At 62.9% G+C, this 115343-nt stretch carries 99 protein-coding genes and 2 pseudogenes (2 of these 101 running past the window's edge); 35 read left to right on the top strand and 66 right to left on the bottom strand.

Going from position 1 to position 115343, the window contains the following annotated elements:
• The 5 genes from IVA98_RS21210 to IVA98_RS21190 all read left to right on the top strand — a co-directional run.
• A protein-coding gene (locus tag IVA98_RS21210) for a DUF58 domain-containing protein (protein WP_247300915.1) crosses the window boundary here: on the top strand, positions 1 to 171 show its 3' end. Its footprint begins 774 nt before the window's first position; 171 of the gene's 945 nt are visible here — the last part of the coding sequence; its start codon lies off the left edge, out of view; the stop codon is at positions 169 to 171.
• Entirely contained in the window at positions 168 to 2981 is a 2814-nt protein-coding gene (locus IVA98_RS21205) for a DUF4159 domain-containing protein (protein WP_247300916.1), read from the top strand. Before IVA98_RS21210 ends, IVA98_RS21205 begins: the two co-directional genes overlap by 4 nt.
• Positions 2982 to 2988: 7 nt before the next feature.
• Entirely contained in the window at positions 2989 to 5052 is a 2064-nt protein-coding gene (locus tag IVA98_RS21200; protein ID WP_247300917.1) for a hypothetical protein, read from the top strand.
• A gap of 355 nt (positions 5053 to 5407) precedes the next feature.
• Positions 5408 to 5821 (top strand): DUF2946 family protein, encoded by a 414-nt coding sequence (locus IVA98_RS21195; RefSeq protein ID WP_247300918.1) that lies wholly within the window; start codon positions 5408 to 5410, stop codon positions 5819 to 5821.
• Positions 5822 to 5971: 150 nt separating this feature from the next.
• Positions 5972 to 8338 (top strand): TonB-dependent receptor, encoded by a 2367-nt coding sequence (locus IVA98_RS21190; protein WP_247355487.1) that lies wholly within the window; start codon positions 5972 to 5974, stop codon positions 8336 to 8338.
• Positions 8339 to 8452: 114 nt separating this feature from the next.
• Here the strand turns inward: IVA98_RS21190 and IVA98_RS21185 are convergent, their stop codons facing one another.
• The gene (locus tag IVA98_RS21185; RefSeq protein ID WP_247300920.1) at positions 8453 to 8968 is read right to left on the bottom strand and encodes a GNAT family N-acetyltransferase; all 516 of its coding nucleotides are present in this window, start codon (positions 8966 to 8968) and stop codon (positions 8453 to 8455) included.
• A gap of 147 nt (positions 8969 to 9115) precedes the next feature.
• The gene (locus tag IVA98_RS21180; protein ID WP_247300921.1) at positions 9116 to 9607 is read right to left on the bottom strand and encodes an NUDIX domain-containing protein; all 492 of its coding nucleotides are present in this window, start codon (positions 9605 to 9607) and stop codon (positions 9116 to 9118) included.
• 92 nt (positions 9608 to 9699) lie between these two features.
• Between IVA98_RS21180 and IVA98_RS21175 the strand changes: the two genes are divergently transcribed.
• Positions 9700 to 10584, top strand: coding sequence for a metallophosphoesterase family protein (locus tag IVA98_RS21175; RefSeq protein WP_247300922.1), 885 nt, complete (start codon positions 9700 to 9702; stop codon positions 10582 to 10584).
• A 213-nt stretch (positions 10585 to 10797) separates the two neighbouring features.
• Here IVA98_RS21175 and IVA98_RS21170 read toward each other — a convergent pair whose 3' ends face one another.
• The 3 genes from IVA98_RS21170 to IVA98_RS21160 form a co-directional block, all read right to left on the bottom strand.
• Positions 10798 to 11349, bottom strand: a complete 552-nt coding sequence (locus IVA98_RS21170) for a hypothetical protein (RefSeq protein WP_247300923.1) — start codon at positions 11347 to 11349, stop codon at positions 10798 to 10800.
• A gap of 196 nt (positions 11350 to 11545) precedes the next feature.
• On the bottom strand, positions 11546 to 11755 hold the full coding sequence (locus IVA98_RS21165; protein WP_247279592.1) for a DUF4170 domain-containing protein: 210 nt from the start codon (positions 11753 to 11755) through the stop codon (positions 11546 to 11548).
• A 29-nt stretch (positions 11756 to 11784) separates the two neighbouring features.
• Positions 11785 to 13416 carry an isocitrate lyase gene (locus tag IVA98_RS21160; protein WP_247279591.1) on the bottom strand — a complete coding sequence of 544 codons (1632 nt, stop codon included), beginning with the start codon at positions 13414 to 13416 and terminating at the stop codon, positions 11785 to 11787.
• Between the two features lie 224 nt (positions 13417 to 13640).
• Here IVA98_RS21160 and IVA98_RS21155 point away from each other — a divergent pair, with 224 nt between their 5' ends.
• Complete coding sequence (locus IVA98_RS21155; protein ID WP_247300925.1) at positions 13641 to 15104, top strand: helix-turn-helix domain-containing protein; 1464 nt, start codon at positions 13641 to 13643, stop codon at positions 15102 to 15104.
• Between the two features lie 100 nt (positions 15105 to 15204).
• Here IVA98_RS21155 and IVA98_RS21150 read toward each other — a convergent pair whose 3' ends face one another.
• On the bottom strand, positions 15205 to 15498 hold the full coding sequence (locus tag IVA98_RS21150; RefSeq protein ID WP_247279589.1) for an antibiotic biosynthesis monooxygenase: 294 nt from the start codon (positions 15496 to 15498) through the stop codon (positions 15205 to 15207).
• A 227-nt stretch (positions 15499 to 15725) separates the two neighbouring features.
• Here IVA98_RS21150 and IVA98_RS21145 point away from each other — a divergent pair, with 227 nt between their 5' ends.
• Together IVA98_RS21145 and IVA98_RS21140 are read left to right on the top strand one after the other, a co-directional pair.
• On the top strand, positions 15726 to 16532 hold the full coding sequence (locus IVA98_RS21145; RefSeq protein ID WP_247300926.1) for a hypothetical protein: 807 nt from the start codon (positions 15726 to 15728) through the stop codon (positions 16530 to 16532).
• 173 nt (positions 16533 to 16705) lie between these two features.
• On the top strand, positions 16706 to 17059 hold the full coding sequence (locus IVA98_RS21140; protein WP_247300927.1) for a hypothetical protein: 354 nt from the start codon (positions 16706 to 16708) through the stop codon (positions 17057 to 17059).
• Between the two features lie 5 nt (positions 17060 to 17064).
• Here IVA98_RS21140 and IVA98_RS21135 read toward each other — a convergent pair whose 3' ends face one another.
• Positions 17065 to 17706 (bottom strand): tetratricopeptide repeat protein, encoded by a 642-nt coding sequence (locus IVA98_RS21135; protein ID WP_247300928.1) that lies wholly within the window; start codon positions 17704 to 17706, stop codon positions 17065 to 17067.
• 136 nt (positions 17707 to 17842) lie between these two features.
• Positions 17843 to 18778 carry a zinc metalloprotease HtpX gene (gene htpX, locus IVA98_RS21130; RefSeq protein WP_247300929.1) on the bottom strand — a complete coding sequence of 312 codons (936 nt, stop codon included), beginning with the start codon at positions 18776 to 18778 and terminating at the stop codon, positions 17843 to 17845.
• 184 nt (positions 18779 to 18962) lie between these two features.
• On the opposite strand from htpX, the gene IVA98_RS21125 reads away from it, so the two are divergent.
• From IVA98_RS21125 to IVA98_RS21115, 3 genes are all read left to right on the top strand, one after another.
• Complete coding sequence (locus tag IVA98_RS21125) at positions 18963 to 20258, top strand: lytic murein transglycosylase (RefSeq protein WP_247355486.1); 1296 nt, start codon at positions 18963 to 18965, stop codon at positions 20256 to 20258.
• A 221-nt stretch (positions 20259 to 20479) separates the two neighbouring features.
• A complete protein-coding gene (locus IVA98_RS21120) occupies positions 20480 to 20983 on the top strand; it encodes a DUF1993 domain-containing protein (protein ID WP_247355485.1) in 504 nt (167 codons plus the stop codon).
• A 183-nt stretch (positions 20984 to 21166) separates the two neighbouring features.
• A complete protein-coding gene (locus IVA98_RS21115; RefSeq protein WP_247355484.1) occupies positions 21167 to 22267 on the top strand; it encodes an alkene reductase in 1101 nt (366 codons plus the stop codon).
• A gap of 251 nt (positions 22268 to 22518) precedes the next feature.
• Here IVA98_RS21115 and IVA98_RS21110 read toward each other — a convergent pair whose 3' ends face one another.
• From IVA98_RS21110 to glpD, 7 genes are all read right to left on the bottom strand, one after another.
• The gene (locus IVA98_RS21110; RefSeq protein ID WP_247355493.1) at positions 22519 to 24261 is read right to left on the bottom strand and encodes an ABC transporter substrate-binding protein; all 1743 of its coding nucleotides are present in this window, start codon (positions 24259 to 24261) and stop codon (positions 22519 to 22521) included.
• A gap of 130 nt (positions 24262 to 24391) precedes the next feature.
• Positions 24392 to 24721: a DUF2160 domain-containing protein gene (locus IVA98_RS21105; protein WP_247300933.1), complete on the bottom strand. Its 330-nt coding sequence runs from the start codon at positions 24719 to 24721 to the stop codon at positions 24392 to 24394.
• 10 nt (positions 24722 to 24731) lie between these two features.
• Positions 24732 to 25538: a carbohydrate ABC transporter permease gene (locus IVA98_RS21100; RefSeq protein WP_247279578.1), complete on the bottom strand. Its 807-nt coding sequence runs from the start codon at positions 25536 to 25538 to the stop codon at positions 24732 to 24734.
• Positions 25538 to 26512, bottom strand: coding sequence for a carbohydrate ABC transporter permease (locus tag IVA98_RS21095; RefSeq protein ID WP_247300934.1), 975 nt, complete (start codon positions 26510 to 26512; stop codon positions 25538 to 25540). Before IVA98_RS21095 ends, IVA98_RS21100 begins: the two co-directional genes overlap by 1 nt.
• A complete protein-coding gene (locus IVA98_RS21090) occupies positions 26512 to 27597 on the bottom strand; it encodes an ABC transporter ATP-binding protein (protein ID WP_247355483.1) in 1086 nt (361 codons plus the stop codon). The genes IVA98_RS21095 and IVA98_RS21090 overlap by 1 nt, the downstream gene beginning before the upstream one ends.
• Positions 27598 to 27609: 12 nt before the next feature.
• Positions 27610 to 28749, bottom strand: a complete 1140-nt coding sequence (locus tag IVA98_RS21085) for an ABC transporter ATP-binding protein (RefSeq protein WP_247355482.1) — start codon at positions 28747 to 28749, stop codon at positions 27610 to 27612.
• Positions 28746 to 30296, bottom strand: a complete 1551-nt coding sequence (glpD, locus tag IVA98_RS21080) for a glycerol-3-phosphate dehydrogenase (protein WP_247355481.1) — start codon at positions 30294 to 30296, stop codon at positions 28746 to 28748. Before glpD ends, IVA98_RS21085 begins: the two co-directional genes overlap by 4 nt.
• A 157-nt stretch (positions 30297 to 30453) precedes the next feature.
• On the opposite strand from glpD, the pseudogene IVA98_RS21075 reads away from it, so the two are divergent.
• A pseudogene (locus IVA98_RS21075) lies at positions 30454 to 30573 on the top strand (VapC toxin family PIN domain ribonuclease); the annotation flags it as partial.
• Here IVA98_RS21075 and IVA98_RS21070 read toward each other — a convergent pair.
• Complete coding sequence (locus IVA98_RS21070; RefSeq protein WP_247300938.1) at positions 30570 to 31418, bottom strand: DeoR/GlpR family DNA-binding transcription regulator; 849 nt, start codon at positions 31416 to 31418, stop codon at positions 30570 to 30572. The pseudogene IVA98_RS21075 and the gene IVA98_RS21070 sit on opposite strands and share 4 nt — an antisense overlap.
• A gap of 87 nt (positions 31419 to 31505) precedes the next feature.
• Entirely contained in the window at positions 31506 to 32192 is a 687-nt protein-coding gene (locus tag IVA98_RS21065) for an HAD family hydrolase (protein WP_247355480.1), read from the bottom strand.
• Between the two features lie 153 nt (positions 32193 to 32345).
• Between IVA98_RS21065 and IVA98_RS21060 the strand changes: the two genes are divergently transcribed.
• On the top strand, positions 32346 to 32798 hold the full coding sequence (locus IVA98_RS21060; protein WP_247300940.1) for a nuclear transport factor 2 family protein: 453 nt from the start codon (positions 32346 to 32348) through the stop codon (positions 32796 to 32798).
• A 223-nt stretch (positions 32799 to 33021) separates the two neighbouring features.
• Here the strand turns inward: IVA98_RS21060 and IVA98_RS21055 are convergent, their stop codons facing one another.
• The 10 genes from IVA98_RS21055 to IVA98_RS21010 form a co-directional block, all read right to left on the bottom strand.
• On the bottom strand, positions 33022 to 33213 hold the full coding sequence (locus tag IVA98_RS21055; protein ID WP_247279568.1) for a hypothetical protein: 192 nt from the start codon (positions 33211 to 33213) through the stop codon (positions 33022 to 33024).
• A 223-nt stretch (positions 33214 to 33436) separates the two neighbouring features.
• Positions 33437 to 33847 (bottom strand): acyl-CoA thioesterase, encoded by a 411-nt coding sequence (locus tag IVA98_RS21050; protein ID WP_247332977.1) that lies wholly within the window; start codon positions 33845 to 33847, stop codon positions 33437 to 33439.
• 7 nt (positions 33848 to 33854) lie between these two features.
• The gene (locus IVA98_RS21045) at positions 33855 to 35951 is read right to left on the bottom strand and encodes a 3-hydroxyacyl-CoA dehydrogenase NAD-binding domain-containing protein (RefSeq protein ID WP_247355479.1); all 2097 of its coding nucleotides are present in this window, start codon (positions 35949 to 35951) and stop codon (positions 33855 to 33857) included.
• A gap of 2 nt (positions 35952 to 35953) precedes the next feature.
• On the bottom strand, positions 35954 to 37237 hold the full coding sequence (locus IVA98_RS21040) for an acetyl-CoA C-acetyltransferase (RefSeq protein WP_247355478.1): 1284 nt from the start codon (positions 37235 to 37237) through the stop codon (positions 35954 to 35956).
• On the bottom strand, positions 37237 to 39504 hold the full coding sequence (locus tag IVA98_RS21035) for an acyl-CoA dehydrogenase (protein ID WP_247355477.1): 2268 nt from the start codon (positions 39502 to 39504) through the stop codon (positions 37237 to 37239). The genes IVA98_RS21040 and IVA98_RS21035 overlap by 1 nt, the downstream gene beginning before the upstream one ends.
• Before the next feature lie 301 nt (positions 39505 to 39805).
• The gene (locus IVA98_RS21030) at positions 39806 to 40429 is read right to left on the bottom strand and encodes a flavin reductase family protein (RefSeq protein ID WP_247355476.1); all 624 of its coding nucleotides are present in this window, start codon (positions 40427 to 40429) and stop codon (positions 39806 to 39808) included.
• Between the two features lie 175 nt (positions 40430 to 40604).
• Positions 40605 to 41204 carry a TetR/AcrR family transcriptional regulator gene (locus IVA98_RS21025; RefSeq protein WP_247300945.1) on the bottom strand — a complete coding sequence of 200 codons (600 nt, stop codon included), beginning with the start codon at positions 41202 to 41204 and terminating at the stop codon, positions 40605 to 40607.
• 34 nt (positions 41205 to 41238) lie between these two features.
• Entirely contained in the window at positions 41239 to 44376 is a 3138-nt protein-coding gene (locus tag IVA98_RS21020; protein ID WP_247355475.1) for an efflux RND transporter permease subunit, read from the bottom strand.
• Between the two features lie 263 nt (positions 44377 to 44639).
• On the bottom strand, positions 44640 to 45746 hold the full coding sequence (locus IVA98_RS21015; protein ID WP_247355474.1) for an efflux RND transporter periplasmic adaptor subunit: 1107 nt from the start codon (positions 45744 to 45746) through the stop codon (positions 44640 to 44642).
• A gap of 272 nt (positions 45747 to 46018) precedes the next feature.
• Positions 46019 to 47341 carry an MFS transporter gene (locus IVA98_RS21010; RefSeq protein ID WP_247355473.1) on the bottom strand — a complete coding sequence of 441 codons (1323 nt, stop codon included), beginning with the start codon at positions 47339 to 47341 and terminating at the stop codon, positions 46019 to 46021.
• A gap of 77 nt (positions 47342 to 47418) precedes the next feature.
• Between IVA98_RS21010 and IVA98_RS21005 the strand changes: the two genes are divergently transcribed.
• Entirely contained in the window at positions 47419 to 47853 is a 435-nt protein-coding gene (locus tag IVA98_RS21005; RefSeq protein WP_247355492.1) for a ribosomal maturation YjgA family protein, read from the top strand.
• Here the strand turns inward: IVA98_RS21005 and IVA98_RS21000 are convergent.
• On the bottom strand, positions 47850 to 48401 hold the full coding sequence (locus tag IVA98_RS21000; protein ID WP_247355472.1) for a TetR/AcrR family transcriptional regulator: 552 nt from the start codon (positions 48399 to 48401) through the stop codon (positions 47850 to 47852). The genes IVA98_RS21005 and IVA98_RS21000 overlap by 4 nt on opposite strands.
• 116 nt (positions 48402 to 48517) lie before the next feature.
• Here IVA98_RS21000 and IVA98_RS20995 point away from each other — a divergent pair.
• Positions 48518 to 49368: pseudogene (locus tag IVA98_RS20995) on the top strand (SDR family oxidoreductase).
• Entirely contained in the window at positions 49365 to 49673 is a 309-nt protein-coding gene (locus IVA98_RS20990; RefSeq protein WP_247355471.1) for a zinc-binding dehydrogenase, read from the top strand. Before IVA98_RS20995 ends, IVA98_RS20990 begins: the two are co-directional and overlap by 4 nt.
• A 3-nt stretch (positions 49674 to 49676) precedes the next feature.
• On the opposite strand, the gene IVA98_RS20985 is transcribed toward IVA98_RS20990, so the two are convergent.
• From IVA98_RS20985 to IVA98_RS20975, 3 genes are all read right to left on the bottom strand, one after another.
• Positions 49677 to 50843, bottom strand: a complete 1167-nt coding sequence (locus tag IVA98_RS20985; RefSeq protein WP_247355470.1) for a winged helix-turn-helix domain-containing protein — start codon at positions 50841 to 50843, stop codon at positions 49677 to 49679.
• Positions 50844 to 50947: 104 nt separating this feature from the next.
• The gene (locus IVA98_RS20980) at positions 50948 to 51193 is read right to left on the bottom strand and encodes a hypothetical protein (RefSeq protein WP_247355469.1); all 246 of its coding nucleotides are present in this window, start codon (positions 51191 to 51193) and stop codon (positions 50948 to 50950) included.
• Positions 51194 to 51313: 120 nt separating this feature from the next.
• Entirely contained in the window at positions 51314 to 51550 is a 237-nt protein-coding gene (locus tag IVA98_RS20975; RefSeq protein ID WP_247279553.1) for a hypothetical protein, read from the bottom strand.
• 369 nt (positions 51551 to 51919) lie between these two features.
• Between IVA98_RS20975 and IVA98_RS20970 the strand changes: the two genes are divergently transcribed.
• Positions 51920 to 52561: an OmpA family protein gene (locus tag IVA98_RS20970; protein WP_247355468.1), complete on the top strand. Its 642-nt coding sequence runs from the start codon at positions 51920 to 51922 to the stop codon at positions 52559 to 52561.
• 57 nt (positions 52562 to 52618) lie between these two features.
• On the opposite strand, the gene IVA98_RS20965 is transcribed toward IVA98_RS20970, so the two are convergent.
• Positions 52619 to 53896, bottom strand: coding sequence for a phospholipid carrier-dependent glycosyltransferase (locus tag IVA98_RS20965; RefSeq protein ID WP_249816985.1), 1278 nt, complete (start codon positions 53894 to 53896; stop codon positions 52619 to 52621).
• Between the two features lie 198 nt (positions 53897 to 54094).
• On the opposite strand from IVA98_RS20965, the gene IVA98_RS20960 reads away from it, so the two are divergent.
• Together IVA98_RS20960 and IVA98_RS20955 are read left to right on the top strand one after the other, a co-directional pair.
• On the top strand, positions 54095 to 54784 hold the full coding sequence (locus tag IVA98_RS20960; protein ID WP_249816984.1) for a FecR family protein: 690 nt from the start codon (positions 54095 to 54097) through the stop codon (positions 54782 to 54784).
• Positions 54785 to 54786: 2 nt separating this feature from the next.
• The gene (locus IVA98_RS20955) at positions 54787 to 55914 is read left to right on the top strand and encodes a hypothetical protein (protein WP_247355465.1); all 1128 of its coding nucleotides are present in this window, start codon (positions 54787 to 54789) and stop codon (positions 55912 to 55914) included.
• Positions 55915 to 56034: 120 nt separating this feature from the next.
• On the opposite strand, the gene IVA98_RS20950 is transcribed toward IVA98_RS20955, so the two are convergent.
• The 3 genes from IVA98_RS20950 to IVA98_RS20940 all read right to left on the bottom strand — a co-directional run bounded on the left by IVA98_RS20950 (position 56035) and on the right by IVA98_RS20940 (position 57628).
• A complete protein-coding gene (locus tag IVA98_RS20950) occupies positions 56035 to 56523 on the bottom strand; it encodes a VOC family protein (protein ID WP_247355464.1) in 489 nt (162 codons plus the stop codon).
• A gap of 34 nt (positions 56524 to 56557) precedes the next feature.
• Complete coding sequence (locus tag IVA98_RS20945; RefSeq protein ID WP_247355463.1) at positions 56558 to 56986, bottom strand: VOC family protein; 429 nt, start codon at positions 56984 to 56986, stop codon at positions 56558 to 56560.
• Between the two features lie 129 nt (positions 56987 to 57115).
• A complete protein-coding gene (locus IVA98_RS20940) occupies positions 57116 to 57628 on the bottom strand; it encodes a cupin domain-containing protein (RefSeq protein WP_247279546.1) in 513 nt (170 codons plus the stop codon).
• Between the two features lie 127 nt (positions 57629 to 57755).
• Here IVA98_RS20940 and IVA98_RS20935 point away from each other — a divergent pair, with 127 nt between their 5' ends.
• Positions 57756 to 57974 (top strand): CsbD family protein, encoded by a 219-nt coding sequence (locus IVA98_RS20935; RefSeq protein ID WP_247300961.1) that lies wholly within the window; start codon positions 57756 to 57758, stop codon positions 57972 to 57974.
• Between the two features lie 151 nt (positions 57975 to 58125).
• On the opposite strand, the gene IVA98_RS20930 is transcribed toward IVA98_RS20935, so the two are convergent.
• The 5 genes from IVA98_RS20930 to ggt all read right to left on the bottom strand — a co-directional run bounded on the left by IVA98_RS20930 (position 58126) and on the right by ggt (position 64331).
• Positions 58126 to 58590 (bottom strand): FKBP-type peptidyl-prolyl cis-trans isomerase, encoded by a 465-nt coding sequence (locus IVA98_RS20930; RefSeq protein WP_247300962.1) that lies wholly within the window; start codon positions 58588 to 58590, stop codon positions 58126 to 58128.
• Between the two features lie 59 nt (positions 58591 to 58649).
• Positions 58650 to 60941 (bottom strand): xanthine dehydrogenase family protein molybdopterin-binding subunit, encoded by a 2292-nt coding sequence (locus tag IVA98_RS20925; protein WP_247355462.1) that lies wholly within the window; start codon positions 60939 to 60941, stop codon positions 58650 to 58652.
• Between the two features lie 2 nt (positions 60942 to 60943).
• Positions 60944 to 61960 (bottom strand): FAD binding domain-containing protein, encoded by a 1017-nt coding sequence (locus tag IVA98_RS20920; RefSeq protein ID WP_256468177.1) that lies wholly within the window; start codon positions 61958 to 61960, stop codon positions 60944 to 60946.
• A 4-nt stretch (positions 61961 to 61964) separates the two neighbouring features.
• A complete protein-coding gene (locus IVA98_RS20915; RefSeq protein WP_247355460.1) occupies positions 61965 to 62579 on the bottom strand; it encodes a (2Fe-2S)-binding protein in 615 nt (204 codons plus the stop codon).
• Positions 62580 to 62744: 165 nt separating this feature from the next.
• On the bottom strand, positions 62745 to 64331 hold the full coding sequence (gene ggt, locus IVA98_RS20910) for a gamma-glutamyltransferase (protein ID WP_247355459.1): 1587 nt from the start codon (positions 64329 to 64331) through the stop codon (positions 62745 to 62747).
• A 200-nt stretch (positions 64332 to 64531) separates the two neighbouring features.
• Between ggt and trhO the strand changes: the two genes are divergently transcribed.
• Together trhO and IVA98_RS20900 are read left to right on the top strand one after the other, a co-directional pair.
• Complete coding sequence (trhO, locus tag IVA98_RS20905; protein ID WP_247355458.1) at positions 64532 to 65284, top strand: oxygen-dependent tRNA uridine(34) hydroxylase TrhO; 753 nt, start codon at positions 64532 to 64534, stop codon at positions 65282 to 65284.
• Positions 65274 to 65492, top strand: a complete 219-nt coding sequence (locus IVA98_RS20900; RefSeq protein ID WP_247300967.1) for a SlyX family protein — start codon at positions 65274 to 65276, stop codon at positions 65490 to 65492. Before trhO ends, IVA98_RS20900 begins: the two co-directional genes overlap by 11 nt.
• A gap of 9 nt (positions 65493 to 65501) precedes the next feature.
• Here the strand turns inward: IVA98_RS20900 and IVA98_RS20895 are convergent, their stop codons facing one another.
• The gene (locus IVA98_RS20895; RefSeq protein ID WP_247355457.1) at positions 65502 to 67406 is read right to left on the bottom strand and encodes a diguanylate cyclase domain-containing protein; all 1905 of its coding nucleotides are present in this window, start codon (positions 67404 to 67406) and stop codon (positions 65502 to 65504) included.
• Between the two features lie 175 nt (positions 67407 to 67581).
• Positions 67582 to 67797: a hypothetical protein gene (locus IVA98_RS20890; RefSeq protein WP_247300969.1), complete on the bottom strand. Its 216-nt coding sequence runs from the start codon at positions 67795 to 67797 to the stop codon at positions 67582 to 67584.
• Between the two features lie 106 nt (positions 67798 to 67903).
• Between IVA98_RS20890 and hemE the strand changes: the two genes are divergently transcribed.
• Positions 67904 to 68938 carry a uroporphyrinogen decarboxylase gene (gene hemE / locus IVA98_RS20885; RefSeq protein WP_247355456.1) on the top strand — a complete coding sequence of 345 codons (1035 nt, stop codon included), beginning with the start codon at positions 67904 to 67906 and terminating at the stop codon, positions 68936 to 68938.
• Between the two features lie 169 nt (positions 68939 to 69107).
• Here the strand turns inward: hemE and hemC are convergent, their stop codons facing one another.
• From hemC to IVA98_RS20870, 3 genes are read right to left on the bottom strand one after another with little or no spacing between them, the layout of a single operon-like run.
• Positions 69108 to 70088 carry a hydroxymethylbilane synthase gene (hemC, locus tag IVA98_RS20880; protein WP_247300971.1) on the bottom strand — a complete coding sequence of 327 codons (981 nt, stop codon included), beginning with the start codon at positions 70086 to 70088 and terminating at the stop codon, positions 69108 to 69110.
• A gap of 26 nt (positions 70089 to 70114) precedes the next feature.
• The gene (locus IVA98_RS20875) at positions 70115 to 71740 is read right to left on the bottom strand and encodes a GMC family oxidoreductase (protein ID WP_247300972.1); all 1626 of its coding nucleotides are present in this window, start codon (positions 71738 to 71740) and stop codon (positions 70115 to 70117) included.
• A 55-nt stretch (positions 71741 to 71795) separates the two neighbouring features.
• Positions 71796 to 72386 (bottom strand): TetR/AcrR family transcriptional regulator, encoded by a 591-nt coding sequence (locus tag IVA98_RS20870; protein WP_247333689.1) that lies wholly within the window; start codon positions 72384 to 72386, stop codon positions 71796 to 71798.
• A gap of 180 nt (positions 72387 to 72566) precedes the next feature.
• Between IVA98_RS20870 and IVA98_RS20865 the strand changes: the two genes are divergently transcribed.
• A complete protein-coding gene (locus tag IVA98_RS20865; RefSeq protein ID WP_247300974.1) occupies positions 72567 to 72932 on the top strand; it encodes a nuclear transport factor 2 family protein in 366 nt (121 codons plus the stop codon).
• Between the two features lie 372 nt (positions 72933 to 73304).
• The gene (locus tag IVA98_RS20860; protein ID WP_247355455.1) at positions 73305 to 75266 is read left to right on the top strand and encodes a putative bifunctional diguanylate cyclase/phosphodiesterase; all 1962 of its coding nucleotides are present in this window, start codon (positions 73305 to 73307) and stop codon (positions 75264 to 75266) included.
• 210 nt (positions 75267 to 75476) lie between these two features.
• On the opposite strand, the gene IVA98_RS20855 is transcribed toward IVA98_RS20860, so the two are convergent.
• From IVA98_RS20855 to pgm, 4 genes are all read right to left on the bottom strand, one after another.
• Entirely contained in the window at positions 75477 to 76457 is a 981-nt protein-coding gene (locus tag IVA98_RS20855; RefSeq protein WP_247305623.1) for a PDR/VanB family oxidoreductase, read from the bottom strand.
• Positions 76458 to 76467: 10 nt separating this feature from the next.
• Complete coding sequence (locus tag IVA98_RS20850) at positions 76468 to 77220, bottom strand: GntR family transcriptional regulator (RefSeq protein ID WP_247305620.1); 753 nt, start codon at positions 77218 to 77220, stop codon at positions 76468 to 76470.
• 5 nt (positions 77221 to 77225) lie between these two features.
• On the bottom strand, positions 77226 to 78275 hold the full coding sequence (locus IVA98_RS20845) for an aromatic ring-hydroxylating dioxygenase subunit alpha (protein ID WP_247355454.1): 1050 nt from the start codon (positions 78273 to 78275) through the stop codon (positions 77226 to 77228).
• Between the two features lie 216 nt (positions 78276 to 78491).
• Entirely contained in the window at positions 78492 to 80138 is a 1647-nt protein-coding gene (gene pgm, locus IVA98_RS20840) for a phosphoglucomutase (alpha-D-glucose-1,6-bisphosphate-dependent) (protein ID WP_247305613.1), read from the bottom strand.
• Positions 80139 to 80271: 133 nt separating this feature from the next.
• Here pgm and IVA98_RS20835 point away from each other — a divergent pair, with 133 nt between their 5' ends.
• Positions 80272 to 80490 (top strand): hypothetical protein, encoded by a 219-nt coding sequence (locus IVA98_RS20835; protein WP_247305610.1) that lies wholly within the window; start codon positions 80272 to 80274, stop codon positions 80488 to 80490.
• A gap of 7 nt (positions 80491 to 80497) precedes the next feature.
• Here IVA98_RS20835 and IVA98_RS20830 read toward each other — a convergent pair whose 3' ends face one another.
• On the bottom strand, positions 80498 to 81388 hold the full coding sequence (locus tag IVA98_RS20830; protein ID WP_247305607.1) for an aldose 1-epimerase family protein: 891 nt from the start codon (positions 81386 to 81388) through the stop codon (positions 80498 to 80500).
• Positions 81389 to 81736: 348 nt separating this feature from the next.
• Entirely contained in the window at positions 81737 to 83026 is a 1290-nt protein-coding gene (locus IVA98_RS20825) for an acyltransferase family protein (protein WP_247355453.1), read from the bottom strand.
• A 236-nt stretch (positions 83027 to 83262) separates the two neighbouring features.
• Here IVA98_RS20825 and IVA98_RS20820 point away from each other — a divergent pair, with 236 nt between their 5' ends.
• The 3 genes from IVA98_RS20820 to IVA98_RS20810 all read left to right on the top strand — a co-directional run bounded on the left by IVA98_RS20820 (position 83263) and on the right by IVA98_RS20810 (position 86089).
• Positions 83263 to 83691, top strand: coding sequence for a hypothetical protein (locus IVA98_RS20820; protein WP_247355452.1), 429 nt, complete (start codon positions 83263 to 83265; stop codon positions 83689 to 83691).
• A 329-nt stretch (positions 83692 to 84020) separates the two neighbouring features.
• Complete coding sequence (locus IVA98_RS20815; RefSeq protein ID WP_130211929.1) at positions 84021 to 84311, top strand: hypothetical protein; 291 nt, start codon at positions 84021 to 84023, stop codon at positions 84309 to 84311.
• A 614-nt stretch (positions 84312 to 84925) separates the two neighbouring features.
• Positions 84926 to 86089 (top strand): glycosyltransferase family 2 protein, encoded by a 1164-nt coding sequence (locus IVA98_RS20810; protein WP_247355451.1) that lies wholly within the window; start codon positions 84926 to 84928, stop codon positions 86087 to 86089.
• Between the two features lie 46 nt (positions 86090 to 86135).
• Here the strand turns inward: IVA98_RS20810 and IVA98_RS20805 are convergent, their stop codons facing one another.
• Complete coding sequence (locus IVA98_RS20805; RefSeq protein ID WP_247355450.1) at positions 86136 to 86594, bottom strand: DCC1-like thiol-disulfide oxidoreductase family protein; 459 nt, start codon at positions 86592 to 86594, stop codon at positions 86136 to 86138.
• Positions 86584 to 88224 carry a hypothetical protein gene (locus IVA98_RS20800; protein WP_247355449.1) on the bottom strand — a complete coding sequence of 547 codons (1641 nt, stop codon included), beginning with the start codon at positions 88222 to 88224 and terminating at the stop codon, positions 86584 to 86586. The genes IVA98_RS20805 and IVA98_RS20800 overlap by 11 nt, the downstream gene beginning before the upstream one ends.
• A 403-nt stretch (positions 88225 to 88627) precedes the next feature.
• Here IVA98_RS20800 and IVA98_RS20795 point away from each other — a divergent pair, with 403 nt between their 5' ends.
• Entirely contained in the window at positions 88628 to 90097 is a 1470-nt protein-coding gene (locus IVA98_RS20795) for a lipopolysaccharide biosynthesis protein (RefSeq protein WP_247355448.1), read from the top strand.
• On the opposite strand, the gene IVA98_RS20790 is transcribed toward IVA98_RS20795, so the two are convergent.
• From IVA98_RS20790 to IVA98_RS20760, 7 genes are all read right to left on the bottom strand, one after another.
• Positions 90084 to 95321, bottom strand: a complete 5238-nt coding sequence (locus IVA98_RS20790; protein ID WP_247355447.1) for an Ig-like domain-containing protein — start codon at positions 95319 to 95321, stop codon at positions 90084 to 90086. The genes IVA98_RS20795 and IVA98_RS20790 overlap by 14 nt on opposite strands.
• Positions 95322 to 95551: 230 nt before the next feature.
• A complete protein-coding gene (locus IVA98_RS20785) occupies positions 95552 to 97336 on the bottom strand; it encodes an ABC transporter ATP-binding protein (protein ID WP_247355446.1) in 1785 nt (594 codons plus the stop codon).
• 59 nt (positions 97337 to 97395) lie between these two features.
• Complete coding sequence (locus IVA98_RS20780) at positions 97396 to 98391, bottom strand: glycosyltransferase family 2 protein (RefSeq protein WP_247355445.1); 996 nt, start codon at positions 98389 to 98391, stop codon at positions 97396 to 97398.
• Positions 98388 to 101318 (bottom strand): trifunctional glycosyltransferase/class I SAM-dependent methyltransferase/polysaccharide deacetylase, encoded by a 2931-nt coding sequence (locus IVA98_RS20775; RefSeq protein WP_247355444.1) that lies wholly within the window; start codon positions 101316 to 101318, stop codon positions 98388 to 98390. Before IVA98_RS20775 ends, IVA98_RS20780 begins: the two co-directional genes overlap by 4 nt.
• A complete protein-coding gene (locus IVA98_RS20770) occupies positions 101315 to 102433 on the bottom strand; it encodes a glycosyltransferase family 2 protein (RefSeq protein WP_247355443.1) in 1119 nt (372 codons plus the stop codon). Before IVA98_RS20770 ends, IVA98_RS20775 begins: the two co-directional genes overlap by 4 nt.
• Positions 102434 to 102471: 38 nt before the next feature.
• Positions 102472 to 103470 (bottom strand): UDP-glucose 4-epimerase GalE, encoded by a 999-nt coding sequence (galE, locus tag IVA98_RS20765; protein WP_247355442.1) that lies wholly within the window; start codon positions 103468 to 103470, stop codon positions 102472 to 102474.
• A 292-nt stretch (positions 103471 to 103762) separates the two neighbouring features.
• Entirely contained in the window at positions 103763 to 104149 is a 387-nt protein-coding gene (locus IVA98_RS20760) for a hypothetical protein (RefSeq protein ID WP_247355441.1), read from the bottom strand.
• Positions 104150 to 104396: 247 nt separating this feature from the next.
• Between IVA98_RS20760 and IVA98_RS20755 the strand changes: the two genes are divergently transcribed.
• A complete protein-coding gene (locus IVA98_RS20755; protein ID WP_247305570.1) occupies positions 104397 to 105395 on the top strand; it encodes a glycosyltransferase family 2 protein in 999 nt (332 codons plus the stop codon).
• On the opposite strand, the gene IVA98_RS20750 is transcribed toward IVA98_RS20755, so the two are convergent.
• Positions 105384 to 106580, bottom strand: a complete 1197-nt coding sequence (locus tag IVA98_RS20750) for a glycosyltransferase (protein WP_247355440.1) — start codon at positions 106578 to 106580, stop codon at positions 105384 to 105386. The genes IVA98_RS20755 and IVA98_RS20750 overlap by 12 nt on opposite strands.
• 108 nt (positions 106581 to 106688) lie before the next feature.
• Here IVA98_RS20750 and IVA98_RS20745 point away from each other — a divergent pair, with 108 nt between their 5' ends.
• Positions 106689 to 107738: a glycosyltransferase family 2 protein gene (locus tag IVA98_RS20745; protein ID WP_247355439.1), complete on the top strand. Its 1050-nt coding sequence runs from the start codon at positions 106689 to 106691 to the stop codon at positions 107736 to 107738.
• Between the two features lie 58 nt (positions 107739 to 107796).
• On the opposite strand, the gene IVA98_RS20740 is transcribed toward IVA98_RS20745, so the two are convergent.
• Complete coding sequence (locus tag IVA98_RS20740) at positions 107797 to 108615, bottom strand: glycosyltransferase family 25 protein (protein ID WP_247355438.1); 819 nt, start codon at positions 108613 to 108615, stop codon at positions 107797 to 107799.
• A 249-nt stretch (positions 108616 to 108864) separates the two neighbouring features.
• Between IVA98_RS20740 and IVA98_RS20735 the strand changes: the two genes are divergently transcribed.
• Positions 108865 to 110574, top strand: a complete 1710-nt coding sequence (locus IVA98_RS20735) for a putative Ig domain-containing protein (protein WP_247355437.1) — start codon at positions 108865 to 108867, stop codon at positions 110572 to 110574.
• 10 nt (positions 110575 to 110584) lie between these two features.
• Here the strand turns inward: IVA98_RS20735 and IVA98_RS20730 are convergent, their stop codons facing one another.
• Positions 110585 to 111712 (bottom strand): polysaccharide pyruvyl transferase family protein, encoded by a 1128-nt coding sequence (locus tag IVA98_RS20730; RefSeq protein WP_247355436.1) that lies wholly within the window; start codon positions 111710 to 111712, stop codon positions 110585 to 110587.
• A 432-nt stretch (positions 111713 to 112144) separates the two neighbouring features.
• Here IVA98_RS20730 and IVA98_RS20725 point away from each other — a divergent pair, with 432 nt between their 5' ends.
• On the top strand, positions 112145 to 112945 hold the full coding sequence (locus tag IVA98_RS20725) for an FkbM family methyltransferase (RefSeq protein WP_247305549.1): 801 nt from the start codon (positions 112145 to 112147) through the stop codon (positions 112943 to 112945).
• A 94-nt stretch (positions 112946 to 113039) separates the two neighbouring features.
• Here the strand turns inward: IVA98_RS20725 and fcl are convergent, their stop codons facing one another.
• The 3 genes in view from fcl to IVA98_RS20710 are tightly spaced (at most 5 nt apart) and all read right to left on the bottom strand, a layout consistent with a single transcriptional unit that may run on beyond the window.
• Complete coding sequence (fcl, locus tag IVA98_RS20720) at positions 113040 to 113996, bottom strand: GDP-L-fucose synthase (protein ID WP_276576807.1); 957 nt, start codon at positions 113994 to 113996, stop codon at positions 113040 to 113042.
• On the bottom strand, positions 113977 to 115059 hold the full coding sequence (gene gmd / locus IVA98_RS20715; protein ID WP_247305546.1) for a GDP-mannose 4,6-dehydratase: 1083 nt from the start codon (positions 115057 to 115059) through the stop codon (positions 113977 to 113979). The genes fcl and gmd overlap by 20 nt, the downstream gene beginning before the upstream one ends.
• A 5-nt stretch (positions 115060 to 115064) precedes the next feature.
• Positions 115065 to 115343 carry the 3' end of a lipopolysaccharide biosynthesis protein gene (locus IVA98_RS20710; protein WP_247355435.1) on the bottom strand. Its footprint extends 1269 nt past the window's final position, so the window shows 279 of its 1548 coding nt (coding positions 1270-1548); its start codon lies off the right edge, out of view; its stop codon occupies positions 115065 to 115067.

Here is a 115343-nt window from a genome sequence, read left to right as displayed (position 1 = left end):
GCGCTGCACCGCGACCAGATCCGCGCCGAGACCAACAAGCTCGACTGGCTGTTCACGACGCACGCGACCGAGCGCTCGGCCGCCGAGCTGCTGTTGTTCCTGCATGCCGGCATGCAGGTGAGCAAGTCGGGCGCCCGCACCACGGCGATCAAGGCGGGGCCGGCCGCATGATGGGATTGCCGCTCGCCTTCACCGAACCGCTGCTCCTGATCGGCCTCGTCAGCCTGCCCGTGCTGTGGTGGCTGCTGCGGGTGATGCCGCCGCGGCCCCGGCGGATCGAGTTTCCGCCGACGCGGCTGTTGTTCGACATCGCGCCGCGCGAAGAGACGCCCTCGCGGACGCCATGGTGGCTGACCGCGTTGCGGCTTCTAGCTGCGGCGCTCGTCATTTTCGCCGCCGCCGGCCCGATCTGGAATCCGCAAACAGGCGCCGCCGGCAGCAAGGCGCCGCTGATGATCATGTTCGACGATGGCTGGAGCGCGGCGTCGCACTGGGACATCAGGATCAGGGCCGCCGATGAGCTGATCGCCAACGCCGACAACGATCGCCGCGCCATCGCGCTGGTGCCGCTGTCGGAGCCGAACCGCGACATCACCCTGATGCCGGCGGGTGCGGCGCGCGTCGCGCTGCGCCAGCTCGCCCCGAAGCCTTATTCGATCGATCGCGTCGAGACCCTGGCCGCAATCGACCGTTTCCTGAAAACGACCGGCGACTGCGAGATCGCGTGGTTGTCTGACGGCGTCGACACCGGCCGCGGCGAAGAATTCGTGGCTGGCCTCGGCAAGACTGTCGGCGATCGCAGCCTGACCGTGTTCGAAGGCGGCACCTCTGCGCCGCTGGCGCTGGTCGCGGCCGAGAACGCCGCTGCCAGGATGACGGTGAAGGTGCTGCGCACCGACAGCGGCATCGCCGTCGGCACGGTGCGCGCGCTGGACCAGAAGGCCTCGCCGATCGGAGAAGCCCGTTATTCGTTCGGCCCGCAGGACAAGGAAACCGACGCAGCGTTCGATCTGCCGGTCGAGCTGCGCAACGACATCACGCGGCTCGAAATATCCGGCGAGCGCTCCGCCGGCGCGGTGCAGCTGCTCGACAAGCGCTGGCGCCGCCGCGCCATCGGCATCGTCTCGGGCTCAACCAGCGAAACCGCGCAGCCGCTGCTGGCGCCGACCTTCTACCTCACCCGCGCGCTGGCGCCGTTCGCAGACGTGCGGCTCGCCGACAAGGGCTCGCCGCAGCAGGGCATCACCCAATTCCTCGACCAGAAGCTGCCGATGATCATCCTCGCCGATGTCGGCACCATCGCGCCCGAGCTGCGGGAGCGCCTCAACGCCTGGATCGACCAGGGCGGCGTGCTGGTGCGGTTCGCGGGACCCCGCCTGGCGCAGGCCGAAGACGATCTCGTGCCGGTCAAGCTGCGCAAGGGTGGCCGCACGCTCGGCGGCAGCCTGACCTGGGAGAAGCCGCAGCATCTCGCCTCCTTCGCCGCCGACGGGCCGTTTGCCGGCGTCGTGGTCCCCAAGGACGTCACCGTGAGCCGCCAGGTGCTGGCCGAGCCCGACGCGGTGCTCGCCACCAAGAGCTGGGCTTCGCTGGAGGATGGCACGCCGCTGGTGACCGGCGAGCATCGCGGCAAGGGCCTCGTCAGCCTGTTCCACGTCAGCGCCGACATGCGCTGGTCGGATCTGCCAATGTCAGGCACTTTCGTCGAAATGCTGCGGCGTGTCGTCGACATGTCCGGCTACACCACCAAGCCCGGCGCCGGGGTCGCAGCCGAGACCACCGCCGAGACGGTGGCGCCGCTGCACATCCTCGACGGCTTCGGCGCCTTCGGCCCGCCGCCGGCCACCGCAAAACCGCTGCCCGCGGATTATCGCGACCGCGCCACACCCGATCATCCGCCGGGCTTCTATGGTCCGGCCGAAGGACCGCTTGCCGTGAACACGCTTGCCGCCGCCGACCGTATCGCAGCCCTGAACACCGCGAGCCTGCGCGCCCGGCACGCCACCTACACCAACGCCGAGCCGCGCGATTTGCGCGGCTGGCTGCTGTCGACGGCGCTTGCGCTGTTTCTGATCGACGCGGTCATCGTCGCTCTGCTCGGCGGCGGCATCGCCGCGCTGCTGCGCCGCCGCGCCGCGCCAGCGATGATCGTGCTCGGTATCGTGCTTGCAGGCCTCGCGTCGCTCTCGCCGGCGCCCTCGCGCGCCGACGGCGTCACGGACGATTTCGCGATGAAGGCGGTGTCGCAGACCCGCCTCGCCTATGTCGTGACAGGCAATGCCGACGTCGATTCCATCGTCAAGGCGGGGATGAACGGGCTGACGCTGTTCCTGGCGCAGCGCACTGCGCTCGAGGCCGGCGATCCCGTCGGCGTCAATCCCGCGCGCGACGAACTCGCCTTCTTTCCGCTGATCTACTGGCCGATCGTGCCCGGTGCGCCCAAGCCGCCGCAGGATGCCATCAACAAGATCGACGCCTACATGAAGCAGGGCGGCACCGTGCTGTTCGACACCCGCGATGCGATCGAAGCACCGCCCGGCGCGAACGGTGCCGCGCAGACCCCGGCCATGCAGACGCTGCGCGAGATCCTGTCCTCGCTCGACGTGCCCGAGCTCGAGCCGGTGCCGCGCGAGCACGTGCTAACCAAGACGTTCTACCTGCTGCGCGACTTTCCCGGCCGCTTCGTCACCGGCCAGACCTGGGTCGAGACCCTGCCGCGCGACGAGGACGAGGACAGCGCGCAGCGCCCGGCGCGCGGCGGCGACGGCGTCTCGCCGATCATCATCACCTCGAACGACCTTGCCGGCGCCTGGGCGGTGCGGCCCGACGGCCAGGCCATGCTGCCGGTGACCGGCGGCGACACCCGCCAGCGCGAATTCGCCTACCGCGCCGGCGCCAACATCGTGATGTACACCCTGACCGGCAACTACAAGGCCGACCAGGTGCACGCACCGGCGCTGATCGAACGGCTGGGGCAATAGGATCGATATGAATTACGGCATCGCGTTCACGCCACTTGTTCCCGCGATCGTGCTGTGGCTCGCCCTGGCCGCGATCGTCGTCGTCGCGCTGGTGCTGCTGCTGGCGCGCGCGCGCGGGGCGGCCGTGCGCGTCGCCGCGTTGGCGCTGTTCCTGCTGGCGCTCGCCAATCCCTCCTTCACCCGGGAGGATCGCGATCCCCTCACCTCGGTCGCCGCGGTTGTCGTTGACAAGAGTCCGAGCCAGAATTTCGGCGACCGCAATCGCGAGGCCGCGCAGGCGCAGGAGGCGCTGGTCGACAGCCTGAAGAAGATCAAGGGCCTCGAAGTCCGCGTCGTCGATGCAGGACAGGCGGACGGCGAGACCGACGGCACCAAACTGTTCGGCGCCCTCGCCTCGGCCCTGTCGGACGTGCCGGTCGACCGTGTCGCCGGCGCGTTCCTGATCACCGACGGCCGCGTCCATGACATTCCGGCGAACGCAACCGCGCTCGGCTTCCAGGCGCCGGTGCACGCGCTGGTCACCGGGCAGAAGGACGAGCGCGACCGCCGCATCGCGATCACGGCGGCGCCGCGCTTCGGCATCGTTGGGCAGACCCAGACCATCAGCTACCGCCTCGACGACCAGGGCGTCACCGGCGAGCGCGCCAAGGTCACGGTCCGCAGAGACGGCGAGGTCATCAACGAGCGCACGCTATCGAGCGGCCAGGCCGCAAGCGTCGACGTTGACATCAAGCATGCCGGCCCGAACATCGTCGAGATCGAGGCTTCGCCCCTCGAACGCGAATTGACGCCGGTGAACAACCGCGCCGTCGTCGCCATCGACGGCGTGCGCGACAAGCTGCGCGTGCTCTTGGTCTCGGGCGAGCCGCATTCCGGCGAGCGCACCTGGCGCAATCTGCTCAAGTCCGACGCCAGCGTCGATCTCGTGCATTTCACCATCCTGCGTCCACCGGAGAAGCAGGACGGCACGCCGATCAACGAATTGTCGCTGATCGCGTTTCCGACCCGCGAGCTGTTCCAGCAGAAGATCAACGAATTCCAGTTGATCATCTTCGACCGCTACGCTCGCCAGGGCGTGCTGCCGATCGCCTATTTCGACAACATCGCACGTTATGTCCGCTCGGGCGGCGCGGTGCTGGTCTCGGCCGGCCCCGACTACGCCTCCAACACCAGCATCTGGCGCACGCCGCTGGATTCGGTGCTGCCGGCCGAACCGGTCGGCGTGACGGAAAAGCCGTTCTATGCGCATCTGTCCGACATCGGCAAACGCCATCCGGTCACACGCGGGCTCGAGGGCTCCGCCAGCGAGCCGCCACACTGGAGCCGATTCTTCCGCACCGTCGACACCCGCAACGCCGTCAACCCGCCGGTCATGACCGGCGTCGATGGCAAGCCGCTGTTGTTCCTGTCGCGTTTCGGCGAGGGCCGCGTCGCGCTGCTGCTGTCCGATCACATCTGGCTGTGGGCGCGCGGCTATGAGGGCGGCGGCCCGCATCTCGACCTGCTCAGGCGGATGTCGCACTGGCTGATGAAGCAGCCGGATCTCGACGAAGAAGCGCTGCGCCTTCAGGTGCAGGGCAAGGATCTCGTCGTGGTGCGCCAGACCATGTCAGACAGCGTCCAGCCGGTGAACGTGACCTCGCCCTCGGGCGTGTCGCACGACCTGACGCTCAGCCCTGGCGATCCCGGCGAGTGGCGCGCCAGCCTGCCGGCGAACGAGCTCGGCCTGTGGCAGGCCACCGACGGCACGCTGAAGGCGCTGATCAATGTCGGCCCGACCAATCCGAAGGAGTTTTCGGAAGTCACCTCCACCACCGAAACCCTGAAGCCGCTCACCCAGGCGACCGGCGGCAACGCCGTGCGCGTGGTCGACGGCACCAGCGTCGAGCTGCCGCGCATCCTGCCGGTGCGCTCTGCGAGCGTCTTCCACGGCGACAATTGGATGGGAGTGCGGATGCGCGACGCCAGCGTCGTCAAAGGCGTCGGCGTGCTGCCGATCTTCGCCGGGCTGATCGGCCTGCTGTTGCTGCTCGGCGCCTTCGCCGCGACCTGGGTCCGCGAAGGGCGGTAAACTCACGAAGCTCGTTGAAATTCGGTTGGCTGTCCATCAAACACCTCTCCCCACGGGAGATGTCGAATTGCGTAGCAATTCGGGTGAGAGGCGGCAGCTCACCGTAGGACTGTAAACCCTCACCCGGATCGCATCTCTCGATGCGATCCGACTTCTCCCCACGGGAAAGGTGCTTCGAGTTCTGGGCACGCACCATTTAACCAGACATCCACTCTAGTTGCCGGAACGACACATCGGGTCGCGGCCCTGCGTGCGCCGATCCGGCCGCCGTTGACATCCACTGTCCGATCGGGCGATGTTACATTGTAACGCCGCGATGGCAGGGGATTGGCCGCGCGGTGTGGGGCGTTTTCGGATGAAATGGTTTCGGTCGAATGTGAGGCATGCTGCCCGGCTCGCGTTGTTCGCGATGCTGGTGCAGTTCGCGCTGACGTTCGGCCACAGCCACTGGTTCGCGCAGGCCGCCCTCGCCCAATCCTCGCTGCAGCAGACCGACGGCGTCAAGGACAGCGTCAAGGGCGTTGCTGCGATCGACCGCGCCGCAGTCCAGGCGCGATCGCCGGTCGGTCCCGACCGCGAGCATCCGGGCGAGGACAATTGCGCGATCTGCGCTGTCGTCGCGATGGCGTGCACAATTGTGTTCGCGACGCCGCCCGTGCTGCTGCTGCCGCAAGCGATCGAACTGCTCCACCGCACCACCGGCGCCGAATTCGTCCATCTGAAATCGGCCGGCACGGCATTCCAGCCCCGCGCCCCTCCCGCGTCCTGACCTCCAACGCTTGATCACGCCCAGCCTCGCTACTGTCGGCGAATGCCTGGGGAGAAGTTGAAGTCGAATTCCGTCGCGCTGCGACGGCAGGCCGCCTCCGATCAGCAGACGATACAATCATGCGGACGGCGCCTGAGTGGAATCAGGACCATGTCATTTCAATTGCGACGCGCGCAGCGTCTTGGCGGAGCAAGCCTGCTCCTGCTCAGTGCCGCCGCCACACCTGCCTTGGCCCAGTCGGCCGAGGACAAGTCGTCGACCGAGATTCCCGCGGTCACCGTGACGGCGCCGAGCCCGATCGTGCGCAGAGCGGTGGTGCCCTCCCGCACCGCAGGCCGCGGCACGCGGACCGCGCGGGTGCGCAGCCGCCAACAAACGGTGGAAGCGGCGCCCGCGGCATCCGCGCCCGCCGCGCCGCAGCAGGGCGTGCTGCCTGTTGTGACCAACCAGTTCGCTACCGTCACCGTGGTGCCGAACGAGGAGATCCGCCGCGAGGGCGGCGGCCAGCTCGGCGATCTCCTGTTCTCCAAGCCCGGCATCACCGGCTCGAGCTTCGCACCCGGCGCCTCGAGCCGGCCGATCATCAGAGGTCTCGACGTCAACCGGGTCGGCATCGTCGAGAACGGCACCAATGCCGGCGGCGCCTCCGATCTCGGTGAGGACCATTTCGTCCCGATCGATCCGCTCGCCACCAACCAGATCGAAGTGGTGCGCGGGCCGGCGGCGCTGCGCTACGGCTCGACCTCGATCGGCGGCGTCGTCAGCGCCACCAACAACCGGATTCCGGACGCGATGCCTGCTTGCGCGCCCTCATTCCAAACCTATGGCATGCCGACCAAGGCCCCGCTCGCGAGCGCCGCGACCGCTCCTTGCGTCACCGCCGAGACGCGCACCGCCTTCAGCTCGGTCGATCGCGGCGTCGAAAGCGGCGTGCTGCTCGACACCGGCGGCGGCAATTTTGCATTCCATGCCGACGCCTATGGCCGCACGACCTCCGACTATTATATCCCGAGCTATCCCTATCTGACCGACCAGTCGCGCCCGGTGAACGGCCGACAGCCGAACTCGGCGACTCGCTCGGACGGCGCCTCGATCGGCGGCTCCTACTTCTTCCAGGGCGGCTATATCGGCGCATCGATCACGCAGAACGACTCGCTCTACCACATCCCCGGCATCGACGGCGCCGACCACAACACGCGGATCGACGCACATCAGACCAAGATCAACGTCAAAGGCGAGTACAACCCCGACGCGGCCGCGATCGACGCGGTCCGCTTCTGGGCCGGCGCGACGGACTACCGGCACAACGAGATCGGCCTTGCCGATCCCGTCGACCCCAACAGCGACGGCGTGCGCCAGACCTTCACCAACAAGGAGCAGGAGATCCGCACCGAGGTGCAGCTGATGCCGTTCAATGCCCGCTTCGCCGAGGTGACGACGGCGCTGGGCTTCCAGGTCGGACATCAGGAATTGAGTGCGCCGAGCCCCGACAATCCCGGCACGCTGTTCAACGGCCTGTGGGACCCGAACAACAGCACGCGCGTTGCTGGTTACGCCTTCAACGAGTTCAAGTTCACCGAGGCGACGCGGGCACAGATCGCCGGTCGCATCGAGCATGTCGAGCTGCACGGCACGACGCCTGATTTCCCCGCCGATTACCTGCCCGACGGCACGCCGCAGACGGCGATCGCGCGCAATCCGTCCTTCACGCCGAAGAGCGGCAGCATCGGTCTGCTGCAGGACCTGCCGGGTGGCATGGTCGGCAGCGTCACCGCGCAATATGTCGAGCGCGCGCCGAAGGCGGCCGAGCTGTTTTCACGCGGCGGCCATGACGCGACCGCGACGTTCGACATCGGTAATCCGAACCTCACCATCGAGACCGCAAAATCGATCGAGGTCGGCCTGCGCAGGGCAACGGGGCCGTTCCGGTTCGAGGCAACGGTCTACTACACGCATTTCGACAATTTCATCTATCGCCGCCTCACCGGCGTGTCCTGCGATGACGACTTTGCGTCCTGCGGGGGACCAGATGGCGAGCTGAACCAGGCGGTCTATTCGCAACGCAATGCGAATTTCCGCGGCGGCGAATTCCAGTCGCAGCTCGACGTCGGCGCCTTCCAGGGCGGCATCTGGGGCATCGAGAACCAGCTCGACTTCGTCCGCGCCACCTTCAGCGACGGCACCAACGTGCCGCGGATTCCGCCGCTCAGAATGGGCGGCGGCGTATTCTGGCGCGACGACAACTGGCTGATGCGCGTCAACCTGCTGCACGCCTTCGCGCAGAACAACGTCGCGGTGATCGCGGAGACGCCGACAGCGGGCTACAATTTGCTGAAAGCCGAGGTCAGCTACAAGACCAAGCTCGACCGCAACTGGTTCGGCGCGCGCGAAATGATGGCGGGCATCGTCGGCAACAATCTCCTCAACGAGAACATCCGCAACTCGGTGTCCTACACCAAGGACGAGGTGCTGATGCCCGGCATTGGCGTGCGGGCATTTGCGAACTTCAAGTTCTAAGCTCATACAGTCGGGGCCCACAGCGGCCCCGGCTGGCCTCGCCCGGCTGGTTCACGCCGTCGCAATGACCGAGTATCGGCACCGCCGCGCTTCCAATTCACAGCGTCGTAGCACCTACCTCCGCGCCTTGCTCCAGTCCGGCGCAACCCGCCCCGATACGCCTTCGAAGGCGCCGTCGACGAGCTCGAACACCAGAATGCGGGCGGGGTCAACCGGACCCGGCATGGTGACGCGGCCCTTTGCGACCGGCTTGAAGCCGACGCGGCTGTAATAGGGTTCATCGCCGACCAGGAGCACGATGGCGTGGCCTTTTTCCTTGGCGTCCTTCAGCGCGCGCTCCATCAGGAGACGGCCGATGCCGCGGTCGCGGAACGGCGGCTCGACGGTGAGCGGCCCCAGCAGCAGCGCCGGCGTGTCGCCGATCAGAATCGGCAACTGCCTGACCGAGCCGACCAGCAGCGTCCCGATGCGCGCGGTGAAAGACAATTCGAGCAGATGGTCGACATGCTCGCGGATGCGGTAGGCGCTGAGCACGAAGCGGCCGGGGCCGAAGGTGCGTTCGTGCAGCCGTTCGATCGCCTGAGCGTCGCCGGCGGCCTCGGGAAGGATGGTGAGTGAGAGATCGCTCATGTCAGCGCGCGGGATAGCACCTGGACGCAGCGCGGTCCATCGGGCAGCAAAGATGCTCAGTTCCTTTTTCAGCGCCGACGGGAGGCGTTCTGACTCGCCAGTTTGCACCGTTGAACCACAACCCTCACGCACTGGCACGGGCCGCCCTCATCGCCACGTCGCAATCAGCGGCTTACCGTCCAGCACTTCCGCGATCCGCAGCCGTGTGCCGGGCGTGGTCCCCTCGGGCAGCGCCGTGATCGCGAAGAACCCGCATTCGACGATCTCGCGGTTCGGTCCGGGCAGGCGGTCCTGGCTGAACTGCCTGACGACGTAGACGGCGACGTGGTCGCGGCGGGAGACGTGGCTGTTGAGGAAGATGCCGTGCAGCACGGCGTCCCCGGTGAGATCAATGTCGCCCTCCTCCTTGAGTTCGCGCCGCAGCGCCTGCGCCATGGTCTCGCCGAAGTCGACGCCGCCGCCGGGCAGGTACCAACCGGTGACGTAGCTGTGCCTGACCAGAAACACCCGGTTCTCGGCGTCCAGCACCACGGCGCGGACGCCGAGCGTCATCCCGCGAACCAGCAGGAAATAGGCATGGAAGAGGTGCCGCAGCAGCGGCTCGCATTGTCGTCGAATGCTGTTCAGACGTTCTCGCATCAGGCCTTCTTGACGCCCCATTTCGAGCCGCGCTTGCGCGCTGGCTGCGACCTTGCCATTACAGCGCAGCAATAGCGAGGCAATCGCGCGCCATGGCCCCCTTCACGCTCGCCCATCTGTCCGACCCGCATCTGCCGCCACTGCCGAAGCCGCGGCTGATCGAGCTCGCGGGCAAGCGCGCGCTCGGCTACATCAACTGGACGCGCAACCGGCACAAATATCAGCGCCGCGAGGTGCTCGACGCGCTGGTCGCCGATATGAAGGCCCAGGCGCCCGACCACATCGCGGTGACGGGCGATCTCGTCAACCTCGCGCTGGAAGCCGAGTTCGCGCCGGCCCTGGCTTGGCTCGAAAGCGTCGGTCCGCCCGACCGCGTCACCGCGATTCCCGGCAATCACGACGCCTATGTCAGCGCGACGCGCCATCGCTTCGGCGAGACGTTCCTGCACTACATCGCCGCGGATACGCCCGATACCGTTGCCTTCCCCGCCGTGCGCCGGCGCGGGCCGCTCGCGCTGATCAGCCTGTCCACGGCGGTACCGACCCTGCCGCTGATGGCGACGGGCACGCTCGGGCGCGATCAGCTCGCGGCCCTCGCAGAGGTGCTCGAGCGGCTCGCGGCGGAAGACGTCTTCCGCGTGCTGCTGGTGCACCATCCGCTGAGATCCGTCGCGCGCCAGAAGCGGATGACGGACGCGGCCGAGCTGCTGGCCCTGTTGAAACGGCACGGCGTCGAGCTGATCCTGCACGGGCACGACCACATTCATTCGACGATGTGGTTCGAGGGCCCGAACGGCAATATTCCCGCACTCGGCGTGCCTTCGGCGTCGGCGCTCGCGCACGGACGTTACCCGGCGGCGGCGTATAACCTGTTCACGATCGAAAAGGACAATGCCGGCTGGCGCTGCGAGCAGACGGTGCGGAGCCTGGGCGCTGGATTTCAGATCGGGCAGATCAAGCATGCGCGGTTGATTTAGTTCGCCGTCATTGCGAGCGAAGCGAAGCAAATCCAGAGCCCCTCCGCGGAAAGATTCCTGGATTGCATCGCTTCGCTCGCAATGACGGCGGAGAGAAATTCACCGGCCCCGCTTGGTAGCCCGGATGGAGCGTAGCGTAATCCGGGGCAGTGCATCTGTCGCGACAGGTATCCCGGATTGCGCTTCGCTCGATCCGGGCTACGAGAATTGTCCTCACCAGCTCCGCAAGGCCGCTACTACGGCAAGGCCGAACAGCGCCGCGGCGCCGAGAATGAAGCCGAACAGGAACGGCCACACGCGCGAGCGGCGCGGCGGCTCGGCGGCGGGCTTCGGCTCGGGCGGCACCACCATCGCGCGCTCGCGCTCGATCATGCGGCGCGCGACATAATCGGTGACGGCCTCGACGATAACCGCAGTGTCGTGCGATTCGGCGAGCACGATGCGGCCGAAGCGGGTGTCCTGAACGAAGCGGTACATCCGCTTGTCACGCCCCATCAAGATGTGGGCGACGACGTCGATCCAGAGCCTGGGCGTATCGCCCTGGCTGATGCCGCGGTCGAAGAGGTCGATCTGCTCCGGCACCTGCGCGAACAGAGGATCGAGCGCGTCGTTGAGGATCTCCAGCCGGGCCACCTCGGCATCCCTGAGGTCGACGACCACGCCGGTCCGGTCGGCGGCCTCGATCCGGGCGCGCAACAGTGCATCGCGCAGCCGCACCGGGCGCGGCTGGCTGGGATGAATCCCGCTGGTTTCGGGCTCTGACATTGTCGGCCTCGTCCTCAAACACGGGAGTTAACCTATCAGCAACCACAGCGCCCGCAAAGGGTACACAATTCCAGATACTTACGGCGCCCACAGACGTTTCACCTGTGCCGAAAACAGACGATCCCACCCAGGCTAAGGCCTAGGTGGGACCATCCGTCCTTGGACGTCTTCTTAGTTCGATCGGCAGCCGGGATCCTTAGGCCGAGACCCGCGACGGCTCTTCCACGATGGAGAAGCGGACGCCGGCCTTGTAGCGGCTCTCTTCCGACACCTCGCGCCAGCAGTCCTCGGCTTCCTTGCGGGTCTTGAACGGACCTTTGACCTGGGCCGAGCCTTCCACGAGCTTGTGGAAGTTCATCGAACCGAACTCGCCGCCGATCACCCAGAAATTGCTGCCTTTGGTCATGTCAGTCTCCTGTCGAAGTGCGTGATGCGTTAGCCGAACTGGTTCATCGTGTTGTGGGCGCCGCCCGCCTTCAGGGCAGCTTCGCCGGCGAAATATTCCTTATGGTCGTCGCCGATATCGGAGCCGGCCATGTTCTGATGCTTGACGCAGGCGATGCCCTGACGGATCTCGGCGCGCTGGACGTTCTTGACGTAGCCGAGCATGCCCTGCTCGCCGAAATATTCCCGCGCCAGATTGTCGGTCGACAGCGCCGCGGTGTGATAGGTCGGCAGCGTGATCAGATGGTGGAAGATGCCGGCACGCTTGGCCGAATCCGCCTGGAAGGTGCGGATGCGCTCGTCGGCTTCCTTCGCCAGCGGCGTGTCATCATATTCCGCCTTCATCAGCTCGGCACGGTTGTACTGGCTGACGTCCTTGCCGGCTTCCTTCATCGCATCGTAGACCTGCCAACGGAAGTTGAGGGTCCAGTTGAAGGACGGCGAGTTGTTGTAGGCCAGCTTCGCGTTGGGAACCACCTTGCGGATGCGGTCGACCATCTTGGCGATCTGCTCGATATGCGGCTTCTCGGTCTCGATCCAGAGCAGGTCGGCGCCGTTCTGAAGCGAGGTGATACAGTCCAGCACGCAGCGGTCTTCGCCGGTGCCCGGGCGGAACTGATAGAGGTTGGAGGGCAGCCGCTTCGGACGCATCATCTTGCCGTTACGGTTGATGATGACGTCGCCGTTCCTGGCGTTCTCCGCCGTCACTTCCTCGCAATCCAGGAAGCTGTTGTACTGGTCGCCGATGTCGCCGGGCCTGTGGCTGACGGCGATCTGCTGCGTCAGGCCGGCCCCGAGCGAGTCGGTGCGGGTCACGACGACGCCGTCTTCGACGCCGAGCTCGAGGAAGGCGTGGCGGCAGGCGCGGATCTTCGCGAGGAAAACGTCATGCGGCACGGTAACCTTGCCGTCCTGGTGGCCGCACTGCTTCTCGTCGGAGACCTGGTTCTCGATCTGGAGCGCGCAGGCGCCCGCTTCGATCATCTTCTTGGCGAGCAGATAGGTCGCCTCCGCATTGCCGAAGCCGGCGTCGATGTCGGCGATGACGGGCACGACATGCGTCTGGAAGTTGTCGATCTTCTCGATCAGCTCCTTCTCCCTGACCTTGTCGCCTTCCTTGCGGGCCTTGTCGAGCGCGCGGAAGATGTCGTTGAGCTCGCGCGAGTCGGCCTGGCGCAGGAAAGTGTAGAGCTCCTCGATCAGGGCGGGCACCGAGGTCTTCTCGTGCATCGACTGGTCGGGCAGCGGGCCGAATTCGGAGCGCAGCGCGGCGATCATCCAGCCCGACAAATACAGGTAGGTGCGATCGGTCTTGCCAAAGTGCTTCTTGACCGAGATCAGCTTCTGCTGGGCGATGAAGCCGTGCCAGCAGCCCAGCGACTGGGTGTACTTGGTGGGGTCGCCGTCATAGGCGGCCATGTCGGCCCGCATCAGCGCGGCGGTGTAGCGGGCGATATCGAGGCCGGTCTTGAAACGGTTCTGCAGGCGCATGCGTGCGACGGCCTCGGCCTTCACCCCGTTCCAGGTCGGCTGGGTCTCAAGGAGCGCCTGAGCCGCCTCGATTTCGCTCTGATACGAAGCCGGGCGCAGGAGGGTGCTGATGCCGCGGGGCTGATAGTTCATGTGCCTGATCCTTTCGCTATCGACGGGCGAGCCATCGACATTCTTGACAATGCATTGCGAAATGCGTGTCAGGAGCTAAACGCGAAAACAGAAACTTCGTACAGATGGCTTGTTTCTTATTGGTGATGTCATGTAACATAAGAACATGTACTAGATGTTACTTTGTAAATTTTGTAAATTATAGGTCAGCAAGACTGTCCTTGATGCCTACGGAGTCCTGAGAAATGCCTGTCGATTCCGCGAAGAAACTGTTCTCCGGGAAGAAACTGTTCGTCGGCCCGCGTTTCCGGAGGATCCGGCAGCAATTGGGGCTGTCGCAGACCCAGATCGCCGAGGGGCTCTCGATCTCGCCGAGCTATGTCAACCTGATCGAGCGCAACCAGCGTCCGGTGACCGCGCAGATCCTGCTGCGGCTGGCCGAGACTTATGACCTCGACCTGCGCGACCTCGCCACCGCCGATGAGGACCGCTTCTTCGCCGAGCTCAACGAAATCTTCTCCGATCCCTTGTTCCGCCAGATCGACGTGCCCAAGCAGGAGCTGCGCGACCTCGCCGAGCTTTGCCCCGGCGTGACTCATGCGCTGCAACGGCTCTATGCCGCCTATACCGAGGCGCGCCAGGGCGAGACGCTGGCGGCCGCGCAAATGGCCGACCGCGACGTCGGCACGCGTTATGAGGCCAATCCGGTCGAGCGCGTGCGCGAACTGATCGAGGCCAATCGCAACTATTTCCCGGAGCTGGAGCAGGCCGCGGAAAACCTTCGCGATGAGCTGAACGTGCCGGCCGAAGGGCTCTATGCGGCGCTGGCCGCGCGCTTGCGCGAAAAGCATTCGATCCAGACCCGTATCATGCCCGTCGACGTGATGCGCGAGACGCTGCGGCGGTTCGATCGCCACCGCCGCCAGCTCCTGATCTCCGAGCTGGTCGACCCGCCCGGCCGTGCGTTCCAGCTCGCCTTCCAGCTCGGCTTAGGTGAATGCGCGCAGCATTTCGAGACCATCATCGGCCGATCCGGCCCGCTCGACGACGCGCCGCGGCGGCTGTTCCGCATCACGCTTGGCAATTATTTTGCAGCCGCTGTCATGATGCCCTACCCGGCGTTCCTGGCCGCGGCCGAGGCGCTCAATTACGATATCCACGTGCTGGCGCAGCGCTTCAATTCCGGTTTCGAGCAGGTCTGCCACCGGCTCACCACTCTGCAGCGGCCCAATGCGCGCGGCATTCCGTTCTTTCTCTTGCGCGTCGACAATGCCGGCAACGTCTCGAAGCGCTTCTCCTCCGGTACGTTCCCATTCTCCAAATTCGGCGGCACCTGCCCCTTGTGGAACGTGCACTCGACCTTCGACACGCCGGACCGCCTGCTGAAGCAGGTGATCGAGCTTCCCGACGGCACGCGCTATTTCTCGATCGCGCAAATGGTGCGCCGCCCCATCGCGCCGCACCCGCTGCCGCAGCCGCGCTTCGCCATCGGCCTCGGCTGCGAGATCCGTCACGCCGCGCGCCTGACCTACGCTGCGGGGATCGACCTGGAGAAGACCGAGGGCACGCCGATCGGCGTCAACTGCCGTCTCTGTGAGCGCGAAAACTGCGCCCAGCGTGCCGAGCCGCCGATCACGCGCACGCTGATCCTGGATGAGACGACGCGGCGGGTGTCGAGTTTCGCCTTCTCGAATGCACGGGAATTGTGAGACACACCGCTGTCATGCTCCGGCTTGACCGGGCGATGACAGTTGAGGGTGGGGCGAGAGTGCCCCGTCCAAGTTCCACCGTCCTAGTCCCTACCGCCCCCTACGCCAGCGTATGCACGATCACCGGCCCGGCCGCAGCGCTCGCATGTCCCGCCAGCAGCGGAGCCAGATCCTTCTCGATCCAGGCGATCGCACGCCGGTTCGCCTCCTCCGCCTGTTCGAACTTGTCGAAGATCGAGATCGCGGTCACCGTGTCGTCGCCGGCATAGACGACGTAATAGGCGCGGAAACCGTCGACGTCGCTGATGATCGGGACGGCGCCGTCCTTGATGCGGCGCGCCAGCTCTTCAGCGCTCCCGCTTTTCGCCTTGGCCTGACGGATGGCGGCATACATGACATCCTCCTTCCGGCTACTGATGTAAGGGCCTGGTGCCCGGAGCGGATGTTACGCCGAAGCGCGCCGCCGATCCACGCTTGGTTAACCCCGCCCTAATCCGTCGCCGCGATCTGCAACCAGGGATTAAGCACGCCTCAACATCGGTGCCTTAGTCTTGCCCCACTCACGTTTCGCGAACGACGGTGGCTTATCATGCCGGGCGAGGTGAGATCAGGGGGTTCATCATGCGCATTGCGTTGCTGCTGACCGCAACCATCGTCGGCGCGCTCTTCGTCAATCCATCCATTGCCGGATCGCTCGATGCGTCGACCGACGCAGCGCAGCCGCTGCCGCCCGGCTTCCAGAGCTACCGCGGCTACATGTTCGACTTGTCCGAGAATCGCGACCGCAAGGATGTCGACAAGCTCACCAGCAATCTGAAGAGCCAGATCGACGTCGTCGAAGGCGTCGGCCTGTCGCCGCGCGTGCTGCGCTTCTTCCACACCGTTCCGATCGTCGCGAGCGAGCTGGCCTGCCTCGACGAAGGTGCCGCGACCGCCTGCTATGGCAGGGTCACGCCGGACATCCAGCGCAGCGCTCCCCGGACGCTGACGGTCTGGGATCCCGACAAGCAGCGCTGGACCAATCCGAATGCGGTCGATCTCGCGGTCGATTCGGGGCTCGGCGTGATCATGCTGCGGCCCGACATGATGCGTTACGAGAAGGAGGCCGTGCTGCTGCACGAGCTCCTGCATGCCTACCACGCGCGGCTGTTGCCGGACGGCTACGCCAACAAGGGCGTGATCGCCTATTACGCCCTGGCCAAGTCCAAGGACCTGCTGCCCAGGGAATCCTATGCGATGAAGAATCCCGTGGAGTTCTTTGCGGTGACTGCGAGCATCTTCCTGGCCGGCAAGAGCGAATTCCACGATCCGAAGTCTCGCGAGGCGCTCAAGGAAAAGTTGCCGGACTATTACAAATACCTGGTCGGCGTGTTCGGCTTCGACCCCGACCCTGCAGCCCCAAGCGGTCCGGTCGCCTCGCTGAAGTGAGGCTGACGTCGCGCGTCCTGCGCCAGATGACATCAGAGCCGCGCGAAATGCGCGGCTTTTTTGTTTTGTAAACCGGAAGCTGCGGATGGCGGCTCAGCGGGAATTGCCAAGGTGGGGGCCGATCTGCATAGTCCCGCCCGCATCGATATTGTTTTCGAAGGGGATAGAACAACATGGCGGACGCCGACCTGGATGTCGTGATCCGGCAACTGGCCAGACAGCTGCATACGGGCCTGATGACCCGCGCCAAGGAGCGGCGGGATCGCTTCAACGGCCTTGCCGCCAAGGCCAAGGGCAAGGAGACCAGCGACCGCTTCAAGATGATGGCCAAGGCCACCCTGGAGCAGGCCACCGCCGCCGCCAAGCGCCTCCAGATGTCCGCAGACAACGTCGCCGACAGCTACGCCCGCGCCATGCGCCTCGCCGCCAGCACGCCGGTCGCGGCAAAGGTGGAGAAGACGGCGAAGGAGAAGCCGGTGAAGAAGGCTGCGAAGGCGAAGAAGGCCAAAACCAAGAAGGCGAAGTAATCAGCTCACCTTCTCGGCGCGGCGAGCCGGGTCGGCTCGGCGCTGGCGAGCTCGGCGAGCTTGGCACGTGCCGCCTCATGGGTGCGGCCGTCCTTGCCGGGCGGCAGCGCCAGCGCTGCCTCGAAATCGGCCCGTGCGTCGTCGGTCTGGCCGCGGGCGAGGAATGCAAAGCCGCGGTCGAGGCGGGCCTGCGCGTCCGAGGGGTCGAGGCGGACCGCCGTGTTGTAGCTCAGGATGGCGCGGTCGAGATCGCCTTTGGCAGCGAGCGCGAGACCGCGCTGGTGATAGGGCGCGGCGAGCTTGGGGTCATGCGCGATCGCCTCGTCATAATCCGCAATCGCAAGCTCCAGATCGCCGTTCTGCCGGCGCGCCAGCGCTCGGTCTCGATAGAGTGAGGCGCGGTTGGGATTGAGTTGGATGGCCTCATCGAAATCGGCGATCGCCCGCGTGAAGTCGCCATGGCGCAGCGCGATCCGTCCGCGCCCCTCATAGGCGAACGCGATCAGCGAGCCGCGCAGCGGCGAGAAGCCGATCACGGCTGAGCAGATGTCGGGATCGTCCTCGTCGCCGCAATTGACGACCATGTGCGTGGACAGCCCAATAAGCACGCAAAGGACGATCAGCAATGGTACGGCAGCTCTGGTCATCTTCGACGGTGCCCGGCAGAGGGCCGGTCACGCATCCCCTTTCGAAGAAGTGGTCTCGCCGGGATGTTAACACCGGCGCCGGGGATCCTGTGTGCGCCAGGTCACAAAGCAGAGCCAATTTCCAGCCGGTGCCGCATCAGCCCCAAGGACCGCGCGAAGAGGAGCGGCCCCACGGGCTTCGCGGCGGATAGTTCTCGTTGGCGCCGAGCGACGGCGCTGACCGAGCGCCGAGTTCGGCCGCGAGCTGTTGAAGCGCCGCGATGCGGTTCTGGGTCGAGGGATGGGTGGCGAACAGATTGTCGACGCCGTGGCCCGACAGCGGATTGATGATGAACATGTGCGCGGTCGCGGGATTCCGCTCCGCCTCGAAGTTCGGCACCTGATGCGCGGCGCCCTCGATCTTCACCAACGCGGACGCCAACCACATCGGCTGTCCCACGATGCGCGCACCGAGATTGTCGGCGGCATATTCGCGGGTGCGGCTGATCGCCATCTGCACCAGCATGGCGCCGAGCGGGGCAAGGATCATCATCAGGATCGAGCCGACGATGCCCAGACCGTTGTTGTTGTCGCGATTGCCGCCGAAAAACATGCCGAACTGCGCCAGCATGGAGATCGCGCCGGCAATCGTCGCGGTGATCGTCATCAGAAGCGTGTCGTGATGTTTGATATGCGCCAGCTCGTGCGCGATCACGCCGGCGAGCTCCTCGCGGCTGAGCTGGCTCACCAGGCCGGTGGTGACGGCTACCGCGGCGTTCTCCGGGTTGCGGCCGGTCGCGAACGCGTTAGGCTGCGGCTCGTCCATCAGGAACACGCGCGGCATCGGCAGGCCGGCGCGGCCGGCAAGCTCGGCGACGAGGCCGACCAGCTCCGGCGCGCTGGCACGGTCGACCTCATGGGCGCCGTACATCGAGAGCACCATGCGGTCGGAGTTCCAGTAGGTGAAGAGATTGGTCGCGGCGGCAATGACAAGCGCGATCATGGCGCCCGAGGCACCGCCGATCAGATAGCCCACGCCCATGAACAGGGCAGTGAGGCCTGCGAGCAGCATTGCGGTACGAAGATAGTTCATGGCCGTCTCCTGGCGCGGCCGCGGGCGCTGGAGACGCCAGCAGGCCGGCAGGCATGAGGTAGGGATGACCCCGCCCCGGGCGCAAGGTTTTCAAGGTGCGTCGCGGAGCCGCGGCACTGGTTTGAGCGCGAACGTCCCATTAAACTTCATCAAGAATTCAAGCGCCTCTCCCTCCGGAAACCTCATGCTCCTGACCCGATATGCGATCGCGACCATTGCTCTCGCCGCCTACTCCTCTTGCGCCTTCGCCCAGTTCGCCCCGCCACCCGCCAAGCCCGCAGTGCCGAAGGCTCCCTCTCCGCGCGCGGCGTCGTGCCACAATGGCGCGAGCTTCGATCGCTTCCTGGCCGACGTGAAGCAACAGGCGATGGCTGCCGGCGTGTCGCAGCGCACGATCGCGGAGGCTTCGCCGTATCTCATCTACGACCAGGGCATCGTCAACCGTGACCGCGGCCAGCGGGTGTTTGGCCAGCTGTTCACCGAATTTGCCGGCCGCATGGCCGCGCCCTATCGCATGCAGAACGGCCAGCAGCACATCAAGCAATACGCGGCCGCATTCGCGCGCGCCGAGAAGGAATATGGCGTGCCGCCGGCCGTCATCGCCGCGTTCTGGGGGCTGGAAAGCGATTTCGGCGCCAACATGGGCAACCTGCCGACGCTGAAATCGCTGGTGTCGCTCGCCTACGATTGCCGCCGCTCGGAGATGTTCGTCAACGAGACCATTGCCGCGCTGAAGATCATCGACCGCGGCGATCTGCATCCCGATGAGATGATCGGCTCCTGGGCCGGTGAGCTCGGGCAGACGCAGTTCCTGCCCGTGCATTACGTCAACTACGCCGTCGACTATGACGGCGACGGGCGGCGCGACCTGCTGCGCTCGGGAGCCGACGTGATCGGCTCGACCGCGAATTACATCGCCAACGGATTGAAGTGGCGGCGCGGCGAGCCGTGGCTGGAGGAGATCAAGGTGCCGCCAAACCTGCCGTGGGACAAGACCGATCTCACCGTGCGGGAGCCGCGCTCGACATGGGCGCAGCTGGGGGTCACCTACCCTGACGGACGTCCGCTGCCGAACGACAATCTCGCCGCCTCCGTGCTGCTGCCGATGGGACGCTTTGGGCCGGCGTTCATGGCGTATCCGAATTTTGCCGCCTACACCGAGTGGAATAACTCGCTGATCTACTCGACCACGGCTGGCTATCTCGCCTCGCGCATCGCTGGCGCCCCGCCGATGCGCAAGCCAACGGCGCCGGTGGCGCAGCTGCCGTTCAACGAGCTCAAGGAATTGCAGCAGCTCCTGGTGCGTGCCGGCTTCAATGTCGGCAAGGTCGACGGCGTGCTGGGCCAGCAGACCCGCGCCGCGGTGAAGGCGATGCAGATCAAGCACGGCCTGCCGGCCGATTCTTGGCCGACCACGGAGCTCTTGGCCCGCATGCGCGGCGGCACGGCCCAGGCGCAGCCGGCGGGCATCGTGAGATAAGCGAGCCTAACTCGCGTCATGCCCCGCCACCGGTCTCGGCTTCGACGAGCCCGGGTGGCGCGACATGACAGCGAGAGGTGTGGCGGCTACGGCACCACGAGCCATCGAAGGAGAATTTTCGCATCGCACAAGCCAATTCCGCGATTGTATTTTTCCATGACGTTCCCATGTGAGTCGCTCAGGTTTTCTCCTGATTGCCCTCCCATCGAAGCGAGCATCACATGTCCTTCTACGACGCCGTCGTCCCCGCCTATTTGCAAATCCTGAACAGCCTCACCGGCCTGCTCGCCAAGGCGGAGGCACATTGCGCGGCCAAAAAGATCGACCCCAGCGTCCTACTCGGATCACGCCTGTTTCCGGACATGCTGCCGCTGTCGAAGCAGGTCCAGCTCGTCAGCGATTTCGCCGCCAAGGGCTGTGCCCGGCTGACCCATAGCGAGGTGCCCGCAACGGCCGACACCGAGACCGGCTTCGCAGAGCTGAAGCAGCGGCTGGCCAACACCATCGATTACGTGAAGTCGTTCAAGCCCGAGCAGTTCGAAGGTGCCGACGTCAAGGACGTCACCTTCCCGGCCGGTCCGGACAAATCCATCACCATGAAGGGCCAGCAATTCCTGAGCTCGTTTTCGCTGCCGAACTTCTATTTCCACGCCACGACCGCCCATGGCATTTTGCGCCACAACGGCGTCGAGATCGGCAAGCGCGATTTCCTCGGCGCGAACTAATTTCGAAAATGCAAGCGGCTGCGGCAGGAGATCGAAGCTGCCGCCGCGGCCGAATTTGCACATGATTCATGCTGCGCCGAGCTCGCCGCGCAGCTCGCCTGCACTTTCCGTATGGCTCCTCCCTTGCGCCTGTTATCGCGATGCACAAGTGTTCGTGACCTCTCATCGCCTGGAAGCATTCCCATGAGCCGTCCGACCAAACTGTTCGAGACCTACAAGCTCGGCCCGATCACGCTGGCCAATCGCCTGGTGATGGCGCCGTTGACGCGCAACCGTGCTGCGGCCGGCACGTTCGTACCTGGTCCGCTCGCGGCCGATTATTACGGCCAGCGCGCTTCCGCGGGGCTCCTGATCACCGAAGCGAGCCAGGTCTCGCAGCAGGGCCAGGGTTACCAGGACACGCCCGGCATCTATTCCAAAGACCAGGTGGCCGGCTGGCGCAAGGTCACCGACCGCGTCCATGAGCGCGGCGGCAAGATCTTCATCCAACTCTGGCATGTCGGCCGCATCTCGCATGTCGACCTCCAGGCGAATGGCGCAGCCCCCGTGGCGCCGAGCGCAATCCGCGCCAAGAGCAAGACCTTCGTCAACGGCGGCTTCGCCGACGTCTCCGAGCCGCGCGCGCTCGATCTGTCCGAAATTCCTGGGATCATCGACGACTTCAAGCGCGCCGCGAAGAATGCGCTCGAAGCCGGCTTCGACGGCGTCGAGATCCACGGCGCCAACGGCTATCTGCTCGATCAGTTCGCCAAGGACGGCGCCAACAAGCGAACCGACGCCTATGGTGGCTCCATCGAGAACCGTGCGCGGTTGATGCTTGAGGTCTCCAGAGCCGTCGCGGCTGAAGCCGGCAGCGATCGCACCGGCATTCGCATCTCACCGGTGACGCCTGCCAACGACATCTCCGACAGCAATCCGCAAGCTCTGTTCGATCACATCGTCGACGGTCTCAGCGCGCTCAAGCTGGTCTATCTCCACGTCGTCGAAGGCGCCACCGGCGGACCGCGGGACTTCGCACCGTTCGACTATGCGTCCTTGCGCAAGCGCTTTTCGGGCGCCTATATCGCCAATAACGGCTACGGCTTCGATCTCGCGAACAAGGTGCTGGACGCGAATGCGGCCGATCTTATCGCGTTCGGCAAGCCGTTCATCTCCAACCCCGACCTGGTCGAACGGCTGAAGCAGGGCGCGGCCCTGAACGACTGGGACAAGACCACGTTCTACGGCGGCGGCGCGAAAGGATACACGGACTATCCGACGCTCGCGGCTGAGCCGGCGGAGTAAGGCTGCGCCGTAGCCCCATTCTCCGTCTTTGCGAGGAGCCCGCGACAAAATTGCGAAGCAATTTTGCGCTGGCGACGAAGCAATCCAGACTGCCTCCGCGGAAAGACTCTGGATTGCTTCGCGGCCTGCCATCGGGCCGCGCTTCGCGCGGACCCGGTGGCTCGCAAATGACGGTGTGGAGGCAGTGAGCCCAACTCACCAAAAGAAAAAGGCCGGGATTGCTCCCGGCCTTCGTTGTTATGAGACGCTGCTCACTTCGCTTCCGCGCGCTTGGGCGGAGTGGCCGGCCACGACTTGATCAGGGTGTCGTAGTCGACCGTCTCGCCCTTCGGCTTCTCGTTGGCGAGCTTGCGCTGCGGAGCGATCGTGCCGTCCTTCTGGGCCTTGGCGAACCAGTATTCGGCCGATTCCTTCTTGTGCAGCTTGGGACCGCAGGCGCCCTGCACGCCGGATTTCTCGAGGCGCTCCATCACGGAGTCCTGGGCGGCCGCAAGGGCATCCATCGCCTGCTGCGGCGTCTTCGCACCGGACGACGCATCGCCGATGTTCTGCCACCAGAGCTGCGCGAGCTTCGGATAGTCGGGCACGTTGTTGCCGGTCGGGGTCCACTGCACGCGGGCGGGCGAGCGGTAGAACTCGATCAGGCCGCCGAGCTTCGGCGCACGTTCCGTAAAGGACTTATCCCAGATGTCGGACTCACGGATGAAGGTGAGACCGACATGGCTCTTCTTCAGGCTCACCGACTTGGAGACGATGAACTGGAGATAGAGCCAGGCTGCCTTGCGGCGGTCCGGCGGAGTCGACTTCAGCAGCGTCGCGGAGCCGGCGTCCTGGTAGCCGAGCTTCATGCCTTCCTTCCAGTAGGAGCCGTGCGGCGAGGGAGCCATGCGCCACTTCGGCGTACCGTCCGCATTCACGACCGGCAGACCCGGCTTCACCATGTCGGCGGTGAAGGCGGTATACCAGAAGATCTGCTGGGCGATGTTGCCCTGCGCCGGCACCGGGCCAGCTTCGGAGAACGTCATGCCCTGCGCCTGCGGCGGCGCGTACTTCTTCAGCCACTCGAGATACTTGGTGATCGAGTAGACCGCGGCCGGACCGTTGGTGTCGCCACCACGTTCCACCGACGAGCCGACCGGACGGCAGCCTTCCATGCGGATGCCCCACTCGTCGACCGGCAGGCCGTTCGGAATGCCCTTGTCACCGTTGCCGGCCATCGACAGCCAGGCGTCGGTGAAGCGCCATCCGAGCGAGGGGTCCTTCTTGCCATAGTCCATATGGCCGTAGACCTTGACGCCGTTGATCTCCTTGATGTCGTTGGTGAAGAACTCGGCGATGTCCTCATAGGCGGACCAGTTCACGGGCACGCCGAGCTCGTAGCCATACTTGGCCTTGAACTTGGCCTTGTAGTCGGGATTGGTGAACCAGTCGTAGCGGAACCAGTAGAGGTTGGCGAACTGCTGGTCGGGAAGCTGATAGAGCTTGCCGTCCGGCCCGGTGGTGAATGACTTGCCGATGAAGTCATTGACGTCGAGCATGGGATCGGTGACGTCCTTGCCCTCGCCGGCCATGTAGTCCGACAGCACGATGGTCTGGCCGTAACGGAAATGCGTGCCGATCAGGTCGCTATCGTTGATCCAGCCGTCATAGACGTTCTTGCCGGACTGCATCTGGGTCTGGAGCTTCTCGACGACGTCACCCTCCTGGATGAGGTCGTGCTTGAGCTTGATGCCGGTGATCTCAGAGAACGCCTTGGCCAGCGTCTGCGCTTCATATTCGTGGGTCGTGATGGTCTCGGAGACAACGTTGATCTCCATGTTCTTGAAGGGCTCGGCGGCCTTGGCAAACCACTCCAGCTCCTTCTTCTGGTCTTCCTTCGACAGCGTCGAGGGCTGGAATTCCGCGATCCACTTCTGGATTACGGCGTCGTCGGCGGCGCGAACCGGCGCCGAGATGGCGAACGACACCGCAACAATCGCGGCGACGCTGGACATGGTCATAAAGCTATTCCTGGTCAATGGACCTTTCCTTCTCCTGAACTGTCGCATGTTATTCCTCCGTTGCAGCGACAAACTTTTATACAGGCCCGGGTTGGTCCCGGATCTGGCCGTCCCTTCGCCAGCTTCAGACCGTGCGGAAAATAAGCGCGGCCATGACCAGCGAAATTCCACTTGCGAGCCACAGGCTCGAAATCTCAAAACCTTCCTCGCCGACCGGCAGCGTGGCGATCGCATCGGTGCCGACGAGGCCGATCCACACGAGGTGAATGACGGCGGCCGCGATCAGCGAGATGAACAGGCGGTCGCCGCGCGTGGTCGGAATGCTGAGCACGCCGACGCGCTCGGCCTCGGGATAGACCGCGGCAAGCCACGTCATCACCGCCAGCGTGCAGGCGAGCGCTGCGAAGAAGATCGCGGTCGGCAGCGTCCAGGCCATCCATGCAATGGATTCCATATGAGCCTCCCTAGACCCGGCCAAGCGCGAAACCGCGCGCGATATAGTTGCGGACGAACCAGATCACAAGCGCGCCCGGAATGATGGTGAGCACGCCGGCGGCGGCCAGCAGGCCCCAATCCATGCCGGCGGCCGACACCGTGCGCGTCATGATCGCGGCGATGGGCTTGGTCTGCACCGAGGTCAGCGTGCGCGCGAGCAAGAGCTCGACCCATGAGAACATGAAGCAGAAGAAGGCGGCGACGCCGATGCCGCTCGCAATCAGCGGCACCAGGATCTTGATGAAGAAGCGTGGGAAGGAATAGCCGTCGAGGAAGGCGGTCTCGTCGATCTCGCGCGGCACGCCGGAGACGAAGCCTTCCAGGATCCACACCGCCAGCGGAACGTTGAAGATGCAGTGCGCGAGCGCGACCGCCCAGGGCGTATCGAACAGGCCGATCGCCGAATAGAGGTTGAAGAACGGCAGCGCATAAACCGCAGCCGGCGCCATGCGGTTCGACAACAGCCAGAAGAACAGGTGCTTATCGCCGAGGAAGCGGTAGCGCGAGAAGGCGTAGGCCGCCGGCAGCGCCACCGCGATCGAGATGACGGTGTTGAGGACGACGTATTCCAGCGAGTTGATGTAGCCCGAGTACCAGCTCTCGTCGGTGAAGATGCGCTTGTAGTGCTGGAGCGTCGGGGTATGCGGCCACAGCGTCATCGTCGAGACGATCTCGCTGTTGGTCTTGAAGCTCATGTTGACGAGCCAGTAGATCGGCAGCAGCAGAAAGATCAGGAACAGCCCCATGATGAGGCGGCGGCCGGGGATCGAATGCATCAGGCCACTCCTTCCTTTGGCTTGAGCGCGGGCACGGGCTTGAGCCGGACCGAGGGCTTGGACTCAATCGCCGGCTCGCTCTCTGCCTGGACTTTGCGTTCGACGCCGGCATTCGTCATGACGGTGTAGAAGATCCAGCAGACGATCAGGATGATCAGATTGTAGACCAGTGACAGCGCGGCGGCCTTGCCGAGGTCAAACTGGCCGAGCGCGATCTTGACCAGCTCGATCGACACGAAGGTCGTCGAGTTGCCGGGCCCGCCGCCGGTGACGACGAAGGGCTCGGTATAGATCATGAAGCTGTCCATGAAGCGCAGCAGCACCGCGATCAAGAGCACGCGGTTCATCTTCGGCAGCTGGATCGCCTTGAAAACGGCCCAGCGCGAGGCGCCGTCGATCTGGGCGGCCTGGTAATAGGCTTCGGGAATCGACTTCAGACCGGCGTAACAGAGCAGCGCAACGAGGCTGGTCCAGTGCCAGACATCCATCACGATGACCGTGACCCAGGCGTCGATGTCGTTGGAGACGTAATTGTAGTCGAAGCCCGCGGCGTTGAGAGCATAGCCGAGCAGGCCAATGTCGGGGCGGCCGAAGATCTGCCAGATCGTGCCGACCACGTTCCACGGAATCAGCAGCGGCAGCGCGAGGATGACGAGGCAGGCCGCAACCGTCCAGCCCTCGCGCGGCATCGACAGCGCGACGAGGATGCCAAGCGGCACCTCGATGGCGAGGATCACCAGCGAGAAAAACAGATTGCGGCCGAGCGAAGCGAGAAAGCGGCCGCCGAGATCGGTCGAGGGATCGAGCAGCTCCTTGAACCAGCCGACGCCGTTCCAGAAGAACTGGTTGTTGCCGAAGGTGTCCTGCATCGAATAATTCACCACCGTCATCAGCGGCAGCACCGCCGAGAAAGCGACGACCAGGAACACCGGCAGCACCAGGAACCAGGCTTTTTGGTTGACGATCTTGTCCATCAGGCGCCTCCCTCCACCAGAAGGCTGTCGGCATAGACGTGGACATGCGACGGATCGAATTTCAGCCCCGCGTTGCCGTCCGGGCTGGTGAATCCGCCCGGGGCGCGCGCGGCGAGCTTTGCGTCGCCGAGCCGCGCCCGCGCGAAACGGATGCGGCCGAGATCGTCGATGCGCTCGATCTTCGCGGTGAGCAGACCGGGCGCGGGCGCGACGACCTCGACGAATTCGGGACGGACGCCGATCTCGATCTTGGCGCCCGAAGGCAAATTGTCGTAGCTGCGGTTGAGCGCGATGACGTGCCCGCCGATCCGCGCCTCGCGTCCCCTCACCTCCGCCGGCAGGATGTTCATGCCGGGCGAGCCGATGAAGTAGCCGACGAACGTATGGGCAGGCTTGTCGAACAGTTCGGCCGGCGTGCCACTCTGCACCACGCGGCCGTCATGCATGACGACTACGGTGTCGGCGAAGGTCAGGGCCTCGGTCTGGTCATGGGTGACGTAGATCATCGTGAGGTCGAGCTCGCGATGCAGCGCCTTCAGCTTGGAGCGGAGCTGCCATTTCAGCTCGGGATCGATCACGGTCAGCGGCTCGTCGAACAGCACCGCGGCGACGTCGGAGCGGACCAGGCCGCGGCCGAGCGAGATCTTCTGCTTGGCGTCGGCCGTGAGCCGCGTCGCCTTGCGGTTCAGATAGGGTTCGAGATCGAGCAGGCGGCCGATCTCGGCGACGCGCCTGTCGATCTCGGCCTTCGGCACGCCGCGGTTCTTCAGCGGAAACGCCAGGTTCTGCCCCACCGTCATGGTGTCGTAGATCACCGGAAACTGGAACACCTGGGCGATGTTGCGCTTCTGGGTTGACAATGGTGTGATGTCCACCCCGTCGAACATGATCTTTCCGCGCGAGGGCGTGATGATGCCGGAGATGACGTTGAGCAGCGTGGTCTTGCCGCAGCCGGACGGCCCGAGCAGCGCATAGGCGCCGCCCTGCCGCCACGTCATGGTCACAGGCTTCAGCGCAAAGCTTTCCGGCGGCGCATCATTGCCGCCATAGGAGTGCGCGAGATCGACGAGGTCAATGCGGGCCATGGCGCATCTCCCTCAGGAGCTTTTTCTGTTTGACGCGTTTTCTTCACGCGAACCGCTACGCAATTCGCTTGAAAACGCTATGCCAGGTGCAGCGACCAGACGGTCGGCCGCATCGAACACGAAGATATCATTGGGATCGAGCACGGCGTCGAGGGTCTGGCCCGGCTCGAACTCGTGCACGCCGTGCAGGACCGCCACCCAGTTCGAACCCTCGCGGGTCAGATGCACGAAACTCTCCGAACCGGTGATCTCGGTCACCGTCACCGTGGCGTGGAAGGCGTGGCGGCCGGCCTCGCCATTGGCAAGCCCGAGCTGATGCGCGCGGAAGCCGACGCGATAGGCGCCGTCCGCAAGGCCGGCATAGAGTCCCGAGGCGGGCGAGGCCGTGCCGCCGGCATATTGCACGGAGCCGTTTCTCTTCTCGATACCGACGAGATTGAGCGGCGGATCCGAAAACACCTGCGCGACGCGCAGCGTCTGCGGGCGGCGGTAGACGTTGGCTGTCTCGCCCATCTGGAGCGCCTGGCCCTCCCACATGCAAACGGTGTTGCCACCTAGCAGCAGCGCCTCGGTCGGCTCGGTGGTGGCGTAGACGAAGATCGCGCCGGAGGCCTCGAAGATGCGCGGCAGCTCGGCGCGCAGCTCCTCGCGGAGTTTGTAGTCGAGATTGGCGAGCGGCTCGTCGAGCAGCACGAGATCGGCGCCCTTGACCAGCGCGCGCGCAATCGCGGTACGCTGCTGCTGGCCGCCCGAGAGTTGGAGCGGAGTTCGCTTCAGGAACGGCTCGAGGCGGAGCAGCTTTGCAGCCTCCGCGACACGCGCCTTGATCTCATCGCGCGACTTGCCCTGCACGCGCAGGGGCGAGGCGATGTTCTCATAGACCGTGAGCGAGGGGTAATTGATGAATTGCTGATAGACCATCGCGACCGAACGTTGGCGCACGTCGGCGCCGGTGACGTCTTTGCCGCCCACCAGCACCCTGCCCGTGGTCGGCTTGTCGAGGCCAGCGAGCAGCCGCATGATCGAGGTCTTGCCCGACAACGTCGGGCCGAGCAGTACGTTGAGGGTACCGCTCTCGAGCGTCAGCGAGACGTCGCGGATGTGCGGGACGCCCTCGACAGTCCGGGTCACGTGGTCGAGCGTCACTGTCATGAGCGTCCTCCTGCTTCCAGCAGGGGAGTTTGCGGCACGGCGTGGGCCCTGATCCAGTCATCAAGCGCGGCGATCTCGTCGGCAGATAGTCGCAGGCCGAGCTTGGACCGGCGCCAGACGACGTCCTCGGCGGTGACCGCCCATTCATTCGCCATGAGATAGCGGACCTCGCGCTCGGTCAGCGTCGCACCAAAGGACCGGCCGAGATCGGCGGTCGATTTCGCATCGCCGAGCAGCTTGATGGCACGGGTGCCATAGGCGCGGGCGAGGCGCCGGGCATGCTCATGGCTGAGGAAGGGATAGCCGCGCTGGAGCTCGGCGATCAGGCCGTCGATGTCGGATACGTTCATGTCGCCGCCGGGCAGCGGCCATTTGCCGGTCCAGCCCTCGCGCGCTTTCGCGCTACGAAGATAGGGCGCCAGCCGTTCCAGCGCCTCTTCGGCGAGGCGGCGGTAGGTCGTGATCTTGCCGCCGTAGATCGACAGCAGCGGCACGCCGCCGGGCGTATCGAGCTCGAACACGTAGTCGCGGGTCGCGGCCTTGGCCTCGCTGGCGCCGTCGTCATAGAGCGGGCGTACGCCGGAATAGGTCCAGACCACGTCGTCGGCCGTCACCGGTTTTGCCAGGTATTCGCTCGCCGCCGTGCAGAGATATTGAATCTCCTCGGCTGTCGCCTTCACCTTGGCGGGATCGCCGTCAAAGTCGCGGTCGGTGGTGCCGATCAGCGTGAAATCGTCCTGGTACGGAATCACGAAGATGATGCGGCCGTCCGCGTTCTGGAACATGTAGGCGCGGTCGTGATCGTAGAGCTTCTTCACCACGATGTGCGAGCCCTGCACCAGGCGCACCTTGGCCTTCGCATTGAGGCCGGCGCCGCGGCCGAGCACGTCCTCGACCCAGGGACCGCCGGCATTGACCAGCGCGCGCGCCTGGATCGACGAGCGCTCGCCGGTCAGCGTGTTGACCATGGCGACGGTCCAGACGCCGTCAGACTGGCGAATCTCGGTGGCGCGGGTGCGGGTGCGGATCTCGGCGCCCTTATCGGCGGCGTCGCGCGCGTTGAGCACGACGAGACGGGCGTCGTCGACGAAGCAGTCGGAGTATTCGAACGCGCGGCTGTAACGGTTCGGAATCAGCGGGCGACCGACCTCGTCACGCCGGAGATCCACCGAGCGGGTCGCGGGCAGCAGGTGGCGGCCGCCAATGTGGTCATAGAGGAAAAGGCCGAGGCGCAGCAGCCAGGCCGGGCGCAGGCCGGCGTGATGCGGCAGGACGAATCTCAGCGGACGGATGATGTGGGGCGCGATGCCCCAGAGGATCTCGCGCTCGATCAGGGCCTCTCGGACCAGGCGAAATTCGTAATATTCGAGATAGCGCAGCCCGCCATGCACCAGCTTGGTCGACCAGGACGACGTCCCGCTCGCCAAATCGTTCATTTCGCACAGGAAAACCGTGTTGCCGCGGCCCACCGCGTCGCGCGCGATGCCGCAGCCATTCACACCGCCTCCGATGATGGCGAGGTCGAAAATACGCTCCAACAGACGCATCCCCCGGCGACCGCCCGTTCATCGAGGCGGCAACTTTCGCTTTTGATTAGATCACACCCTGAAACGAAAGCAAGATGAAAGAGAAGCGAGGGGAAGCGAAAGAGGAACTCTTCAACGGAGCGGGGAATCGGCAGGAGAACGGACAGATTAGGGGCACGACGCCCTTATTGCTGCGACCGCACTTGTTCACGGCTTAACGGTCGCTACGCGCAATGTGGGAGATTTCGAACCTACGGGCGTGACGCTGCTGAACCCCTGGGACGCACCTAAATCTTAGCGCAACCGCACCACCGGCACCGCTTCAGGCGCGGCATCCTGCGCATCGGCCTGCGTCTCATCGATCTCCCTCGCCTCCTTCGGCATGGCTTCGACCACCTCGATGCCCTTGCTGTGGCAGATGGTGGCGAGGCGCTCGGGCAGCTCCTGGTCGGTGACGAAGGTCTGTATCTGGCTGATGTGGGCGATCCGCACCGGCGCGCTGCGGCGGAGCTTTGTGGAATCGGCGACCAGCATAACGCTGCGCGCATTGGCGATAATCGCCTGCGCCACCTGCACCTCGCGATAGTCGAAGTCGAGCAGCGCGCCCTCTTCATCGATCGCGGACGCCCCGATGATGGCGTAATCGACCTTGAACTGGCCGATCAGCTGCGTCGCGGTCGAGCCGACCACCGCGCCGTCGGCGCGCCGCACGGTGCCGCCGGCGACCACCACCTCGATGCGGGGATGGCGGTAGAGCAGCATGGCGACGTTGAGATTGTTGGTGATGACGAGCAGATCCTCGTGCGAGGTCAGCGCGCTCGCGACCTCCTCCGTCGTGGTGCCGATGTTGATGAAGAGCGAGCAGCCGTTCGGGATCAGCGAGGCGGCAGCAGCGCCGATCGCCTTCTTCTCATCGGCGGCGACGAAGCGGCGCGCCTCGTAGGCGAGATTTTCAACGCCCGAGGCGATGATGGCGCCGCCATGGATGCGGGTCAGCGATCTCCGCTCGCAGAGATCGTTGAGATCCTTGCGAATAGTCTGCGCCGACACCTCGAACCGGCGCGCGAGCTCCTCGACCATGACGCGGCCTGAGGCCCGCGCGAGGTTGAGGATTTCGGCTTGGCGATGGGTCAGTCCGGTCACGGCAAGAGCCTCAAATCAGAACGATGCATGGTGCGGCGGTTCGCGCGTTTGGTCAATGCGGGAGACGATCACGGTTAACGGACTGCCTCACCACGCCATCGCGGCGGCTAGGCGCGCGAGCAGCTCCGGATCGTCGTAGGCGCGCGCGGACGCGACCGCGCCCGCGGCAACAAGGTCTGCATGGCTGAGGGTGGTGCGCATGCCGATGGTCGGGATGCCGGCCGCCGCGGCCGATTGCACGCCGGAGCGTGAATCCTCGAACGCGATCGACGCCTCTGCGCTGGCGCCGACGAAACGCAGCCCTTCCTGATAGGGCAGCGGATGCGGCTTGCCGTGCGGCAGCTCGTCGCCGATCACGATTGCCTTGAACCGCTCAGTGATGCCGAGGCCCGAGAGCAGCAGCTCGGCGTTGAGGCGCGGCGCGTTGGTCACGGCCACCATGGGAATGCCGGCGGCATCCGCACGGTCGAGCAATGCCATCAGCCCCGGTATCGGCGCGATCTGCCCGGCCACCAGATCACGAAAGATCGCCTCCTTCTCGCCGAGGATTGCGAGGCGCCGTTCCGGCGATTCGTCCGGCAGAAATCGCTCCCCGATCGACACATTGGAAAAGCCCTGAAGCTCGCGCTTGAAGCGCTCATCATCCACTACATGGCCGCGCGGGGCGAACACGCGGTGAAAGGCTTCGCGATGAAGCGGATCCGTATCGGCCAGCGTCCCGTCAATGTCGAACAGTAACGCCCTGCCAATCGCCTGCCTTTTGGCCTCGATCATTTCCGTACTTCCCGAGTGCATGGCGCATCAATGCGAAAGACGTATCAATACGGCCTCGATTGCGCAATGACGCGTCCACATCACGACAATGCGGCACTCGACAAAGTCGCGCGCGGCTGCAACACTCGTGGCAAGATCAAAAAGGAGGAAACGATGACGATCAACCGACGCGATCTGGCTCTCTCGACTCTCGCCGTCTCTGCGCTTGCTCTCGCGGCACCGGCACTCGCCGCTTCAGCGGACGAAGAGGCCGTGGCGAAGAAGGTGGAGGCCTTCCGCCTCGCCCAGATCGCAGCCGATCCTAAGGCGCTCGGCGCACTCTGCGCGGAGGAGCTCAGCTACAGCCACTCCAGCGGCAAGGTCGAGGACAAGGCGACCTTCATCGCCAATGCGACCGACGGCAAGTCGAAATTCCTCTCGATCGAATACAAGGACCCGACCATCAAGGTCGTAGGTCCCGCCGCGATCGTGCGCTTCCACTGGCTCGGCGAACAGGAGATGGCGGCCGATGGCAAGAAAGTATCGACCAACCTCCACATCCTGATGAACTGGCAGAAGCAGGGCGATGAATGGAAGCTGCTGTCGCGGGCGGCGACGAAGTTGTGATGACGTTCAACCCTCTCCCTTGCGGGCGCTCGCGGCGAAGCGGCGAGACGGGAGAGGGGTCTCTATCCACGAAACCAACCTCCCACTTCTGCGTTTGCGAAGCCGACCCTGATCCGGCGCTTCGCGCCACCTTCTCCCGCAAGGAGAAAAGGAGGAGCAGCGGTGTGGGCGGTAAAAATTTCCGACCACGCTTCGCGCGTCAAAATTACCAAGCGGCACGCGCTTACGCCGCCTCCTTCACCTCGCCGTTCACAAGCTTGCGCGCGGCGCGCTCCGCTTCGCGGGCGTTGCGGAAGAGTTGACCTTCGAGGCGGTTGAAGCGGTCGGATGAGGCGAAGAAACAGTAGCCTCCCTGAGAACGAACGACGATACCTGCGGTCTGCGAATTGACTTCGATGATGTAGCTGTCCGGCATGGCCCGTGGATTCCTCAGTGCGGGCAAATAACGGCATTCCTGCCCAAAGGTTCCGCGGGCATTTGAGGCCGTTTCCACCCCGAATCGACACGCAATTGAGTACGCCGGGACCTCATCCGTTTTATGACTGGTTCTTGGCGAAGACGCGACGCGATGACTTAGTCGCGCCGCGTTTGCGGCGCTTGCCACGTGTTCGTGAGATGAGGCAGAGCGTCGCGCGCGATTACGTCGCGATTGTCGTGTCGGTCGCGCGAACCGCCTGCGGACGGCCGTGCTCGTCGATCGAGACATAGGTAAAATTGCCGTCGGTGACGAGGAACGGATGCTCCTCGCCGCGCCGCAGCGCCCAGGCTTCCAGATGCACGGTGAGCGAGGTGCGGCCCACCCGTACGAGATTGGCGTAGACGGATACGAGATCACCGACATAGACCGCTTTGCGAAAATTCATCGCTTCGATCGCGACGGTCACCGTGCGCGACTTCGCGACTTTCGAGGCGAACACGCCGCCGCCCACATCCATCTGGCTGAGCAGCCAGCCGCCGAAGATGTCGCCATTGGCGTTGGTGTCGGCGGGCATCGCCAGAGTACGGATGCAGAGATCCCCGCGCGGCCCGGTGGTGGCGTGTTCACTCATATCTCTCTCACTTGAAACTGTTCCAGCCCGGATCGGGCGCAAAGCGCTCGCCGAATCGCTCGGCCAGCGCGCGCAAGCTGGATACGACATTTTCCACACCGCGCGTGCGCGCATAGTTCAACGGACCGCCACGAAACGGTGCATAGCCGGTGCCGAAGATCATGGCGCCGTCGACCGCGTCGGCGTCGTCGACGACGCCTTCGCGCAGCGCAGCGACGCAGACGTTGGACATCGGCAGCACCAGGCGGTCGATCATCTGGTCGGTGACGCGCGGGCCGGTCTCGGGAAGCTGTGCCTTCTCCGCCTTGCCGTCCTTCCAGACATAAAAGCCCTTGCCGGTCTTGCGGCCGAGCTCGCCCTTGGCCACCTTCTCGCGCAGCCAGGCCGGCGTCGACGGCAGCAGATCGCCGAACTTGGTGCGCAGCATGTCGCCGACATCGAGACAGATGTCGAGCCCAACCTGGTCGGCCAGCTCGATCGGTCCCATCGGCATGCCGAACTGCTCGGCCGCGGCGTCGATCAGGCGCTGGTCGATCTTCTCGTCCAGCATCACCATGGCTTCCAGCATGTAGGGCGTCAGCGCGCGATTGACGAGGAAGCCGGGGGAGCTCTTCACGGGCAGCGGCAGGCGGTCAATCGCCCCGACGAAGGCGAGCGCCTCTTTCAGCACTTGCAGGTCGTTGCCGTCATGGCTGACGACCTCGACCAGTTGCAGCCGCGACACCGGATTGAAGAAATGCAGGCCGACCAGCCGATCCGGCCGCGCCAGGGTCGTTCGCAAGTCCTGTAGCGGAATGCTCGACGTGTTAGTCGCAAGGATCGCGCCGGGCTTCATCCGCGGCTCGAGGCCGGCATAGACCTTCTGCTTCAGCTCGAGCTTCTCCGGCACGGCCTCGACGATGAGATCGGCGTTGCGTACGCCTTCTCCGTCCATGTCGGGAATGAGGCGATCGAGTGCGTCGCGCACGTCGGTCGGCTTGCGAATGATCTTGCCGTAGAGTTCGGCCGCGCGCTTCACCGCGCCGGCGATCGGCTCCGGCTTCATGTCGGCGAGCGAGACGCGCATTCCCTGGCCCGCGCACCAGGCCGCGATGTCACCGCCCATGGCGCCGGCGCCGATGACATGGACATGCTTGACGGCATTGCCGCTGCCCGCCGCCTTCTTCATCTGCTCGCGCAGGAAGAAGACCCGGATCAGGTTCTGCGCGGTCGGCGTCACCATCAGCTTGGCGAACGAGGCCTGCTCGGCTTTCAGCATCGCGGCCTTGCTGCCGCCATGGGTCTCCCAGAGATCGATCAGCGCATAGGGCGCCGGATAGTGCTCACGAGATGCCGCCTTCGCCGCCTGCGAGCGCATGCGGTTGGCGAGCAGCCCGCGCACGAGGCCGACATTCGCCGCGCGAACCAGCAAGCCCGGCCGCGCCCGCTTCAGACGTCCGAACAGCGCATCCTTCACGGCATTGTGGACGTGGCGCTCCTGCGTGACGGTGTCGACGAGGCCGAGCGATCTGGCGCGGCGCGCATCGATGGTGCGGCCGGTCAGCATCAGGGCCATCGACTGGATCGGATTGACCAGCGCGGTGAAGCGCGCGGTGCCGCCGAGGCCTGGATGAAGGCCGAGCATCACCTCCGGGAAGCCGAAGCGCGCACCCTCGATGGCGATGCGCGCCTGGCAGGCGAGCGCGACCTCGAGCCCGCCGCCGAGGCAGAAGCCGTGGATAACCGCCACCGTCGGCAACCTCAAGGCTTCCAGGTGATCGACTACGGCATGGGCGGACCGGATGCGTGTCTCCACCATCTCAGGATCGGACGCGCCGCGAAATTCGTTGACGTCGGCGCCGGCAATGAAGCCGGACGGCTTTGCCGAACGGATCACGAGACCGGCGGGGCGCTCGGTCTCGATCGCCGCGAGCACCGCGTCGAATTCCTCCATCACCTCGGAGGACAGCGTGTTGGCGCTCGCATCGGCGCGGTCGAACAGCAGCCAGGCGACACCATCGGCATCGCGCGTCAGCTTGAAATGCTTGTAGGGGCTGTCTGTCCCAGGCTTGGGCCCGAGCTCCAGCACGCGGTCGCCAAGCGCGGTCATGATCTTGGAATCCATGGTCACAGCGCCTCGATCAGCATGGCGCCGCCGAGCCCGCCGCCGATGCATTCGATGGCAACGCCGCGCCGCGTGCCAAGCCGCTTCATGGCGTTGACGAGATGCAGCACGATCCGGTTGCCGGAGGTGCCGACGGGATGGCCGAGCGAGATCGCGCCACCGTCGACGTTGAGTCTTTCGCGGGCGATCTCGCCGGCTGCGCCGTCGAGCCCCAAAATCTCGCGACAGAATTTATCGTCGTTCCAGGCGGCGAGACAGCCGAGCACCTGCGTGGCGAAAGCCTCGTTCAATTCCCAGGTCTCGACGTCGTTGATGCTGAGGTCGTTGCGCTGGAGCAGCGGCGCCGCCGACATTACCGGACCGAGCCCCATGATGCTAGGATCGAGCGCGGCCCAATTGCTGTCGACGATGACAGCTTTAGGGGTCAGCTTGTGCTTGGCGACCGCGGCGTCGGAGGCCAGGATCACCCAGGAGGCGCCATCGGTGATCTGCGAGGAATTGCCGGCGGTGACCTGTCCCCAGGGGCGCTCGAACACCGGCCGGAGCTTTGCAAGCGTCTCGGCCGTCGAGTCCGGGCGTACGCCGTCGTCATGGTCGAAGAACTTGCCATCCCGGGAGAACGCGGTCTCAACCTCGCCCTTCAGAAAACCTTCGGCCTGCGCATGCGCAAGGCGGCGGTGGCTCTCGGCCGCGTAGGCATCGGACTGCGCGCGCGTGATGCCAAAGAGATGACCGACGACCTCGGCGGTCTGGCCCATGTTCAAATCGGTGACGGGATCGGTCAGTCCGCGCTCGAGGCCGATGATCGGCTTGAGATAGCTTGGGCGCAGCCTGAAGGCTGCGGCGAGCTTCGCGGCAACGCCCTTGGCGGTGGCGAGCCCGGCGAACCAGCGCACGCCGGAATTCGGCCAGACCAGCGGCGCGTGGCTCAGCGCCTCGGTTCCGCCGGCCAGGATCATGTCGGCATGGCCTTCGCGGATGTAGCGATAGGCAGTATCGATCGACTGCATCCCGGAGCCGCAATTGATCTGTACCGTGAAGGCGACCATGTCCTTGCCCATGCCGAGCCGCAGCGCGGCGACACGGGCCGGGTTCATCTCGTCCGCGATCACGTTGACGCAGCCGAGGATGACTTGGTCGAAGTCAGTCGGGGCGAACGGCTGGCGCGCCAGCAGCGGCCGGCCGCATTGCACCGCGAGATCCACCGGCGTGAACGGGCCGGGGCCCGAGCGCGCCTTCAGAAACGGTGTCCGGCTGCCGTCGATGATGAAAACCGGTCGTGCCATCAGCTCGCCGCCCTCTGTTCACCGAGTTCCTGGAAGAACTGATGCACATCGCCGGATTTCTTGTAAATCGGTGACAGCGCCTCCGGCGCAAAATCATCGACCTCGATCACTTCGTTGACGGCCTCGCGGGCCGCGGCGTGCCGCTCGCCCTCGGCTTGCGTGATCACACCCTTGGCGACCGCGTCCTCCCAGTCGCGGACCTGCGCGGCGCGCACGCGCCTGGCGATCGCATCGGTTTCTGCAACCAGCTTGAACGCGCGCTCGAGCCGGGCAAAGCCGCCGTCGTCGTCGACATGGGCGAGATCGGGCGTGAGACGCTCGCGCGCCGCCGACGGCTCCAGGACGAGGCTTGCGCATTGATGGACGACGCGGTCCGACGGGCCGAGCACGCGTGCGCCGAACGGCTGGATCACGAGCTTGAGGAAGGCTGCGACGAAGCGGTTCGGCAGATTGGCCAGAATTTCCGCGAGCCGGTTCTCGATGGTCCGGAAGCCCGTCGCCATGCACCATTCCAGCGCGGCGAAATCCTCCTTCTGATGCCCCTCGTCCTGCCAGCGCTTCAGCGCGGCCGAGAGCAGATACAGCTCGGACAGAATGTCGCCGAACCGCGCCGACAGCATCTCCTTGCGCTTGAGCGCGCCGCCGAGCGTCAGCAGCGCCAGATCGGCGCAGAGCGCGAAGGCGGCAGAGTAGCGCGAGAGCTGGCGATAGAATGGCGTGGCATCGCCCGCATCAGGCGCCGGTGCGAAGGCACCAAACGTCCAGCTTCGGCCAAAGGCGCGAAGCAGTGTGCGGAAGCTGTGGCCGACGTGCTTCCAGAACGTCTTGTCGAACGCGGCGAGGCCGCGCTCGCGGTCGGTATCGGCGAGCGCATTCATCTCGCCGAGCAGATAGGGATGCGCGCGGATGGCGCCCTGCCCGAACACAATGAGATTGCGCGTGAGAATGTTGGCGCCCTCGACCGTGATGCCGACCGGCACGGCGCGATGCAGATTGCCGAGATAGTTCTGCGGACCATCGATCACGGCCTTGCCGCCGTGGATGTCCATGGCGTCCTCGATCGCGGTGCGCATGCGTTCGGTCGCATGCAGCTTCATGATGCCGGAGATGACGGCAGGATGAATGCCGGCATTGAGGGCCGCGCAGGTCAGCCGCCGCGCCGCATCGAGCTGATAGGCGGTCGCGACGATGCGCGCGAGCGGCTCCTCGACGCCCTCGAACTTGGAGATGGAGATGCCGAACTGCTCGCGGATGCGAGCATAGGCACCGGTGGTGCGCGCCGCAAAGGCGGCGCCGGCGGCCGACAGCGACGGCAGCGAGATGCCGCGCCCGGCGGCGAGCGCGGTCATCAGCATCTTCCAGCCCTGCCCCAGCCGAGCTTCGCCGCCGATGACGTAGTCGAGTGGGATGAAGACGTCGCGGCCCCGGTTCGGGCCATTCTGGAACACTTGCATCGACGGCAGATGGCGGTGACCGATCTCGACGCCGGGCAGATTGGTCGGGATCAGCGCCACCGTGATTCCGAGCTCTTCCTGATCGCCGACGAGGTGATCGGGATCATAGGCCTTGAAGGCGAGACCGAGCAACGTCGCGACGGGGCCGAGCGTGATGTAGCGCTTGTGCCAGTTGAGACGAAGGCCGATCACCTCGCGGTCCTCGAACTCGCCCTTGCAGATGATGCCGGTGTCGACCATCGAGGCGGCATCGGAGCCGGCCTCCGGGCTGGTGAGGCCGAAGCAGGGAATGTCGCGACCATCGGCGAGGCGCGGCAGCCAGCGCTGCTGCTGCTCCCTGGTGCCGAAGCGCATCAAGAGCTCGCCGGGGCCGAGCGAGTTCGGCACCATCGCCGTGACGGCGGCCGCGATCGAACGGGTCGAGATTTTTCGCACCACTTCGGAATGCGCATACGGCGAAAAGCCGAGCCCACCAAACTCCTTCGGAATGATCATGCCGAAGAACTTTTCGCGCTTGACGAAGTGCCAGACGTCCTGCGGCAGGTCGCGCCATTGCCAGAAGATCTTCCACTCGTCGAGCATGGCGCAGAGCTCGTCGACGGGGCCATTGAGGAAGGCCTGTTCCTCCGCGGTCAGCGTTGCCTGCGGGACCTTCAGCAGCTTCGACCAATCGGGATTGCCGGTGAAGAGATCGGCGTCCCACCAGACGTCACCGGCCTCCAGCGCCTCGCGCTCGGTATCGGACATCGCCGGCAGCACGCCGCGCGCCCATGAGAAGATCGGCTTTGTGATGGTGTCGCGGCGGAAGCTCATGGCGGACCTCATGCAACGGCGCGGTTATCGGGCATTTTAGCGGAAATCGGCTGGCGGAGGCGAACATCTCGCCTGCAACATTGACGCGGCCGGGCAGCCGCGCGAGCCATAACGGCGGGGGCGTGGGTGCAGTTCCGGCAGGAGGTGGGGGATGCCGCCGTCATTCCGGGGCGCGCCGTCAGGCGCGAGCCCGGAATCCATCCTGCAGCAGCGCGGTGGATGAATGGATTCCGGGCTCGACGCTACGCGTCGCCCCGGAATGACTCATGGAACGACTCATAGAGAAAGCGGAGGCGCCGGCCTAATCCGGCCGGACCATCTCGAACATGTTTTCCGGCTTGATCTCGAAATAATCGCCGCGCCGGCCGGCGCGGACGATGGGGCGGGCGGCCGCGGTCTGGTAGATGCCGTCCTTGATCATGGCCTTGTCGATGTGGACGGCGACGACTTCGCCGAGCGTCAGCCAGGCGTCAGCCTCCTTGCCGTTGGCGCCCTTGAGGCGAACGATGTCGGACACCTTGCATTCGAAGGCGACCGGGCTCTCGCCGACGCGCGGCACGTTGACAAGCTTGCCGGGCACGGCGGTCAGGCCCGCGACCTCGAACTCGTCGACCTCGGGCGCGACATGCGCGGCGGTTGCGTTCATGTGCTTCGCCAGATCCATCGTGGCGAGATTCCAGACGAATTCGCCGGTCTGCTGGATGTTCTCGACCGTGTCCTTCCAATTGGTGGAGGAGAAGCCGATGATCGGCGGCACATAACAGAACGCATTGAAGAAGCTGTAGGGTGCGAGGTTGACGTGGCCCCTGGCATCGCGCGAGGAGATCCAGCCGATCGGCCGCGGCGCGATAATAGCGTTGAAGGGATCGTGCTTGAGGCCGTGGCCCTTGGAGGGCTCGTAGAAGTAGGGGTCTTTGGCGGTCACGCTCTGTTTCCTTCCCGTCTTGCGAGCGGAGCGAAGCAATGCAGAATCCTCCGCGGAGACAGCCTGGATTTGCTTCGCTAAGCTCGCAAAGACGGAGTGTGTTGGTCCGTCCTTGCCGCCATCCATCCGTTAGGGGTGGCGCGAAGCTGCTTATAGGAGGAAACCCACCGCCTCGTCAGTGCCGCGGGGACAATCCCGCGATGACGAAATCGATCATCTGGTCGATGGTCGGGCCCGGCTTGGTGGCGCACTGGGCGATCATCTGGGGATGGAAGAAGCGCATCATTGCGGTGCAGGAGCAGAGCGCGGCCAATTGCAGGTCCGGTGCCTCGAACTCGCCGGCGGCGACGCCCTGCCCGATCATCTGGCCGATCATTCCGGCGATACATTCCATGTGGGTGACGCAGACGTCCCAGTCCTCCTGCATGGCGATTTCGACCATCTCATGCAGCTTATTGTCGCCGACATAGCGCTCGGTGTTCATGCGATGGATGGTGGTGAGCAGCTCGCGGAAGCGCTCCAGCACCGGACCGGGCCGCGCCACGATCCGCTGCGCCTCCAGCTCGACCTCGCCCATCAGCGAGCGGGCCACCGCCTGATGGATCGCCTTCTTCGATTCGAAGAAGCGATAGACATTGGCGGGACTCATCCGCAGTTCTTTGGCGATGTCTCCGACCGTGGTCTTCTGGTAGCCGATCTGGCGGAACAGCCGCTCGGCCACCTCGAGGATACGATCCCGGGTGTCGCCTTCGATATGTTCCGCAATCAGTGTCATCTGTCAGGACTCGTCAGTCAGCACTTCATCTCACTTATTCAGCCGCTTCAGCAAGCGGAATTGCGCGTGGGTCATCGCTCCCATGCTGCGGCGCGGCAGACTGCTCGGGAGTACCAGCCTCATCCAGGCTCTTCCTGAACCAAAGCGCATAGAGGCCCGGCAGGTACAAGAGCGTGAGGAAGGTCGCGACGAACAAGCCGCCCATGATGGTGATCGCCATCGGGCCCCAGAAGGCCGAGCGCGACAGCGGGATCATGGCGAGGATCGCGGCCAGCGCCGTCAGCACCACCGGTCGGGCGCGGCGGACGGTGGCCTCGACAATCGCCTCGCGACGGGTCAGGCCATGCGAGACGTCGGTCTCGATCTGGTCCACCAGGATGACGGTGTTGCGCATGATCATGCCGGCAAGCGCGATCAGGCCGAGCAGCGCCACGAAGCCGAACGGCGCATTGGCGACGTTGAGCCCAAGAGAGGCGCCGACGATGCCGAGTGGCGCCGTCAGGAACACCAGGATCAGGCGCGAGAAGCTCTGAAGCTGGATCATCAACAGCGTCAGCATCACCATCACCATCAGCGGGAAGAGGATGAAGATCGAGGCATTGCCCTTGGCGGATTCCTCGAAGGCGCCGCCCGGCTCGATCCGGTAGGCCGGCTCGAGGTGGTCCTTGATCGCCTTCAGCTTCGGCGTGATCTGGTTGGTGACGTCGGGCGCCTGCACGCCGTCGACCACGTCGGAGCGCACGGTGATCGCCATGTCGCGGTTGCGCCGCCACAAGATCGGCTCCTCGTGGGCATATTCGATCTTGGCGATCTGCTGCAGCGGCACGGCAACGCCGTTGCGGGAGGTAATGGTCAGGTCGCCGACGCCGCCGAGGTCGAGGCGTTCGGACGGCACCGCGCGGGCGACCACGCCGACCTTCTCGATGCCGTCACGCACGGTCGTGACCTGCGCGCCCGAGATCAGCATCGCCAGCGCCTGCGAGACGTCCTGCGGGGTCAGGCCCATGGCACGCGCACGGTCCTGGTCGACGACGAGCTTGAGGTAAGGCGACTGCTCGTTCCAGTCGAGCTGGACGTCCTTGACGCTCTTGTTCTGCCGCATGACGTCGCGGACCTGGTAGGCTATCTCGCGCACCTTGTTGGCGTCGGGGCCAATCACGCGGAACTGGACCGGGAAACCGACCGGCGGACCGAAATTGAAGCGGTCGACGCGCACGCGCGCCTCGGACAGGAAGCCCTCGGCAGCGGCGTTTTCGATCTTGGCTTTGATGCGCTCGCGCGCCTCGACGCCCTTGGCGACGATGACAACCTCGGCGAAGGCCTCGTTCGGCAGCTGCGGATTGAGGCCGAGCCAGAAGCGCGGCGAACCCTGGCCGACATAGGCGGTATAGGTCTCGATATCCTTTTCGTCCTTCAGCAGGGTCTCGGCCTTCTTCACCGCCTTCTCGGTGACGTTGAAGGCGGTGCCCTCCGGCAGGCGGAGCTGGAGGAACAGCTCAGGCCGCTCCGACAACGGGAAGAACTGCTGCTGGACATGGCCGAACCCGACGATCGAGGCGACGAAGATTCCGACGGTCGCGGCCACCACGGTGATGCGATGGTTGACGCACCATTGCACGATGGCGCGCAGGCCGCGGTACATGCGGGTCTCGTAGACTGCGTGCGGATCGTGATTGTGGTGGACCTTCGTCTCCGGCAGCAGCATGGCGCCAATATAGGGCGTGAAGATCACCGCCACGAACCAGGAGGCGACCAGCGCGATCGCCACGATCCAGAAGATGCTGCCGGCATATTCGCCGACCGCGGAATTGGCAAAGCCGATGGGGAGGAAGCCAGCGGCCGTGACCAGCGTTCCCGTGAGCATCGGGAACGCAGTTGATTCCCAGGCAAAGGACGCCGCGCGCATGCGATCCCAGCCCTGCTCCATCTTCACCACCATCATTTCGACTGCGATGATGGCGTCGTCGACGAGCAGACCGAGCGCGATGATCAGCGCACCGAGCGTGATGCGGTGCAGGTCGAGCGACATCGTGTTCATGACAATGAAGACGATGCCGAGCACCAGCGGCACCGACAGCGCGACCACGATGCCGGTGCGCCAGCCCAGTGCCAGGAACGAGACGAACAGCACGATGACGAGCGCCTCCATGAAGGAGTGCACGAACTCGCCGACGGCGTGCTCGACCACCTTGGGCTGGTCGGCAATCAGCCTGACGTCGATGCCCTGCGGCACGGCCTTCATGAATTCGCTTGTCGCCTTCTCGACCTCCTTGCCGAGATCGAGGATGTTGGCGCCCTTGGCGGTGACGACGCCGATGCCGATCGCGGGCTTGCCTTCCTGGCGGACGACGAAGCTCGGCGGATCGACATAGCCATGGGTGACGGTGGCGATATCGCCGAGACGGAAGACGCGGCCGTTGCTCTCGACCGGCGTCTCGGCCACGGCCTTGGCGCCGTCGAGCGCGCCAGTGACCCGCAGCGGCACGCGCTGCGACGAAGTCTCGACTGTGCCGGCCGGCGTCACGTTGTTCTGCTTGGCGAGCGAATCGAACAGCGCCTGCGGCGTGATGCCGAGGGTGGCGAGCTTGGCGTGGCTGAACTCGACGAAGATGCGTTCGTCCTGATTGCCGTAGACGTCGACCTTGGTCACGCCGGGCACCTTCAGGAGGCGCTGACGGAATCCTTCCGAGACCTTCTTGAGCTGAGCATAGTCGGCGCCCTCGCCGGTCATCATGTAGAGGATGGAGTCGACGTCGGAGAATTCGTCGTTGACGACGGGCCCGAGGATGCCGGACGGCAGCTGACCCTGCACGTCGACCAGCTTCTTGCGCAGGAGGTAGAAGAGATAGGGCACATCCTTCGGCGGGGTGTTGTCACGGAACGTCACCTGGAGCGCGGTAAAGGCGGGTTTGGAATAGGTCTGCACCTTCTCGAAATAGGGCAGCTCCTGGATCTTCTTCTCGATGGGATCGGCGACCTGGGTCTGCATCTCCTGCGCGGTCGCCCCCGGCCACATCACGGAGACGTTGACCACCTTCACCGTGAAGAACGGATCCTCGGCACGGCCGAGCTTCTCATAGGAGAAGAAGCCGGCGACGCCGAGCACGATCATCAGGAAGAGCACCAGCGTCGGATGGCTGACGGCCCAGGCCGAAAGGTTGAAGCGCTTCATCGCACTCTCCGAAAGACGATCCAGTTGCAAAAACGACAGCCGCTCTATTCAAGGCCTCATCGCGAGGCAGCGAAGCAAATCCAGGGGGCTGGGCAGGTTCTGGATCGCTTCGCCGCTTCAGCCCTTGCATTTGCGCTCGGGCCGAAACTCACCTCGCAACGAGGAACTCATTTCTTTCGTCATTCCGGGATGGTCCGAAGGACCAGACCCGGAATCTCGAGATTCCGGGTTCGATGCTTCGCATCGCCCCGGAATGACAAAAACTAAAAACTCAGCGACGACACGATCCGCACCCTCTGGCTCGGATCGAGCTTCTGCACGCCGAGGGCGACGATCTTGGCGCCCTCTTCGACGCCGCCGGTGATGACGACGTCGTTGCTCTCGTAGGACTTCACCGTCACCGGCCTCAGCGTAATCGCGCCGTTATCGTCGACGACGTAGAAGGACGGCTTGCCGCCTTCGTTGAACAAGGCCGACAGCGGCAGCCGGGCGACGCGCTCGGTGGCGGCGTCCGACAGCGTGAGCGTCGCGGTCATGCCGAGCGCGACCTTGTCGTCGGCCTCGGGCAGCGAGAATTTTGCCAGATAGGTGCGGGTGGCCGGATCGGCCGCCGGCGCGATCTCGCGCAGCTTGGCCGTGTACTTCTTGTTCGGCTCGGACCAAAGAGTGACGCTGGCGGCGCCCGACTTGGCGCGTCCGACCAGCGTCTCAGGAATGGCGACGACCGCTTCCTTTTCGGCAAAGCGGGCGACACGGATCGAGGCCTGGCCCGCGGCGACCACCTGGCCGGGCTCGATCAGCGTTGCGGTGACGACGCCACGGGCGTCGGCGTTGAGCGTCGCGTAGGAAAGGGAATTCTTGGTCAGCTCGACCGAGCGCTCGGCCCGATTCAGGCGCGCACGGGCCTCGTCAGCGGCGGCGCGACTTTGGTCGAGTTGGGCATCGGTGGTCCAGCCCTTGGCCTTCAGGTCCTTGGCGCGCTGCTCGGCAGCGGCGGCCTGGGCCAGCACGCCGGTCGCGGCGGTCAACTCGGCAACGGCCTGCTCGGCCTGGAGCTTCAGATCGACCTCGTCGAGAGTCGCCAGCGGCTGTCCGATTTCGACGGTCTGGCCGACCTCGACCAGGCGCTTTGCGACCTTGCCGGCGACGCGAAAACCGAGATCGCTCTCGATCCGCGGCCGGATGGTCCCGACGAAGCTCCGCTCCGGTGTCTCGGCGTCATAATGGGCCGTTGCGACCAGAACCGGCCGCGGCGGCTCGGCCTTTTCGGCGACGGTGTCATTGCACCCAGCCAGTGCGGCGGCCATCAGGGCCAGCGACACACCCGCCAACAGCCTGGAATAGCTGGACAAAACCGACCGGACGAACATCGAAGGACACTCCTGCATCTCGAATGAGAGGAATGTCGATTAATCACTGACAAAAGTCAATAATCGTCAGTCATCAGGAATCCGTGATCGTTAAGGGCTGGTAAGGATTGTCCCCGTTGTCAGGAAGGTGCGATGGTAGGGCGGACAACGCGAGATGTCCGCCCTAGCTAGAAGAAAAGGCGGACGCGTGCCACCACGACAGTCACAAGCGGGGAGTGGGCACGGCGTGCGAAGGGCACGCTTGGCCCACTGCAGGGGCTCCCTCGCCGTTCCTATTCGGCGAACTCGTGCTTGCTGTCATGGCCGCCGACGAAGACCAGGAGGCCGGCGATCAGCGGCAAGACGGCGAGCACGAGCAGGCCGGTCGAGGTTTGGCCAGTGGCTTCCTTGACCCAGCCGATCAGATAGGGCCCGCCGAAGCCGGCGAGGTTGCCGACCGAGTTGATCAGGGCGATGGCGCCGGCCGCCGCGGTGCCGGACAGCCAGGCGGTCGGCAAGGTCCAGAACACGCCGAAGCAGCAGAACACCCCAATTGCCGCCACCGTCAGCACAACCATCGTGAGGGCTGGATCGGTGAGATAAGAGGAGATGCCGAGCGCAACGGCGGTGAGCAGCAGCGGCGCGCCGACATGCATCACGCGCTCGCGTGTCGCATCCGAATGCCGCGCCCACAGCACCATCGCGATGGTGCCGAACAGATACGGAATCGCGGTGACGAAGCCGGTCTGCGCGTTGGTGAGGCCGAACGCCTTGACGATCTGCGGCAGCCAGAACTGCATGCCATAGAGCGCGCCGACGAAGCCGAAATAGATTAGGCTGAGCGCGATCACCTTCGGCGACGACAACGCCTGGCCGAGCGAGGGATGCTTCACCGCCTGCTTGATTGCGATCTCAGAATCGAGCTTGGCCTTGAGCCAGGCTTTCTGCTCGGCCGAGAGCCAATTCGCCTTCTCCGGCCTGTCGGTGAGATAAAACCAGGTGACGATGCCGAGCAGCACGGAAGGAATGCCCTCGATGATGAACAGCCATTGCCAGCCCTTCAGCCCCATCAGGCCGTCGAGCCCGAGCAGGAGGCCCGAGACCGGCGCGCCGATCACGGTCGAGACCGGAACGGCGATGGCGAAGGCCGCGAGAAAGCGGGCGCGATATTCGGCCGGATACCAATAGGTGAGATAGAGGATGATGCCCGGGAAGAAGCCGGCCTCCGCGACGCCGAGCAGGAAGCGCAGGATATAGAAGCTCGTGACGCCGCTGACCGCCGCCATCAGCGCAGAGATGATGCCCCAGGTCACCATGATGCGGGCGATCCAGCGGCTGGCACCGAATTTTTCCAGCGCGAGGTTGCTCGGCACCTCGAAGATGAAGTAGCCGATGAAGAAGATGCCGGCGCCCCAGGAGAAGATCAGCGGCGTGAACTTCAGCTCCGCATTCATGGTCAGCGCGGCGAAACCGAGATTGACGCGATCGAGATAGGAGAAGAAGTAGGCGAGCACCAGGAACGGAATCAGGCGCCACGAGATAGTGCGGATGGTCGAGGTCTCGATTTCCGACTTGGCTGCGCCGACGGAACCGGCATAGATCGTGGTCTGGCTCATGGCTTCCCCCGTGTTGTTGCTTTTGTAGCTAAGAGGCGGTTTTGAGCATCGCGGGCAAAGAGTCAATGGAACGAGCAATGCACGGAGCGCAGCCGGATAAACGCGTTGCGCTGCTGCGGACATCGCTGATCCGCGCCGGCCTCGCGTTTGCGGTGATCGTCTGCGGGCTGTCGCTGCGCTGGTACGGCCTTCCGCTCGGCCTGCCCGCCTTCGCCGTGAAGTACGGCGGCTCGCTGTTGTGGGCGACGATGGTGTTTCTGTTGGTCGGTCTTTTGCTGCCGCGGCTGACGCGGATGCAGATGGCAGCTATCGCGGTCGTGATCGCGGTCGTCGTGGAATTCTCCCGTCTGGTGCATACCCCTTGGCTTGACGCGTTCCGCCTGACCACCGCGGGCGCGCTGCTGCTCGGGCGCATCTTCTCGTTATGGAATTTGGCGGCTTACGTGATCGGCATTGTGTTCGGCGTCTGGCTGGATCGGCTTGTGGAAACGCGCAGCCTAGGCAAAGACTAGCCAGCCAGCCTCTTCCTGGTGGCGCGGAGAATCTCGTCTGACAATTTGGAATCGCTCACGGCGCGGGCGAGTACAACCGCTCCGACCAGAGAGGCCAGAGTCACGATCGCGTCCCCATCGCGCTTGCGTTGGCCGGCCCCCGCTCCCATGCGGGCGCTGAGCCATCCGATCATGCCCCTCACGCCGGCGGTAAATTGCTCTCGCGCGCCTTGGCTCTGGCGATGCATTTCAGAGCACAGGGCAGCAAAGGGGCAGCCGCTTCCCGGTTCATTCCGGTGCGCCACCGAGAGATATTCGGAAACATAATCGCCGACCGTGGTGGTTTCACGGAGTTCGCGTCCTTTGGAGACGATCGCTTCGGCGACCGCCTCTTCGATAAGCCGCTCCTTGGAGCCAAATTGGCTGTAAAGGCCGCCATGCGTCATGCCGGCGGCTTCGGTCAGCGCGTCGACGCTGACGCCGGAGATCCCGCGCTCCCGGATCAGGCGTGAGGCCGCCGTTAGAATTCGCTCGCGGTTGTCGGCCGCCTTCTCCTTGGACACGCGCATGTCCGAACTCCCGAATCAGAGGTCTTGACAATTATAATTACGATCGTCATCTAATTCAAACATTACGATCGCCATCAAAATCTGGCGGGCGCAGCGCCGATCACCAGGAGAAAGTCATGACCAAGGTAAAGATTGCTCTCGTGACAGGCGCCTCATCGGGCATCGGCGAAGCCACCGCGCAGCGGCTCGCAACAGCCGGTTATAGAGTTTACGGCACCAGCCGACGCGGAGTTCAGGCAGGCAAGCGGCTATTCGAGATGCTGGCCCTCGACGTGACCAGCGACGAATCCGTCACAGCGGCCGTCAGCGAGGTGATCGGGCGCGAGAGTCGCATCGATCTGCTCGTGAACAACGCCGGGTTCGGCGTTGCCCCGCCGGCGCGGAGGAGAGCTCGATCGAGCAGGCCCGCTCGATTTTTGAGACGAACTTCTTTGGGCTGATCCGGGTGACGCGCGCCGTCCTGCCGCAGATGCGCCGTCAGGGCAGCGGCCGCATCATCAACATCAGCTCCGTCCTTGGCTTTCTGCCGATGCCCTATGGAGCGCTCTATGCGGCGACCAAGCACGCCGTGGAAGGCTATTCGGAATCGCTTGACCACGAGCTGCGCACGCGGGGTATCAGGGTCTCCGCCATCGAACCCGCCTACACGAAGACACCGTTCGACGCGAACTTCATCGAGCCGGACGTCAAGCTCGACGAGTATCGCGAAGCACGCGCGGCGGTGAGCAAGCGGGTGAACGAGGTCATGGCAACCGCCGAATCGCCGGATGTGGTCGCCGACGCCGTATTGAAGGCGGCAAACGCGACGCATCCGAAAATTCGATACACAGCCGGCAAGCTCGCGAACCGCCTGCGACTTCTACGCAGGTTTGCGCCCGCCGGCCTGGTCGATGCCGGGATTCGAAAGGACCTCCGACTTGATGCGGCTCAGCCGTCGCGGTCCGCTCGTCTCCCACGAGCTTTTTGACGGCGCGCGCCGCCGCTCCCGGCGCTGCATTCGCCCGTGCCCGAGGCATGAACTTCTTCATGGTGTTCCTATTCGGCCTGCTGAGCCGCAAGATCATTCGCGGCGCTGGAAAACGCGGCGTCGAATATTCATTCCTGTTTGTGCATCCGGACGGGGGGCAGCTCTCGCGGATCTCGGACATTCTCACGGCGGGTCACATTCGGCCGGTGATCGACAAGGTATTTCCGTTCGCGCAGCCAAAGGACGCCCTTGGCTATCTTGCGAAGGGCAGGGCCAAGGGGAAAGTCGTTGTCCAGTTGAGGTGAGGCTCACTCCGCAAGCTGAAACCGCTCGAACCGGTCGAGCTCGTCCTCGATCTTGCGCTTGAGCTCCTTGCGGCCTGCAGTCTTCTTGCCCTCGCCGACCCAGGTCCATTTCTGCATCAAGAGCTTCCTGGCCTGCCGGTCCGTCTTGAGATCAAGCGCGGCGACGATCTCGTCGCCAACCAGCACGGGCAGCGCGAAATAGCCGAGCTTGCGCTTGGCCTTCGGCACATAGGCTTCGAACAGATGGTTGTAGCCGAAGATGAGATTGGTGCGCTTGCGCTGGATGATCAGCGGATCGAACGGCGACAGGATATGGACGAGATCGGGCGACGCCGCCGCGCCGGTGGTCTCGAGCACCGCAGGCACCGCCCAATGCTCCTGCTTGCCCGCGCCTTCGATCGCGACAGGCACGAGCTCGCCGCGGCGCACGCGCGAGGCGATCAGCCCCGCCACCGCCTTCTTGCGCGGCGCATCGAGATGGCAGACCGAATCCAGACTGACCACACCTTGTGAGCGCAGCGCGCGGTCGAGCAGATAGGCCGTGATCTCCTTGGGCGAGGCCGGCTTCGGCAGCTTGTCCCAGCCAAAATGGCGCGTCGTCAGCTCATAGGTCTTGAGCATGCCCTGGCGCTCGCTGACGGTCACAGCGCCGGTATAGAAGGCAAGTTGCAACGCCCGCTTCGACGGCTTGCGGCTCTGCCACAAATGTTCCTTCTCGACGAGCACGTCGTCCTCGATGTCGCGGATCGTGAGCGGACCGGCGCGCAGCAGCCGCATCACCTTGCGCGTGTCGGCCGGCTTCACCGAGTCGAACCATTTGTGGCCTTCGCGCCGGTGCTCGCGCATCGCCGGCAGGAAGAAGCGGAAGTCGCTCGCCGGCACGTAGGACAGCGCATGCGTCCAGTATTCGAACACACTTCGGTCGACGCTCTGGGCATGGCGAAGATCAGCGCGGCGGTAGGACGGGATGCGGCTGAACAGGATGTGGTGGTGGCAGCGCTCGATCACGTTGATGGTGTCGATCTGCACATAGCCGAGATGAGCGACCGCATGCGCGACGGCCTGCGCGCCTTCGCCGAACGGGGTACGCTCGTCCAGCCGCTGGGCATGCAGCCAGATCTGCCGGGCCTGTGTCGTCGAGAGGGGGAGAGGCTTGGGAGCGCGGGACATTGCAGGATGCAATGTAGCGGGATTCGCGCTGAGGCAAACAACACAGGCAAAGAAAACCGCGCTGCCATCTGCTGACAGCGCGATCTGTCAGCGAACTGCTCAAACTATTTCGCGCCCATCTTCTGCGCCTTCATGTAATGCGTGCAGGCGCCGCGCATATTGCCTTTGCTCATCTCGGTGTTGGCCGCAGCCATTTCCTTGGCCATCGCCTGTTTGGCGGGCGAATCGACGGTTCCCATTGCGGTCATCGATTTGCCGATAGCCTCGCCTGTACAGGGTTGCATCTTTGCCGCAGAAGCCGGCGAGGCCGCGAACACCGCGAGCACAGCGGCCGAAAGCAACATCTTCATCGAATGTCTCCTCCGTAGAACAAAACCGGCGTCGTGCCGGCCCAACGCAAGAGCCATTCTTCAGCGACAACTTTTCAGGGAGAAGACATTTTCGTTGCTGCGCCGCAGCGATAGCCCCCCTTAGCGTGCGGCTTTTGGGCGCTCCCCGAGGCTGCCTGTAGCAGTATCCGGCTCGCAGGACGCCTTGCCGCGCCCCTCCGACTGGCAGCGATAGACGCTGCCAGTGAGACGATCGACCAGCCACATGTTATCGTCGGTCGGCGCTTCCAGGCCGACATAGCGGGAGGTCAGCCCCGTGATCAATGTCGACAGCAGGATCGCCACCGCGATCATCGCCGCGCCGATATAGATTGGCATTGAGCTCAGGGACACTGTCCGATCCGGCGGGCCGCTGCGATAGAATTGGTAGTCACGCTGGTAGTCACTTGGCCTCGGCACTGGACGGAACTCGCCTCCCTCGCGGACGAATTGTTGAAGGATCAAAGCCTGCTAGGCGCGCATCTGGACGAATTCTTGTTCGTGGGCGGGCCTTGGGGCGACGCCTTTGCGACGATCGGCGAACGCGGATGTCCGGAATGGCCGGAGAGCTGGTTCGGAGCAAGCCGGAACGAACACGGTGACCTCCGGTCGTGACTTCGAATGTGACAAGGATCACATCAGGGCCTTTGAACCTTCCCTATGCTCACAGCATCAAATCGCCATCAGGCATACAGCGAGGATACGACAATGACCCGTTTCGATAAATTTTTTGGATTGAAGGCGATTACTCTCTCGGCGGCCCTGTCGATGACGGCAAACCTTGCGCTGGCCGGCGACAACAACGTCTCCGCGGGCCAGATCCTGGATGCACTGAAGCCGAAGCCGGTGACCCGCGGCCTGTCCGTTGGGCCGCAGGCCGATCCCACCGCGCAGGCCAAGGAATCGACGTTCCTCAACACCGTGCGCAACCGCTCGACCCGGTCGCTCTCGACCGGCGAGCGCGAGCAGATCGCTGAGCTCGCGGCCGCCAAGCCGAAGATCGATCTGGAGATCCAGTTCGACTACAACTCGGCCGAGATCGCCAAGACCTCGGTGGCATCGGTGCAGGCGCTCGGCAAAGCGCTGTCCGATCCGGCGCTCAAGGGTTCGACCTTCGTCGTCGCGGGCCACACCGACGCGACCGGTGGCGAGGAGTACAATCAAGGGCTCTCCGAGCGGCGCGCCGACACCATCAAGAAGTACCTAGTGCAGAACTATGGTCTGAACGGCGCTGATCTCGTCACCGTCGGCTACGGCGAGACCAAGCTGAAGGATGCCGCCAACGGCGCCGCCCCGGTCAACCGCCGCGTCCAGGTCGTGAACATGGACACCAAGACCGCGTCGAAATGATCTCCTAGTTACGCGTGACGAAACGCGCCGCCTGCTGTAACCCGGCAGGCGGCGATGTCATATCCAGCTCTGGAACAGCATCAATCGGCCGAAGGTTCGCATTGAGCTGCCGAAGGCCGCTGAGATCGGCAGCAGGACTGCAAAGCCGGCGGCGGCGATGCCGACATAGGCCCACAGCAGCCAGCGCGGCAATCCGTCCCGGCGCAGAACATAGACCAGCGCAAGCGACGCCGCGGTCGCAGCCGGCAGGTAGTAGTAAATGAAGCCCAGCGTGCGAGGCAGCAGCGCCCAGGCGAGCCAGGGGCCGAAATAGAACGCCGCGATCAGGAATGCATCCCAGCGCCGCGCCACGATGAAGTCGCGGAGCACGACCGCGAGCGCGAGCAGCGCCGGCCACAACACCAGCGGATTGCCGAGGAAGACGATCGGGGCGACGCTGTCCTCCGCCGTCTTGTCGAACAGGAACCAGACCGGGCGGGCGAGCAACGGCCAGGATGGCCACGCGCTCATATAGGTGTGGCCGGCGATGGCCGTCGTGGTGTTGTCAGCGAAGATTCGCCGCTGCGCCTCGACCAAATCCGGCAACGACAATCCGTACAGCGGAACGAAAGCGGCAAGATACGTCAACGCCGGCAGGAGGGCGAAGCAGAGCGCGGCATGCTGTACCCGAAAACCGGGCCAGAGATCGGGCCGATACCAGTCGCTCGGCTTGGCGTCGGCGAACAGCGTGTGCCAGCCCTGCATCAGGCGAATCACCGTAAGGACCATAATGCAGACGGCCAGTGGAAACAGGCCGCTCCATTTGCAGGCCGCAGCACAGCCGAACAGGCCGCCCGCGAGTGCGAACAGCGCATGCGGCCGCTCTCTTCGAAAACCATGCATGAAGGCGGCGGTCGCGAGCAGGCCGAAGCCGAGCGCAAAGATGTCGAGCATGGCGATGCGCGCCTGCACGTAGAGCATCTGGTTGCTGCCAGTGATCAGCGCGGCTGCGATCGCCGGCCCTTGCGCAGAGAACAGCGCGAGGCCGCACAGATAGATCGCGACCACCGCGAGCGCGCCGAACAAGGTCGCCGGATAGCGCCAGCCAAACGCGTTGTCGCCGAAGGCTGCGATCGATGCTGCGATCAGCTCCTTCCCCAGCGGCGGGTGCATCGGATTGAGCATCGGCTGCGACATCGCAGGCGTCAGCATCTGCCGCGCCGCCGGCACATAATGCACCTCGTCGAAGACGAACTTCTCCGGGGTCGAAAGACCGATCAGCAGCGCCAGATGAGTAACCAGGAAAATCGCGACAGCAATCACTGCGCTCCGCGACACCTTTGGAACCGCGGACAATTCGAGCGTCGGCTGTGGAGATGTTTTGCGTGGCAAATTGGCGTCACCGCGGACAAAAAGAGATCGCAGTTTTCATTGAACTCATTCTGCCGCAACTGTCACTAAGCATAACGCACGTCCACGCCGCTTGTGATAATTCCGCCACATCGCAAGCGCGCGCGATCCGGTACGATCAGGGACACGTCGATCGGTTGCGAAATGAATTTGCGTTTCTGGCTTTTCCCCTCTCTGTTGTCGGCCGCATTGTGCCCTGGCGCGCAGACGCGCGTCGGCGAGGCCGTCGTGATCCAGAACGAAGTGGTGCGCGTGGCCGCGAGCACGACGCCGATCAGTGTCGGCGACAGCATGCTGCGCGACGAGACCGTGCGCACCGGCGCTGACAGCGCGGCGCGCTTCGTCATGGCCGACAGCACCAATCTGTCACTAGGCCCGAGCGCGACGCTGAAGCTCGACCGCACCGTCTTCAACGACGAGCACAGCTATCGCGACGTCGCGATCCGCATGACCACCGGCGCATTCCGCTTCGTCACCGGACATTCCGACAAGACCGCCTACAAGATCACGACCCCGCTCGCAACCATCGGCGTACGCGGCACCACGCTCGACATCCTGTCGCAGCGTGGCCGATCCGTCGTCGTGCTTCAGGACGGCGCGGCCAGCGTCTGCACGAAGAGCTCCCAGTGCGTGCAGCTCACCCAGCCCGGCGACACCGCCATCATCACCTCCACCGGCGGCAAGGCGGGCATCACCAAGTCCAACACCCCGCCCTGGACGTTTGCCGCCAACTGCGCCGCAAATGCCGGGCTTTGCGCGGTCAACCAATATGCCGCCGCCTCGCCGACCATCACACCTGCCGTCCAAGACGACGGCATACTGTGCGGGCGGTGATAATGGCGAAACTCCGCTTCAAGCGCTTCGTCCGCGCCGGCGCGCTGGCCACCTTGGCTGCGCTTGCGTTTGCGCTGGATATTCGACCGGCTGTAGCCCAGGCGACGTGCGGATCCGAATGCAGTGAGCCGACGCCTTACCCGACCTATTCACCGTCCCCAACGCCCTCCCCCTCGCCGAGCCCGGATCCTGCGCCCGCTCCGAGCCCATCTCCGTCTCCGGGCCCGACACCGACCGGGGCGGATTCCAGCGGCAATTCGATTCGCGGCCTCGCCAATCAGCGCTTCAACCAGATGATCACCAACCGTGTGCTCGGCACGGTGCTGCTCGGCGTCAACGAGCAGGTCAATTGCAGCGATTGCATCAGCGCGTTCGGCTCGGCCGGCTCGTTCTCCGCCGGCATCCACGGCCGCAAGGAGCTGACCAACAATCTGTCGCTGCTCGCCGGCATCGCCTACACGCACTACAACGAGGGCGGCTATAAGGTCACGAGCGCACCGATCGGTGCTTTCGCGCTACGTTATGACTTCACCGACTGGGGCTCGTCGCGCCCGTTCTTCGACGTCGGCACGATCCTGACGCCCTGGGAGAAGGCGCGCTACACGCGCAGCTACGACACCAGCCTCGGGCCTGTGAGCGTGACCAGCTCGACCAAGGCCTCGAACTACGCCGTCTATGGCCGCGCCGGCTGGATGAGCCGTCTGTCGCCGCGCGACGAGGTCGCGGCCTCCGTCGAGGTCTGGCAGCTCTGGCAGCGGGTATCGGGCTACACCGACGGCGCAGTTGCTTTCAATCCGTTCGACGCCGCGATTGCGACCGGCACCGACCGCACCAGCCTGGTGAAGATCGGCGGCCAGTGGACGCATCTCTACGGCAGCAACATTGAGGCCAACATCAACGGCGGCTGGGTCCAGTCCTTTGCGAGCCACGGCGGCATCGTGGCGACCGTGACCGGCAACGGCGTGGTGGTCCCGACCATGGGCAACCAGGGTTGGTTCGAATATGGCGGCCGCCTCGGCTTGCGCGTGCAAAAGGGCTGGATCGTGGATCTGTTCGCCAACGGCACGCTGGGCCCGCAGCCGGTCGGCAACACCATCCACGGCGGCGTGGGGCTTAGGATTAATTATTGAGGCACAGTCTCGTACGGTGGGCGAAGCGAAGTGCGCCCACCGCTTTTCTCTCATCTTCGAGAACGCTGGTGGGCACGGCGCGAATGCGCCTTTGCTCACCCTAGGGCATCCGTCCAGCTCTCACGCCGCCGACTTGCCCTCGAACGCTCGACGCAGAACGTCGACATCGAGCTTGACCATCTTCATCATGGCCTGCATCGCGCGCGCGGCCGCCGCCTTGTCGGCGCTCGACAAGAATTCGAACATCGCCTTCGGCACCACCTGCCAAGCCACGCCCCAGCGATCCCTGACCCAGCCGCACCGCTCTTCCTTGCCCCCATGCGCCAGGAACGCGCTCCAGACGCTGTCGACCTGGGCCTGGTCATCGCAATCGATCATCAGCGACAGCGCGTGGGTGTACTCCATTTTCATTCCGCCATTCAGCGCGACCAAGCGCTGTCCGCCGAGCGTGAACTCGACGACGAGCACCGAACCCTGCTTGCCGGAGGGGCCATCGGAGACGTTGCGCTGGACGTGCACGATCTTGGAATCGGGCAGCATGGAGACGTAGAAATTGGCGGCTTCTTCAGCGTCGCCGTTGAACCACAGGCAGGGCGTGACTTTCGACATTTGAATGCTCCTGTTCGATCTTGGCGGGCTTGGATCAGGCCGTCGCCATGTCGGGCTGCAAGGGGGCCGCGGCGAGATCCATCCAGTTCACGCCCCACATATGGCCATCCGGATCCTCGAAACTGCGGCCGTACATGAAGCTGTATTCGTCCTTCGGACCGGGATCGGCCACCCCGCCCGCAGCCTCAGCCTTGCCGACGATATCGTCGACGTCGCTGCGGCTCTCCGCGGATAAGCAGAACAGGACCTGGTTCGAGGTCCTGGCATCCGCGATCGGCTTCGGCGTGAACTGACGGAATTTGTCGTGGGTCAGCAGCATGGCGAAAATGGTCTCGGAAAAGACCATGCAGCTCGCTGTCTCATCGCAGAATTGGGGGTTCTTGACCGCGCCGATCGCCTCGTAGAAGGCAGTGGCGCGCCTGAGGTCGGTCACCGGCAGATTGACGAAAATCATCTTGGGCATCGGAAGCTCCTTGGCGGGGTTCTGCCCAAGGACGGGCCAGCCGGCGGCCATCCGACATGGCTTCCGAATATTTTTTGACCTTCTCCTGCTAAGTTCCGTCGCTCCGAACCTCGCTCCTCCTCGGGCGCCTTACTTTTTCTCGTTGGGATCGCGGTGAACGGGGTCGATCCACAGCACGGTTTCGGGCTTCTCGACCGGCTCGATATCGAGATTGATCGCGACCGCCTCGCCGTCGCTGCGCACCAGCACGCATTCCAGCACCTCGTCGGGACTGGCGTTGATCTCCTGATGCGGGACGTAAGGCGGGACGAAAATGAAATCGCCAGGGCCTGCCTCCGCAGTGAATTGCAGACGCTCGCCCCAGCGCATCCGGGCCTTGCCCTTCACCACATAGATGACGCTTTCGAGATGGCCGTGGTGATGCGCGCCGGTCTTGGCGTCGGGTTTGATGCTCACCGTGCCCGCCCACAATTTCTGGGCGCCGACCCGCGCGAAATTGATCGCGGCCGCGCGGTCCATACCTGCCGTCGATGGCACATTCGTATCGAGCTGGTTGCCCGGGATGACGCGTACGCCGTCATGTTTCCAGCGATCCTCGTGATCCTGTGCATGGTGCGAATGCGTGTGGTCATGGCCGGTCATGGGACTGCTTTCTGTTGGTTCCTTACGCGGCAAACTAACCCAAAGCCACGCCCGCGAGCCACAGCAAATTCGGAACCCTCGTAGTCATGAGACGTTGTCGTCGCGAGCAAACCCGAAGGAGAGTTTCATGGGTAGCACGACTGACAAGATCAAGGGCAATGCCAACGAGGCGATCGGCAAGACCAAGCAAGGCATCGGCGAAGCCACTGGCTCCGATCGCATGAAGGGCGAAGGCGCAGTCCAGGAAGTGAAGGGCAAGGGCCAGCAGGCGATGGGCGATGCCAAGGACGCCGCGAAGGAGGCAATGGATCGTGCCGCCGCTGCCGCAAAGCGCGCCGCGGAGTAGCGCGCGCATCGCAAGAAGCGAAAAGGCCGGCCGGAAGGCCGGTCTTTTTGTTTGTCTTGTTCAGCCATCCGGGCGATCCGCAGCATCGAACCCGAGATCTCGAGATTCCGGGTCTGCTCCTTCGGACCATCCCGGAATGACGGCTGCGCCGTCACTTTACCGCGAGCAATTCCACGTCGAACATCAACGTCGCGTTCGGCGGGATCACGCCGCCGGCACCGCGGGCGCCGTAGCCGAGTTGCGGCGGGATGATCAGCGTTCGCTTGCCGCCGACTTTCATCGAAGCGACGCCCTCGTCCCAGCCGGCGATGACGCGGCCCTTCCCGATCGGGAATTCGAACGGCTCGTTGCGGTCGACGGACGAGTCGAATTTCTTGCCCTTCTGGCCGTTCTCGTAGAGCCAGCCGGTATAGTGCATCACGCAGATCTGGCCCGCCTTGGGCGAAGCGCCAGTGCCGGCGACGCTGTCGATGATCTGCAAGCCTGAAGCTGTGGTCATGGTCTTTCCTGCGGTCTGGGCCGAGGCCGTGGTGGAAACGAAATGCGACGCGCTGGCAATCACGGTGATCGCGAGTGCCGACATCAGGGCGAGGAGCGCGCGTTGGAAACGCTGCATGAGGCACCTTCCGTTTGAGGCGGGAGGTGTCTAGCGCAACGCGGGTGGGGTTTCCACCCCTACACCTCGATATTTTCCAGCCGGACCGGGAGCTTGCGGATGCGCTGGCCGGTGGCGTGATAGATCGCGTTGCAGATCGCCGCATTGGTGCCGACATTGGCGAGCTCACCGAGACCCTTCGCGCCTGCCGGGTTGATGTGATCGTCCTGCTCGGAGAGCAGGATGACCTCGACGCCGGGCACGTCCGCATTCACGGGCACGAGGTAGTCGGCGAAGTTGTCGTTGACGTAGCGCGCGTTGCGCTCGTCGATCTCGGTGGCCTCCAGCAGCGCCGACGACATGCCCCAGATCAGCCCGCCCATCAGCTGGCTGCGCGCGGTGCGCGGATTCATGATGCGGCCTGCCGCGAACGCGCCAACAAGACGGGGACAGCGGATCTCATGCGTGAAACGGTTGACGCGGACCTCGACGAACTCCGCACCGAAGGCATAGGCGATCTGGTCTTTCATGGCGTGACCGCCGACGAGCCGCACCTGCCCGCTGTGCATGGCGCGGAAGGAATCCAGCGGCGCGCCATCCGGCTTCCACTCGCCATACTCCTCGACGACGCCGACACCGAGCGCGTCGAAGGCCTTCTCGACGTCGAGCGGGCGGTCACCTTTCGCTGCCTGTGTAGCCGGTGCCTGGCCGATGCCCACGGTCTCCTTGGCCTTGTCCGTCAGGCTCTGGCTCGGCATCGCCGCCTTGAACAGGCGCTGGCGGATCTGATCGCACACCATCATCACCACGGAGCAAGTGCTGGCCGTCGAATTCGAACCCCCGGCAACAGGCGCCGGCGGCAGATCGCTGTCGCCGATGAAGACCGCAACCTTCTCGAGCGGCACGCCGAGCCGCTCGGCGGCGGTCTGGGCGATGACGGTGTAGGCGCCGGTCCCGATCTCGTGGCCGGCGATCTCGACGCGGGTGCGGCCGTCGCGCTGGAGGCGCACGCGCGCGGCCGCCGGGCCCATCTGGGTCGGGTAGCAGGTGGCGGCACAGCCATAGCCGATCAGCCAGTCGCCATCCGACATCGATTTCGGCTGAGGCGAGCGTTGCGCCCAGCCGAACGCCTTGGCGGCCTCGTCGAAACAGGCCATCAGCGAGCGCGACGTGTAGGGCTTGCCGCCAATCGGCTCAACGGTGGTATCATTGATACGGCGGAGCTCGACCGGATCCATGTTCAATTTCGCCGCAAGCTCGTCCATCGCGCTCTCCAGCGCAAAGAGATACGGCACCTCCGGTGGAGAACGCATGAAGCCGGGCGTGTTGCGGTCCGCGCGCACGATCGAGACGAGGCTGTCGACATTCGGACAGGCATAAAGCCGCGTCGTGGTCTTGGTGCCGCCGACGCAATAGGCGTCGGGGCGCGAAGAGACTTCGGAGCCCTCATGTTTTAAGGCCACCAGCTTGCCATCACGGCTCGCCCCCAGCTTGATCTCGTGGCGGGTCTCGGCGCGATAGGTGGTGATGGTAAAGCCCTGGTCGCGGGTCGGGACCAGCTTGATCGGCCGGCTCAGGCGCTTCGCAATGGCGGCGATGATGGCGGTGCGCGGCGTCATCGAGCCGCGCGAGCCGAAGCCGCCGCCGACATAGGGATTAACCACGCGGACCTTGTCGGCATCGATGCCGAGCTGTTCGGCGACGCCATATTTCAGGCCGTAGACGAATTGGCTCGGCTCGTAGATGACGAGTTCGTCGCCCATCCAGGCGCAGCTCGTCGAGAACAGCTCCATCGGATTGTGGTGCTGTGTCGGGGTGTTGTAGGACGCGGTCAGCTTGACCTCGGCCTCCTCGAACGCCTTTGCGAAGTTGCCGACCTTCGGGTCTTCCTTGAATTGGGCATTCTGTCCCTTCGCGGCCGCAATGGTCGTTCCTGGCGAGTCGAAGGTCGCGCTCGGCGCGGCGGCTGTGTAGCTGACCTTGACGCGGTTGGCCGCCTCGCGCGCCGCCTCGTAGCTTTCGGCGATGACCACCGCGATGATCTGGCCATCATGGGCAATGTCGGCCGATTTCAGCGGCTGGATCGTCGTGCCCGCATAGCCGCCATTGCTGAAGAGCTTCGACTCCTTCAGCTTCGGCCCATTCTCGTGCGTGACGATGTCGATCACGCCGCGGACACGCTTGGCTTCATCGAGGTCGAAGTGATCGATTCGCCCCTTGGCGATGGCGCTGGTGACGAGAAACGCATAGGCGGGATCGGCGAGCGGCATGTCCGACGCATAGGTGGCGCGTCCCGTCACCTTCACGACGGCGTCATAGCGCGGCACGGGCTGGCCCATGTTCGTCTTCGGCTCGGGAGCAGCAGCAGTCATGATCAGATCTCCATCGTTACGGCCTGCTGGAGCGCGCGTGCCACCACGCGCTTGCCGAGCGCGATCTTGAAGCTATTGTGCCGCCGTCCCCTGGCGTCTGCGAATGCGGCATCGGCGACGCGTTGTGCTAAGGCTTCGTCGAATTTTCGTCCCTTGAGCAGCGCCTCCGCTTCGCGCGCTCGCCAGGGCACGGTTGCGACACCGCCGAGCGCGACGCGCGCATCCTTGATCGTGCCGTCCTGCACGTCGAGCGCGACCGCAGCCGAAGACAGCGCGAACTCGTAGGATTGGCGATCGCGCGCCTTCAGATACACCGATCGCGGCCAGCGTCCGGACACCGCAAAAGCCGAGATCAGCTCGCCGGGCTGAAGCGTCGTTTCGATGTCTGGCGTGCTGCCTGGCGCCTTGTGAAGCTGGGCGAACGGCATGCTGCGCGTACCGGCCTTGCCCGTGATCTCGACCACGGCGTCGAGCGCGATCAGCGCCTGGGCGAAATCGCCAGGATAGGTCGCGATGCACTGGTCGGAGATTCCGAGCACGGCATGCATGCGGTTGACGCCGTCCATCGCGGCGCAACCGGAGCCGGGATGGCGCTTGTTGCAATTCTCGTAGGAGACATCGCGGAAATAGCTGCAACGCGTCCGCTGCATCACGTTGCCGCCGAGCGTCGCCATGTTGCGCAGCTGGGCGCTGGCGGCGAGCTTCAGCGAATTGGCAATTACCGGGTAGTTGCGCTGGATGCCGTCATGCGCGGCGACATCGGACATCTTTGCGAGCGCGCCGAGCCGCAAATTGTCGCCCGTTGGCTCGATCGCCGACCAGCCGTGCGCGAGCGGATTGATATCGACGATCGCGGCCGGCCGCATCACATCCAGCTTCATCAGGTCGATCAGCGTGGTGCCGCCGGCGAGCGGCTGCGCAGCGGCCTGGGTCAGCGGATTGTTCGCGGCCGCGGCGGCGCTGAGTGCCTGCACGGCCATGTCAGGGTCTGTTGCCCTCTGATACGAAAACGGTCGCATGCGCCTAGCCTTTCATGATCTCGGGCGCGGCCTGCTTCACGGCGGCGACGATATTGGGATAAGCGGCACAGCGACAAATATTGCCGCTCATATATTCGCGGATATCGGCCTCACTGTTTGCATGGCCCTCCTTGACGCAGGCCACAGCGGACATGATCTGGCCGGGCGTGCAATAGCCGCACTGGAATGCGTCGTTGTCGATGAAGGCCTGCTGCATCGGATGCAGACGGTCGTCGGTGGCAAGCCCTTCGATCGTCGTGATCTCCTGTCCCTCGGCGGCGAGCGCAAGCGTCAGGCACGACAGCACGCGCCGATCGTCGATCAGCACCGTGCAGGCACCGCACTGGCCGTGATCGCAGCCCTTCTTGCTGCCGGTGAGCTTGAGCTGTTCGCGCAGCGTGTCGAGCACCGTGGTGCGCGGATCGATCCTCAGGCGCTTGTCCTTGCCGTTGACGTGGAGGGTGACCTCGAGAGGAAGCGCCGGATCTTGTGCGACTGACGCGCTTGTATCCCCCGCGGCTGCGCGCGCCGTGATCGGAACAAGCGCACTGCCGGCAGCGCCCACCATAAAGGCGCGCCGATCGAATGCGGATGCTTTGGAACTTGATTTATCGGACATGGACGGCCTCCACTGCTTCGAACCAAGCAGCACACGCCTGCACCGCTCATCGCCCCTTAACCTGAAGCCATGAGCTCCGTTCCGAACGAGAAAGGGCGACGCAGCAAATGCCGCGCCGCCCTTCGTCAACTTTTCCTGATCTTGCGGGGGAACCGCGCGGGCGCCTCAATAGCCCAGCGCGCAACCGTCCTTGCGTGGATCGGAACCGCCGGTGAGCGTGCCCTTGTCCCAATCGATCCAGATCGCCTGGGCGCCGCCGAGCGGACCAACCACGCTGGTGGTCTTGTGGCCGAGCTTCTTCAGGCCTTCGACGATCGCGGCTGGCACGCTGTCCTCGAGCTGATATTGGCCCTCGTAGTGCAGGCCGCGCGGCATGTCGATCGCCTCCTGCACGTCACAGCCATAGTCGAGGATGTTGGTCAGCACATGGGTCTGGCCGACCGGCTGATATTGTCCGCCCATCACCGCGAACGGCATCACGGAGCGGCCGCCCTTGGTGAGCAGGCTCGGCATGATCGTGTGCAGCGGCCGTTTGCCGCCCGCGATGCAGTTGGGATGGCCCGGCTGGATGCGGAAACCGCCGGCGCGGTTCTGGAACAAGACGCCGGTCTTGTTCGAGACGATCGCCGAGCCGAAGGAATGCGCGATCGAGTTGATGAACGAGCAGACGTTGCGGTCCTTGTCCACCACCGTGATGTAGATGGTCGAGGGATTCATCGGCGGTGCGACGTTGGGCAGGTCGAGCATGCCGTCCATGCGGATCTTGGCGATGTGCTCGTCGCAGAATTCCTTGGCGAGGATCTTGGCGATTTCGATCTGCATGTGGTCGGGATCGGCGACATGCAGCTCGCGATGCATGTAGGCGATGCGCGCGGCTTCGGCCTCGAGATGGAAACGTTCGATGCTGAGCGGTGCATATTTCTTCAGGTCAAACCGCGACAGGATGTTGAGCATCAACAGCATGGTGAGGCCGGGTCCGTTCGGCGGGCACTGCCAGACGTCATAGCCCTTGTACATGGTGCCGATCGGCGTGGTCACTTCCGTCGTATGCGCGGCGAAATCGTGGAGCGTGTGCAGGCCGCCGATGCCCCTGAGGGTCTCGACCATGTCTTCCGCGATCGGACCCTTATAGAAGGCGTCGCGACCGTCCTTGGCGATCGCGCGCAGCGTCTTGCCGAGCTCCGGCTGGCGGATGAGGTCGCCGGCCACCGGCGGCTTTCCGCCCGGCAACAGGTAACGCACGGTGTTGGTGCCACCCTTCAGCTTCTCGAATTGGTTCTTCCAGTCGAAGGCGATGCGCGGCGCGACGACATAGCCTTCTTCAGCCGCCTTGATCGCCGGCTGGAGCAGCCGGTCGAAGCCGAACTTGCCGTGATCGCGCAACACGGTGGCAAAGGCGTCGACCACGCCCGGAATCGACACCGCATGCGCCGAGGTCAGCGGCACGGAATTGATCTTGCGCTCGAGATACCAGTCGGCGTTCGCCGCTTTCGGCGCGCGGCCGGAGCCGTTATAGGCGATGATCTTGCCCTCGCCCCGCGGCTGGATCAGCGCAAAGCAGTCGCCGCCGATGCCGGTCGATTGTGGCTCGATCACGCCAAGCACGGCCGAGCCGGCGACCGCAGCGTCCACCGCCGTGCCGCCCTCACGCAGCACCTCGATCGCGGCGAGCGAGGCCAGCGGATGCGAGGTCGCCACCATCGCGTTGGTGGCGTGGACCGTGGACCTGCCGGGGAAATGGAAGTTTCTCATGCGAATTCTTGCTTTCTTGGACGTCCGGCGCGACGGCGCGCCATCTCGGAAAAACCCGGCCTACATGGCATATTCCGGCCCGCCGGAGCAATGCTGGCATACCAATGAAATGGCTGCCATCCGCTGGGCGTATATGCACGGTTCGCGGCTTCAGCCATAGCGGGTTTTCCGGGCGGCCGTCGCCTGCTAAACGAGCCGCCATGACTTACAAGGTCGCCGCCTTCTACCAATTCGCCGCCCTCCCGGATCACCGGGAGCTGCGCGAGCCGTTGCGTGCATTCTGTGCTGGCCTGGCCCTGAAGGGCAGCGTGCTGCTGGCCCATGAGGGGATCAACGGCACCGTCGCGGGCCCGCCGGAGGCGATCGACGCTTTCGCTCACGAGCTCGCGCACGGCGACATGTTCGGCGGCAGGCTGGACAATCTCGAGCTCAAATTCTCGACCGCGGCGGCGATGCCGTTCCGCCGGCTCAAGGTGCGGCTGAAAAAGGAGATCGTCACGCTCGGCGATGCGGCCGCCGATCCGATCAAGAAGGTCGGCACTTATGTCGACGCCGCCGAATGGAATGCGTTGATCGCGGCACCCGACACGCTGCTGCTCGACACCCGCAACGCCTTCGAGGTGGCGATGGGCACGTTCGAGGGCGCGGTCGATCCCGGCATCAAGAGCTTTGGCCAGTTCAAGGACTTTGCTGCCGATCAGCTCGATCCGGCCAAGCACCGCAGAATCGCGATGTTCTGCACCGGCGGCATTCGCTGCGAGAAGGCCAGCGCGCATCTGCTCGCGCGCGGCTTTGCCGAGGTCTATCACCTCAAGGGCGGCATCCTGAGATATCTGGAAGAGGTGCCGGAGACGCAGAGCCGCTGGCGCGGCGAGTGCTTCGTGTTCGACGAGCGCGTCGCGCTCGGCCACGCTTTGCGCGAACTCGACAAGGGGCATGGCCGTGACGAATGAGATCAAGACGCTGAGCGAGCGCATCGACACATTGGAGATGCGCCTCAGCTATCAGGACGATACTATCGAAACGCTGAACCAGACGATCACCGCACAGTGGAAGCAGATCGATGCGCTGACGCGGCAGATCGCGCAGCTCAGTGAACGGCTCCAGGATGCCGAGGCGAATGCGCCGGGGCCTGCCAACGAGCGCCCGCCGCATTATTGAAACGATGAGCTACTGACCGGACGCCTTGAGCATTAGGCTGGCCACCTCGCCCGACATCATCAACCGGTTGCGCCCGGCTTCTTTCGCGCCGTAGAGCGCCTGATCGGCCGCCTCGACGAGCGAGGCCACGCCCGCCGTGCGCTCCAGCACCGGCCGGCAGGCTGCGCCTCCGAGCGAAGCGGTAACGCCACCGGTGGCACGGTTGCTGGTGTGGACGAGGCCCGCCTCGCGGATCGCCCGTCGAATCCGGTCGCCGATCCGGGCGCAGCCCTCGGCATCGGTGTTCGGCAGCAGGATGGCGAACTCCTCGCCGCCATAGCGCGCCGCCAGATCGCCGGGACGCTGCATCTCGGCCGCGATGACCTGCGCCACCCGGCGGAGGCAGGCGTCGCCGGCGGGATGGCCGTATTCGTCGTTGTAGGCCTTGAAGTGGTCGACGTCGACCATCAGAAAGGCGAGACTGGAGCGGTCGCGATAGGCGCGCGCCCACTCGTCCTTCAGGCGTTCGTCGAAGCGGCGGCGGTTGGCAAGGCCGGTGAGGCTGTCCTCGATCGCGAGCGTCTCGAGCCTGGTCTCCAGCTTCTTGTGTTCGGTGATGTCGCGCGAGATCGCCACCACGCCGTCGATGTTGCCGTTGGCCTTGCGGGTCACCCGCATGGCCGATTCGAGCCAGACTTCGCCGTTCTCCCGGTGCGAGTTGCGATAGACGAGGCGTGCCTCCTCCTTCTCGCCACGCTTCATGGCGTCGACGATCGCCTGAACCTGCGGCCGATCCTCCGGATTGACGCCCGCGAGCGCGGGCGTGCCGATCAGTTGATTGGCGCGCCAGCCGACGAGGCGCACCGACGAGGGCGAGACATAGCGCAGCCGCTCGTCGAGCCCGATGCGGGTCACCATGTCGCTAGAGCCTTCCGCGAGCAGGCGGAAGTGAGCCTCCTTCTCGATCAGGGCCGCGGCCATGCGCTGGCCCCGTTGCAGCAGCCGCACCAGCACGGCACCGATGATCGCGATCAGCATCACCAGTGCGACCACGTAGAGCATGCGGGAGATTGCGGCCGCGCGCCAGGGCGCCAGCAGTTCGTCCTTGTCGACGGTGGCGAGCAGGACCAGCGGGTAACGGCTGCTGCGCTTGAAGAAGCTGACGCGCTGGGCGCCGTCCAGCGGCGACTTGAAGTGATAGGCGCCGCCCGGCCGCTGCAGGCTGGCGTCGCGGAACAGCGGTGTGTCGCCGACGTTGCGGCCCACGAATTTGTCGTTACTCGGGTTGCGCGCAACAATCAGGCCGTCGCCATGCGTCAGCGCTACCGAACTGTTGCGGCCGATCTCGAACTGCTCGTAGAAATGTGAAAGATACTTCGAGCTGATGGTCGCGAGCACCACGCCGCCGAAGCTGTCGTCCGGCTTGTTGAAGCGACGCGACAGAGTGACGACCCATTCGCCGTCCAGCAGGCTCTTCACGGGATGGCCGACGTGGGCCTCTCGTTTCGCAGAGAGCTGATGATGACGGAAGAACGCGTCGTCGCTGAAGGTCGAGCCGATCGTGCCGGGCAAGGTCAGCCAATTGCCCTGATCACCGATAATGGCGAGGCTGTGAATGCGCTCGACGGCCCTCTTGCGCGCTTCCAGCAGGGTTCGCAGCTTCGCGATCGTGGCTGGGCCGGCGCCGTCCATCTCCAGCCGGCTGACGACGCCGACGACGCCGGAATCCAGCAGATCGAGGCTGTCCTCTGCATGCTGTGTCAGCGAACGGGCCACGTTCGCCATTTCGGTCTCGGCACCCTTGAGCACCGCATCGCGCGCGGTCCATTCGCGCCAACCGCTGACCCCGAGAATGGTCACGCAGGTCAGCACGACGAACGCCGCCGCGCGCAGCGGCAGACGGCTCCATCCGGCTCTTTGGGTGGCAGCACTCATGCGGCAGAGAATTCTCCGATCTTTTCGGAAACTCTGCCGTTTCTGTTATTGAACTCTGAAATTACTGCGGCAATGCGCGGCGATATGCCCGGTTTCCCGTAGTCGTACGGACGCAAGCATCAGCGCATCGCTAACAGAACATTACCGCGCCTATCGGGAACGGCTCCCCCGCCCGCTAGCTGAAGATGGCCTTAACTTTCTCCCAGAGCGTGGGGTGCTCGGCATCCGCATCCGCCTTCGAGGGTGTCGGTTGCGCGGCGCTGACGGGATCGGAGGCCGGGAACGTATCCTTCAGACCGCCGTCGAGCTTGGCATTGCGATCGGCGGCGAGCGCCTCGCGCAGATCATCGGCATGCTTGTCATGCGGCGCAGGGTTGAATCTCTCAGCCATGATCTCCTCCATTGGCTGGTCAACGCGGCCCGATTGCGCTGGTTCCCCTGTTCCGCTGGGGGCCGCGGCGGTGTATCAGGAGCCATAACTCTCGTCAGGACCATTCGTGCCCCAGTCTGCGTCAAAGCCCTTCATCGACGTGCTCTCCGGCCAGCGCCAAGCCATCCCGCCCATGTGGATGATGCGGCAGGCTGGCCGCTACTTGCCGGAATATCGCGAGGTGCGCGCCAAGGCGGGCGGCTTCCTCGATCTCTGCTTCAATCCGGAGCTTGCCGCGGAGGTGACGCTGCAACCGATCCGGCGATTCGGCTTCGATGCCGCGATCATCTTCTCGGACATCCTCGTGATCCCCTATGCGCTCGGCCGCTCCGTGCGTTTCGAGGTCGGCGAAGGCCCGCGGCTCGAACCGCTGGATGACCCGGCGAAGGTTGCGACGCTGGCCGCGCGCGCCGACTTCTCCAAGCTCGCACCCGTGTTTGAGGCGCTGCGGATCGTGCGCGGCGCGCTCGCTCCCGAGGCCGCGCTGATCGGCTTCTGCGGCGCACCGTGGACGGTAGCGACCTACATGGTCGCCGGCCAGGGCACGCCCGACCAGGCACCGGCGCGCATGATGGCCTACCGGCATCCGGGGGCGTTTGCAGAGATCATCGACGTGCTGGTCGACAACTCGGTCGAATATCTGCTGGCGCAGCTCGCCGCCGGCGCCGACGCCTTGCAGATCTTCGACACCTGGGCGGGCGTGCTGCCCCCGGCAGAGTTCGCGCGCTGGTCGATCGAACCGACGCTGCGCATCGTCGAAGGCGTGCGCGCGAAGGTACCGGATGCGAAGATCATCGGCTTCCCGCGCGGTGCCGGCGCGCAGCTGCCGGCCTATGTCGAGGCAACCGGCGTCAACGCGGTCAGCATTGACTGGACCGCGGAGCCGGGCTTCATCCGCGAGCGCGTGCAGAGCAAGGTCGCCGTGCAGGGCAATCTCGACCCGCTGGTGCTGATCACTGGGGGTACCGCGCTCGACCGCGCCGTCGACGACGTACTGGCGAATTTTGCGCAAGGGCGGCTGATCTTCAATCTCGGGCACGGCATCCAGCCGGAAACGCCGATCGCCCATGTCGAGCAGATGCTGAAGCGCGTGCGGGGCTGATTTATTTCGCAGGTGGGGCGCGGCAAAACAAAAAGCGCGAAAACAACCCCATGCACAGTAGACAAGTCATTGAAAAATCTAAGCCGGCATGACTCACCCGGCGCGTTTGACACGTCGGGCAAAACAGGTGCACGATGACATCATCGCCGATTATGATCTCACAGGCAGGCTAGTGCGGCCGGCTGCGCTCGATGATCTCGGCGGCACCCTTGGCCAGCAGATCCAGACCCACCGCACGACCGAGTTCGCGCGGGCGGTTGGCGGGGCCTGAACGCGAGGCCTCGATGATGGTGTTGCCGGAGAGGTCGAGCACGGAGGCCGTCAGCGACATCCGATCGCCGGCGATGGTCGAAAAGCTCGCCACCGGCGAATTGCAGTGGCCGTTGAGCACCCATAGCACTTCGCGCTCCGCGTTGGCGCAGGCGTGCGCGGCGGGATCGTCGATCGATGCAAGGATTTGCCGCGTCTGCCAATCCTGCGCCGCGCATTCAACGGCGACGATGCCCTGGCCTGCGGCGGGCAGCATCTCCGCCGGCGTGAATTCGTAGGCGATGCGATGGGAAAGGCCGACGCGATCAAGGCCGGAGCGCGCCATGATCAGCGCATCCGCGGGACCCACCTCGCCACCATCGGGCAGACGCTGCTTCGTCTTGTTGTCGAGCTTGCGCACACGCGTGTCGGCCGCACCGCGAAAATGAATGATCTCTGCCTCCGGAAAGAGCCGACGCGCATAGGCTGCGCGCCGTACGGCATTGGTCCCGATCTTGAAGCCTCGGCCGCGCGTTTGCCGAAACGTCTCCAGCGTCGCGCCATAACGCAGCACCAGCGCGTCACTGGGCGGATCGCGCGAGAGCGTGGCGCCGATCACGAGGCCGGGCGTGTCCTCGTTGCCCGGCATGTCCTTCAGCGAGTGCATCGCCGCCTGCAATTCGCCCGAGAGCACGGCGGCGCGGATCTGCGCCACGAAGGCGCCGCCCTTGCCGCCGTGGGGCAGGAGCTTGCTGGTCTGGTCGAGATCGCCCGTCGTGTCGAATTTGACGATCTCGACGTCGAGATCGGGCACGGCGGCGGTCAGGCAGCGCACAATCTCTTCCGTCTGTGCCAGCGCCATCGCGCTCTTGCGGGTGCCGATCTTGAATCGCGTAGCCAAGTCTTTGTCCTCTCGAAGCGCGCGGGTTAGCGCGCATCCTCCAATATCATGTCGGAGGCCTTTTCGGCGATCATGATGATGGGCGCGTTGGTGTTCCCCGACACCAGGTCCGGCATGACCGAGCCGTCGACGACGCGGAGGGCATCAAGCCCCCTCACCTTCAGCCGTTGGTCGACCACCGCGAGCGCGTCGTTGCCCATACGACAGGTCGAGGTCGGATGGTAGATGGTGCTGCCGCGCTCGCGGCAGAAATCGAGCAGCTCGGCATCCGTGGATATTTTCGTGCCGGGATCGACCTCGCCAGCGACGAACGGCTTCAGCGCCGCTGCGCTCAGGATCTTGCGCAGGATCTTCAGGGCTTCGACGTTGGTGGTGCGATCGGTCTCGGTCGACATGTAGTTGATGCGGATCTCCGGCGGCACGGTCGGGTCGGCACTTTTGATGCGCAGGGTCCCGCGGCTTTCGGGCCGGAGCTGGCATACGGAGGCGGTGAAGCCGGAGAAATCGTGCAGCTTCTCGCCCATCTTGTCGGTCGAGAACGGCAGGAAGTGCACCTGGATGTCGGGCGAAGCGAGCCGCGGGCTGGTCTTGAAGAACGCGCCCGCTGTGCCCGCCGCGATCGTCAGCCAGCCCTTGCGGAACAGCGCGTAACGTGCGCCCGCCATCGTGCGGCGCAGCGGATGATTGATGGTGTCGTTGAGCGTGATCTTCTGCGAGCAACGCATCACGATGCGGACCTGCATGTGGTCCTGAAGATCGTGGCCGACACCCGGCGCCTCCAGCACGACGTCGATACCATGCGTGCGGAGGAGATCGGCCGGGCCGACGCCGGAGAGCTGAAGCAGTTGCGGCGAGTTGTAGGCCCCGCTCGACAGCACGATTTCCTTGCGGGCCCGCGCGCGGCGCAAGGCCGCGCCTTGCCGGTATTCGACTCCGACCGCCCGCCGCCCTTCGAACAGGACGCGCCGAGCGTGTGCGGAGGTCTCGATCTTGAGATTGCTGCGCGACTTGGCGGGGCCGAGATAGGCCACCGCCGTCGAAGCGCGGCGGCCATTGCGCGTCGTGGTCTGGAATAGGCCGACGCCTTCCTGCGTGGCGCCATTGAAATCCGGATTGTAGGGCAGACCGGTCTCGACCGCGGCGTCGATGAACGCCTTCGACAGCGGATCGGTCACGATCATGTCGGACACCGGCAGCGGGCCGCCGCTGCCGTGATATTGGTCGGCACCGCGCGTCTGGTTCTCGGCCTTCTTGAAGTAGGGCAGCACGTCGTCATAACCCCAGCCGGTGTTGCCGAGCTGGCGCCAGCGGTCGTAGTCCTCGTGCTGACCGCGGACATAGAGCAGGCCGTTGATCGAGCTGGAGCCGCCCAGCGTCTTGCCGCGCGGCTGGAAGACCTGGCGCCCCTTCAGCTCGGGCTCCGGCTCGGTCTGGTACATCCAGTTGACGGTCTTTTCCTTGAACAGCTTGCCGTAGCCGAGCGGCACGTGGATCCAGATGTTGGAATCCTTCGGGCCAGCTTCGAGCAGCAGCACGCTGTGCTTGCCATTCGCCGAGAGCCGGTTGGCGAGCACGCAGCCGGCCGAGCCGGCACCGACGATGATGTAGTCGAATTCGGGATCGGACGGCGCGTGGGAGGAATTTGCGTTCATGCGCTACTGTTCTTTTTGTTGGTGTTGGCGTTTCCAGCTTCGTCACTTAGCACAATCATGCATGCAGGCGCAGCGCCTCGACCAGCGACCTGAACGCACGGGCATATTCCGCCCCCGCCCTTGCGATATCAGCGCGCCCGGCACAGGCGACCGCGGCCTCCGTGACTGCGCCGAGCAGCAGCCGCGCCAGCGGCTCGACCGGCTGTCGCGCGATCAGGCCGGCCTCCATCGCGGCCGCAAGGGTGCGCGGCAGCTTGCCACCGAAATGCTTGGCGTCGATCTCGCGCCAACGTTCCCAGCCGAGCACGGCTGGCCCGTCGCGCAGGATGATCTGGCCGGTGGGGCCCTTTGCCGTCGCCGCAAAGTAATGCTGGGTACCGGCAACCATAGCGGCGAGCACGTCCTTCTCGGCGCGCGCGGCGCTGTCGATCTCGACAACGAGGTCGCGCGAGACCTGGTCGAACACGGCTTCGAACACCGCCTCCTTGGTCTTGAAGTGATGATAAACCGCGCCCTTGGCGACGCGGGCGGCCTCCGCGATCTCGTCCATGGTGGTGGCGGCGAAGCCTTGTGTCCCGAACAGACGGCGCGCCGCCGTCAGGATCGCTTCAATGGTCGCCGCCCGCCGCTCCGCCTGCTTTGCCATGTGTCTCGTCTGGGTTCAGAATACCTCTCCCTTCGGAACTTCGGGAGAGGTGAGTTCTCGGCTCGCACCGGTTCAACTCACTCTCGCTTTAGTCGAGTTCGGCACAGGCGGCCAGTTGACTTTTCGACCACCGGTCGGTATTTACCGACTATCAGTCGGTTTTACTCGTGAGGTGTGCCATTGCCGAGTCGTGACATTGTCGAAGCGTTTGCGCAGCGGCTGGAAGCAGGAGACTTCATCGGCGCCATTGAACAGTTCTGCGCGCCTGATGCCGTCACCTACGAGAACAGCGCTGCTCCGACGGTTGGGCGCGATAAGCTCATCGCCAAGGAGCGCGGCGTGCTGGCCGCTTCGAAGGAGGTCAAGGCCGTGCGCATTGGGCCGAGCCTGATCGAGGGCGACCATGTCGCGACCCGCTGGTGCTTCAGCTTCACCAACGCCGAAGGGATCACCCGGACGCTCGACGAGGTCGCGTGGCAGACCTGGCGGGGCGATCAGGTGATCGAGGAGAGGTTCTATTACGATCCGAAGCAGTTGGGGCGATGATTCCGGACAGCGGTGTCATCGCCCGGCTTGACTGGACGATCCGGTACGCCGAGACGCCAATAGTCAATTGATAGGCCGCGGCGTATTGATGCCCCGGTCCCGTCTCCGCCAAGGCTACGCCGGGGCCACAATGGTATCTCGGCCCGTCGGAGCTTTAGCAAAGGCGGCAAGCCGGGGCACAACAGCGGAGTTACGGGCGAACATCCCCTGCCATCGCGCATTTGTATCGATTTGTTATCGATACCCTCGTTTGAACACGCAGAAGTGGTCACGGCGGCGGTCGCGGCCGAGGACAATTCATAGTTCGTCAAAGGTTTGTAGCGAATTCTCAGCTTCCAGCCGGACCAACGGCGGACGCTGCCAGGCTCTCGAATGCGGACTCAAACGACCAGCTATTTCGCACGGCTGTTCGCCGGCGATCTGTCGGCGTTAGGCGGTCCTGCAGCCGACGAGGCCGTCGCCGGTCATATTAGGGCCGAACAGATGTCGCTGGTGCTGGGCTATTCCGTCGGCATCATGCTGGCCAATGCCTGCAACGCCATCGTGCTGGCCGTCGCGCTGTGGCAGTCGCCGGACCGGATGCCGGCCCTGATCTGGGCGGTCGCCGTGGCCGCCGCCGCGATCGCATTCGGCCTGCAATCCCACGCCACGCGCCGCATCACCAAGCCGCAATTCGTCTCGCGCCGTGCCATGCACCGGCTGGTGCGCAACGCCTTCATCCTTGGCGCGGCCTGGGGCATCGTCCCAGTCGCGTTCTTCTCCGACGCTTCGACCGGCGGCCAGCTCGTCATCACCTGCCTGTGCTCGGGCATGCTGGCGGGCGGCGCGCTGGCCTTCGCGACGATCCCGATCGCGGCCATCGCCTTCACGGCGCCCATCTTCCTCGGCATCGCCATCTGCCTGTGCCGGAACGGCGATCTTGCCTTCCTGCTGATCGCATTCCTGGTCGTGGTCTACGGAAGCGTGCTGCTCCGCGGCGTGTTCGTCAATTCGTTCTCGTTCGCGCATCGCGTGATGCAGCAACTCGAAGCGGAGCGCACGGTGCGGCGGGATCCCCTCACCCATTTGCCCAACCGCGTCGCGTTCAACGAAACGCTCGATGCCGCGCTCAAACGGCTGGCGTTATCAGGCGAGGAATTCGCGGTGCTGCTGCTCGACCTCGACCGCTTCAAGGAGGTCAACGACCAGTTTGGTCATCCCGCCGGCGACGAATTCCTGGTCCAGGTTGCAAGCCGCCTGCGGCGCTGCACGCGCGCGGCCGAGCATGTCGCGCGCATCGGCGGCGACGAATTCGCGCTGGTCATGAACAATGTGGCGCGGCCAGAAGATGCGCTCGAGATCGCCGAGCGCTTCGTCGCGGCCTTCGCCGAATCGTTCCAGATCGAGGGCCGCCAGATCGTCGGCGCGACCAGCGTCGGCATCGTGCTTGCGCCGCGCGACGGCAACACGCCGTTCGACCTCATGAAGAATGCCGACGCCGCGCTCTATCGCGCCAAGAAGGCGGGAGCCGGCACGGTCTGCTTCTTCGAGACCAGCGACGACAAAGCGTCCCGCGACCGCAAGGCGCTGCAATCGGACCTCGCGGGCGCGATCGCGAGGGACGAGCTGTTCCTGGTGTTCCAGCCGTTCCTCGGTCTGGGCGACAACCGCATCACAGGCTTCGAGGCGCTGCTGCGCTGGCAGCATCCAATACGCGGACTGGTGCCGCCGAGCGAATTCATACCGATCGCGGAGGAGACCGGGCTCATCCACGAGATCGGCGAATGGGTCATCCGCCGCGCCTGCACGACGGTGGCGCAATGGCCCGAACAGATTAGGGTCGCCGTGAACTTCTCTGCGGCACAATTTCACAACACCGGCATTCTCCAGACCATCGTGCAGGCGCTTGCCGACGCGAAGATCTCTCCCAGGCGGCTCGAGATCGAGATCACGGAATCGATGCTGCTGTCTAAATACGGCTCGGCCGCATCGGTCCTGAATGCGCTGCTGGAGCTCGGGGTCACCGTGGCGCTCGATGATTTCGGGACGGGCTTCTCCTCGCTCACCTATTTACGCAAGCTGCCGTTCAGCCGTATCAAAATCGACCAGTCCTTCATCCGCGACGTGCTGGTGCAGCCGGACTGCGCTGCGATCGTCAAGTCGGTGGTCTCGCTCGCGCGGGACCTGCGCATCGGTGTCGTCGCTGAAGGCGTCGAGACCTCCGACCAACTCGAATATCTGCGCCAGATCAGCTGCGACGAGGTGCAGGGCTATCTGATCAGCCGGCCGGTGGCGGCCGATGCCGTGCTGGCGCTGCTGGACAGCAAGAAACATCGGGCGACCTTTGCGGCGTAGGACTCGATCGGGTTAAGATCGGTGCCGCTACGAAAGAGGTGCGCTCCCTCCCGCTTGCGGGGGAGGATTGGGGAGGGTGTCTCCACAGAGGGACTTCCCCAGAGGAGAGAACCCTCACCCGCGGCTTCGGCGCGACCTCTCCCGCACGCGGGAGAGGTGGTGTCCGTGGCTCCGTCCATTCCGCCAAAACAGATCTCGCTGGACGCTATTTCAGATCGCGTCCGCCCGCAGCAGTGTATCCACGGTGATCGTGCCCCTCGCGCGGGAGACGCAGGCACAGATCTTCTGGTTGCTTTGCTTCTGCTGGTCGCTGAAGAAAACGTCGCGATGGTCGATGTCGCCGTCGACCGCGACCACGTCGATGGCGCACAGGCCGCATTCGCCGCGCTTGCAATCATACATCACGTCGTGGCCGCTGGCGTTGAGCACGTCCAGCATCGAGCGTTCGCGCGGAATTTCGAGCTCGACATTTGAGTCCTTCAGACGCACCCGGAACGTCTCGGTCGGCAGCGTGCCGCTGGAGCCAAAGGTCTCGTAGCGGAGATCCGGAAGCGGATGGCCGGCGCCGATCCAGGCATGGCGCGCGGCATCGAGCATGCGCATCGGGCCGCAGAACAGCGCGAGCGCGCCCTTGGGCGCCGACGCGAACAGGGCGTCGAGATCGAGCCGGTGGCCTTCGTCGCTGGCATGAACGACCAGGCGATCGCCGAGCAGCGCGGCGAGATCATCGAGATAGGCGGCTTCGGCGCGCGAGCGCACCGCATAATGCAGCGTGACGTCAGCCCCGCGCCGCGCCAGCGCCTGTGCGGCGCCGAGGATCGGGGTGATGCCGATGCCACCGGCGATCAGGCAATAGTTTTCCCGCGTCCAGTCCACCGCAAGCAGCGAGGCGGGCTGGGTGATGTCGAGCCGTGCGCCTGGCTGCAATGACCACATATAGCGCGAGCCGCCTCGGGAATCATCAGCGCGGCGCACCGCGATCTTGAAACCAGCCGAGGTGGCTTCGCCGACCAGCGAATAGGACCGCGTCTCCGGCAGGCCGTCGATGGTGACGCTGACATTGATGTGGCTGCCGACCGGATAGGCGGCGCCATCGAACTGATCCGGCCGGATCAGGAATTCGCGGATGCTCGGTGCGAGATCGCGGGTCGAGACGAGCGTTGCCGGTATCCAGGTTTCGATGAAGCGCATGGCTGTGCCCTCAATCGGTTGCGGTCTTGATCAGCGCGAGCGCCGGCAAGAGGTCGAGATGGGTCCGGTTGCGCAGCGCGAGCCGCAGGTTGCGCACCGCGAGCCGCGCATGCTCACGCATGACGGCCTCGGCGCGCGCGCCTTCGCGATTCTCGATCGCGTCAATCACGACGCGATGATGCTCCTGCCCGATGATGAGGATCTGCTGCGCCTCGGGCAGCGCCGATTGCGCCATCACGAAGCCGCTGGGCGAGGCGAACGGCAGCGCGGAGGCGCGGTCGATCTGGCGAATCAACGGCGGGCTGCGCGACAATTCCGTGAGCAGCGCATGAAAGCGCGCGTTCAGCGTGACATAGGACGAGAAGGAATCGACCGAGATCGGCACCTGGCGCAGCAATTCGTCGATGGCGGCGAGGCACTCCTTCAGCGGCTCGAGCTCGCGCGCGGAGACGCCGCGCTCGGCGGCGAAACGTGCGGCGAGGCCTTCCAGCGTGCCGCGCAGCTCGATGGAGTCGGAGATGTCGCGCTCCGAGAACGCCTTCACCATGAAGCCGCCGGACGGGATCGCCTCCAAGAGGCCCTCCTCCTCCAGTCGCACCAGCGCCATGCGCACCGGCGTGCGCGAGGCGCCGGTGGTCTCCACCGCCTGGAGTTCGGAGATGCGCTCGCCCGGACGCAACGACCCTGACAGGATCTGGTCGCGCAGCGCGAGCTGCGCCTTCACGGTCTGCGAGACGGAGCGGTCGACCTCACGTTCGGCCATGTCGGCTATTCCGCGGCCTGGAGATGCTGCGGCGCGTTTTCCTTCGCCACCATGCGATCGATCAGCTTGCGCGTCCACATCGCGCCCGCATCGATGTTGAGGTTGTAGAAGATACGATCCGGGTTCTCGTCCATCGCGCGCTGCTGCGCTTCGAGGATCAGCTCGTCCTCGTGAAAGATGCCGGAGACGCCCTCGCGGATTTCGCTGGTGATGCGCTGCTCACTGATGCGATAGTTGCGCACGAACGCCCAGAAATAATGGCAGGTCTTCTCGGTCTCCGGCGTGATGGTGTTGAGCACGAAACCGTTGACGCCCTGCGAGCGGTCGCCTTCCGGCGCGCCGGTGCCGGTCGGCGCCACGCCGACGTCGATGGCGATGGTGCACGGGGCTTCGAAGCGGATGATCTGCCAGCGGTCGACGAGACCGGGCTTGCCGAGTTGCTTGGCCCAGAACGGCGGCGGCTCGATGCCGCGCATCCAGCGCGTCACGGTCACCGTCTTCTCGCCATGGGTGACGTCGAACGGCGCCTCAGCCACCGCATCGTTACCGATGGAGGAGCCGTGCACAAAAGTTTCGTGGGTGAGATCCATGAGATTGTCGAGCACGAGGCGGTAGTCGCATTTGACATGGATGGTCTTGCCGTCGCCGGCCCAGGCCGGATCGTGATTCCAGTGCATGTCCGGAACCAGCGCGGGATCGGCCAGCGCGGGATCGCCCATCCAGAGCCAGATGTAGCGGTGACGCTCGACCACGGGATAAGCGCGGACACAGGCGGACGGATTGATGGTCTCCTGCGAGGGCATGAAGGTGCAGCGCCCTTGCGCGTTGTACTTCAGGCCGTGATAGCCGCAGATGACGGTGTCGCCTTCGAGCCGTCCCTTGGACAGCGGCACCAGGCGATGCCAGCAGGCATCCTCCAGCGCGGCCACCGAGCCGTCGGCCTTGCGGTACATCACGACATGCTTGCCGCAGATCGTCCGCGGCAACAGCGCCGGCTTCACCTCGGCATCCCATGCCGCAGCGTACCAGGCGTTCATCGGGAACGGCTTTGTCATCGGTCTCACTCCCACGGCTCATGAATACGTTATGTATACACTAGCAGGAGCTTAGATGGATTCAAGGCGAATTAAGGCACTACTACCATACCTATATCTCGACGATTGTATACATCGTGCATGTTTTTTTTGGGTTTGCAGGAATGTCTGGGCGCGATCCTCTTACTTCCCCTGGAGGGCCCTCCAAGGGACGTAAGAGAGGCTTGCGCCCGGCGGCTACGTCTCGAACACCCTCGCCAGGCCGGCCCTAGCCTCCTCCTGAATCCGCGTCAGGTGCTCGGTGCTGCGGAAGCTCTCGGCGTAGATCTTGTAGACGTCCTCCGTCCCCGACGGCCTTGCTGCGAACCAGCCGAAATCGGTCTCGACCTTGATGCCACCGAACGGCTGGCTGTTGCCGGGCGCCTTGCTCAGGGTGGCCCGGACGGGGTCGCCGGCGAGATCTTTCAGGCCAAGTTGCTCGGGGGTGACCGATTTCAGGATGGTCTTCTGCGGCCCCGTGGCCGCGACGTCGGTACGCGCGTAATGGGGCACGCCGAACTCGGCGGTGAGGTCGCCAAAGAGCTGGCTGGGGTCACGGCCGGTCCTGGCCATGATCTCGGCAGCAAGCAGACCAAGAATGACGCCGTCCTTGTCGGTGGTCCAGACCGTGCCGTCCCGGCGCAGGAACGAGGCCCCCGCGCTCTCCTCGCCGCCGAAGCCGAAGCCGCCGGTGAGGAGGCCGTCGACGAACCATTTGAAGCCGACCGGCGTCTCGATCAGCTTGCGGCCGAGCTTTTTCGCAACGCGATCGATAATCGAGCTCGACACCACGGTCTTGCCGATCGCGGCATCCTTGCCCCAGTCCGGACGGTGCGTGAACAGATAGGAGATCGCGGTCGCAAGATAATGGTTTGGATTCATCAGGCCGCCGGTGCGCGTCACGATGCCGTGGCGATCGGCGTCGGTGTCGTTGGCAAAGGCGACGTCGAAGCGGTCGCGCATCCCGATCAGGCTCGCCATCGCATAAGGCGAGGAGCAGTCCATACGAATCTTGCCGTCCCAGTCCACCGTCATGAAGCGGAAGGTCGGATCGATCGCCTCGTTCACGACGGTGGCCTTGAGGCCGTAGCGCTCGATGATCGGATGCCAGTAATGCACGGCGGCACCGCCGAGCGGATCGATGCCGATCGTGACGCCGGCGGACTTGACCAGGTCGAGATCGACGACATTGCCGAGATCGGCAACATAAGGTGTGATGAAGTCGTAGGCGTGGACTTTCGAAGACTTGCGCGCCTTGGCGTAGTCGACGCGCTTCACGCTCCTGAGGGCCTCGGCGAGATAAGCATTGGCGCGCTTCTCGACCACGCCGGTGACGTCGGTGTCGGCGGGGCCGCCATGCGGCGGGTTGTATTTGTAGCCGCCGTCTTCCGGGGGATTGTGCGAGGGCGTGATCACGACGCCATCGGCGAGGCCGCCCGTACGCCCCTTGTTGTAGGTCAGGATCGCGTGCGAGATCACCGGCGTCGGCGTGTAGCCGCCATCCTTGTCGATCATGACATCGACATCGTTGGCCGCGAACACCTCGACGGCGCTCGTGAGGGCGGGCTCTGCCAGCGCATGGGTATCGATGCCGATGAAGAGCGGGCCCGTCAGCCCCTTTTCTCGCCGGTAATCACAAATCGCCTGCGTGGTCGCGACGATGTGGCCCTCGTTGAAGGTGTTCTTGAACGAGGTGCCGCGATGACCCGAGGTGCCGAACGCGACCCGTTGCGCGGGGTCGGCCGCGTCGGGCTTGCCGGCGAAATAGGCGGTCACCAGCCGCGGAATGTTGGTGAGCGCGTCCGGCGAGGCCTGCTTGCCCGCCGCGGGATCAACATTAGCCACTGAAATACCTCGTCCTGTCGCACGCGATCGCGGGATACAATAGCACCGACCGGCACCCCGCCAAGGGCACAACACGCGCGAGGGAGGGGGCGTTCCTTCCGCCGGCTGCGCCTCACATTCGAGTGTCGTTCTGGTGAAACCGGCCCGTAGCACGAGGCTTGCGAAATTCACGATTGCCTGCGGCGATACGGTCGGAAAGGTCGCGGCCAAGGCCGGCGTCAAGAAGCTCGCGCTGACCCATCACCGGCCGCGCACCGACGATACCATGCTGAACGCGCTGCTCGACGATGTCCGGCGGGATTACTCGGGTCCTGTCGTACTCGGTGAGGACCTCACGCGCATCGAGCTCTGAGGCGTTCTCAGGACGATCCGACCTCGATCCGGAACGACAAGCACTCTTGCGCACCCGGCGCGATATGCATCAGGCCGGGCTTCTCGGTGAACTCGCCGTCGAAGCCGGTGGGGCTGGCATGGCCGCGCCAGGGCTCGATGCAGAGGAACGGCGCGCCCGACGGTTTCGACCAGATGCCGAGTTCGCGAAAGCCGCGCCAGGACATTTTCAGCCAGGGCCCGGTTGCTGCGCCCTGCCCCGCGGCATAGTGGACCGAATTGCTCTCAATGCGGTCGAAGATGATGGCGTCATCCACGAACAGGGATTCGGACAGGGGCAGCGCTCTATTCTTGACCGGGCTCGGCTCGGTTGCTGCGCGCAGCAAGCCGCCGTCGAGACGGCGGACGGGAGCCGATTCCGCGTTCGCAAAGGTCAGCGCATAGCTCTCCTTCGCGTGCCCGGCTTGGAGCGGCCAGTTGAAGGCGGGATGGCCGCCGAGCGAAGCCGGCAATGTCTCCTTGCCGGTGTTGGCGATCGTGAACGTCAGATCAAGGCCGGAATCGTCGATCGCATAGGCAGCGGTGAGCCGGAATGCGAACGGATAGAGCGCGCGCGTCGCCTCGCTGTCTTCGAGCACCAGCGTGCAGCGGCCCTCGCCGCGTTCTGTCCACACGAAACGGCTGTCGCGCGCAAAGCCGTGCTGGGTCATGCGATAGGTCTTGCCCCGGTGCCGCAATTCATCGTTGGCGAGGCGCCCGACGATCGGAAACAGCAGCGGCGCATGGCGCGGCCATTGCGGCCCCGCCTGCCAGACGAATTCGATGCCGCCGGCGTCCATGAGCGAGCACAGTTCGGCGCCATGCGCCTTGACGGTCGCGCTGAGCCGGCCGCTTCGAAGGGTATGGGCATCATCGCTCATGTGCGACATCTACACCGCGACCTCATATGCAGCAAGGCGGCGCCGGCAGAGGTGTGACGGTCATCGATGGCGCTTGCTTGCGCAGAGCGTTGAAATGTAAAAGAAAATTTGGGTTCGTTCTGTGGACCATCGCTCGACAGCGCGGCGACGCGCAGCAACTCGCATGATCAGCGCCTGGGTTGTCACGCCGTCGGACCTTCAGAGCCGTCGCGCTAGGCGGGATACAAAAGTAAGCCGCCAAGGTCCGCAACGCCCTCGACTTTGCCACAGGACTGAGGCGCAGCCGCGAACTCGAGCACCGAACATACCTTTGACCCGCAGTCCCAGATGTCCCAGCAGGGAGTCCTCTTAGGACGATGCGACCGGTTTAGACTCAGCACGACGGGATACCCCAGCGCCGGTGAGCTCGTCGGAATTGGAGTTGCGCAACAGGAACAACGACCTCCAGTCCCCCTGATGCCCAAATTCGATATAGCGATAGCTCAGCGCACTTAGCAGGATCGTTATTGCAAGATATGAAAGTCGAAGCGTGTCTTGGAGCGGAGACGTATCGGGCGGGATCATTTCAACCATGATGATCGAATGCCACGCATAGATGCTGTAGCACATGCATCCGACGATTTGAATGGGCCATGCCTCGAACAAGCGATTTGCGGACCATGCCCCGCACAACACCGCCAGCAGCACCATGGAAAACCCGGCGCAAAAGATCGTGGCGTAGAGAATGCTCACAGCCCAGGGGCCGTTATCCTTGAGATATATGGCGGCGATCATCAGCAGCAGTCCGGGCAGCAGCCCCCGCGACTGAAATCTCCTGAGTGAAACGCTGTCCCTGGACTTGACGTAGAGATCGCAAACCAACATTCCGAAAATGAACTGGTAACACGACCCAAATATTCCGCCCACAAACGGGCGAAACATCCCAACCCGATCCACCGCGATAAGATGCCCAGCCATCACAAAAGCTGAGCAGATGACGACGCTCAACAGCAACAGCCTTCGAAGGCCGAAGCGCGCGATCAGAAGAATCAGCAGCGGAAATAAAAGGCTGAACCAGATTTCAACGCCTACGGACCACAATACGGGATTGGAGGGAGGCATAAACCCGTGCGGCACAAAAATGAAGAGCGTAGATAGCAGTCCGCCGAGCTCCAGATACCACGCGTGCGACCCTGCGGGCGACTTGGCATGGAGTGCAACCGTCACGAGGACAACCGTATAGTAAAGTGGAAGCAACCGGGCTGCGCGATGCCAATAGAAATGCGCGAAGTCGGCGAGCCGATCGATGGCCCGCTTCTTGGTGCGATAGGGCAGGTACAGAACGAATCCAGAGAGCACAAAAAAGATATTTACGCCCAAGAAGCCGTGCTTTGCGACAATGGCCAAGAGACCATTCGGATCAAGTTCGCCGGGAAACGCCGGCGCGCTGGATGTAAACGGAACAAGCAAGTGAAAGAGGATCACCATCAGGATGGCGAGTCCGCGAAAACCGTTGACCGCCCCGATCTTCTGCGCGCGACTACCGGCTATGATGGTGGAACCTGGGGATTGTAACGACAAGACGGCGATCTCGGTATTCTGGTTGCCTGTTGCGATGCTCGCTACGTTGAGCGACCTCTCAATCGATGGCTGTCGCATCACTCTAGACGCGTGCGATGCCAAACCGGGGGCGCGTTAACCAGCAACTTGGCGCCTCGGCGGATCACAGCGAATATCTCGTATCGCGAACACCTCACCCCTCGTTGGAAGCGATCCTCAGGCGAGCGCAGCCCCACCCGGACACGCCGAACGACGTGCCTTCAAATCGTCAATTACGGCATCTATCAACTACGGGATATGGACGGTAGCAGGTTAACTCTGAGGCAGAATTATGAGTGGGCGCGTATAGTTTGATGGTTGGGCTCCTCATCATATTTGTTCTGCTCGCGATTGGCTTCGCGGCCGGCTACGGCACGCGTGAGCTGATCTCTCGTAAGCGGCACGCCGAGTACCTGAACTTGCAGCCCTACGTTTCGCCCGAGCTCAGAACCAGGCGACCATCTTCGGATGAAAGCACCAGGACGCGATACGCCACACCTCAACCCACAATGACTGAGCAGACGAACTATGACATGCCTCAGTCGCTTAAACCCGTATCCATTCGGGAGCCGAAGCCAGCGAAATCCGCGCCTGCCGGCGCAAGCTTGCGTCTGATCGAGCCGCATTCCTCTGAGCCCGATACCGGATCTTTGCAGTCCGTGGACATTGAGCAGAGCCTCGAAGAACTCGTCGGGCTCCTGCTGCGTAAAAAGCAGGGGGGCTAGGACCGGTCGCCTCCGGAGGCGCCTTGGTCACAAGCCTCTTGCCGCATTCGCGAATCCGCCTGTTGCCGAGGTCGAGCACACCGGGGGGAAAGTAAACCCCTGGAACCGAAAAGCACCAAGTTGTCAGCAGGAGAACTCCGGAATCCAGGGGATCGCGCCGACGACCGAGCACGTTCCAGAACAGAGCCGCCCGCCCGCGGCGCGGCGGCAGCCGCACCAATGACTGGCGACGGCCGTGCAAAAGTGGTATGTTTTTAGCGGCTCTGTGGCTACAATACGGCCCGTCATGCGTCCGGAACATCTCTGGTGCAAGAGCAGGAGGGCAGATTTTGGTCGTGCTGATGATCGCAAGCGCCGTGGCGGGTGTTCTTCTGGGGCGTTTTCTTCGCGCATACGCTCTTATTCCCGCAACGATGCTGATCCTGGTTGCAGCGTGGTATTTGGGCCTTGAGCAGGGTTTCGCCACGGGCGCGATAGCCTTCGTCGCCAGCGCGGTAATTTTGCAAGTCGTCTATTGCGCGAGCCTGCTGATCTATCTGCTCATCGCGAACCTCTCGGTGCTCGACCAGGTGCAGTCGGAGGCATCACCGCAGATGCCTGAATCGCAAATCGCAGTCTAGTCAGCCCCCTATCATGAGCGGCCAGCGAGAATGTTGTCGCATGGTCGTACATTGTTTCATCCTTCTGTAGAAGCTCCGCACCTGCTTAATTGCCATGCAGTTCATCCCGCGGGGCCGCATTCCCGCCGGTGTGCTTGTGAGCGCTTCATTTACGCGGCATGATCCCGTGCACGCGTTCTGCTCCGCAGAAACCGTTGGCCACAGCTCTAATCTGCTCAATGGCTCGAAAGATCTCCTGCACCAAATTGAATACGCGTGGCGGAGGCTTCTTCTTTGACTTTGATTTCGGCTCCTTGAAACTTCCGCGGAATAGCTGTGTTGCACAAAGTCGACCGGGCAAAATGCTTTTGCACGAAACGACGCGCGACAAGCTGGAGCGACACATCAAGTATGCTCAAGACGTTTGGGAATGAATGGCAATGCAATCAATTTGGAACCGACGCGACGCCGCCGGCCGATATTCCTCTTGCAAAGAAGAAGCGCCCATTTGTAGCTCGCCACGCGCTTATGAGGCTAGATCAACCCGCTGAGACAACGTGACCGTCCATAGCACCTATATTCGCCGTCTTTATCGTAGATAATGCAGATGTGATCGGTTGGCTGGAAAATCTAAAATGGAATTGCCGGCGAGAGCAGCGGCGGGCGGCAATGGCGCGCAGAACGCGTTACAAGAGTCGATCGTAAGGGGTCAAGCGGCTGTCGCACTTTTGACGCCAACGCGATCACGGACCAAGCAGCGCCCCGATCCGGTCATTCACCGGATTGATACCCGGCCCCTCGACTTCGGCGTCGATGAGATCGTAGCTGTCGGCAAGCTCCGCAACGAGATGCTGCGATTACCCGATTTCCTGCGCCATCATCGCCGGCTCGGAGTCGGACGTTTCCTCGCGATCGATGACCGTTCGGACGACGGCACGCGAGCATTCCTGCTCGATCAGCCGGATGTTCACGTGTTCGAGATCCGGGAGCCTTTTGCAGAATCAAGTGGTGGTGCGCGTTGGACCAGCGCCGTGCTCGACCAATTCGCGCCAGGACGGTGGGCGCTGACGCTCGACGCAGACGAACTCTTCGTCTACCCCGGCTGCGAACGTTTTGATCTTCGATGGTTGTGCCGTTATCTGGAGAGCACCGGCGCTGATTGCATGACCGCGGAAATGGTCGATATGTATCCACGCTGGCTCGGCGGTCCGGAGCGCTACCATGCCGGCGAGAGCCTCATCGCTTTCTCCCCCTACTTCGATTCCGACACCTATGTGAAGCGCCGTCGGCGCGGCTTTCCGACCAACTACCTGGTGGGTGGTGCGCGAGCGAGGCTGTTTTATGACGAACCGATGCCGCCAAAGATCGCTCTTTACGACGCACTTGTACAGTTGCTTGAGCCATACGGGCTGGCGCGGCTGCTGCCTGCAGTTAACATAACGCGCTGGCAGCCACCGCTGCTCACTAAAGTGCCGCTCGCGCGATGGTCGCCCGGCCGTCGCTATATCGCCGCCGGTCACCTGATGGCCCCACCAGGCAAGGCAGGCGATGTCACAGGCGCCCTGCTCCATTTCAAATTTCTTCACGATTTCACCGATAAGGTCGCAATCGCGGTCCGTGAGGGGAACTACTATCTCGGCTCGGTCGAGTATCAACGCTACGCGGAGCGGCTCGATCAGAATCCGTCATTCGAGCTCATCTATCCCAATAGCCTGATCTACCAATCATCAGACGATCTTGTCCGTTGCGGTCTGATGCGTCTCTCCCCGGCCTACCAGGCCGCGACGCGGCAACCCTGACAGCGCTTTTCTGCACAGGAGGCGCGCTGGAGCCTTCCTCCAATCGTTACCGGACCCCGTCGTTGTGCTTGATGTGTTCGTCGGAAGGACCGACCGGTATCTGCTGTTCTGGAGCATTGATTTCGTCGATCAGCTTGCGGCCGAGAAGCCGAAGGAGAAGCTTCCTTCCGCGCACCAGTGCTGGATAAATTGCCCTTGCGAGGCGGGGCCGAGAGAACACGAGCCGATTGAGGCGATTGAAGACGGTCGCCTCCCCGGCAAGCGTTGCCAGCAGATGCATTGCAGCGGCCCCATAGTAGTGCCGCCCACGCCAGCGAACCACCATGCCTTCGTTGAGATCGAGGTTGCGCGCGCGGATATCGCGCACGATTGGATGCTCCGAACGCGCGTCGATCAGGTGAATGCGCTGCCCACGCTCCCGCAACTGGTACAGCAGAACATAGCGGCTGCATAACGGGCATTCGCCGTCATAGACCACCCAGATATCGTCATCACTATGGGTCAATTCGATAGTCCGTTCGCTTCCGAACGTCGCGCACAAGCTTACCCTCCGCCAGGCCGAGGCATACTGAGTCCACCACATAGTGATAGGCGACAATATCGTCCATGGTCAGCTTGTTGAATTCGCCGTACAGCCATGGATTGGACAGCATGTGGTGCGGATAGGCATAAAAACTGTTGTTATCCTTCACCCAGGGATAGACACGGAAAAAGCGATCCGTCTCGCGGACCATTTTTTCCACGGCCTCCATGGCTACGCCTGTGTCCTGACGCGGAAGGATCTCCGGGCCGCAGGTGGTCGCGTCGTGCCAAGTCGCAAGATCGTGGTTGTTGCCGCCAACGCGAGCCCGGAAATGATTCTCAGGGATGTACATGGTTCCGGTCCCGATCATGTACGAGTAGATGCCGAAATACGTGGAAGGCGCGAGAACCTGGCGACCATCGCGGGTCTCGACGAAAAGCCGCGGGCTTGCCAGCTTCGGCCCGTCCAGCCATCCAAGGTAATTGGTGTAGAAGAAGAACCGGCCACAAATGACGGTCACGACCATCACAACCTTCATCGCCGGGGTGAACCCATCACGCGGCAGCGTGCGTGCCGCGGCTACGATGAACAGGTTGAGCGCAATCCAGAAGAAGAACAGAGCCCCCAGTGTGAAGTACACGCCGATGTGGAAGATATCGAACAGCAGGCAGAAGAACGACAGCGCGCGCGTCGAGATCGCAGCCAAGGGCGACAGGAGCTGGGCACCCAACACGAAGACGTTGAAGATCAGCTGGTTGCTCACGATCGCGTCCCAGATCGTCTGCAACGCGCCAGGCCATAGGCCGAGCGGGGCGTCGCCGCGTTCGAGACCCATCAGGATTGAGGTTTGCGTGGGATTTGCGAGCAGCCAGGTCCATGGCTTCTCGCCACCAGCCTGCAGCTTTGCGATTCCCGACCAGAAATAGCTGCCGAGATGCGCCCCGACGGCGCACGCCCAAATCAAGCCATAGGCGCGATCGCGAAGCTGCTTCACGTTGTCTGCAGAAGCGAACAGAGTTCGCAGCCACGGCACGCGATCCATCACCCAGGCGCTGGTGAGGACGATCGTGCCGAGCACGCCAAGGACGGCGAAGTTACCGACGTCGAGCATCCCGAGATAATCGGTCTCGGTCACGAAGATGCCGGACACGACGCTCACCATTTCGCGCCATGCATGGTAAAAATAGAACAGCGGCACCAGAAATGAAGGACGCCAGATCGCGGCTATTCCTGCTACAACCGCAAGCACTGCACCGTAGCGGAAGAACAGAATTTTGTCGCTCGAACCGAACAGGATGTTGGGGGGCCCTGCGAAAGGGCCCAATGAATCGAACAGCAACTGCACGAAAATCGTCATTCCGATCGCGAGGGCGGTGATACGCAATGGCGGCGAGAAATCACGATAGCGAATGGAGCTGAAGGCGAGCGCGCCGGCAAATGCCAAGCAAACCAGCACCAAAGCGTAAATGTCGGACCAGCGCGCCAGGTGCGTGACGGCCCGCCGCGAAATCGCAGAAAGAATGAGGGCTACTGCAAGAAGGAAAACAGGTCCCGCGAGCGACGAGACGCTAGACCGCGCTCCTTGCTGTGATGCAACGGTATACAACGCCATCCCGTCTGGGACCTCCGGAGCTTCGCCCAACCGAACATTATAGAATCACTAGCCATCTGCAAGCATCGCAAGCGCAGCTCGTCCTTCTCCCGGTGCGAGTGCCAACGAAATCATCCCGCGGGAACCTCAACACTGCGAATTGAATATGACAAACTGCGGGCATTGATGTGACCACAAGTGTCCACGTCGACATTGGTCACGGTCAGACCATCGTTTGAAAACAGTTTCGACCCAGCTCCGCTGATCCCACATCGCCCGATCACGTCTTCCGTTCATGTCAGGGCCAAGCTAAAAGCCGGAGACGATCGGAACCGCCATCGTTCAGCGCACTGGATTTCCCGAGGCACTTGCTGGCAGGCGCAAGACCGCGCAAGAAACTGTTTGAGATCGCAGGGTGAGCTCGTTGGACAAAGACAGCAAGTCACGGGCCGTAACCAACATCCTCATAACGGGCGGATCCCAGGCCTGGAAACTCTCGGCCGGTTTTGTCTTGACGATATTCTCGACGCGAAATCTTGCCCCGTCCGACTTCGGCGTGCTGGCCATGTCTGCGACCGCTGCAACGTTCCTCGGACTCCTCAAGGACGTCGGCCTTGGACAGGCCATCATTCAACGCACGGAGATCGCCAAGGGTCAGATCGATGCGCTGTTCTGGCTGTCGGTGCTCGCTTCCGCGGCATCTGCTCTCGTTCTGGCGTTGAGCGCGCATCCGGTTGCGCTGTTTTACGACGATACGAGGCTTCAACAGCTCATGATCGCAATTGCCGGCCTAAGCTTCATTGCCGGCCTTGCGACCGTTCCGGCGGCGCTACTTGCCAGAGAGTCCCGGTTCAAGGCTCTGGCAATCCTGGATGTCGCCGCGACAACCGCTTCCGTTGTCGCGGGGATCGTCGCCGTAATCATCTTGAGAGACTATTGGGCACTTTATCTGTCCACGCTCGTTCTCACGCTCATTTCGACAGTCGGGATCTGGGCCTATTCTGGCTATCGCCCTGGATATCCCCATCTGGACAGCGAGACGCGACACATGGCGCGATTTGGCCTGCACGTGTCAGGGTTCAATCTGGTCAACTATCTCTCGAGAAATGCGGACAACATTCTCATCGGCAAATTTCGAGGCGGCGACGAACTCGGACTGTACGATCGGGCCTATAAGCTGTTGCTGCTGCCGATCGTCCAATTACATAACCCCATCGGCCAGGTGATTGTCCCGCTGCTTTCGCGACTTCGTTTCGATAAGGAGAGATATCTGAGCACCTACAACGATGCCCTGTCCATGGTTATGCTCATATGTCAGCCGGGCATCGTCTTCGCCATCCTGCTCTCGGAGCCGCTCTTCAGAGTTCTCCTCGGCGAGCATTGGGTGGGTGCAGCCCCGATTTTTTCCTGGCTTGGCGTTGCGGGCTTGATCCAGGTCGCGACCGCGACGGCAGCTTGGTTGTTCCTCAGTGAAGGCCGTGGCCAGGAGTATTTCAGGCTCGGCGTTTGGACCGCCCTGATCAACGTGACCTCATTCGTCGCCGGTCTTCCCTGGGGCGCGCTTGGAATCGCCGCAGCGTATACGCTGGTGAACTGCACCGTCGTGCTGCCGCTTTATGCGATATCGATCGGTCGTCATGGCCCTGTGACGGCAAGGAACCTGATCAAGACGACTGTCCCGCATTGGATCGGTTGTGCCGTTGCGGCGACCGTCACAAGGATTTCGATCATCTCATTGCTGGATGGAAACTCATTCGCTGGGCTGGTTACGCTGCTGGCGCTTGCCTATGCATCATATCTCCTCGCCATGTCCTTCTTCGCGCAGAAACGGGCACTTGCGAAACGCGTATTGCGCAACGTCTTTCGAAAGGCAAAGACCTTCAGCGAACGATGAAGCCATGCAATTCCGCCAGATGAATATCGACCGGGGCGACCGCGTGAACGGCGTCGACCTGATGAAAGCCTGAATCAACATCTGGGGAAGTGATCGCCGCGAGGAGCACTGCCTTGGCAGATTCGCGAGACGCCTCGTTGACCAAGTCATATGCATTGGAGGTAGCGGACTGCTCGAACACGAACCCGCCATCTTCCAGGCCCGCGAGGCCGACGGCCGGTGCGGTCGCAGGAGGCTGTAACGAGGCAACCGCCGACAAATCAACGCTGGTTTTCGGAGGATCGATCACCAGCGTGCCGCCCATTCCGTCGCTCGAGAGGTTGAAGGTCGATCTGGTGTAGTCACCAACAAGCGAAATATTTGCCGTGTGATTCTGGGCATCGACCACGGTCAACGTACCGCCGGCTGTGTTGCCGGAAAAGGACGCCGACGTCCCCGCTCCGTACGCGATGTCCTTCAGATCGATATGGTTGGAATTGAACGCGGTGCCGTCACCCGTCAGACCGATGAGCGTTCCCGTAAATTGCGACGCGTGGTCCAACACCAGATTGCCGGTCGACGTCTTGAAGGTGATCGACCCCGAAGCGGCGCCGGACAGTTCGAGCGTGGCGCCGGGGTCGACCGTCGCGGCCTGTGACATATTGCCCAGATTCAATACGACATTTCCGGAGATCTTGAGGATGGTCGATGACGTATTGATTACACCATCGCCATTGAGATCCTGATAAAAAGTCGTCTCGACCGCTTTAAGAGCAGGGTCGATTGGGGACACCTTGTTCAGGAGGTTCGATACATAGTTGCCATTGCTGTCCGTGGTCCACACACAGAGTTCGCCGGTGGCCGGAATCTTCCAGGCCACATCATAGCCGCTGGTCGTTTGCTCCACACCCACCGGCGTCCAAGCGCCGAACTGTCCCGACACAACCGCTACGCCACCGTACTTCAAGGTCGGCCCCACGCCGCTGGTCATCGCGTCGAGCAAGTAATTCGAGCCGACCAGAACCAGGCTGGTTGAGCCGGACGCCTCGATTGTCGTGCCTGAAACCTTCTGGGGCGTTGGTGGAAGACCAATCAGGCCATCACCGTTGAGATCCTGGTGAAAGAGGGTCTCGCTCGACTCAAGAGCCGGGTCGGTGCCGGACACCTTGTTCAGATAGTTGGATACGAAATTGCCGTTGCTGTCGGTGCTCCAGACCGCGAACTGACCGGTCGAGGGGATCTTCCACGCGACGAGATAGCCGTTCGACGACGCTTCCGCAGCTACTGGCACCCACGAGCCAAGCTGCCCCGCGACAACCGCCGTTCCGCCATTCTTCAAGATCACCGATGAGCTGGCCGTCGAAAGGTAGAAGTTACTTCCCGACTTGATAAGCGATGTCGTTCCGGCCGCTTCGATCACCGTACCGACGGCGGAGCTGAAAGCATTCGAAACCTGGCTCAAATTTCCGGCGATGTCGGTGGCAGTGGCGGTGAAGCTGTGTTGCCCTGCCGTGAGCGATCCGGTGGTGACGCTCCAGGCCCCGCTCGTCGCCGCAACGCCCGTGCCGAGCAAGGACGAGCCCTCGTACAGCCGGACAGTGCTTCCGGCTTCTGCCGTGCCGGACACGATTATTGCGCTAGAAGCTCCAGGTGCGCCCGAGGTCAGGATAGGTGCAACCGGGGCACGCGTATCGACCGTGACGTTCAACGCACCGGAGGAAGCGCTGACGTTGTCGGCGGCGTCGGCAGTCTTGCCGGTAAACGTGTGATTACCGTCCGCCAACGTTGCGGTGGCAAAGGACCATGCTCCGCTGGTATCGGCGATCGCGGTTCCGATCATCGTCGCGCCGTCGAAGACCTGCACCGTGCTCCCGGCGTCCGCGGTTCCAGTCAAATTCACGTGGTTGACATTGGTGACGCCATCGCCGGCAACGTTGCTGTCTGGCGAGAACGACGCGAGCTTGGGCACGTTCGGGGCGACCGTATCGATGGTGACATTCACCCCGGCTGAGAGCGCGGTGAGATTGCCGACACCGTCCATCGCTGCGGCGGCAAAGGTGTGGCCGCCTTCGGCCAGCAATGCGGTCGCCATGCTCCAGCTACCATTGCCATCGGCTATCGCCGTGCCGATCTGAGTTGTCCCGTCGAAAACCTTGACGGTTACACCTGCCTGCGCGCGACCCGTGAGGACCAGATGATTTGTATTGATCAGGCCCGATACGATCGAGCCGCTGTCGTTGGCCGCCGAGATCGTCGGCACGGCGATAGACGTCATCGCCATCGGCGAATTCGTCGCGGAAACGAATGAATAGTCGGCCGACGTCAAGCTGGTGACGCCCGCAATGCGCAGCGTATCTGCTCCACCCGCGTAGCGAACGGTCCACACGTCTTTCACATGGGTCAAATAGGCGCCGCTGTCGTAACCTTTCAGAATCAGCTTGTCGTGTTCGGCGGTCGCGCTCGTGAAGACGTGGAAATCCGCGATCGTATCGTTGCCGCTGCCTGCAGAGTGAATGAACGTATCGTTCCCGGATCCTCCAGAGAGCCAGTCATTCCCGCCGGCGCCATCCAGGACGTCGTCACCGCTCGAGCCGACCATACGGTTTGCCAATTGGTTACCGACGCCCGCGAGCCCGCCCATCATCAACGTCAGGTTTTCGACGTTCGCCGTCAGCGTGTACGACGTCCACGCCTCCACGCTGTCAATGCCGCCGCCGGGATTCTCGACGATTTTCTGGTTCGCGCTTCCGATGACGTAGGTATCGTCGCCGTTCCCCCCGACGAGCGTGTCATCGCTATTGACCGCCGAGAGCTTGTCGTTCGCCGCGGTGCCGTACACCATGCGGCTGCTCGCCTTCCCGCTAATCCATGACGTGATCGTCCCGCCGACCGGGAGCGTTGCTGGCAATTGGAAATCGTCGCTGGTGAATACCGAGACCGTCGTGTTGCGGAACACCAAGGTGTCCTGGCTGGTCAACTTCAGATAGACGTCGCTTCCGACCTGGGTCATCGCCGCCTGCACGTCGGCGAATGAGGTGAAGGCAAAGCCGTTGAGCTGGACGACGTCGTGAGCGGCGCCCGATCCCGGAGAAAAGTCGGTGATGATGTCCGAACCATCGCCGGAGTTGAATACGAAAGTATCCATACCGCCGCCGCCGGTCAGGATATCATTGCCGAGCCCGCCGGTGATCACGTTAGACGCGGAATTTCCGATGATGATGTTGGATTGAATATTTCCGGTGGCGTTGATGGCCGCCGAACCGGTGAGCGTCAGATTCTCGACGTAGCTCGAAAGCGTATACGTCACCGAGGAGTTTACCGTGTCGATGCCTCCGCCATAGGCCTCGACAATCTTCGCACCGGAATCGGTCACGACATAAGTGTCATCGCCGGCGCCGCCAGTCATGACATCCGCGCCTCCTGCACCAGCGATCAGGTCATTGCCGGACGTGCCGGTCAGCGTGTCTACAGCTGCGCTTCCCACGATCGTGTTGGTCGACCCGCCACTCGTGAGCAGGGTGTAGTTCGCAAGCGTGTACTCCGGCAATTGATAGGCTTTGATTGAATCGATGGTCATCGTCGCCGTCGATCCTGGAGCGGCGTTGCCCGGCCAGCTCCCGCCCATCGCTAGGTTGGCGATCATGTACATCGCCGTATTCATGTCGGCGGGCGTGGCCTGCTGCGCGACCTCCTTCCCGTCCACGAAAAACGTCTGGTCGTAGGGCGTCCATTTGAGCGCAAACGTGTGTTCTCCGGTGGTCAGGTTGGCCGTATTGGCCCAACCCCCATTCGTCGCGGGCGCGTAAGGTGAGTGAATGGCCCAATGCGCCTGGTCAGGATCCTGACCAAATGCTTCGAGCACATCGATTTCCGTGTTGAGATTATTGGCAGTGCTGGGCAGCATCCAGAACGCCGGCCACGCGCCGCTTGTGCTGGGCAGCGTGGCCGTCATCTCGAAATAGCCGTAGGTCTGGGTAAAGCTGTTCTGGGTCGAAATCATGCCCGACGAGAAAATGGCGCTGCCTGTATAAGGCGTGGCGCTCGCAGGCAAGGGCTGTGCCGTGATGACAAGGTGGCCGTCCTGAATGGAGAACGGATTGAGCCCAAGCGACGTTGACGCCTGAGTTGCCGGCAGCCCGGAAAAGCTGGGATCGACATACACTTCCTGTTCGCCGGCCAGCCCGTAGCCTGCCGCTCCGCTCCAGGCATAACTCGTGCGCCAGGTCAGGCTGGGATCCTGCCCCGCGGACAGCGTGTTGAAGTCGTCGTTGAAGGTCTGGACCAATCCGGTCAGGGGACTGACGATGTTTATATTGCCGGCCGTGAGATTCTGGAGGCTGGTGTTTTCAAGCGTTATCGTTTCGCCGCCAGCGATTGTCAGGACAAGGTCGGTGCCCACCTGCTTCATGGCCGCCGTGACATCGGCGAACGTCTTGAAGCCGGTGTTGTTGAGCTGCAGGATGTCCCCGCCCGCACCCGCCTGAAAGTCGGTGAGGATGTCGTTGCCGTTGCCCGCTCTCACGACAAAGGTGTCGCGACCGGCCCCACCGGTCAGCACATCGTTCCCCCGTCCGCCGTCGATCATGTTGTCGCCGGCATTGCCGACAATGATGTTGTTGAGATCATTGCCGGTGGCGGGAGACGGAACGCTATCTGTCAGGACAAGGTTTTCGACGTTCGGCGCATTGACAAGGCTGTATCCGTTGATGTTCCAGACGCGGATCGTATCGATGCCCTCTCCGGCCTGCTCGACGACCTTAGTGCTGTGGTCATAGACATAGTAGGTGTCGTCCCCTGCTCCGCCGATCAGCGTGACGCCCGTGCCGCCGGCCTCCATGCCATCATTTGTCGCTCCGGTCGCCAGCGTGCCGCCCGCAGGGACGGTACCCGCCCAATTCCATGCCGTTCCGCTCGCTGGCAGCGGATTGTCCAGCGCGACATTGCTTGCAACCAAGATCGAAAGCGCGACATTCTGCAGCGTCAGAGTTTCGGTCGACGACAGCGTTACAACTGTATCGGAGCCCACTTGGGTGGCCGCTGCCAGGAAACTGGCGAACGTCGCAAAGCCGTAGTTCTGCAATCGCAACACATCGCCGCCGAAGCCCCCCTGAAAATCAGTGACGGTATCGGAGCCATAGCCCTTCGAGACGACGAAAGTATCGCTGCCTGCTCCTCCGGTCAGAACATCATTTCCGGTACCGCCAAACAGAACGTCAGCACCGGCGCTTCCAGTGATAATGGTCATGATGGATTGCGTGCTCCTTTTAGGTGGCACACAACTATGCACGCGTTCAAAAGAGCCTTATGGATTCGACGCAATTTGACGCATGCCGAGAGAATCAGCTGATGGCTGGAGATTTCTGCGGAGACACCGTAATGCTACGGGCTCATGTGAAGTCCGCGCTGCTTGCATCAAGCAGGCTCAGTGCAGGGCCCGTCATTCATTGGGCGAGCGCCGAACACGCTAGGTTCCGATTATGGAACCGTATTCCGCATCCGATAAGTGAGCACATCATCTTGCGAAGTTCCTGTTACGCACGCTCCTCGACTCGCCAGGACCTTCGCGGGAGGGCCCTCAGCGCGAACCCGGCCGTTTTCAATGCACACCACGTGGTCCGCATCACGCACTGAATCCAGGCGATGTGTTATCAGCAACAAGGTTCGGTTCTTGAATTGTAGCTGGATCGCGCGTCGGATGCTGTCCTCGAGTGTCAGATCGAGCGCGCTCATCGCTTCGTCGAGGATGAGGAACTTCGGATTGCGCACAATCGCTCGTGCAAGACCAAGACGCTGCCGCTGACCGCCCGAGAAGCGCAGGCCATGCTGTCCTATCCAGGTGTCGTATTTGTCCGGTAAGGCCTCAACGACCTCTGAAATGCCCGCGACCCGCAGCGCCTGCCGAACCTCTTCCTCGGAAGCGTCGTTCTTGGCCATCCGAACGTTCTCGATCACCGTGCCTTCGACCAGGTCGACATCCTGGCCCGCAATCGCGAGCATGCCGAGCCAATCGGTTCGACGAACGTCTTCGATGGATCGCCCATCAACCCGTATGACACCCTCGTTGGCCGAATAGAGTCGCAACAACAGATTTACGATCGTGGTCTTGCCCGCTCCACTGGCTCCGATGAGCGCAGTGGTCTTCCCCGCAGGAATGTCAAACGAAGCATCCAAAAGAGCGGGCTCGGTGCCGGCATCATAGCGGAATGTCACGTTGCGAAATGAGATGCCGTTCTCCAGTTTAGCCACGGCAACGTGCCCGGCGTTCGGGTACTCCTTGTCATCTATCGACAGCATATGTCTGATGGACCGAAGCTGCGGCTCGATCTGCGCCATATACAGCAAGTTCCCTTCCAGATCTCGCATATGCGGCTGCAATCGATAGAGCAACGCGACCGCGGTCAGGCTCGTCGCGAAGCCGATTCCCAATAAATCAGCGAACGCGACGACGAGAAACAGCACGACAAGATACCCCACCTCCGTCAGAGGCGAGACCAGGGCGGATAGGCGCGCAAGGCGCAGCGCGACTTGTCGGGCCTGCGTCGAAGCCTGCTCGAAGCGTTTCTGGTGAATCTCCTCTTGGCCATACGCGCGGATCGTGCGCATACCCTGGAGTGTCATCAGCATATGCTCACCCAGCTTTTGATGAACCAGCTTTACGCCGGCACCCAACTGCTGCATGGGCAACGAAAGATGGCGCAATCCGGCCGATACAATCATCAAGGCGACGAGGGCGAGGACCGTGACCTTGATCGAGAGCGCCAACAGAAAGGACGCGAAGAGAAAAACCGAACACGAACTCACGATAATGCGGGTAAGACTGGCGTATGCTCCGGAGATCACCCAAGTCTCGGTTCCCAACACCTCCATGAGATATGCTTCATCATGGCGTTGGAAAAACGAATACGAAGTTGACAGATACTGCAGATGGACACGGTTGCGCGCGATTTCATTGATCTTCTCTCCAACACGCGCACTGATTAGTGTGTTGATAAAGGAAAGGGCACCGCGAGCAATGATGAGAAGGAGCAGCACGACAGCAGTTTCGGTCGAGCTGTGAAACCAGTTCGCCGCATATCGGAGCGCTTCGCCTAGGAGGCCACTGGTCGACGTTGCAAGTTCCACCTGACCCATGGCGAAATAGAAGAACAGGAGCACGAGAGTAATCCCGACCGTCTCCGCCAACGATGTCGCGAGGCCAAGCACAATCAGCGCGGGCGTCACCCAACCGGGCAGTGGAGCAAGCTTGAGCAGCTTGAACAATTCGACCAATGCAGCGTGGCGAGCAGCTCTCGGTCTTCGTATGTTGTTCGCGTGCTTTGTCATAGCGATTGAGTTGGATCGCCGATGGCAAACAACGACGCCGAAGGTCGAACCGCCCTGCGACGCTGATGACGCCATTTCCACCGGATTTCCGAGACGGTATCACGCGGCACATCGTGCGCGGCGACCCTGAGCGCGAGCAAGGGATTCCGCTTGAAAAGGAGTCCAAAGATTGAAGCGAAGTACCACAACTGACCGCCCGTCAGAGCTCTCCGAAGCAGCCAACGCGCATAGTTTCTGAGGCCCAGGTCTAGGAGCGCCGTGCGCTCAGGGTATCGCGTCATGATCTCATCCGCGACCAGCATCCACGACCGGAACATTCGGGTCTTGTTGCTTGACATGTTGTTCGGGAGGTACCGATAGCCAATCTGATACTTGGGCACGACCGCGAAGTGGTACGCCTCCGCGACACGGCAATAGAACAGCAGATCTTCGCAGCCTTCTGCCCCCGATGCCCTGAGTCCGCTCTCGAAACCCTTTGCAGCTATGAGGGCTTCCCGGCGGACCAGCGCCGAGCTGCCGTTGCCGATGAAATTTCCCTGACAGAGATAGTCTAGCACCTCGCCCGCATGAAAGACGGGATCGGACCTGGCACTTACGCGACTATCGGCATCGATCCAGTCATACCAGCTGTAGACAAGACCGGTCCGCTCTCCTGCATCAAGCAAGGCTTGAAGCTGTTGCTCAATCTTGCGGGGCGTCCAGAGATCATCGGCATCAATGAACGCGACGAAGTCCGCGCGCGCCACCTGCCAGCCCGCATTCCGGGCGGCCGCGACCCCCGCATTACGCTGTTCTATAATTGTTATTCGCGAATCCTGAGCCGTATGCAGCTGGACAACTGCGACCGTGTTGTCTGTGGAGCCGTCGTCCACGACAATGATTTCCAGCTCCCGGTGCGACTGGGATCTGACGCTGCGAAGCGTCTCGTCGATCGTTGCACTGGCGTTGAAGGCGGGAATAACCACGCTGACCAGGAGCGCCCCCGTATTCATTGGTACTGCTCCAGGCAACGAGCGAATGTGTCCAACGTAAAATCGCCTCTGACCTCAATTCGCGGCAGATTCAACAGATTGTCCTTCAGTGTTACGGCCCGTCCGACCGTGTTGAACAGAGTTTTGTAACCACATTCGGCGGCGAGAATTTCAAGCCGCTGATCGGTAGAGCCAAAAGGCGCGGCAAGCGACGTTATCGATCGCCCAAGCCACTGTTCCAACTGGGCGCGAGATCGCGTCAATTCCTCGGCGAGAGTCCGGGTCGCAAGTTGCTCGCTGCGCGGGTGGCTCGCCAAATGGCTGCCAAAGGATATGCCCTCGGCGGCAAGCGCAGCGATCCTCGTCGGCCCAAGCAGCGAATCGGGCTCTCCAAACGGAGCATCCCACTCCGCCCGCTTTCCCACGAAATCGGTCGCAACGAAGACTTCTGCCGAGAAGTCGTTTGCTTGCAGGATCGGCCATGCATGCTCGGCAAAATCGTCGTACCCATCGTCAAAGGTGATCAGCACCGGCCTGCCGACGAACGGATGATTGCTTGCCAGGAACCAGGCGAGCTGATCCGAGTTGATCGTGTGATAGCCATTGCGGCGAAGCCACAGCATCTGTTGCCGGAACGCATCGGGAGACAGGCGGTAGCGCGCCAGTTCACCTGGTCCTTCGACCGCAACTCGGTGGTACATCAGGACCGGAGCGTGCGTGCGTCTTTCGGATTGGGTGACGTCAAACCTGCGCGCCACAGCCCCACCCCACACGATGGACCGCGCAACCTCGACCTCAATCGGCGCCTCGATAGCCGCGTATTTCACCTGTATGTCAGGGGCGGCTTCGCCCGGGAGTAACCGCCTGAACCGATCGATACGGTACAGTTCCGTCTCGATCGATGTCTCCAGGGCGAGTCCGGGTACGCCCTGGATAATCCGCGTGATGGTCTCCGCCCCAAACGGGCTCTCCCAGTCGAGCCCCGTTCGCGACATGTTGTCCTTCAGCACAAAGGTATGGGCCGCCACAAGGTAACCGCCAGGACGCAGCGCCTGCACGAGTCGCCTCGCGACCGATTCTAGTTCGGCCTCGTCATTAAGGTAGTAAAGAACCTCGGAGCAGACGATCAGGTCGACGTCCTGTGGGAGCGGATCGGCGGATAAATCCAATTGAGAGAATTCGATGTTCTGACGCCCATTGCATCGGACACGAGCGCGACCGAGCGCCTTGGTTGAAATATCGGCGGCACACAGGCGTCTGACCCTGCGGGCCAATTGGCGCGTGAAGTGTCCTTCCGCGCACGCGAGCTCGAGCGCACGATCTATTGGCTGGTCTGGCAGAAGCTCGAGCTGCCGAGTGTACTTTTCCTGTTCATACGACGAACGGTAGTTCCAGGGATCCTCTTGCTCGAAGAACTCCTCCCAAAATTGCTTGCGTGCGGTGTCTCGAGATCGCCTGGCACATCGCATAGGAATGCTGGAAGCGGAGATGCCTGAGATGGCTCGCGACCGCGCCTCACATGAAGCCCGCGAGGCCAACTCGCGTAGCCGCCCCCGGTGAGTATCTCGGCCGTCTCGCACGAAAGTTTGAAGTCGTTCGGTCCGCTTGTGGAGTGCGATTTTTGCCCGAACCAGCCTTCCGATCTGGTCTTTGACCTGCAAGTGAACGAGGCCATCGGCGGCCAGCGCGATCCAGAAGCGGCTGTCTACAGTGCCGAGGGCACCAATATCGAGCAGCGTCAGGATGCGAGGCCCGTCACAGAGATAGACGTACAATCGATCAATAGTCCCGATCGGCCTGATGGTGCCGATACGGCGAAGGTCAACGCGCGTGCCGAACGTCAACGTGAGGACCCTGGGCGCTGAAAGATCGTCATAGTCGAGCACTTTCCGCTCGAAGCGGTATTGGCACTTTCGCCCTGCCGCCGGATCGTTCCACGCGCGACCGATCGCTGAAATGAGGTTGGTTACGCCCTCCCCGTATTGCGGCCACCGTTCCGCCAGCTTGGCGGGTACCGTTCTTGCCCCGACCATCACGGCATCGAGCAGAACAGCGGCAATGAAGTCCGCCGCTGTCTCGGTCTTTGGAATGTTGCTCAGCGTTTCCAGCGTTGGATCGCTGGCATTCCTGCGGCCGCAATCAAATCCGGCACACCAGAGCATGAAATACGCATACGCTGCCTCGGCGCTGCCATATGCAGTTGACGCTCCCGCCCTATGTTCGGGTGCCGGCTCGCTGACGCGGTCATCACTCGAAAATCCGCGGGCAATGACCACCCGCGCGTCGGCCAGCATCCGTTTGACATCTTGCGTCAGTGAACGGTCGCTTGTCCGGTAATAGCTCAATTTCTCGTCGACATGGATCCACCTGCCGCCGCAGCGTGCGATCCGTTGCCACAGGTCCCAATCTTCGCACGTGCGGAGGCTGGTCTCAAAGCCACCGACCTTTGCAACAGCGCTCTTTAGGACAAGCACGCCATGGATGAACGTGGCACACGTCCGAGCGAAACGCTCGAACGCGTTGTCCTGGATAGCCGGATCGCAGCGGGCGGGAGTTTCGCTGCCGTCAGGCATAACCCGGCAACAGTTGCAATAGGCGGCTACCGCCGAAGGATCCAGATCCAGCGCAGCATTCATCCGGGCAAGGAAGGACCGATCAATCCAATCGTCACTATCAAGGAACAGTATTCGTTTGCCGCGCGCGCCTGCAATCCCCTTGTTGCGGGCACCTGAAGCGCCTCCTCCGCCAGACTGCAGAACACGAAAGCGGGAATCCCGCGCCGCATATTCAGCAACGATCGCGGCCGTGGCATCGATCGAACCGTCATCCACGACAAGTGCCTCCCAGTCAGGCGCGCTCTGCGCGAGCAGGCTGTCAAGCGTTTCAGCAATGGTCTCTGCAGCATCACGTGCGGCGATCACGACGGACGTACGCGGATGGGCCGTCATCTGCGAAGCCTTCGGCGATGATAGAACAGCAATCCGGCGAGATATCCGGTCACCTCCTCCTTCAGGAAGCGGTCGCGAATGCTGTCTCCTTCCATTACTTTCCGGAGCAGCCGAGAGAGGTACCAACGCGGCTTGTGATAGTAGGCCAGACGCCGGTTCGCCGAGATCCCCGTTCGCTCATACTGCACCAGAAGCGCTGCCGCATGACCACGCATGTAGTGATAGATCTGGCTGGCCAGGCCGTCCATCGTCCTGCGGTGAAAATGGAATGCGACCGACGCCGGAGTATAACGACAGGTGTAGCCGCCCGCGAGCAATCGATACCAGTATTCCGAGTCTCCCGAGCAGCCGGCCTGACCGACGTCCAGTCGCTCATCGAAAAGTCCGACGGCCTGAAACACCTCGCGCCGGAATGCCATGCTTGCTCCGGCGCCGATGTCCCACGCGGGAAGGACCCGACCGCGATGCGATCGGAAGGCTGCGCTGTCGTAATCCTGTTCGCGATAGCCTTTGTTAAATCCCCAATACGTCTCGAAGTGCCGTTGCGCTTCGGTCGCGAGCTCGGCCGGAAGCACCAGTCCCGTCACCGCACCGATCTGGGGAGAGTCAAACGCACATGTCAGTTGCTCCAGCCAACCCGGGTGAAGCAGCACATCGTCGTCCGTATAGGCGACAATATCTCCGGTCGCCTGGAGCGCGCCGGCATTGCGAGCAATATCCAGACCGGGTCGATCCTCGCGAATATAAGTTGCTGCCGCGGCCAACGCGACATCCCGCGTCCGCCGATCGCGCGATGCATTGTCCACCACAATGATTTCTCTTGGGGGATGGGTCTGCCTCGGCAGCGACGACAAGCATTTGCTCAGCTCGTCCGGACGGTCGCGCGTGCAGATCACCACGCTCGCCGAGAGTCTCACTTCTGTCGGAGTTCGCACCTTGGAGTCGACGGCTGACAGAAACCCGTCGTCGATGTGATCGATCCTGGCGTCCGCAATTTGGCCTTCATGCATCAGCACATGGCCGATCGGCTGGTTGGCGCGCCAGAACACCGTCATGCCATCGCTCAACGTCGTTTCCGCAACATCGGACGCCGACGTCACGGAGACATGCGTCACGCCCCTTCCCAATCCAATTCCTGCGAATGGGGTATCGATCATCTTCGTGCGAAATATGCCGACGGATTGCTATCGCTCCACCTCAGTGCAGTCTCGATAATGAAATCGATCTCGGATTGCCGCGGGCTCCAACCGAGCTCCCGCTTGGCTTTGGCAAAGGAGGCAACGAGCATGGGCGGGTCCCCCGCGCGGCGTGGGCCGCGGCTGACGACCGGGTCTTTTCCGGAGACACGCTTCACGGCCTCTACTAGTTCGAGCACACTCGTGCCGACCCCCGTACCGAGATTGAAGACATGAGTACCGCCTCGAGCCACCAGCATGTCACCTGCAAGAAGGTGCGCCTGCGCTAGGTCATTGACGTGGATATAGTCCCTGATCGCACTTCCATCCGGCGTCGGAAAGTCCGTTCCCAGAATGGTGAAAGGCCGATCGGGTCGGCGCACCGCTTCGATCGCCAGCGGAATGGCATGCGTCTCCGGTTCGTGGCGCTCACCGAGCTCGCCGTCAGGATCACAGCCCGCCGCGTTGAAATAGCGCAGCGAAACCGACGACATCTCGTACGCACGACCAAAGTCCTCCAGCATACGCTCGATGATCATCTTGGACCAACCATAGGGATTAATCGGCGCCTGCGGATGTGTTTCGTCTATCGGGGTGTGCTTGGGTACTCCGTAACTGGCACACGTGCTGGAAAAGAGCACGCGCAAACAGCCGGCTGCTCGCATTGCCTCCAGGAGGGCAAGCGTTCCTCTCGTGTTATTGTCGTAATAGATGGCCGGATCGGCCACGGATTCGCCGACATAAGCCAGCGCCGCAAAGTGCGCGACGAGGTCGGGCTTGTAGGTTTCCAGCACTGCGCGCACGCCGGCTGAATTGCGAATATCGCACTCGACCAAGGGTCCCCAGCGCACCGCATCGCGCCAGCCCCGGGAAAGATTGTCGAGCGTCACGACGTTCCAGCCCGCCATCGCAAACGCCTTGCAGCAATGCGAGCCGACGTAGCCCGCACCGCCGGTGACCAGAACGGTCTTTTTCATCTCGCCGCGTCCGCGCGCCCCACATCGATCGGAGGTGGGGGACTACCGAGATTTGTCGGACCGGCGACATCGTTACGCGTCTTCATCAACCTTCGCGCCAACAACACTCAACTCCTTGTCACGAAGCACGATCTCGTTCTTGATCTCCAATATTCCAAATTCCAGTCAATTCTTATCTAGCTGGATTGTGGCTTCATTCGTACGATCAATCGGCTGCGCGCAGACGCGTGGAGCTGCCACGCGCAGTTGCAAAGACCCGAAACGGTGCAACACGAGGATTGACGTTGCGAAATTATTGCTTCGCTGCGGTCTCGTCCGCGGGATAGAATCGCGCCTGATGCGCTTCCGATAGAATCTGTCCCGTCGATGACTTCACGAGGGCGGTCCATTCATACAGACCCGGCTTGCAAGGACCAAATGTCCGTATCGTCCCCGGCGGCACAATGCCATTTCCGGGGACCGGAACGTCCTGGCCTCCCATTTCGCGAGTTCCTTGCGCAAGTGTGAGCGTCATCGAAGTGGCACCAGCGGGAATGTTACGCAGACGCATCTCCGGATTTGGGAACAGCGTGATACAGCCGCGCGCCCCGCGCCATGAAAAATCCAACGTCATCGGATCGGCCGATGCAGGATGACACAGCGCCAGCAACAAAGCGGGGGCAGCAACAACAACTCTCACATATCACTCCGGTCAGGTTCGCTTCCGATCTTCGAGCGATCGGGCACGCACTATTCACGATTCACGCAGAATAGATCGCCCATTTTAAGGCACCATCGGTATGCCCCTTTCTGACGACGCATCAAAGAAGCAGTCACGAGTTGGCCATTCTTTTAGCGGACCGTCCACGCCTCCTTTGGCGTGCATCAAGGAACATTCTCGCGCCTGCCAATGGATTGAGCAAACAATGGCAAGTGGCAGCTAAACCGTGTCCAGAAACGTCCTGATCGTCATACCTGTTTTGAACGAGGCTTCCCATATCGAGACCGTTGTCCGCAACCTGGCCCAGGACAATCTCCACGAAGATCGCACAATAGTGGTTGCAGATGGCGGCAGCACCGATGGGACGCCTGACATTGTCCGCCAGCTCGCCAACGAGATTGGCGGCCTCCACCTGTTGCGCAATCCCCAGCGGCTGCAGAGTGCCGGGGTCAATTTAGCCGTACAGGTCTATGGTGCTGCGGCGCAGGTCTTGGTGCGGTGTGACGCCCATTGCGAATATCCGGCGGACTATGTTTCGCGCCTCCTCAAGACCTTGGACGAGCGCCAAGCCGACTCGGTCGTGGTCCCCATGGACTCGCGTGGTGACGGCTGCCTGCAAAAGGCCGTCGCATGGGTCTCGGACACCAAGGTCGGTTCGGGCGGATCGGCACATCGCGGCGGAAAGCAAAGCGGCTTTGTCGATCACGGGCATCATGCGGCGATGACCATCGACGCGTTCCGCAGGGCTGGTGGTTACGACGAGACCTTCGCTCATAATGAAGACGCAGAGTTTGACTGCAGGCTGCGTGCACTCGGCGGCCGGATATTTCTGGATTCGGACATCCGCCTTTCATATCGACCGCGATCGAGATTTCTGAGCCTGGCGAAGCAGTACTTCAACTACGGTCGTGGTCGATCGAGAACGGTGAGACGGCATCCAGGATCGTTGCGACTGCGTCAATTCCTGGTGCCCACTCATGTTGCATTGATGCTGGGCGCCATCGTGCTGGCGCCGGCTGCACCGCTGCTGTTGACATTGCCGGCGGTCTATCTGGCGATACTGGCGCTGACCGCAATGATGATTGCAGTAAAACATCGCTCAATTTGCGGGCTGCTTGCGCTGCCGGCCGCCGTCGTGATGCACTTCGCGTGGGCCCTTGGCTTTTTCTGGGGTATCCTGTGGATCCGCCAGACCACCTGGCAGATGACCCCTTCAGTTTCCTGAGCGCTGCAGAACCTGGGCACTGGCCGGCGTGCCCACGCGCCGGCCAGCCTTCGCATAGGCGGCCTCGGTCAGGCGTGCAATCGAGGTCCACGTCGGCACGGAGTCTCGCAGCTCCAACATTCCTTGACTCTTGCGGTTTCGATAATCAGGGTCGCTGATCAAGCGCTCGAGCGTCCGGGACAATGCGGCGGGATCACCTGGAGGAACGAGCGTCCCCTCTGCCCGATCGCTCAGCCATTCTGAAAACGTTCCAAGGTTCGACGCGACAATCGGACGTCCCGCCGCGATCGCCAGCATCAGCACGCCGGATGCGTCGATATCCCGGTACGGAAAAGCCAGGATGTCGGCGCGCGCAACCAGAAAGGTCACATCATCTTCCGGAACGAAACGCAGGTCGAATTCGACATTATCTTCGAGCTGCAAATCCTTCACCATCGCAAACAGCGGCTCCATCGCCATTTCCGGCCAGCCCACGACCTTCACCACGCAATTCGCCCTGACCTCTCGGGGAAGCAGCGCAAGCGCGCGAAGCATGACGTCGACTCCCTTGTAGGGCTTTATCTTGCCGAACAGGAGTATTTGAACGCGCCCATCTCCGGCCGAGGGCTCGTCGGCCGGTCGGGTGATATGATCCGTCAGCAATCCGTGCGCGATAACGGATATCTTCTCGTCCGGGATACCAACGCGCAGCAGGCGATCGCGTGCAACGGTCGTATGAACGATAAGATGGTCGAAGCAGTGCAGAATGCTGAACGCGCCAATCCGTTGGATCCGCGAGCTCGGATTGTTATTGAACGGATTCGAATCATGAACCGTCAGAACCGTTGGCGCGACCCTTCTGAACATGGGAATGAACTGGCTGTCGACGATCGCCAGCGGTGCCCATTGGAAATGGATCACATCAGGCGGCGTCCTCCTGAAGCGCCTGATCAGCCGTGTCATTGATTCAGCGTGACTGAGGCCCTTCAGCCCCAGCTGCACATTACGTGGAAGTTTCTTGAAAAAGCGCGACTGCAATCCCGGATAAAAATGCCGGTCAAGAAACAGGTCCTCATCAACGGAAGGCTTCTGCCCAATCTGGCGCCCGACAATGCTGGCCGCATGCCCAATATCGGTCAATCCTTTGGCTAATTTAAGATCATATGGCCAAGTAAACAGTGACGGATCGATCAGAGCGATTTTCATGCGATTGCCTCACCAACGATGATTTGCGGACCGTGAAATTACTTCTGGCTCATCAAGGCATGGATTGATAGCTTCTTCTGCCACTTGCAAAATTGTGAGCGACACGCGTTGAAGATCAGCATCGTCATAACAGTCTACAATTACGAACGGTATGTCGGATTGGCAATCGACAGCGCGTTGAATCAGACCCGTCCGGCGGACGAGATCGTCGTCGTCGACGACGGATCGATCGACGGTTCCCGCCAGATCATCACCGGCTATGGTGACAGGATTCGAGCCATATTTCAGGCAAATCAGGGCAACATCGCAGCATTCGAAGTTGGGTATCGCGCAGCGACAGGCGATGTATTGCTGTTCCTTGATGCGGATGACATCCTGATGCCGACGGCGCTCGAAAACGTCGCTGCGCACTGGCGTGAAGGTGTTTCGAAAGTTCAGTTCAATCTGGACATCATCGACGGCGCCGGCAGGCGACTTGGGCGCACGTTTTGTGCGTTTCCTAAATCCTACGCGCCAGACGATGTGCACGCAGAATTTACACGATCGGGAACGTACATCTGGCCAGTCATGTCAGGAAATGCGTACTCCCGAGCGTTTCTTCGACAGGTCGTCCCGCTCAATCCGCCCGTGGGATATGACGGCGCCCTCAATACGATAGCGCCTCTTTACGGAGACGTGGTCACGGTGCAGGAAATCCTGGGGCAATATCGGCTCCATGGCAGAAATATCAGCCGAAATGACGCGAAGGGGCGGGCGCAGCGCTTTCCGGATTTTCCTAGACAGATCGGATTCCGCGTCGCAGAGCTCGATATCCTGAAAGCACATTGCGACAAGAAGTCCATGCACGTGCAAGCGGCAAGGCCGATCGATAACGAGATCGTCTTTGTCAACTATCGCCTCGCGTCGCGTAAATTGGGACTGCGCTATGTTGGGCAGGACGCGGACACGTCGAGTTCACTTCTGCGCCGTGGGATATGGCTTGCGCTGACCACGACAACGGATTGGCGCGCAGCCGCCTCTCATATCGTCTGGTTCACAGGGCTGTTCTTGAGCCCTTCCTGGCTTGCGTACCGGCTGATCATGCTCCGCTTCAACAGGGCAGAACTCCTGCGGCCGCTCGTCAGGTTCGGAAGTGTCATCCGGCGCAAGCCCGCCTGAGTGGGCAACGGCGCAAAGGCAACCCGCCTCGTCAGATCTCGTCCCATGCCCTCGTCGATCACACGCTTTCGATCGTACGAATTGTCTCCGGCATTGGCCCGGAAAGACTGGATGCGCCGGCGAGGCGGGCGCGAATCCGCCTGTCGGACTGGCGAAGACGGAGATTTTCCGTCAGGCGCAGAACATATTCCTTTGATTTCCACGCAAACCGAGCCGCTCTATCGAGCGCAGTAGGCCCGTGAACCGACTCCGCCGCCTTTACGATCGAAGATGTCAGCGTCAGCTCAAGACACGGAAAAGGAAACAAGGCATAATTGTGGAGGCCATTTGCCCAGAAGCGGTCCATCTCCCAGTCGATTGGCCGATGGATCGTTGTCACGCTGTCGATAAATCGACGCGCGGCACGGCCGGAAATCAGATAAGCCTGCGTTCCCATTGGCGCACGCTCAAACCGCACCAATTCCCGCTGATCCAGCCAGGCCACGTGCTTGCACGGCGCCATGTGTCGCCCATACAGCCGGAGATAGCCGATCTCGGCAGCCTTGCAGATGTCAGGAAGCGATCGAAAGCTGAACCCGGCATCGAGGATGACGTCGTCTTCGATCACAAGTGTCCATGAATTGTCGGTGTTTGACGCTGCGAGTTGCGCCATGATGCTCATATGACTCGCTGCGCAGCCGATCTCGGCACGTGAAAGGCCCCTGCCCCAAAAGCGGATGGCCAGCGCCTCATCATATTGCGGGAGCCCCTTGGCGGGCACACGCAGGGCATCAAAGAAGGTCCATGGAATCTCAAGCGACTCCAGATTTGCACGCGCGCGCTCGCGGCGCACGGAACCGGCCAAACTAATCGCCACAATTCTGAGATTGCTGCCCATTGATCGATCAGTCCGACATCTTGATTGGGAACCGTTTTGCACGTGATCTCCAAACGATTACCGCGAACCTGTCTGTGCTGACAAGGACGCGGCACCTGCCCGGCCGCCGCCATGCTGGTGGCCTATTTCACATTTTTGTTTCCTAAAGCACGGCGAAACTCCGCGGCTATACGTTCAGCGGCTATAACCTAAAGCGGTCCGCATTCGGAGCCTTGGATCGAACCAACGGCTCCTCACAGACGTGTGACTATGTACCTCGCGAAAGTCGCGACGGTCTCAGGCAAAGAGGCGCGGATGCCATCAAAGCATCGATTCACCAGCACCGTTGCAGCATTGTTCGTCGCATCATTGGTTGTCAGTGCCTCAGTCCTTTACCTTGCCGCTATCAATGATGGTTTGCGACAGCGCCTGCAGTTCATCCCGCTGTTTAAGGAACGCAGCCAGGTCGTCGGCGGCGCCGTCGTCGGCCAGAATGGCAGTGGGTTGTATGCGGGCTATACCCTGTCGTGGGGTGATGAATTCAACACTCTCGATATCGTGGGTCCGGCAAACCCTCGCGGCAAGTTCTTTCCGACTGGCGCCTATCATCCAGGCATCCGCGGCAATACCACGTCGCTCGGGACAGCTTTTGATGCCGACCCGCTGACCACAGGCTACAAGGACCGAAACCGCGGCGTCGCGGTTGGCTTCGACAATATATCGATCTCCGGCTCGGTGCTGCGCCTCGGAGCGCGCAAGGCAACAGCGCGCGAGCAGGAATTCCTTACGCCGACCGACCGGTCCATCAATGGAGGCGTGCGGCCGCACCTCTCTGCGATGATCCATACCGCCGGGGCGTTTGCATACTACCCGACCGCCAACGCCGTCATCGTCGAGATACGTGGCCGGTTCAGCCCCAGGCTTACAAATCCGGCCGGCTTTCACCCCGCGTTCTGGACCTATTCGGTCGCACCCGTGCTCAATCCAACCGGCAACGAGTGGGATCTGGAGTGCAACTCCCAAGGGATGCACTTCAGTAATATCGTCCATACCTCGGGGGCGATCTCGACCGACAACAGCGCCGGACCATTCGACTATATGGACGGCGCGTTCCACGTCTTCAGCTTTGTCTTTCGAAACGGCGCAAACACCCAACTCTACGTCGATGGCGCCCTTCGATCCCAGTTTGCCGTGGATTCCAATACCAAGAATATGCCCTCATTTGTGCTGTTGACGTCACACGTATTCAACAACACGTTCGCGGGCGAGGCGTATGACGCCGCAGCGTGGGCCAGCTCGGCGACCGGCGCCTATCTCGATGTCGACTGGATCCGCGGCTGGCGGACGACAGGCATCAAGCATTGGAAGCCGCTGGTTTCGGTCGCAGATCTCAATGTCGATTACGACGGCAACGGCAAGATTGTGCTGCCGAGCGCCAAGGCCCTTTGGGGCGATGCGAGCGTTACCGAATTCGTCCAGGTCGTACCCTATGACAGCTCCGAACCGGGTATGACGGAGCAGACGACGTTTACGCAATTCCCAGAAGGAATTTCCTACGATCCGGCGTCGCGCACGATCAAGGCGGACTTCACGGCCGAAGGCAATGCCGGGCGGTCTCATGTCGTCGTTTATGGCTACAAACCTGACGGTTCAACGATGGAGCCCCTGCGATTCTCGATCAATCGCGGCCCGCGCGTGACGACGCGCCCCCTTTCAGCCGCCGCAGGCGACAGCTACCGCCACGATATCTATGGGGAGTGCGATGTCGGAGCCATGATGCCCAAGACCTTGTCCGTCAAAGGACTGCCGCAAGGGCTCGCCTTTGACCGTTCCACCGGACTGATCAATGGCGCTCCAACGGCGACGGGGGCCAGCAACCTGACAATCTCCTGCGCAAACAATGCGGGCCAGACAACAAAGAGAACGACAACGTTCACCGTCCACGCGCACGATCCGGCGAACCGCCCGTACGGAGGATGATGCTCGACCGTCAACCTTGATCCGTCGGGGCCGAACTGCCCTGGCCGATATTCAGAAAGTTTGCGAGGGCGTCGTCCACGCTCGTGCTCAGTGGCCGGCTCAACTTTTCGAAGGGCTTGCTCCACGCATCGACGAACGTGCTGATTTTCCCATAATTGTTGTCAAGGAGCGAGTGCGGCACATTCAGCAACACGCAAAAGATGTGCGTGTGAAGCCGGTCCGTGATCACGTAGGCCGACGATCCAACCTGCCTCATTCCACGGGCTACACGGTTCGACGCGAGCAGGTGAAACCACCGAATGCGCACGTCGAGCTCCGAGGGCGTCCTGCCCTTGAACAAGAGGAGCGCCGTCTCGAGCAGCGCCTTGACAAACAACCACTTTCCCAAGCCTCGTTGTTCGATGAGCCAGTCCTCGACAACTGCAAAATTCGGGAGCGGCGGAAAACGCTTTTGCTCCACCTTCTCGTGATCTGTTCGGAGCAGCAGCAACAATTTCCTGGTTACTGCCGCTGGCGAACTCTGCGCCCCCAGGCAGAATGCCATGTCCGGACAGAGATCGGCGGGCGCAGTAAATTCCGTTGTCGCGATATTCAAACTCTGCACGTCGCGGACCAGAATCCGGAATTTTTTATGCGAGTTGATGATCTCCGCGGCGCGCTTGAGACTTGCCTTCGAGGAGAAGTGTATGGTTTGCGGCAACTGAATGATCTGGCGATCCGGAAACTCCGACAGAAGCCTGAGCCGAAACTCCTGATGGCTGGGCCACAGGTCGCCGAAATTGCCTCCACCATGGATAAGGATCGGTCCGACAGGAACGGCTCTTTCAAACTCTTCCTTTGACCAGGTGTCATACGTGCAGACGTAGGACGGGGCTCGGCCTAGCTTCCTCTGCAGATAGGTCTCTTCACCCAACCATATGGCGCTGTCGCCCACATTCGAGTGGTTGGGGAAATCCACCAGCGCAAAATCCTCGACACCCTCCAGATGAGGCCCGATGACCTTTTCGATCTCATCCTGCATTTCTGCAATCAGTGTACGGGAGTCCTTCATGGGAATTTCGGCCATCGTCCTGAGTTCGGTCCCGTTGGTCGCATCACAGCATCGAACGGCTTTCGATGCATCGGCAAAACTTCCCATTCGACTAATCCACTTCTGCCATTGCGCCAGGTACCCGCTATGGTTGTGCGAACGACGCATCTGCGTGCCGCCAGCGAGAACGCCGGACGGTTGCGCTGCGAGCTTCCCCGGTCAGTCATTCGATCTTTCGCGCTCAGCCGGCTTCTGCTTCTATCACGCTCTCGTGCCTCTCTCGGTGTCCCCTCGCCGATGCGGAAGCTGACCGGGTTCCAGAGCACGGAATAGATCGGCTTAGCAGCCAAAAGGCAAGTCTCGGCACCGCTGCCGATTAGCGACAACACCGCACATATTCATGACAAGAATCGAATCTATTGAAGTCTTAAGGCAGGCAAATGTGTTGATCGCAACGAACATAGGCAGCGAGCCTGCGGGAATGCCGCTTGTTGCAGCAAGCCTGCACCCAGATGCGTTAGCGAGCTCGGAGTCAACCGCATGATCGGTTTGTTGAAAGACTACGTAAAAGCCCGCCTGCTTGATAACGACTTTATGATATCCGGCACCTCAAAGGAGGAGGAGCTCAAGGAATTCTTCCGGGACCTTTTCCCTGTCGTGACGGACAAGAAATTGATTCGACTGGGCGGATCGGCTGATGGCGGCTATTTGGTTCCGGATGACCTCGATGGCTGCGTCGGTTGCTTTTCGCCGGGCGTCTACAACGTCTCTGACTTCGAGCTCGGCCTTGCCGAACGCGGCATCCCATGTTTCCTCGCTGACTTCTCGGTGGATGCACCCGCGATCCGCAATGACCTACTCGATTTCGAAAAGAAATTCCTCGGAAACGAAAACAACGCCAAGTTCATGACTTTAGAGAACTGGATGTCGAGAAAGGGCCCTCGGACCGGCGATCTCATCCTCCAGATGGACATTGAAGGCGGCGAATACGAGGTTCTCATCGAAACGAGCTGCGACGACCTGAAGCGCTTCAGGATCATGATCATCGAATTCCATTCCATGGACAGAATTCTCAATCCCATCGGTCTCAAGCTGATCGGCGCTGTCTTCAAGAAGATCACCAAGCACTTCGACGTCGTACACATTCATCCGAATAATTACTTCAAACCCATCGAATACAGGGAGTTCAAGGTCCCGCCGATCATGGAATTCTCGTTCTTGCGCAAGGATCGCGTTTCTCGCCGAACGCCTGCGAGACGGTTTCCTCACGACCTCGACAGGAGAAACGTCGCCAACAGGGATGATGTCGTGCTGCCGAAGTGCTGGTTCGCTCCGGAGTGATCGCCTCCGTGGCCGCGCCGATGAATCGCGCCAGCCGCGGACAACGGGCGCGCGGAGGCTCGACCGTTAGCTCGCAATGGCAGAAGTGCGCTCCCTACTCTCCCGCCTGCCGGTTCTCGCCGAGATATGCCTGATAGGCCAGCTTGAGCCCATCCTCGAGCGGGGTCTTGGCTCGCCAACCCAGTTTCGCCAACCGGTTGACGTCGAGCAATTTGCGCGGGGTGCCGTCGGGGCGCGAGGTGTCAAAGCTGATCTCGCCGGAATAGCCGACGGTCTCCGCGACCAGGCGGGCGAATTCGGCGATCTCAATGTCCACGCCGGTGCCGATGTTGACGAGCTCGCCGCTCGAATAGGTCTTCATCAGGTGGATGCAGGCGTCTGCCAGATCGTCGACAAAGAGGAATTCGCGCCGCGGCGTGCCGGTGCCCCACACCACGACGTTCTTCGCTCCCGACGTCTTGGCCTCATGGAAGCGGCGGATCAACGCCGCGACGACGTGGCTGTATTCTGGATGATAATTGTCGCCGCGCCCATAGAGGTTGGTCGGCATCACACTGATGAAATTTGAACCGTACTGGCTACGATAGGCCTCGACCATCTTGATGCCGGCGATCTTGGCGATCGCGTAAGGTTCGTTGGTCGGCTCCAGCGGACCAGTCAGCATCGACTCTTCGCGCAGCGGCTGGACTGCGAGTTTGGGGTAGATGCATGAGGAGCCAAAGAACATCAGCTTCTCGCATCGATTAACATGAGCGGCGTGAATGACGTTGGTCGCGATCGCGAGATTGTCGTAGAGGAACTCGGCGCGTAGCGTATTGTTGGCGACGATGCCACCGACCTTGGCGGCAGCAAGGAACACTGCTTGCGGACGCCTTGCAGCGAACCATCTATCGACGGCGGCCTGGTCACGCAGGTCTACCTCGCTCCGCGACACCGTCAGCAACTCGACATTTTCCTCTGCGAGCCGTCGCACCAACGCGGAGCCAACCATGCCGCGATGGCCGGCGACGAAGACGGTCTTGCCTGCCAGCTCAAATAGAGTGCTTGCCATTGGCAACCTCTCGCTTGGCCTCGAGCAAATCGGACGCCACCATTTCCTTGACCAGTTGCGCGAAAGGGGTCCTGGATTTCCAGCCGAGCTTCTCGCGCACCTTGCTGGGATCGCCAATCAGGAGATCGACCTCGGTGGGACGGAAATAGGTCGGGTCGACCCGCACGACGATCCTGCCTGACTTCATGTCAATACCGGATTCCTCGACGCCCTTGCCCCGCCATTCGATTTTGCGGCCGACTTCGGCAAAGGCGAGTTCCACGAATTCGCGCACCGAGCGAGTCTCCCCGGTTGCCAGCACGAAATCGTCAGGCCGCTCGGCCTGCAGGATCATGTGCATGCCTTCGACATAATCCCTGGCGTGGCCCCAGTCGCGCTTGGCCTCGAGATTTCCGAGATACAGCGTCTCTTCGAGACCCGTCTCGATGCGGGCAACGGCACGCGTGATCTTGCGGGTGACGAAGGTTTCGCCGCGGATCGGGCTCTCGTGGTTGAAGAGAATGCCGTTCGAGGCAAACATGCCGTAGGCCTCGCGGTAGTTCACCGTGATCCAATAGGCATAGAGCTTCGCCACCGCGTAAGGGGAGCGTGGGTAAAAGGGGGTCGTTTCCTTCTGCGGCACTTCCTGCACGAGGCCGTAGAGCTCGGAGGTGGACGCCTGATAGAACCGCGTCTCCCTCTCCATGCCGAGAATGCGGATCGCTTCCAATAGCCGCAGCGTTCCAATCGCATCCGCGTTCGCGGTATATTCCGGGCTCTCGAAACTGACCGCCACATGGCTCTGTGCAGCCAGATTATAGATCTCTGTTGGCCGGATCTGCTGCATTAGACGGATCAGGTTTGTCGAATCCGTCATATCGCCGTAATGCATCAGGAACGGCACATTGCCGGCATGCGGATCCTGATAAAGATGATCGACACGGGCGGTGTTGAATGAGGACGATCGCCGCTTGATGCCGTGAACGGCGTAGCCCAGGCCGACCAGGTACTCGGCGAGATAGGCACCGTCCTGACCCGTGACGCCCGTAATCAGCGCGACGCGGCGCTTCGATCTTTCATTCATATTGCTCACCCGATCGCTCGATTCTCATCGATGACTTTCCCAGTTTTTCCAAACCTGTCGGCGATTGCGCCCAGGATTCGCAGGATCTCACGCTCGGGCCCGGCCGGCGAGCCTGTCGCTCGCCAGACTCCAATAAGTGACCCGACATAGGCAAGAGCGCTCACGAGAACAACGGCAATCAACCGAGCATAGACGTGAGACTCATGGCCAAAAAATGTAATGAAAGCCCAATTGGTCAGAAGACCGACAATGATCATCGTGCAGGTGGACAAAGCGGTCCTCAG

Source organism: Bradyrhizobium sp. 160 (genome assembly GCF_023073735.1).
Classification (GTDB): domain Bacteria; phylum Pseudomonadota; class Alphaproteobacteria; order Rhizobiales; family Xanthobacteraceae; genus Bradyrhizobium.
Note: the sequence above shows the minus strand (reverse complement) of the source record. Positions and strands in the feature narration are given on the sequence as shown.

Coding starts and splice junctions, on each gene's coding strand:
- IVA98_RS21205 (WP_247300916.1), top strand. CDS start 168: ATGATGGGATTGCCGCTCGCCTTCACCGAACCGCTGCTCCTGATCGGC.
- IVA98_RS21200 (WP_247300917.1), top strand. CDS start 2,989: ATGAATTACGGCATCGCGTTCACGCCACTTGTTCCCGCGATCGTGCTG.
- IVA98_RS21195 (WP_247300918.1), top strand. CDS start 5,408: ATGAAATGGTTTCGGTCGAATGTGAGGCATGCTGCCCGGCTCGCGTTG.
- IVA98_RS21190 (WP_247355487.1), top strand. CDS start 5,972: ATGTCATTTCAATTGCGACGCGCGCAGCGTCTTGGCGGAGCAAGCCTG.
- IVA98_RS21185 (WP_247300920.1), bottom strand. CDS start 8,968: ATGAGCGATCTCTCACTCACCATCCTTCCCGAGGCCGCCGGCGACGCT.
- IVA98_RS21180 (WP_247300921.1), bottom strand. CDS start 9,607: ATGCGAGAACGTCTGAACAGCATTCGACGACAATGCGAGCCGCTGCTG.
- IVA98_RS21175 (WP_247300922.1), top strand. CDS start 9,700: ATGGCCCCCTTCACGCTCGCCCATCTGTCCGACCCGCATCTGCCGCCA.
- IVA98_RS21170 (WP_247300923.1), bottom strand. CDS start 11,349: ATGTCAGAGCCCGAAACCAGCGGGATTCATCCCAGCCAGCCGCGCCCG.
- IVA98_RS21165 (WP_247279592.1), bottom strand. CDS start 11,755: ATGACCAAAGGCAGCAATTTCTGGGTGATCGGCGGCGAGTTCGGTTCG.
- IVA98_RS21160 (WP_247279591.1), bottom strand. CDS start 13,416: ATGAACTATCAGCCCCGCGGCATCAGCACCCTCCTGCGCCCGGCTTCG.
- IVA98_RS21155 (WP_247300925.1), top strand. CDS start 13,641: ATGCCTGTCGATTCCGCGAAGAAACTGTTCTCCGGGAAGAAACTGTTC.
- IVA98_RS21150 (WP_247279589.1), bottom strand. CDS start 15,498: ATGTATGCCGCCATCCGTCAGGCCAAGGCGAAAAGCGGGAGCGCTGAA.
- IVA98_RS21145 (WP_247300926.1), top strand. CDS start 15,726: ATGCGCATTGCGTTGCTGCTGACCGCAACCATCGTCGGCGCGCTCTTC.
- IVA98_RS21140 (WP_247300927.1), top strand. CDS start 16,706: ATGGCGGACGCCGACCTGGATGTCGTGATCCGGCAACTGGCCAGACAG.
- IVA98_RS21135 (WP_247300928.1), bottom strand. CDS start 17,706: ATGACCAGAGCTGCCGTACCATTGCTGATCGTCCTTTGCGTGCTTATT.
- htpX (WP_247300929.1), bottom strand. CDS start 18,778: ATGAACTATCTTCGTACCGCAATGCTGCTCGCAGGCCTCACTGCCCTG.
- IVA98_RS21125 (WP_247355486.1), top strand. CDS start 18,963: ATGCTCCTGACCCGATATGCGATCGCGACCATTGCTCTCGCCGCCTAC.
- IVA98_RS21120 (WP_247355485.1), top strand. CDS start 20,480: ATGTCCTTCTACGACGCCGTCGTCCCCGCCTATTTGCAAATCCTGAAC.
- IVA98_RS21115 (WP_247355484.1), top strand. CDS start 21,167: ATGAGCCGTCCGACCAAACTGTTCGAGACCTACAAGCTCGGCCCGATC.
- IVA98_RS21110 (WP_247355493.1), bottom strand. CDS start 24,261: ATGTCCAGCGTCGCCGCGATTGTTGCGGTGTCGTTCGCCATCTCGGCG.
- IVA98_RS21105 (WP_247300933.1), bottom strand. CDS start 24,721: ATGGAATCCATTGCATGGATGGCCTGGACGCTGCCGACCGCGATCTTC.
- IVA98_RS21100 (WP_247279578.1), bottom strand. CDS start 25,538: ATGCATTCGATCCCCGGCCGCCGCCTCATCATGGGGCTGTTCCTGATC.
- IVA98_RS21095 (WP_247300934.1), bottom strand. CDS start 26,512: ATGGACAAGATCGTCAACCAAAAAGCCTGGTTCCTGGTGCTGCCGGTG.
- IVA98_RS21090 (WP_247355483.1), bottom strand. CDS start 27,597: ATGGCCCGCATTGACCTCGTCGATCTCGCGCACTCCTATGGCGGCAAT.
- IVA98_RS21085 (WP_247355482.1), bottom strand. CDS start 28,749: ATGACAGTGACGCTCGACCACGTGACCCGGACTGTCGAGGGCGTCCCG.
- glpD (WP_247355481.1), bottom strand. CDS start 30,296: ATGCGTCTGTTGGAGCGTATTTTCGACCTCGCCATCATCGGAGGCGGT.
- IVA98_RS21065 (WP_247355480.1), bottom strand. CDS start 32,192: ATGATCGAGGCCAAAAGGCAGGCGATTGGCAGGGCGTTACTGTTCGAC.
- IVA98_RS21060 (WP_247300940.1), top strand. CDS start 32,346: ATGACGATCAACCGACGCGATCTGGCTCTCTCGACTCTCGCCGTCTCT.
- IVA98_RS21055 (WP_247279568.1), bottom strand. CDS start 33,213: ATGCCGGACAGCTACATCATCGAAGTCAATTCGCAGACCGCAGGTATC.
- IVA98_RS21050 (WP_247332977.1), bottom strand. CDS start 33,847: ATGAGTGAACACGCCACCACCGGGCCGCGCGGGGATCTCTGCATCCGT.
- IVA98_RS21045 (WP_247355479.1), bottom strand. CDS start 35,951: ATGGATTCCAAGATCATGACCGCGCTTGGCGACCGCGTGCTGGAGCTC.
- IVA98_RS21040 (WP_247355478.1), bottom strand. CDS start 37,237: ATGGCACGACCGGTTTTCATCATCGACGGCAGCCGGACACCGTTTCTG.
- IVA98_RS21035 (WP_247355477.1), bottom strand. CDS start 39,504: ATGAGCTTCCGCCGCGACACCATCACAAAGCCGATCTTCTCATGGGCG.
- IVA98_RS21025 (WP_247300945.1), bottom strand. CDS start 41,204: ATGACACTGATTGCGGAACATATCGAAGGCGACACCCGGGATCGTATC.
- IVA98_RS21020 (WP_247355475.1), bottom strand. CDS start 44,376: ATGAAGCGCTTCAACCTTTCGGCCTGGGCCGTCAGCCATCCGACGCTG.
- IVA98_RS21015 (WP_247355474.1), bottom strand. CDS start 45,746: ATGTTCGTCCGGTCGGTTTTGTCCAGCTATTCCAGGCTGTTGGCGGGT.
- IVA98_RS21010 (WP_247355473.1), bottom strand. CDS start 47,341: ATGAGCCAGACCACGATCTATGCCGGTTCCGTCGGCGCAGCCAAGTCG.
- IVA98_RS21005 (WP_247355492.1), top strand. CDS start 47,419: ATGCACGGAGCGCAGCCGGATAAACGCGTTGCGCTGCTGCGGACATCG.
- IVA98_RS21000 (WP_247355472.1), bottom strand. CDS start 48,401: ATGCGCGTGTCCAAGGAGAAGGCGGCCGACAACCGCGAGCGAATTCTA.
- IVA98_RS20985 (WP_247355470.1), bottom strand. CDS start 50,843: ATGTCCCGCGCTCCCAAGCCTCTCCCCCTCTCGACGACACAGGCCCGG.
- IVA98_RS20980 (WP_247355469.1), bottom strand. CDS start 51,193: ATGAAGATGTTGCTTTCGGCCGCTGTGCTCGCGGTGTTCGCGGCCTCG.
- IVA98_RS20975 (WP_247279553.1), bottom strand. CDS start 51,550: ATGCCAATCTATATCGGCGCGGCGATGATCGCGGTGGCGATCCTGCTG.
- IVA98_RS20970 (WP_247355468.1), top strand. CDS start 51,920: ATGACCCGTTTCGATAAATTTTTTGGATTGAAGGCGATTACTCTCTCG.
- IVA98_RS20960 (WP_249816984.1), top strand. CDS start 54,095: ATGAATTTGCGTTTCTGGCTTTTCCCCTCTCTGTTGTCGGCCGCATTG.
- IVA98_RS20955 (WP_247355465.1), top strand. CDS start 54,787: ATGGCGAAACTCCGCTTCAAGCGCTTCGTCCGCGCCGGCGCGCTGGCC.
- IVA98_RS20950 (WP_247355464.1), bottom strand. CDS start 56,523: ATGTCGAAAGTCACGCCCTGCCTGTGGTTCAACGGCGACGCTGAAGAA.
- IVA98_RS20945 (WP_247355463.1), bottom strand. CDS start 56,986: ATGCCCAAGATGATTTTCGTCAATCTGCCGGTGACCGACCTCAGGCGC.
- IVA98_RS20940 (WP_247279546.1), bottom strand. CDS start 57,628: ATGACCGGCCATGACCACACGCATTCGCACCATGCACAGGATCACGAG.
- IVA98_RS20935 (WP_247300961.1), top strand. CDS start 57,756: ATGGGTAGCACGACTGACAAGATCAAGGGCAATGCCAACGAGGCGATC.
- IVA98_RS20930 (WP_247300962.1), bottom strand. CDS start 58,590: ATGCAGCGTTTCCAACGCGCGCTCCTCGCCCTGATGTCGGCACTCGCG.
- IVA98_RS20925 (WP_247355462.1), bottom strand. CDS start 60,941: ATGACTGCTGCTGCTCCCGAGCCGAAGACGAACATGGGCCAGCCCGTG.
- IVA98_RS20920 (WP_256468177.1), bottom strand. CDS start 61,960: ATGCGACCGTTTTCGTATCAGAGGGCAACAGACCCTGACATGGCCGTG.
- IVA98_RS20915 (WP_247355460.1), bottom strand. CDS start 62,579: ATGTCCGATAAATCAAGTTCCAAAGCATCCGCATTCGATCGGCGCGCC.
- ggt (WP_247355459.1), bottom strand. CDS start 64,331: ATGAGAAACTTCCATTTCCCCGGCAGGTCCACGGTCCACGCCACCAAC.
- trhO (WP_247355458.1), top strand. CDS start 64,532: ATGACTTACAAGGTCGCCGCCTTCTACCAATTCGCCGCCCTCCCGGAT.
- IVA98_RS20895 (WP_247355457.1), bottom strand. CDS start 67,406: ATGAGTGCTGCCACCCAAAGAGCCGGATGGAGCCGTCTGCCGCTGCGC.
- IVA98_RS20890 (WP_247300969.1), bottom strand. CDS start 67,797: ATGGCTGAGAGATTCAACCCTGCGCCGCATGACAAGCATGCCGATGAT.
- IVA98_RS20875 (WP_247300972.1), bottom strand. CDS start 71,740: ATGAACGCAAATTCCTCCCACGCGCCGTCCGATCCCGAATTCGACTAC.
- IVA98_RS20870 (WP_247333689.1), bottom strand. CDS start 72,386: ATGGCAAAGCAGGCGGAGCGGCGGGCGGCGACCATTGAAGCGATCCTG.
- IVA98_RS20860 (WP_247355455.1), top strand. CDS start 73,305: ATGCGGACTCAAACGACCAGCTATTTCGCACGGCTGTTCGCCGGCGAT.
- IVA98_RS20855 (WP_247305623.1), bottom strand. CDS start 76,457: ATGCGCTTCATCGAAACCTGGATACCGGCAACGCTCGTCTCGACCCGC.
- IVA98_RS20850 (WP_247305620.1), bottom strand. CDS start 77,220: ATGGCCGAACGTGAGGTCGACCGCTCCGTCTCGCAGACCGTGAAGGCG.
- IVA98_RS20845 (WP_247355454.1), bottom strand. CDS start 78,275: ATGACAAAGCCGTTCCCGATGAACGCCTGGTACGCTGCGGCATGGGAT.
- IVA98_RS20830 (WP_247305607.1), bottom strand. CDS start 81,388: ATGAGCGATGATGCCCATACCCTTCGAAGCGGCCGGCTCAGCGCGACC.
- IVA98_RS20825 (WP_247355453.1), bottom strand. CDS start 83,026: ATGCGACAGCCATCGATTGAGAGGTCGCTCAACGTAGCGAGCATCGCA.
- IVA98_RS20810 (WP_247355451.1), top strand. CDS start 84,926: ATGGAATTGCCGGCGAGAGCAGCGGCGGGCGGCAATGGCGCGCAGAAC.
- IVA98_RS20800 (WP_247355449.1), bottom strand. CDS start 88,224: ATGGCGTTGTATACCGTTGCATCACAGCAAGGAGCGCGGTCTAGCGTC.
- IVA98_RS20790 (WP_247355447.1), bottom strand. CDS start 95,321: ATGACCATTATCACTGGAAGCGCCGGTGCTGACGTTCTGTTTGGCGGT.
- IVA98_RS20780 (WP_247355445.1), bottom strand. CDS start 98,391: ATGAATACGGGGGCGCTCCTGGTCAGCGTGGTTATTCCCGCCTTCAAC.
- IVA98_RS20775 (WP_247355444.1), bottom strand. CDS start 101,318: ATGACGGCCCATCCGCGTACGTCCGTCGTGATCGCCGCACGTGATGCT.
- galE (WP_247355442.1), bottom strand. CDS start 103,470: ATGAAAAAGACCGTTCTGGTCACCGGCGGTGCGGGCTACGTCGGCTCG.
- IVA98_RS20750 (WP_247355440.1), bottom strand. CDS start 106,580: ATGAAAATCGCTCTGATCGATCCGTCACTGTTTACTTGGCCATATGAT.
- IVA98_RS20740 (WP_247355438.1), bottom strand. CDS start 108,615: ATGGGCAGCAATCTCAGAATTGTGGCGATTAGTTTGGCCGGTTCCGTG.
- IVA98_RS20735 (WP_247355437.1), top strand. CDS start 108,865: ATGTACCTCGCGAAAGTCGCGACGGTCTCAGGCAAAGAGGCGCGGATG.
- IVA98_RS20730 (WP_247355436.1), bottom strand. CDS start 111,712: ATGGGAAGTTTTGCCGATGCATCGAAAGCCGTTCGATGCTGTGATGCG.
- IVA98_RS20725 (WP_247305549.1), top strand. CDS start 112,145: ATGATCGGTTTGTTGAAAGACTACGTAAAAGCCCGCCTGCTTGATAAC.
- fcl (WP_276576807.1), bottom strand. CDS start 113,996: ATGGCAAGCACTCTATTTGAGCTGGCAGGCAAGACCGTCTTCGTCGCC.
- gmd (WP_247305546.1), bottom strand. CDS start 115,059: ATGAATGAAAGATCGAAGCGCCGCGTCGCGCTGATTACGGGCGTCACG.